Raw genomic sequence first — 111,163 nt, forward strand, 5'->3', positions numbered from 1 at the left:
ATCCGGATGCGGAACTCCGATCTCGCGACCCTGGCCCTCACGGGACTGGGCGTCGGCGTCGTCCTGCACGCCCTGGTGCTGGACCTCGGCGGTCGGCTCTCGCAGACCGATCCGGCCGGCGAGTCGCTCGTCGTGCAGGCGCTCATGTCGGAGCACCGGTCACAGAACCCGATCGAGGCCGCGTCCGCCCTGGCCATCGCCGTGGGGCTGCTGACGGCGCTGGTGCTGCTGGCCCCGCACGCCCGCGGACTGCTCTACCCGCTCGAGGCCGTCGGCCGGATGACCCTGACCCTGTACGTCGCGCACGTCGTCGCCTACGCGGTCGCGATCGAGATCGACCCGTCACTCGTGCGGGGTTCGGGACTCCTGGCCGTCGCGACCATCGTCGTCGCCCTGGCCTTCGCCGGCGCGTGGTTCCGCCGCTTCCGGCGTGGACCGCTCGAGCGCGCCCTGCACGAGATCGTCGTGCGCACGCAGGCGCCGGCCGAATCGCGGGCCGGCTGACGCAGCCGCGGGGATCAGCGGGGCTTGTCCTGGAAGACCGCGGTCGTGCGATCGGCGTAGGCCGACGAGTCGGCGCGCTCCATGGGCCCGTCCCACTCCTGCGGCAGCGGCACCTCGACGGCGGGGTTCAACCGGGTGACGACCTCGTCCAGGACGCGCTCGGTGTCCCCGACCCACAGGTGCTTGGCTCCCTCGACCGCGACGACCTCGGCCTGGGGCACGACCGCGAAGCGCTCCCGCGCCTCGACCGGTCGCAGGTAGTCGTCGAACTCGGGCACCAGGGCGATCAGCGGCCTGCCGTCCTCGGCCCAGGCCGCGAGGTGCTCGGGGCCGCTGAACCGCAGCGGCGGCGACAGCAGGATCGCTCCCACCACGTCGGGCTCCAGGCCGTACATGAGCGTCAGATCGGTCCCGAACGACCAGCCGACGACCCACACGTTCGGCAGCTCGGCGAACTCGGCGTACTCGATGGCGGCGGCGACGTCGAAGCGCTCTCCCACCGCGTGGTCGAACGTCCCCTCGCTGCGGCCGCGCACGCTCTCGGTGCCCCGGGTGTTGATCCGCAGCACCGCGATGTCGGCCAGTGCCGGCAGGCGGTAGGCGGCCTTGCGGAACACGTGACTGTCCATCATGCCACCGTGCGTGGGCAGGGGGTGCAGGCAGATCATCGTGGCGACCGGAGGCTTCTCGGCCGGCAGGGCCAGCTCCCCCACGAGCGTCAACCCGTCGGCGGTCGTGAGCTCGATGTCCTCACGCCGGGCGGGCAGGACCGATGAACCGGTGATCTTCTTCACGAGGCCATCTTGCCCGAGGGCCTCCGGGTCACGAATGGCGCTTCCAGCAACCTTGGTGCCAGTGCCGGCGCTCGTTGAGTCCGTCGGTCTCCAGCAGGCTCGGCACCTCGGGCCACACGACGTAGTGGGGCGTGGCCGGGGGGATCATCTGGTGGCAGCCCGGGCACCGATAGGGCTTGCTCGAGGTGGTGCCGGTGATGAAGCGCTGCCAGAAGTCGCCGGCCCGGCGGTGGACGAGCTCCTCGCGCTGCGCGGGTGGCTCGCGTCGAGCGGCTCTGGCAGCAGCAGCCTTACGACGCGACATGGCCCCGATCGTACCGATCGGGGCCATGTGCGCGGTGTGCGCGGGCGACTCAGTAGGTGTGGAAGCCCGCCTTGGTCTTGCGACCGAGCCTGCCGTCGGCGACGACCTGCTCGAGCGACGCGGCCGGCTTCCAGCCCTCGTGGCCGAACGCGCCGTGCAGCGTCTGCTGGATCGCCAGCGACACGTCGTTGCCGACCACGTCGAGCAGCTCGAACGGCCCCATCGGGAGCTTGGTCTCCTTCATCGCCGTGTCGATCTGCTCCATCGACGCAGCGCCCGACTCCTGCAGCGTGATCGCGTCGTTGAGGTACGGGAAGAGCAGCGCGTTGACGATGAAGCCCGCACGGTCGCCGCACGAGACCGGGTGCTTGCCGGTCGCGAGGCACAGGGCGCGGACGGTCTCGTCGACGTCGGGATCGGTGGCGTCGGTCGTGACGACCTCGACCAGCTTCATCACCGGCGCGGGGTTGAAGAAGTGCATGCCGATGACATCGGCCGGACGGCTCGTGACGTCGGCGCAGGCGCGGATCGACAGCGACGAGGTCGTCGTGGCCAGGATCGCGCCGGGCTTGCAGATGCGGTCCAGGTCGCGGAACAGCTCGAGCTTGATGTCCAGGTCCTCGGCGATCGCCTCGACGACGAGGTCGACGTCGGCCAGCGCCTCACGCTCGGTGGCACCGGTCAGGCGGGCGAGGACGGCGTCCTTGCCGGCCTCGTCGAGCTTGCCCTTCGCGACGGCGCGATCGAGGTTCTTCGTGACGTAGGCGACGACACCGTCGAGCTTCTCCTGCGAGCGGCCGACGTAGACGACGTCGTAGCCGGCCTGGGCGAAGACCTGGGCGATGCCCGAGGCCATCGTGCCGGTGCCGACGACACCGACCGAGGCGACCGGGCGCTTGACCTGCGGGACGGCGGTGCCGTCCGCGCCCTCGCCGGTGAACGCGGTGCCCTGGTCCGCGACCTCGACCAAGGCCGGAGCGGGCTGGTGCAGCGGATCGCCGGTGCGGCCGAACTGCTCGGACAGGCCCTCGACGACCGTCTTGGCGCCGAGAGCATCGATCAGGGCCAAGGGACCGATCGGGTAGCCGCAGCCGAAACGCATGCCGGCGTCGATGTCGGCAGCGGTCGCGTAACCGTCGCCGAACATGGTCGCTGCGTGGTTGAGGTACGGGAAGAGCAGGGTGCGAGCGATCCGGCCACCCTCGTCATCGGCGTTGATGCGATCGACGATCTCTGCCATCAGAATCTCCTTGGAGGCTTGGCTCCCCGGTGCTGCTTCCCGGCGAGCGTTCGTGACAGGGTAGCGTGACACGACCGATGTTCTGATGGGAGTCCCATGTCCTCACGTCTCGTTGCGACTGTCGCCGCGACAGCCCTCCTCGCGGCCCTGGCCGGATGCGCCAAGGACGAGCCCGCCACGCCTGCCGCGCCGACCACCCAGACGCCCAGCGCGACCGTTCCCTCGAACGATCCGCGGATGGATCTCGTGGGGTCGTGGCGTGCCGACGAGGCCAACTGGACGGTGCACTTCGCCGAGGACGGCACGTTCACCGAGGACTTCGAGGGCAACGTCGACTTCCGCCGCGGGAAGTACCGCGTCGAGGACGATCTGGTCTTCCTCGAGGGCGACGACGGCGAGACGACCGAGGGCGAGATCTCGGGCGACACCATCAACTTCAAGCTCGGGATGCTCGAGCGCCTGTGAGGATCGTCGTCGCCCGCTGCCAGGTCGACTACGCCGGCCGGCTGACGGCCCACCTGCCGCTGGCCCTGCGCGTCATCATGGTCAAGTCCGACGGTTCGGTGCTGATCCACGCCGACGGCGGCTCGTACAAGCCGCTCAACTGGATGAGCCCGCCGTGCACGCTGCGTGAGGGCATCGCCGAGGACGGCGTGCCCGAGTGGACCGTCACGGCCAAGAAGACCGACGACACGCTGCGGATCCGTCTCGAGGAGGTCCTGCACGACTCCGAGCACGAGCTCGGGATCGATCCGGGCCTGCAGAAGGACGGCGTCGAGAAGCACCTGCAGGAGCTCCTGGCCGAGCACACCGATGCCCTCGAGGACGGCATGGCGCTCGTCCGGCGCGAGTACATGACCGCGATCGGACCGGTGGACCTGCTGTGCCGCGACGCGGCCGGCGGCTCGGTGGCGGTCGAGATCAAGCGCCGTGGCGACATCGACGGCGTCGAGCAGCTGACCCGCTACCTCGAGCTGATGAACCGCGACCCCAAGCTGCGGCCGGTCCGCGGCATCTTCGCCGCGCAGGAGATCAAGCCCCAGGCCCGCACGCTGGCCAAGGACCGCGGCATCGACTGCGTCATCGTCGACTACGACGAGTTGCGCGGCCTCGACGACCCGAGCCTGCGCCTGTTCTGACCCCGCGGTCGCTCAGCGGCTGCAGATCCGCAGGTCGGCCCAGACCGCGCGATGGTCGGTGCCGTCGATGTCCTCGGTGCCCGAGCCCTTCACGCTCAGGCCACGCACCAGCACATGGTCGATGTCGGCGAAGGGCGGGTAGGCACGATCCAGTGGCCAGGTCGACGTGGGCCACCAGCCGGCCGTGTCGTACATCCCGCGCTTGGCGTCGCGGAACGGCGCATGGGCGGACGAGGCGTTGAAGTCCCCCGCCATGACGAGCGGGCGGCCCCGGTTGGCCCGCTGCCACTGCCCCAGCTCCATCAGGCCCGTGCGCCAGTCCTGCAGCCAGTCATCGACCGGCGGCTTCGGATGGACGCCCCGCACGAGCACCGGGGTGCCGCCGACGTCGACCGACATCGCCGGCTGCTGGAAGATCTCGGCCTCGCCGGCGGGCACGTCGACCCGGGTCGCGGGGTACCGCGAGAGGATCACGGTCCCCTCGGTGTCGCGGCTCTCGGGGGTCTGGCCGCTGCGGTGGGTGAACCGCCGGCCCGCTTCGGTCGCCGCCAGCTTCGCGATCATCGGCTCCGTGGCCTCCGGCATCACCAGGACGTCGATGTCGTGCCGCTGGACGGCCGCGGCGAGCTGGGCGACGTCGGCATCGCCGTAGTACGCGTTGAGGGCCATCACGGCCAGGCGGCCGTCACCGGCATCGCAGTCCGGGCGGTTGCTGACGTTGACGATGGTCACGAGGGCGACCGCGATCGCCACGAGGTTCGTGCCGCAGGCGAACCATGCCCGCGTCACGAGGCTCGCGACGATCCCCACGACCGCAGCCGCGATCCAGACCTTGCCGAGCGCCTGGACGGCGGGGAGCCAGGACGGCTCGACCCGATCCACCCACGGCGTCGCCGCGAGGACCAGCAGGGCCACCGCGACGACGGCCAGGAGCAGCCGGACGACCCTCACGCGTCAGGCGCCCGCGATCGGCGGCGCGGTGGGGTCGGAGGCCTCACCGGTCTCCTCGCGCGCGATCCAGTCCTCGATGCGCTCGTAGTCGTGCTTGGAACGGGTGACCACGGCCAGCAGGTCGCTCATCTTGGCGACCTCCTCGACCTGCTCCTTGATGAACCACTGCATGAACTGGTCGGAGGCGAAGTCGTTGTCGTCCCGGGCGATCCGCGTGAGCTCGTTGATCTGGCTCGTGACGCGCTTCTCCTGGTCCAGGGCGACCTGGACCGGCTCGACGACGTCCGCGAAGTCCATCCGCGGGGCGGCGAGCGCGGGAATGACGATCGGCTGGTCCTGATCGAGCAGGTACTGAATCATCATCATCGCGTGATCGCGCTCCTCGACGGCCTGGGCGTAGAACAGCGCAGCCATCTGCGGCATCGTCAGCGCGTCGTAGTAGGTCGCGATGCCCACGTACTGCTGGTGCGCACTGAACTCGTGCCCGATCTGGTCCTGCAGGGCCCTGACGAACTGCTCGGAAGCCATGTTCACTCCTTCGGCTAGGACAGCCTAACCTCGCGCTGTACCGTGGTTGTCGTGCCGAAGCCGCCGAAGAAGAAGTGCTGCGTCAGCAAGCCTCGCTGCAAGCGCTGCCCCATCCGCATGATGGCCGACGGCACCCTCCCGGACGGCTACACCGTCAAGAAGCGCAAGCTGGTCAAGGTCGGGGACAAGAAGAAGAACAAGAAGTCCTCCAAGTCCAAGACCAAGACCAAGCCGTTGGCGGCCTGACCTCTTCGACTACTTCGATCACGGTCGAGCCTAGGGGCCCGAGGGCCCCCGTGCCACGAAGGACAGGCGTGCCTTCCCGCCGTGTCTCGACTCAGACGGGCAGGTCGTTGGCCTTGCGGATCTCGTCGACGACGCGGCTCATGATGTCGGTCATGCCGAAGTCCTTGGGCGTGAAGACCGCGGCGATGCCGGCGGCCTCCAGCTTGCGGCCGTCGGAGTCCGGGATGATCCCGCCGACGATGACCGGCACGTTCGTCAGACCGGCGTCGGCCAGACCTTTTTGGACATCGGGCACCAGCTCCATGTGCGACCCGGACAGGATCGACAGGCCCACGACGTGGACGTCCTCGGCGACGGCGGCCGCGACGATCTGCTCGGGCGTCAGACGGATGCCCTGGTAGATCACCTCGAACCCGGCGTCACGGGCACGCACGGCGACCTGCTCGGCGCCGTTGGAGTGCCCGTCCAGACCCGGCTTGCCGACCAGGAAGCGCAGGCGACCGCCCAGCTCCTCGCCGGTCTGGCGCACCTTCTCGCGGACGGCGGTCAACTCGGTTCCGGCCTCGGCCACGCCACTGACTCCTGACACGCCCGTGGGCGCTCGGTACTCGCCGAAGACCTCGCGCAGGGCCCCGGCCCACTCCCCCACCGTCGCGCCGGCGCGCACGGCGTCCAGCGTCGCGGCCATGAGGTTCTGATCGGTCTTGGCCTGCTGCTGCAGCGCCTCCAGCGCCGCGTCGACGGCCTGCTGGTCGCGCTGGTCGCGCCACTGCTGCACGTCGGCGATGGCGTTGGCCTCGGCCTGCGGATCGGCGACCATGATCGCCGCGTCGAGATCGGCCGTCAGCGGGGACGGCTCGGTCTCGGTGTAGCAGTTCAGGCCGACGACCTTCATCTCGCCGGACTCGATGCGAGCGCGCCGCTCGGCGTGCGAGGTGACGAGCTCCTGCTTCATGTAGCCCGACACGACGGCCGCGACCGCGCCGCCCATGGCCTGGACGCGGTCGATCTCGGCCTTCGCGCCCTCGACGAGCTCGTCGACCTTGGCCTCGATCACGTGCGAGCCGTCGAAGATGTCGCCGTACTCGAGCAGGTCGGACTCGAAGGCCAACACCTGCTGCAGCCGCAGCGACCACTGCTGGTCCCACGGACGCGGCAGACCCAGCGCCTCGTTCCACGCGGGCAGCTGGACCGCACGGGCGCGAGCGTCCTTGCTCAGCGTGACGCCGAGCATCTCCAGGACGATGCGCTGCACGTTGTTCTCGGGCTGCGCCTCGGTCAGTCCCAGCGAGTTCACCTGCACGCCGTAGCGGAACCGGCGCATCTTCGGGTCGGTGACGCCGTAGCGGTCGCGGGTGATCTCCTCCCACAGCCGGCCGAAGGCGCGCATCTTGCACATCTCCTCGACGAACCGCACGCCGGCGTTGACGAAGAACGAGATGCGCCCGACGACCTGCTCGAACTGGTCGTCCGGCACCTGGCCGGAGTCCTTCACGGCGTCCAGCACCGCGATGGCGGTGCTCATCGCGAACGCGAGCTCCTGCACGGGCGTCGCGCCGGCCTCCTGCAGGTGGTAGCTGCAGATGTTGAGCGGATTCCACTTCGGGATCGTCGACACCGTGTAGGCGATCATGTCGGTGGTCAGCCGCAGCGACGCCTCGGGCGGGAACACGTAGGTGCCCCGCGAGAGGTACTCCTTGATGATGTCGTTCTGCGTCGTGCCGGCCAGCGCGGCGGGCTCGACGCCCTGCTCCTCGGCGGCGACCTGGTACATGGCCAGCAGCCACATCGCGGTCGCGTTGATCGTCATCGAGGTGTTCATCTCCGACAGCGGGATGTCCTCGAACAGACGCCGCATCGCGCCCAGGTGCGGGATCGGCACACCGACCTTGCCCACCTCGCCGCGCGAGAGCACGTGGTCGGGGTCGTACCCCGTCTGGGTCGGCAGGTCGAACGCGACCGACAGACCGGTCTGACCCTTCGCGAGATTGCGCCGGTAGAGCGCGTTGGACTCGGCGGCGGAGCTGTGGCCGGCGTAGGTTCGCATCACCCACGGGCGATCAGGCTGCACTGACATGGGCCTAGGGTACCGCCCGGTAGCACCGCCCGAACGTGGGCCACCTCACGTCGGACGGGCCGTGCGGGATCAGGCGCCGGTGCGGTCCCCGCCGGGCACCCAGAGCACGTCGCCGTGCTCACGATTGGCGTAGCGGCCCAGGATGAACAGCAGGTCGCTGAGGCGGTTGAGGTACTTCGCCACGAGCACGTTCACGGTCGCGCCGTGCTGCTCGATGGCGGCCCAGGCGGCGCGCTCGGCGCGGCGGACCACGGTGCGCGCGACATGCAGCTGCGAGGCGGCCATCGTGCCGCCGGGAAGGATGAAGGAGTCGAGCTTGGGGACATCGGCGTTGAACCGGTCGCACCACTGCTCGAGCCGCTCGACGTAGTCGGGCTCGACGCGCAGCGGCTCGTACTTCGGTTCGGCCACGACGGGGTTGCCCACGTCCGACCCGAGGTCGAACAGGTCGTTCTGGACGTGGGTCAACACCGCCGTGACATCCGCATCGAGCTCGCCCGTGGCCAGGGCCACGCCGATCTGGCTGTTCGCCTCGTCGACGTCCGCGTAGACCACCAGACGGAGGTCGTTCTTGGACGTGCGCGAGAAATCGACGAGATTCGTCGTTCCGTCGTCGCCGGTGCGGGTGTAGATCTTCGTCAGGTGAACCATGGGCTCACCCTAGGGGCGAGGTGCCCCGTCGGTCACATCCAGTCGATACCGAGGGTGCGAACCTTGAACGAGGACGTGTCGTCGGCAGCCTGCGCGGGCGAGGCGGCGACGCCGGCAGCGACGGTCAGGGCGAGCAGCGTGGCAGCAATGATCTTCTTCATGTGTCCAAGTGTGGACGCTCGCGGGGGCAGCGGCAACCGAAATGCACAGATCCGGACACCCGAGTCACAGGACGTTGTTGACGCCGCGTCCCGGCGGCGAGGACTCGAGCCACGACAGCAGCCCGGTCAGGGAATTGGGGCTCAGCGCGAACTGCGCGATGCCCTCGGCGTTCTCGGTGCAGACGACGATGTGACCGTCGTGCAACGCGTACTCCTCGGCCCCCTCCGGATCCCGGCGGCCCTCGATCAGGACCTGGCCGCGGACGAAGCGGTAGCGGGGCTTGGGCGAGAAGGAGAACGTGCGGTACCAGTCGATGCGGTCGTCGCCATAGACCGCGACGCCGAGCATCCAGCCTGCGGCTGAATGCTCGGCGCCTCGATTGACGCTCAACTCGAACGTGACACCCTTACGGGCGATCCACCGCCGCCTCGCGACGATCGCGCCCACCAGGAGCACGCCCAACACGACGATGATCGCGAGGGAGTCGACCAGCCACATCCACAGCGGCATGACTCACTTCCTCGCGATCACCATCAGGACGCCTTGCCGACCAGGCGCAGCTTCGCCTCGGCGCGGCGGACCCCGAGTCCGTCCTCCGACGAACGAGCCTCGTCGAGCTCGGCGGTGACCGCCGACTCGTCGACCTCGTCGGCCAGGAAGATGTCCTCGGACAGGATCGACACCCGGTCGGCAGCGACGGACACGAAGCCCTCGCTGACGGCCGCGCGGACGACCTCACCGTCGACGGGATGAATCTCGACGACACCGGGCACCAACAGCGACAGCAGCGGCGCGTGGCCGGAGAGCACGCCGATGTCACCCTCGGCGGTACGGGCGATGACCTCACGGGCCTCGCCCGACCACACGATGCGGTCGGCGGCGACGAGCTCGATCTGCAGTGTCATGTCAGCGGGCCTCAGAGGTTCTTCTGGATGTCGGCCCACTTCTTGTCGACGTCGTCCAGACCGCCGCACATGAAGAACGCCTGCTCGGCCACGTGGTCGTAGTCGCCGTCACAGATCTTGGTGAAGGCGTCGATCGTCTCGTCGAGCGGGACGGTCGAACCCTCGATGCCGGTGAACTGCTTGGCCACGTAGGTGTTCTGCGAGAGGAACCGCTGGATACGACGCGCGCGCGACACGATCGTCTTGTCCTCTTCGCTGAGCTCGTCGACACCGAGGATCGCGATGATGTCCTGGAGCTCCTGGTTGCGCTGCAGGATGCCCTTGACCCGGTTCGCCGTCGCGTAGTGATCCGCCGCGATGTAGCGGGGATCGAGGATGCGCGATGTCGAGGTCAGCGGGTCCACGGCCGGGTAGATGCCCAGCGACGCGATCTCGCGGCTCAGCTCGGTCGTGGCGTCCAGGTGCGCGAACGTCGTGGCCGGGGCCGGGTCGGTGTAGTCGTCGGCGGGAACGTAGATCGCCTGCATCGACGTGATCGAGTGACCACGCGTCGAGGTGATGCGCTCCTGCAGCACGCCCATCTCGTCGGCCAGGGTGGGCTGGTAGCCCACGGCCGAGGGAACGCGACCCAGCAGGGTCGAGACCTCGGAACCGGCCTGCGTGAAGCGGAAGATGTTGTCGATGAACAGCAGCACGTCCTGGCCCTGCACGTCGCGGAAGTACTCCGCCATCGTCAGTGCGGACAGCGCCACGCGCAGACGCGCTCCCGGCGGCTCGTCCATCTGGCCGAAGACCAGCGCGACCTTGTCCAGGACGCCGGACTCCTCCATCTCGACGATGAGGTCGTTGCCCTCGCGGGTGCGCTCGCCGACACCGGCGAACACCGACACGCCGTCGTGGTCCTTGGCGACGCGGGCGATCATCTCCTGGATCAGCACGGTCTTGCCGACGCCGGCGCCACCGAACAGGCCGATCTTGCCGCCGAGCACGTACGGCGTCAGCAGGTCGATGACCTTGATGCCGGTCTGGAACATCTCGGTCTTGGACTCGAGCTGGTCGAAGGCCGGAGCCTTGCGGTGGATGCCCCAGCGCTCCTTGACCTCCCAGGTCTCACCCTCGGCCAGGTTCATGACCTGACCGGTGGTGTTGAAGACCTTGCCCAGGGTCTGGTCGCCGACGGGGACCGAGATCGGCTCCCCCGTGTTGGTGACCGGGGTGCCGCGGACGACACCGTCGGTGGGACGCAGGCTGATGGCGCGGACCATGCCGTCACCGATGTGCTGCGCGACCTCGAGGGTCAGCGTCTCCTTGGTGCCGGCGACCTCCGTGTCGACCAGCAGTGCGTTGTAGATCTCGGGCATCTGGTCGGCCGGGAACTCGATGTCGAGCACCGGGCCGATGACGCGGGCGACCCGGCCGGTGACAGCGGCCTTGTCGGTGGTGGTCTCTTCGACGGTTGCAGTCATGGTGTCTTCCTCAATCGGACGCGGAGGCCTCGGCGAGCGCGTTCGCGCCACCCACGATCTCGCTGATTTCTTGGGTGATGCCGGCCTGGCGAGCCTGGTTCGCCAGTCGGGTGTACTTCTCGATCAGGTCCTGCGCGTTGTCGGTCGCGGACTTCATGGCCTTCTGACGTGCGGCCAGCTCGGAGGCGGCCGCCTGCAGCAGGCAGGAGTAGATGCGGCTGTAGAGGTACTTGGGCAGAACCGCCTCGAGGACCTCGGCAGCGCTCGGCTCGAACTCGTACAGAGGCAGGGCCTCGGCCTCGTCCGGCGTCTCCTCGCCCTCGACGATCTCGAGCGGGAACAGGCGGATGACCGTCGGCTCCTGCACCAGCATCGACTTGAAGCGCGTGTAGACGACGTAGAGCTCGTCGACGGCGGCGACCGGGTCGACCGCCTCCTCAGCACTCTCGTGCTGGGCGCCACGGGAGATCAGCTCGTCGCCGATGGCGCGCGCGTCGTCGTACGTCGGCTTGTCCGAGAAGCCCGTCCAGGACGTCTCGAACTCGCGCTGGCGGAAGTTGAAGTACTGCTCCGCCTTGCGACCGGCCAGGAAGTACGAGACCTGCTTGCCCTCGCCGCGCAGACGCTCGGCCAGCTGCTCGGTCTCCTTGAGCACGCTCGACGCGTACGCACCGGCCAGACCGCGATCGCTGGCGATCACGAGGATCGCGGCGCGTTCGGCGTTCGGGTTCTCGGTGGTCAGCACGTGCTCGATGTTGGAGAACGTGGCCAGGGCCGACACCGCACGCGTGAGTTCACGCGCGTACGGTGCGGCCGCTGCCGCGTGCTGCTGAGCCTTGATGATCCGCGACGCGGCGATCAACTCCATCGCACGCGTGATCTTCTTGGTCGACTGCGTCGACCTGATCTTCGCGCGGTACTCGCGGAGTGAGACAGCCATCGTCAGCCTCGCTTCTGCCGGACGATCTGCTCCTGCTCGACCTCTTCGTCGGCCAGCGCGTCGAACTCCTCGTGCCCGGGCTTGATCGACGCACCCTCGCTCGTCTGGAACTGGTCCAGGAACGAGTCGTAGGCACCGTCGAGAGCCTCGGCGCTGGAGTCCTCGAACTTGCCGCTCTCGCGGATCGCGTCCAGGACACCGGAGTGCGAGCGCTTGACGTAGTCCAGGAACTCCGCCTCGAAGCGGTGGACGTCCGAGACCGGCACCGCGTCCAGCTTGCCCGTCGTGGCGGCCCAGATCGAGACGACCTGCTGCTCCATCGGGAACGGGTTGTACTGGGCCTGCTTGAACAGCTCCATGAGGCGCTGACCACGGGCGAGCTGAGCCTTCGACGCCGCGTCGAGGTCGGACGCGAACATCGCGAACGCCTCCATGGCGCGGTACTGGGCGAGCTCGACCTTGAGCGAGCCGGTGACGGCCTTCATCGCCTTGGTCATCGCCGAGCCACCGACGCGCGACACCGAGATGCCGACGTCGACCGCGGGACGCTGGTTGGCGTTGAACAGGTCCGACTGCAAGAAGATCTGGCCGTCGGTGATCGAGATGACGTTCGTCGGGATGTACGCCGAGACGTCGTTGGCCTTCGTCTCGATGATCGGCAGGCCGGTCATCGAGCCGGCACCCAGCTCGTCGCTGAGCTTGGCGCAACGCTCGAGCAGCCGCGAGTGCAGGTAGAAGACGTCGCCCGGGTAGGCCTCGCGGCCCGGCGGACGGCGCAGCAGCAGCGACACGGCGCGGTAGGCCTCGGCCTGCTTCGACAGGTCGTCGAAGATGATCAGAACGTGCTTGCCCGAGTACATCCAGTGCTGGCCGATGGCCGAGCCGGTGTACGGGGCGAGGTACTTGAAGCCGGCCGAGTCCGAGGCGGGAGCCGCGACGATGGTCGTGTACTCCAGCGCGCCGGCCTCCTCGAGGGCGCCACGGACCGACGCGATGGTCGAGCCCTTCTGGCCGATGCCCACGTAGATGCAGCGGACCTGCTTCGTCGGATCGCCCGACTCCCAGAATTCCTTCTGGTTGATGATCGTGTCGATCGCGATGGCGGTCTTGCCGGTCTGACGGTCACCGATGATCAGCTGACGCTGGCCACGGCCGACCGGGGTCAGCGAGTCGATCGCCTTGAGGCCGGTCATCAGCGGCTCGTGCACGCTCTTGCGCTGCATGACGTTCGGCGCCTGGAGCTCGAGCGCACGACGACCCTCGAGGCCGGTGATCTCGCCGAGGCCGTCGATCGGGTTGCCCAGCGGGTCGACCACGCGGCCGAGGTAGCCCTCGCCGACGGGGACCGAGAGGACCTCGCCCGTGCGCTTGACCTTCTGGCCCTCTTCGATGCCCTCGAAGTCACCGAGGATGACGACGCCGATCTGGCGGACGTCGAGGTTCAACGCGAGACCCAGGGTGCCGTCGTCGAACTCGAGCAGTTCGTTGGCCATCGCCGAGGGAAGTCCCTCGACCTGCGCGATGCCGTCGGCCGCCGACGCGACGACGCCGACTTCTTCGGCCTCGCCCTGCGTCGGGGTGTAGTCCGACACGAACTTCTGCAACGCGTCGCGGATCTCCTCCGGACGAATCGAGAGTTCAGTCATGCTGTGTGCCTGCCTTCTTGTGCGAACGGTGCGTTCTGGTCAGCCTGCGATGCGCCGGCGGGCGGCCTCGAGGCGGGTGGACATGGTGGCGTCGACGACCTCGTCGCCCACGGAGACGGCGATGCCGCCGATGACGGACGGATCGACCACGGTGTTGAGTTGGATCGATCGGCCGTACCGCCGCGACAGTGCCGCGGTGAGCCGGTCGCGCTCGGCGTCATCGAGCTCGTACGCGACACGCGCCACGGCGACGAGACGATCCTCGCGCGCCGCGACCTGCCGGCTGAAGATGTCGAGGACCCGCTCGAAGGAGCCGGTCCGTGCCACCGCCGCCTGCGTCAGCAGGGCCAGCGTAGCGCTGGAGACCTTGCCACCGAAGACGTCGCGCAACAGCGTGGTCTTGGCCCCGACCGGAACGGACCGGTCCGAGATGACCTGACGCAGCTCGGCCGAGCCGTGGATGACCTGGCCGGCCTCGAAGAGCTCGTTCTCGAGCACGTCGCCCTGACCGGCCGCATCCGCGGACCGCGTGTACGCCGCGACCCCGGCGATCTCGAGACCGTCGGTCAGGTCACGTCCTGCGGCCCAGCGACCGGCGACGGCCGCCTCGAGCACCGAGACGGTGTCCGCGCCGACCTTGCCGCCGAAGATCCCGGCGACGAGCGAACGCTTGCCCTCGGTCTCGATCGACGGATCACTCAGGAGGCGACGTGCCGCGATGGCACCATCGAGGGCCGCGACGACGCCGAACAGCTCGGCGCCGACCTGCGCCGCCGACGAACCCGGCACCGCGGAGACCGCGGACAGGGTCGCGTCGAGCGACTTGGCAGACGATCCACGCATCAGTTCGCCGACCCCTCGAGCTCGTCCATGAAGCGCTGAACGGAGCGACGCTGCGCATCGGTGTCGGCGAGGGTCTCACCGACGATCCGAGCCGCGAGCTCGGTGGCCATGCCGCCGACCTCGGACTTGAGCTGCGCGATCGCCTGCTGGCGTTCGGCGGCGATCTGCGCCTGAGCAGCCGACAGAATCCGCTGGGACTCTGCCTGGGCCTGCTCGCGCATCTCGACGACGATCTGGGCACCCTGCTCGCGCGCCTCCTCGCGGATGGCGGCGGCTTCGTGCCGCGCCTCGGCCAGCTGCGCCGTGTACTTCTCCAGCGCTGCCTGCGCCTCGTTCTGGGCCGCCTGCGCCTCCTCGATGCCACCCTCGATCTCGGCGGTACGCGCGGCGTACGCCTTCTCGAAGTTGGGCACCACGTACTTCGTCATGAGCGCGACGAGCGCCACGAAGAAGATCAGTCCCCAGATGATCTCGGGGAGGTGCGGGATCAGCGGGTTGGGCTCTTCGCCCTCCGCCGCTGCCGCCAGGAGGATGGCCTTCATCAGATGGCGAACGCGAGCGCGATGCCGATGATCGCGAGAGCCTCAGCCAGAGCAAAGCCCAGAATGGCGATGGTCTGGAGACGACCCTGGACCTCGGGCTGACGGGCGACGCCGTTGATGTACGCGGCGAAGATCAGACCGACGGCAATACCGGGGCCCACGGTGGCGAGACCGTAGCCGAGCATGTTGAGGGAGCCTTCCACGGCTTGTCCTTTCATTGTGACGCGCATCGGCGTCGGTGGTGGTAACTCGTGAGGCTATGAAGTTGTCAGTTCGCGGACTCAGTGCTCGTCCGCGATCGCCCCGCCCACGTAGATCGCGGTCAACAGGGTGAAGACGTAGGCCTGCAGGAACATGATCAACACTTCCAGCACGCTGATGAGCAGGAACATCACGCCCGAGCCGAGGCCGGACAGGATGTGCAGACCGCCCTTGTCGAACATCAGGTAGTGCGAGCCCATCGAGAACAGGATCAGGAGCAGGTGGCCGGCGAACATCGTGGCGAACAGACGCAGGGCCAGCGTGAGCGGGCGGACCAGGATGTTGGAGACGAACTCCAGCGGGATCAACAGCGCGAGCACCGGGCCCTTGATGCCCGACGGCACCGTCTGGAGCTTGAGGTAGCCGAAGAAGCCGTGCTTGCGGATGCCGGCGCCGTTGTAGAGGAGCCAGGCGCACAGCGCGAGCGCGACCGGGAAGCCGATGCGCGCCGCCGACGGGAACTGCAGCACCGGGACCAGGCCGTAGTAGTTGTTCGCCAGAATGAAGGTGAAGAAGGAGAACAGGATCGGCATGTACGGCTTGAACTGATCCGACCCGATGTTGTCCCGGGCGAGGCCACGGACGAAGCCGTAGACGTACTCGCCGGCGAACTGCAGCCGGCCGGGGACGACTGCGGCGGGGCGAGCGGAGGCGGCGAAGAAGCCGGCGATCAGCACGACCGAGAGGGCCAGCAGCAGCATGGGCTTCGTGACGCCCAGGCCAGCGACCTCGAAGACGGCAGGAAGCTCGAAACTCGACGGTCCGGGGATGTACGGGCCATCACCCGAAGCGCGGAACTGGGACCCGGCGTTGAGGAGCGCGGTGTTGGTCACAGACCACCCTTTACATTCTGGCGCGGCCGGCAGCGCAGGCGCTGTACCGCTTCGGTCGACGTCGTTGGTGCGCAGTGTGTGCGCGGGCTGCGAGGCACGAGACTCACGCAGCGAGTACGAGATTATCAGGCGTCGTGTCGACCCCGGTCATCGAGGTCGTAGATGACGTGCCGAGCCCGCAGATCGGCGACCACGAGCCACGTCACGGCGAACAGTGAACCGCCGATGAGCGTCGCCGTGAACCACCGGTCGTCGAGATGGCGGCCGGGGCCCTGCGGGTCCAGCAGCACCAGCACCACGACACCCAGAGCGAGCACCTTCGTGCCGTAGAACAGCAGCGCGGCCGCCAGGGAGGCCCCGGGCAGGTACTGCGCGATCGGGCCCAGGACGACCTTGGTCGAGCCGAAGAAGACCACGACGATGACGGCGGCCAGAGCGGCGGCGAGGGCCGCGGCCCGACCACCGAGCAGTCCGGCGACACCCGCCCAGGCGGCGACCGTCAGCCCCACCGCCACGAGCCCGCTCCTGCGCTTCACGTCCACAGTCGCGACTCCAGCTTCGGGAGGAGGAAGATCGCCGCCGCGACGAGGGCGGTCAGCACGGCGATGGCGACGAAGAGCTGCCAGCCGCTGAACAGGCCGACCGCCACGACGCCGAAGGCCACGAGGGCCGCCGCCGCGTACATCAGCAGCACGGCACGACGGTGCGAGTGGCCGATCTCGAGCAGGCGGTGGTGGATGTGCATCTTGTCGGGACTGAACGGCGACCGCCCCGCACGGGTGCGGCGCAGCACGGCCAGGCCCATGTCCAGGAACGGGACGGTCAGGATCGCGAAGGGCAGGACGAGCGGCAGTATCGCCGCCGGGAGCAGACTCGAGTCGGCTCCGCCGATCCCCTCCGACAGGCTCGTGGCCGGGAACTGGCCCGTGAGACTGATCGAGGAGCAGGCCAGGACGAAGCCCAGCAGCATCGAGCCGGAGTCACCGATGAACATCCGGGCCGGGAAGAAGTTGTGCGGCAGGATCCCCAGGCAGGCGCCGGCCAGGCTGATGGTCAGGATCGCTGCCGCGACCGCGCGGGTCTCGCCGTTCTCGACCGCCAGGACGAAGGCGTAGAGGAAGAAGGCGATCGAGCCGATGGCCGCCATGCCGGCGGCCAGGCCGTCGAGACCGTCGACGAAGTTCATCGCGTTGGCCGTCGCCACGATCAGGAAGACCGTCAGGATCATCGCCTGGGCCTGGTCGAGTCCCAGGTACGTGTTCGGCAGTGGCAGGTAGACGAAATTCAGACCCATCGCCACGGTGATGACGCCCGCCAGCACCTGTCCGGCGAACTTGCTGAGCGCATCGAGCTCGAAGAGGTCGTCGATCACGCCGACCAGGCAGATCACGAAGCCGCCCACCAGCACCGCGCGCAGGTCGGTGAACAGCGATTCGTCGCCGCCGGACAGGAACGGCAGGTGCGTCGCGGTCAGGTAGGCCGCGAACAGACCACCGAGCATCGCCGGTCCGCCGAAGTACGGCGTCGGGATGGCATGCACGTCACGGTCACGAACCTTCGCGACGGCCCCGAAGTGCTGGGCGGTCTGACGCGCGATCGACGACAGCAGGTACGCCACGCCGATCGCCACACCGAAGACGACGAGGTACTCACGCACCGGCTCCACCGCCGGCGGGCTCGATCGTGTTGTTGTACGCGTGCAGCGTGGCCAGGTCGATCGCGCCCTGGCGCAGCACCCGCGGCACCGGACCGGTCACGTCGAGGATCGTGGAGGGCGTGGCACCGGTGGTGGGCCCGCCGTCGAGGTAGACCCGGACGCTCTCGCCGAGCATCGTCTCCGCCTCGTCGACCGACGTCGCCGCCGGCTGACCGCTGAGGTTGGCGCTGCTGACGGCGCTCGGCCCCGCCTGGCGCAGCACGGCGCGCGTGCGGTCGTCGTCGGGGACGCGCACGGCGACCGTCCCGTGGGTCTCCCCCAGGTCCCAGGTGAGCGACGGCTGCGCACGGAAGACCACCGTGAGCGGACCGGGCCACAGGTCGTCGAGCATCGTCTGCAGCCAGAGCGGCGGCCGCTCGGCGACGAGCGCGTCGAGCGTGGCCGGCTCGGCGATCAGGACCGGAGGCGGCATGTCCCGGCCCCGGCCCTTCGCCCGGAGCAGACCGGCGACGGCGGTCGCGTCGAACGCGTCGGCGGCGATCCCGTAGACGGTGTCGGTCGGCAGGACCACGAGCGCACCGTCGCGCAGGGCCGCCACCGCGGCCTCGACGCCGGCGTCGAGCTCGGTCGCGCAGTCGAACCTCATACTTCCAAGGTTAGGGGTCGGCGGCGGCACCCACGCGTGCGGCCACCGATGAATCGATCGGTAGGATCGTGCAGATGCCCCACTCGCCCGCGGCTGCGGTCGACCGCCCGGCGGTCGCCGCGTCATGACTCCCTCCCCGACCCTCGCGGCCGTCCTCGCCCTGTGCTCGGCGCTCGGCTTCGCGTTCTCGACGTCGTTCCAGCACCTGGCCGCGGGCCGCGTGCAACTGACGGTCACCCATCCCCTGTTGGTGCTGCTGCAGCTGCTGCGCAGTCCCCGGTGGCTGGCGGGGAGCACGATCGGGCTGGCTGCCTGGCTCCTGCACGCGGTCGCCCTGAATCTCGGCACGCTGTCGCTGGTCCAGCCGATCATCCTGCTCGGCGTCGTCCTCGCGGTCGTGGTCCGGTCCTCGCTGGAGCGCCGCCTGCCCCAGCTCACCGAGCTCGCGGGGGTCGTCGTCACGATCGTCTCCCTGATGGCCGTCGTCTCGGTCGCCGACACGAGCCACCAGGGACGGGACGCTCCGACGGTGGCGATGCTGGCCGTGGCCGCGACGGGCGTCGTGATCGCCCTCGCCGTCACGCGACTGTCGAACCAGCTGCCGCGCCGCGGGATGGCCGCGTTCGTCCTTGGCATGACCGCCGGGATGCTGTTCGGCATCACCGCCTGCCTGATGAAGGTGGTCGGCACCGCCATGAGCGACCACGGGTTCCCCGGCTTCCTGGGCACCTGGTCGCCCTGGGTGCTGCTGGCCTGCGCCCTGCTGGCGATGTCGCTGAACCAGCGCGCCTACCAGCTCTCGCGGCTCTCACACTCGATGCCGGTCCTGAACGTCACATCGGTGCTGCTGTCGATCCTGCTGGGCTCCCTGCTGTTCGACGAGTCGTTGCCGACCACGCCCGGCGCGCTCGCGATCCAGGCCATCGGCCTGGTGGGCATCGCCTGGGGCCTCTACCGCATCGCCGACGCGGGCAGCCGCGCCACCGTCGTCACCACCGACTGACGACCGGGCGCCCGCTCAGGGGCGACGAGCGGTGACGAACCGCGGACGGTCGGCGAGGTCGCGGTGGTCGCGGACCTCGGCCCAGCGCGCGGTGAAGACCGCCGGTGCGCTCTCGCCCTGGGCGTCGGCGTGCTCGGCCCCGACGACGCCGCCGGGTCGCAGCAGTCGCCAGGCGACCTGCTCGACGACGCGCATCGCGTCGAGCCCGTCGTCGCCCGACCACAGCGCGAGCTGGGGGTCGTGGTCGCGGGCCTCCGGAGCCACGGACTCCCACGCGTCGAGTGGGATGTACGGCGGATTCACGACGACGACGTCGACCGTCCCGTCGAGCTCGGGGAAGGCGTCGGCCATGTCCCCGCGGCGCAGGTCGACTCCCGTGCCGTCGAGGTTGCGCAGGGCCCAGGCGTACGCGGACTCGTCGAGCTCGACCGCGTGGACGCGCGACTCCGGGACCTCGTGGACCATCGACAACGAGATCGCCCCGGATCCGGCGCACAGCTCGACGACGACCGGCGCGCGCCCCTCCCCCGCCACGAGACGCGCCGCGTCGATGGCCCAGCCGGCGAGCAGCTCGGTCTCGGGCCGCGGCACGAAGACGCCGGGTCCGACCTCGACGTCGACGTAGCGGAACGCGGCCGTCCCGGTGATGTGCTGCAGCGGCACCCGCCGGGCCCGGGCGTCGATCATCTCCAGGTAGGTCCGACGCTGGACGTCGTCCACGCGCGCCGTGAGGGTGAGCAACGCACGCGGCGTGCCCGTGACGTGGCTGAGCAGCACCTCGGCGTCGTGTCGGGGCGAGGCGACACCTCCCTGCTCGAGCCGCGCCGACGCCTCCTCCAGCAGCCGCCGGGTGCTCATCGGCGGTCCTCCAGGGCAGCGAGGCGCTCGGCCAGGTCCGCCTCGACGAGCGAGCCGATCACGTCGTCGAGCGCACCGTCGATCACCTGGTCGAGGTTGTAGGCCTTGAACCCCGTGCGGTGGTCCGAGATCCGGTTCTCGGGGAAGTTGTACGTGCGGACGCGCTCGGAGCGATCGACCGTGCGGACCTGCGAGCGGCGGGCGTCCGACGCCTCGGCGTCGGCCTCGGCCTGCGCCGCGTCGAGCATCCGCGACCGCAGGATGCGCATCGCCTGCTCCTTGTTCTGCAACTGGGACTTCTCGTTCTGGCAGCTGACGACGATGCCGGTCGGCAGGTGCGTGATCCGCACCGCGGAGTCGGTCGTGTTGACGCTCTGGCCGCCGGGACCGGAGGACCGGAACACGTCGATCCGCAGGTCGTTGTCGTTGATCTGGACGTCGACGTCCTCGGCCTCCGGCAGCACCAGGACCCCGGCGGCGGACGTGTGGATCCGCCCTTGGGACTCGGTCACGGGGACGCGCTGGACGCGGTGCACGCCGCCCTCGAACTTGAGCAGGGCGTACGGCGCCTGACCGGGTTCGGGCGTGCCCTTGGCCTTGACCGCCGCGGTGACCGACTTGTAGCCGCCCAGAGCCGTCTCGGTGGCGTCGAGCACCTCGACCTTCCAGCCGTGCTGCTCGGCGAACCGCGAGTACATGCGCAGCAGATCGGCGGCGAACAGGGCAGACTCGTCGCCGCCCTCGCCGCCCTTGATCTCGAGGATGACGTCCTTGCCGTCGGCGGGGTCGCGCGGCACGAGCATGCGCTCGAGACGCTCGGCCAGCACCGGCACGCGACGCTCGAGGTCGGCGGCCTCGTCGTCCATGTGCAGCTCCTGGGCGGCCACGAGGTCCTCGCGGGCGTGCTGCCAGTCGCGATAGGTGCGGATGATCGCCGTCAGCTCGGCGTACCGCCGGCCCAGGTCGCGGGCGCGCCGCGGATCGGCGTGCACGGCCGGGTCGGCCAACTGCCCCTCCAACTCGGCGTGCTCGTCGATCATCGATTCGACGGCTTCGAACATGACCTCAACTCCTGCGCTCGGATGCCCGGACACGACAACGGCGCCGGCCGCTCAGCAAGGGAGCGACCGGCGCCGACGACGACTTACTTCTTGCCGTAGCGCTTCTCGAAGCGGGCGACGCGGCCGCCGGTGTCGAGGATCTTCTGCTTGCCCGTGTAGAACGGGTGGCAGGCCGAGCAGACATCGGCGCGGAGGGAACCCTCGGTGGCCGTGCTGCGGGTCGTGAACGAGTTGCCGCAGGTGCAGGTCACCTGGGTCTCGACGTACGCGGGGTGGATGTCCTTCTTCATGATGTCCTCTCGTGAGGTCGCCGGGTCGGCCGCGGGCGCGCACCGTGAACCGGAACCAAGGATCGATTGTGCCAGTCTGTAGTTGCATAACCCAAATCGGGCCCCATCTGTTCCCGACTCCCCTCCAGACCCTTGAGCGCCTACTATGACGCCATGGCCGACACGCGCGGGAGAATCAAGACCATCGTCATCAGTCTGGTGATGCTCGTCGTGATGGGCGCTGCCGCGGTCTACCTCTCGACCGAGTACGGCACCAACCGGGCGATCACCGTGCTCGTGGCGGTCGCGCTCATCGCGGCGCTGGTCTGGCTGATCCTGACCGTCATCGGCATCCTCGTGGCGACGAGCGCCCGCCGGACCCGGACGGGGGCCGAGGACGACTCGACGCTGCGCAACGAGCAGCGTCCCGTGCCGCGACGCGCGCCCATCATCTCGAGTGAGGACCCGGCCAAGCGCGTCGGTCGCCGCCGGAAGGACCCCGACGCCTGACACCCGTCGGCGTCAGCTCGGCAACAGGGCCTCGATGTCTGCCGCGATGTCCTGGGGGCTGGTCGTCGAGCCGTAGCGCTTGACCACGTTGCCCTGCGGGTCGACGAGGAACTTGGTGAAGTTCCACTTGATGGCGCCGCCGAGGATGCCCTTCTTCTCGCCCTTGAGCCAACGGAACAGCGGGTGCGCGCCGTCGCCGTTGACGTCGACCTTGGCGAACATCGGGAACTGGACGCCGAACTGCGACTCGCAGAACGTGGCGATCTCCTCCTCGGCGCCGGGTTCCTGGTGCCCGAACTGGTCACACGGGAAGCCCAGGACCACGAAGCCACGGTCGGCGTACGTGTCGTAGAGCTCCTGCAACGGCCCGTACTGGGGCGTGAAGCCGCACTGCGAGGCCGTGTTGACGACCAGGGCGACCTTGCCCCGGTAGTCAGCCAGCTGCCGGTCGATGCCGTCGATGGTCGTGGCGCTGAAGTCCCAGGCGGTCGTCATGTCGCGAGAATAGCCCGCGCACCCACCCCACGAACGCGACCGGCCCGGTCCCCTCGCGGGGGCCGGGCCGGTCGATGGAGTCGCTGAGAGCTCAGTCGTCGCCGTTGCTGGCGCCGCCGGGCATCGTCTTGTTGATCTCCATGAGGAACTCGACGTTGTTCTGCGTCTTCTTGAGCTTGCCCAAGATCAGCTCGAGGCCCTGCTGGCCGTCCAGGCCCGAGAGCAGGCGACGCAGCTTCCACACGATCGCCAGCTCGTCGCGGGCCATCAGCAGCTCCTCGCGGCGCGTGCTGGAGGCGTCGACGTCGATGGCCGGGAAGATGCGCTTGTCCGCGAACTCGCGGCGCAGACGCAGCTCCCAGTTACCGGTGCCCTTGAACTCCTCGAAGATGACCTCGTCCATGCGCGAACCGGTCTCGATCAGCGCCGTGGCCAAGATGGTCAGCGAGCCGCCGTCCTCGATGTTGCGCGCCGCACCGAAGAACTTCTTCGGCGGGTACAGCGCCGAGGAGTCGACACCGCCGGACATGATCCGGCCGGACGCCGGAGCGGCGATGTTGTAGGCACGACCCAGACGCGTGATGCCGTCCAGGAGCACGACGACGTCGTGACCCAGCTCGACCAGGCGCTTCGCCCGCTCGATCGCCAGCTCGGCCACGGTCGTGTGGTCGGACGCCGGGCGGTCGAAGGTCGAGGCGATGACCTCGCCCTTGACGGTGCGCTGGAAGTCGGTGACCTCTTCGGGACGCTCGTCCACCAGGACGATCATCAGGTGGCACTCGGGGTTGTTCTCGGTGATCGCGTTGGCGATCTGCTGCATGACCATCGTCTTGCCGGCCTTCGGCGGCGAGACGATCAGGCCGCGCTGGCCCTTGCCGATGGGCGAGACGAGATCGATGACCCGACCGGTCAGGCCGCCGGCCTGGCCCTCGAGGCGCAGACGCTCCGACGGGTACAGCGGCGTCAGCTTCGAGAAGTCGACGCGGCGCTTCGCCTCATCGGCGTCCGACCCGTTGACCGTCTCGACCTTGACCATCGGGTTGAACTTCTCCTTGCGCTCGCCCTCACGGGGCTGACGCACCTGACCGGTGATCGCGTCGCCGCGACGCAGGCCCAGCTTGCGCACGAGCGACATCGACACGTAGACGTCGTTCTCGCTGGGCAGGTAGCCGGTGGTGCGCACGAACGCGTAGTTGTCGTGGATGTCGAGGATGCCGGCCGCGGGGACGAGCACGTCGTCCTCGGTGAAGGTCGGCTCGACCTCGAGGCCCCGGGTGCCCGTGGCACCGCGGTTGCGACCGCGGCGGTTGCGACGGCGACCGCCGTCGTCGCCCTGGCCACCCTGGGTGCGGTCCCGGTCCTGGGTGCGCTCGCGGTCCTGGGTGCGCTCGCGGTCCTGGGTGCGCTCGCGGTCCTGCGTGCGCTCGCGGTCCTGGGTGCGCTCGCGGTCCTGGTTACGGTCCCGGTCCTGGTTGCGGTTCTGGTTGCCCTGGTTCCGGTTCTGCTGGCGACCCTCGCGGTCGCCGGAGTCGCGGTCGCGGCGATCGTTCTCGCGGCGGTCGCTCTGGCTCTTGTCGCCGTCACGACGGTCGTCGCCGTCGCGACGGTCGCTCTGGGTCTTGGTGTCGTTCTGACCCTTGTCGTTCTGGGTCTTGTCGTTCTGGGTCTTGTCGCCACGCTCGGGCTGGCTCTCGGCGCGGTCCGACTTCTCGGGGGTCGCCGGCTGCTCGGAGCGATCGCTCTCGCGCGGCTCGCTCTTCTCGGCCTGAGGCTGGTCGACCTGCTCGGTCTTCGCAGGCTTCTGGGCGCGCGTCGCGCGGCGGCGGGCCGGCTTGGTCTCGGCGGCGGGGACGTCGACGAGTGCGTCCTGGGTGGCGCGGGGCGCCTCGGCGGGCTTGGACTCGCCACGCGCGGTCTTGATGGCATCGATCAGCTGGCCCTTGCGCATCTTGGCAGCGCCTTCGATGCCGAGGCCGGCGGCGATCTCCTGGAGCTCGGCGATCACCTTTCCGCCGAGCGCACCCCCGGACTTGCGGGGGGCCTTCGCGGGCGCCTTGTCGGCGCCATCCGCGGGAGTGGGATCGACCGTGGTTGATTCCGTCACACGTTGTCCTTTATCGGGAGGCCACGTCTCCTGGTTCCGGCGCCTGTCGGTGGGACCGACGTCGCGTTCAGGATCGCCCGTATCCGACGGGCTCGAAAGTGGCAGGGTGCCGGGGAGAGAAACTCGACTCCGACGTCTCCACACTAGCACGGCTCAAGGCACGAGGGCAGCACCCTGAGACGACACGCGAAGTTCGCGTTCGGCCCATCCTGGCGGGTTCCATTCCTGCACCCCGTGGGCGAACGCCAGCACCGTCGGACCCGCTCCGGAGACCACGGCCGGGACACCCTCGACCCGCAGTCGCCGCAGCAGTTTGTAGGACTCCGGCATGGCGTCGGCGCGATAGGTCTGGTGGAGGCGGTCCTCCGTCGCGGAGATCAACCGCTCGGGGGCGCCCGTCAGCGCCGCGACCAGCAGCGCAGCACGCCCCGCGTTGAACGAGGCGTCCGCGTGCGGCACCTCGGCCGGCAGCAGGCCGCGCGCCACCGAGGTGGCCACCGCCTCCGGTGGGACGAACACGGTGACATCGACGTCGACGTCGAGCCGCAGCGTCTCGGCCGCAGCACCGTCGACCCACGAGATCGTGAACCCGCCGAACAGGGCCGGGGCCACGTTGTCGGGGTGACCCTCGAGATCGGTCGCGAGGCCGAACAGGGTGCGGTCGTCCAGCCGGTCCGCTCCCCCGACCACCAGGGCGCGGGCCAGCACGACGCCCGCGACGATCGCGGCCGCCGACGAGCCCAGGCCGCGCCCGTGCGGGATCGTGTTGCGGCAGGTCAGGTGCACGCCGGCCGGGTGCTCGCCGAGCAGGTCGAACGCGGCGTCCATCGCCCGGTAGAGCAGGTGGGTCTCGTCGCGCGGCACCTCGTCGGCGCCCTCGCCCCGGATGTCGAACGTCAGGCCGGACTCGGTGACCTCGGCCGTGACCTCGTCGTACCAGCTCAGCGCCAGTCCCAGGGAGTCGAAGCCCGGCCCGAGGTTCGCACTCGTGGCCGGCACCCGGACGGTGACCGGCCGATCGACGAAGGTCATGCGAGCCCGGCCGCTTCGGCGGCCGCGTGCACGTCGGCGTCCACCACCGTGTCGACGACCGAGTCGATCTGCGCGAGCGGCGTGTCGATGTCCTTGAGGCCGTGCCCGGTCACCGTGATCGTGATCGTCAGGCCCGTCGGCACCTCGCCGGCAGCCACGGCGGCGAGCAGCCCGGCGACACCTGCCGCAGAAGCGGGCTCGACGAAGATGCCCTCGTGGCGGCCGAGCTCGCGCTGGGCGTGCAGGATCTGCTCGTCGGTGACGGCGTCGATGCGGCCACCGGACTCGTCGCGGGCGTTCTCGGCGAGCGTCCAGGACGCAGGGTTGCCGATCCGGATCGCCGTGGCGATGGTCTCGGGGTCGGGGACGACCTCGCCACGCACGAGCGGCGCGGCCCCGGCGGCCTGGAAGCCCCACATCTGCGGACGCGAGGAGGCGTCGCCGGACTCGTGGTACTCGACGAAGCCCTTCCAGTACGCGCTGATGTTGCCCGCGTTGCCCACCGGCAGCACGTGCAGGTCGGGAGCGCGGCCCAGGACGTCGACGATCTCGAAGGCGGCGGTCTTCTGACCCTCGAGCCGCATCGGGTTGACCGAGTTGACCAGCGCGACCGGGTACTCCTTGGCGAGGCCGCGCGACATGTTCAGGCAGTCGTCGAAGTTGCCGCGCACCTGGATGATGTCGCCGCCGTGCATGACCGCCTGCGCCATCTTGCCGGCGGCGATCTTGCCCTGGGGCACGAGCACGATGGGGGTCAGCCCTGCGCGGGCGGCGTAGGCCGTCATCGACGCGGAGGTGTTGCCCGTCGAGGCGCAGACGACCGCCTTGGCACCCTCGGCCACGGCTGCCGAGATCGCGGTGGTCATCCCGCGGTCCTTGAACGAGCCGGTCGGGTTGTCGCCCTCGACCTTGACGAACACGTCACCGCGGACGAGGCCGGACAGCCACGCCGAGTGGATCAGCGGGGTGCCGCCCTCCCCCAGCGACACGATGGTCGCTCCCGGGTCGAGCGGGATGCGGTCCCGGTACTCCTGGATGACTCCACGCCACGGGCTGGCCATCACGACACTCCTTCGACTCGCATGACCGACGAAACCCCGCGCACCATCTCCAGTTCGCGGATCTTCCCCACCGTCGCCGCGAGCGCGGCGTCGTCGGCTTCGTGGGTGACGACGACGAGCTGGGCGTCGTCGCCGCGGCCCTCCTGGCGGACCGTCCTGATCGACACGTCGTGGTCCGCGAAGGCGTGGGCGACCGCGGAGAGGACACCCGGACGGTCGTCGACGTCGATCGACACGTGGTACCTCGTGCGGGCACGACCGATGTCGAGGACCTCGACCTGCGCATGCGCGGTCTCGCCCGGCCCGAAGACTCCCTCGACGCGGTGACGCGCCACCGTGACGACGTCGCCGAGGACGGCGCTGGCCGTGGGGGCGCCCCCGGCACCGGGGCCGTAGAACATGAGCTGGCCGGCGGCCTCGCTCTCGACGAACACGGCGTTGTAGGCGCCGCGCACGCTGGCGAGCGGGTGGGTCTTCGGGATCATCGCCGGGTGGACGCGCGCCGAGACGGCCGTGCCCTCGGCATCGATCTCGCAGATGGCCAGCAGCTTGACGACGCAGCCCATCTCGTCGGCGGACCGGACGTCGGCCGCGGTGACCTCGGTGATGCCCTCGCGGTGGACGTCGGCGATCGTCACGCGGGTGTGGAAGGCCAGGCCCGCCAGGATCGCCGCCTTGGCAGCAGCGTCGAAGCCCTCGACGTCGGCCGTCGGGTCGGCCTCGGCGAACCCGAGGCGCTGCGCCTCGTCGAGTGCCTCGTCAAAGCTGGCGCCCGTCGAGGTCATGGCGTCGAGGATGAAGTTGGTGGTGCCGTTGACGATGCCCAGGACCCGCTCGACCCGGTCGCCGGCGAGGGACTCGCGCAACGGGCGGACGATCGGAATGGCGCCGGCGACGGCGGCCTCGTAGTAGAGGTCGCGCTCGGCCTTGACGGCGGCCTCGTAGAGGGTGTCCCCGTCCTCGGCCAGCAGCGCCTTGTTGGCCGTCACGACGGACGCCCCGCTCTCGAGGGCGGCGAGGATCAGCTCGCGGGCCGGCTCGATGCCGCCGATGACCTCGATCACGACGTCGAGGTCGCCCCGGGTCACCAGCCCCAGGGCGTCGGTCGTGAAGAGTTCGGCAGGCAGGTCCAGGTCGCGGGTGCGGTCGATGCGCCGGACGGCGATGCCGACCAACTCGATCGGAGCGCCGACACGTCGACCCAGTTCCTCGGCGTCACGCACCAGGAACCGGGCGACCTCGGTGCCGACGACACCGCAGCCGAGCATCGCGATGCGGATCGGGCGGGCTCCGTCGGGAGCCTCCAGCGGGGGCATGGTCACCGGGTCAGCCTATCTGCGGTGCGGCGTCGCTCGCGGTCGCGTCCAGTACACGGCGGCTCCAGCGGTGGCAGAATCGACATCGGAGCAGGGGGTGGTCCCATGGTGGGTGTTCTCGAGTTCCTCGGCGACCAGCCCCTGATCCTGCTCGGACTGCTGATCGCCCTGGGCTCGGCGGCCGGACGTCTCGGCATCGGCGGCGTCTCGCTGGGACCGGTCGCCGTGCTCTTCGTCGCCATCGCCCTCACGGCCCTGGGCACCACCTACGACGTCACGCTGGAGGTGCCCGAGCTGCTGGGCAGCATGGGCCTGGCCCTGTTCGCGTTCGCCACCGGCATCCTGGCCGGGCCCAGCTTCTTCACGACCTTGAGATCGGCCTGGCAGGTGGTCCTGGCCGTCGCGGGAATCCTCATCCTGGCGGCCGGCGCCGGAGCGGTCGTGGGCCGCTCGCTGGGGCTGAACTCCGAGGCGATCGCGGGCGCATTCGCCGGCGCCGTCAACAACACCCCGGCCCTGGCCGCTGCGGGCGGCACCCCGCAGGCGACGGTCGGATACGCGACGGCCTACCTCTACGGCGTGGTCGCGATGCTGTTCGTCACCGGGCTGGCGGTGAGCCGCGGTGAGCGCGACCGCGACACTCCCGCCGAGATCACGGACCTGACGGTGCGGGTCGAGGGCGACAGCAGCGTCTCGGTCGCCGACCTGCGTCACCGCTACGGCGACCGGCTGACGTTCTCCCGGGTCGCTCCCAACGCCCACACTCCTCCCGAGCCGGTGCTCGAGGACACCCGCGTCGGCCCGGGCGATCTCGTGACGGTGGTCGGACCACGCGAGGAGGTCGAGGCATGCTGCCGGGAGCTCGGGCACGCCTCCTCGCACGACCTGACCCGCGACCGGTCCTCCCTGGACTTCCGCCGGATCACGATCTCCGACCCTCGCCTGGCCGGACGCCGGGTCGGTGACCTGGACCGCGACCTCGGGCGCCGCTTCGACGCGGGGATCACCCGGGTCCGGCGCGGGGACGTCGACTTCGTGGCCACGCCGGACCTCATGCTGCAGCTGGGCGACCGGGTGCGCGTCGTCGCCCCGCCGGAGACCATCGGCGAGGTCAGCCGGGTGCTCGGCGATTCGTCGCGCGGACTGACCGACGTCAACCCGGTGGCCCTCGGGGTCGGCTTCGCCCTCGGGCTGGGACTGGGCCAGGTCGCCGTGCCGGTGCCCGGGTTCGGCTCGGTGATGGTGGGCGCTGCCGCCGGCACGCTCCTCGTGGGACTCGTGATGGGCCGCCTCGGACGCGTGGGGCGGGTCGCCACCACGTTGCCCCACACCGCCGCCTCGGTCATGGTCGAGCTCGGCCTGCTGGTGTTCCTGGCGTACGCCGGCACCCGCGCCGGATCGCAGATCATCACCGCGTTCACGGACGGCGAGGTCCTGAACCTGCTCGTGACCGGCGCCGTCGTGACGACCACGGTCGGCATCGGCGTCTACACGGTCATGCGGTGGGGCTTCAAGGTCGGACGCATCCGACTCGCGGGCATCGTCGCGGGCAGCCACACCCAGCCGGCGCTGCTGGCGTTCGCCAACGCGCGCACGGGCCACGACCCGCGGGTCGCTCTCGGGTACGCGCTGGTCTATCCGGCGGCCATGGTCGTCAAGATCATCCTCGCCCAGCTGTTGGTCGTGCTGTAGCCGCCGTCACCGGACGAAGTTCGCCCCGAGGTTGATCGCGGTGACGAGGATGACCGTGCCGAACAGGTACGAGAGCAATCCGTGGCGCAGGGTGAGCGACCGCAGTCGGCTGCTCTGCAGGTTGGTGTCGGCGATCTGGTAGGTCATCCCCACGGTGAAGGCCATGTAGGCGAAGTCGCCGTAGCGCGGCGGGTCCTCGGTGTTGAAGTCGACCCCGCCCGCCGGCCCGCTGTAGTAGGCGCCGGCGTAGCGCAGCGTGTAGAGCGTGTGGATCATGATCCACGAGCACGCCACACTGCCCACCGCCAGCAGCGCACGGACCCGCTCGGCCGTGTGGGTGTCGGCCTGGGCCACGAGCATGTAGCCGACGGCGCCGAAGCTGGCGACCGTCGCCAGCACCATCGCGGCCTCCGTGAAGTGTCGCGACGGGTCGGCCTCCAGCGCGTGCGCCCGCGTGCCGGTCGCGTCCAGGCGCCGGGTCGTCAGGTAGATGTGCAGGACGTACGCGGCACAGGCCGTTCCCCAGCCAATGACGGGGGCGACCGGTCCGGCCGAGAGCACCGCCGCCAGGATCCCGGCCGGGACCCCGGTGACGACCATCAACAGCAGATGGCTGGCTCCCCGGTTCACTCTCGCAGCGTAGGCCGGTTCCGGCGGCCCCGCCGCGCGCTCACTCGACGTCGAGCGCGAGCAGGTCGTCCTCGGTCTCGCGACGCAGGATCAACCGCGCCTCGCCGTCTCGGACCGCCACCACGGCCGCGCGCGGCACGTGGTTGTAGTTGTTGGCCAGCGAGCGGCAGTAGGCGCCCGTCCCCGGGACGGCGAGCAGGTCGCCGGCGGCCACGTCCGACGGCAGGAACTCGGACTTGACGACGATGTCGCCGGACTCGCAGTGCTTGCCCACGACGCGCGCCAGGACCGGCCGGGCGTGCGACTCGCGGGAGGCGAGCGTGCACGAATAGTCGGCGCCGTAGAGCGCGGGCCGGATGTTGTCGCTCATCCCGCCGTCGACCGAGACGTAGAGGCGCGAGCCGCCGTTGTCGAGACCGACCGCCTTGGTCGTGCCGACCTCGTACAGCGTGAACGTGGACGGTCCGGCGATGGCGCGGCCGGGCTCGATCGACAGCTGCGGCACGTCCATCCCGAGCGCGGCGCACTCGTCGGTGACGATCTTGACGATCTCGCTGCCCAGGTCCTCGGGGGCCCGGGGATCGTCCTGGGTCGTGTAGGCGATGCCGAAGCCACCGCCGAGGTCGAGCTCGGGCGCCGTGACGCCCAGCTCGCGGGCGATCTGCGCATGCAGACGCAGGACCCGGCGGGCGGCCACCTCGAAGCCGTCGGTGACGAAGATCTGCGAGCCAATGTGCGAGTGCAGACCGAGGAAGTCCAGTCCGTCGGTGGCCAGCACGCGCCGCACGGCCTCGAGCGCTGCGCCGTCGGAGATCGAGAAGCCGAACTTCTGGTCCTCGTGCGAGGTCGAGATGTACTCGTGGGTGTGGGCCTCCACGCCGGCGGTGACGCGCACCATGACCGGCGCCCGGACACCCAGCTCGGCGGTGAGGGCGCCGAGGCGCTCGATCTCCTCGAAGGAGTCGATGACGATGCGGCCGACACCGACCTCGAGGCACCGGCGCAGCTCGGCCACCGACTTGTTGTTGCCGTGGTGGCCGATGCGCTCGGTCGGGAACCCCGCCCGCAGCGCGACGGCCAGCTCGCCGCCGGTGCACACGTCGAGGTTGAGACCCTCCTCGGCGATCCAGCGGGCCGTGGCGACGCACAGGAACGCCTTGCCGGCGTAGTAGACGTCGGCGGTCGGGAACGCGTCGCGGAAGGCGCGGGCCCGGGACCGGAAGTCGTCCTCGTCGACGACGTAGAGCGGCGTGCCGAACTCCTGGGCCAGCTCGGGGGCCGACTGGCCGGCGACCGTCAGGACCCCGTCGACCTTGCTGACGTTGGCCGCCCACAGGTGCGGCACGAGCTGGTTGGCGTCGTCGGGCTCGCGGAGCCACTCCGGGCCCCGGCTGCCGGCCTGACCGTGCAGGGCACCCGCCTCGTGGGAACGCATGGTCACATCCGATCCGGCGCGGAGACGCCGAGCAGGTCGAGCCCGTTGGCCAGGACCTGACGCGTCGCGGCGACCAGCACGAGGCGCGCACGGTGCGTGTCGGTCGGCTCCTCGTCACCCTGCGGGAGGACGCGGCACTCGTCGTAGAACTTGTGGAAGGTCGACGCGGTCTCCTCGAGGTACCGCGCGATGCGGTGCGGCTCGCGCAGCTCGGCGGCGCGGGCGACGACGCGGGGGAACTCGGCGAGGGCGCGCAACAGCGCACCCGCCCGCTCCTCCACCAGCTGCGACGGGTCGAACGTCTCGAGGTCGGCGGCCAGCCCGAGGTCGGCGCCGTTGCGCACGATCGACGAGAGCCGGGCGTGGGCGTACTGGACGTAGTAGACCGGGTTGTCGTTGCTCTTGCGGGTCATCTCGGCGACATCGAGGGTCAGCGGCGAGTCGGCCGGGTACCGGATGAGCGTGTACCGCAGCGGGTCGACGCCGATGAGGTCGATCAGCTCGCGCAGCGACACGATCGTGCCGGCCCGCTTGCTGAGCTTGAGCTCCTGACCGTTCTGCAGGATCTTGACCAGCTGGCCGATGAGCACCTGGATCTGCTCACCGGGGGTGTCGCCGACGCAGGCCGCCATGGCGTTGAGGCGCCCGACGTAGCCGTGGTGGTCGGCGCCCAGCAGGTAGATGCAGGTGTCGAAGCCGCGGTCGCGCTTGTCGACGTAGTAGGCCGTGTCGGACGCGAAGTAGGTCAGCTCGCCGTTGCCGCGCAGCAGGACGCGGTCCTTGTCGTCACCGAAGTCGGTGGTGCGCATCCACGTCGCGCCGTCGGCCTCGAACAGCCGGCCCTGTTCGCGCAGGCGCGCGAGGCTGCGGTCGACCGCGTCGGACTCGTGCAGCGACCGCTCGGAGAACCACACGTCGAAGTGCGTGTTGAGCTCCGCCAGCTCGGACTGGTGCTCGTGCAGCTGCAGGGCGTACCCGGCCTCGCGGAAGGCGACCGCCTGCTCGTCGCGCGGCAAGGAGGTGATGCCCGGGTCGGCCTCGACGATCCGCGCGGCCAGGTCGGCGACGTACGCGCCGTGGTACCCGTCCTCGGGCGGCTCCTCGCCGTGCGCCCGCGCCATCAGCGAGGCGCCGAACTTGTCCATCTGGTTGCCGCGGTCGTTGATGTAGAACTCGCGGGTGACGTCGTCACCGGCCGCGGCCATGACGCGCGCGATCGCGTCGCCGACGGCGGCCCAGCGGGTGTGGCCCAGGTGCAACGGGCCGGTCGGGTTGGCGCTGATGAACTCGAGGTCGACCTTGCGGCCGGTCGGCGCGCCGTGGCCGTACGTGGCACCGGCCTCGAGGACGTGACGGGCGATCTCGCCCTGCGCGCCCGCGGCGACCCGGATGTTCAGGAAGCCGGGACCGGCGACCTCGGCGGCCGAGATGCCGTCGGCACCGGCCAGCTCCGTGGCGAGCAGCTCGGCGAACTCGCGCGGGTTCATGCCGGCCTTCTTGCCCAGCTGCATCGCGATGTTCGTGGCGTAGTCGCCGTGCTCCTTGACCTTCGGTCGCTCGACGCGCACCTGGCTGGGAACCGGGTCGGAAAGGGTCACGCGGCCGGCGTCCACGAGGGACGTCAGGGCCGCGACGATGGCGTCGGAAAGCTGCTCGGGGGTCACCGGCCCAGCCTATCGGCGTGCGCTAGCGGCGAGATTCGAGGACCCGGCGCACGGTCGCGACGAGCGTGTCCGGGTCGAACGGCTTGGTCACGTACTCGTCCACGCCGGCGGCCGCCGCACGGTTGAGATCGATCTGCTGGCTCTGGGTCGAGACCATCACGAGTCCCACCCGGGCGAAGCGTGGGTTCGCCCGCACGCGGGTGATGGCGGTGACGCCGTCCATGCGCGGCATCATCATGTCCATCGTGATGACGTCGGGCAGTGTCTCGAGGCCGGCCAGGACGTCGAGGCAGTCCTGACCGTCCTCGGCCTCGATCACGTCGAATCCGGCCAGCTCGAGGTTCGTGCGAATCAGGAAACGGATCGACGCCGTGTCGTCGACGACCAGCACGGTGGGGGGCACGGCCCCCACGGTACCGGTGCGCTACCGTAGGTTCCCGCGGCACCGCCGTGAACGGCCCCCGTAGCTCAGGGGATAGAGCACCGCCCTCCGGAGGCGGGAGCGCAGGTTCGAATCCTGCCGGGGGCACCGTTCATGTAGCGCGACCGATCACGGCTCCTCGGGGCGCAGGCCCCTCGCGAGGATCGACACCAGCCGCGTCCTCAGGTCCGGTGCCGCACGCCGCACCGACTCGGGCACCGGCCGCGTGATCATCCCCACGGTGGTGACGAGCTCCATCGCCGTCAGGTCCGTGCGCACCAGACCTTCGCCCTGCGCGGTCTCAAGCAGCTGGTCCACGCCGGCCAGCGCCTCGTCCTGGGCCGCACGGACCTCGGGCGACAGGGCTTCGCCGGCGTGCTCGGCCAGCGCCGCCGTCAGTGCGCCGAGCTCGAGTCCGACGAGCCGCTCCACGAACTCGTCCCAGGCTCCGCCGGGCTCCTCCCCCAGCCGGTCCGCGGCATCGCGCGTCGCGGCGCGCACGTCGGACAGGATCGACAGCGCGACCTCGTCCAGCAGGGCGGCTCGGGAGTCGAAGTTCCGGTACAGCGTGCCGATCCCGACCCCAGCGGCCTCGGCGACCGCGTCGAGGGCCACGTCGCTGCCCCGCGCGGCGACCAGCGATCGCGCCGCATGGACGATCGTCTCGCGGCGCCTGGCGGCATCTGCCCTCATCGGCTGCTCCTGCGTGCTGGGTCGATTTGACTTCCCATCCTAACCGGAGGAATATCTTCCGAATAAGCGGAGGAACTTCATCCGCTTGGAAGACGAGGTCCCCCGCATGTCATCCCCCACCGCCACCGAGCCGCGCGCCACCGAGAGCAGCGTCCGCCGGAGCATCCCGCCGCTGGCCCAGCTCGCCGGCCTGACCGCCGCCCTGGGCGCGATCCTGATCGCCCTGCTGGCGCTGTTCATCCTGCCCTCCCTCAAGAGCGGGGCCCATGACCTCCCGCTCGGCATCGCGGGCGACCCTGCCGCGGTCACCCAGGCGAAGGCGGCACTGGAGTCCGCAGCGCCCGGCGCCTACGCCGTCGAGCTCTTCTCCTCGGCCGACGACCTCGACGACGCGATCGCGGACCGGACGGTCCACGGCGGCCTCGTGGCCGGCCCGCAGGGACTCGAGGTCCACGTCGCGAGCGCGGGCTCGACCGCCATCTCCGGCTCGCTGACCGCGACCGCCCAGGGCGTCGGCCGGGCCATGGCCCTGCCCGTCAGCATCTCCGACGTCGTTCCCCTGCCCGAGGACGACCCGACCGGCATCGGCATCGGCGGTCTCGCCTTCCCGCTGGTCTTCGGCGGCATCGTCCCGGTGGTCGCGTTCCGCAGCATCTTCAAGAACAGCGACCGCTGGAAGCTCGCCGGACTCACGTCGTTCGCGGTGATCGGCGGCGTCATCGTGGCCGCCGTCCTGCGCTTCTGGTTCGGCAGCATCACCGACTCCTTCTGGCCCGTGGCCGGCTCCATGGCCCTGGGCATCGCCGCCCTCGCCATCCCGCTCGCGGGACTCCAGCAGGCGCTGGGCGCCAAGGGCTTCACGATCGGCGCCGCCTCGATGATGTTCCTCGGAAACCCCCTCGCGGGCATCGCGACCACGGGCGCCTGGCTCCCCTCGGGACTGGGCGACCTGGGCCAGCTGCTGCCGCCCGGCGCGGCCGGAGCACTGGTCCGCTCGACCGCCTACTTCGACGGAGCCGGCAGCCTCGGCGCGACGCTCACCCTCACGGGGTGGATCGTCGCCGGCGGCGTCCTGCACGCCGTGGGGACGCGACGCGCTGCACGTCGCGAGACCATCACCGCCTGAGCGAACGGGGCCGCCTCACGGCCCGCGCTCGGGCTTCACGAGCGGGAACAGGATCGTGTCACGGATGCTCAGTCCCGTCAGGTTCATGACGAGACGGTCGATCCCCAGGCCCATGCCGCCCGCCGGCGGCATGCCGTACTCCAGGGCCGCCAGGAAGTCCTCGTCCACCTGCATCGCCTCGGCGTCCCCGGCCGCGGCGAGCAGGGACTGGGCGACCAGCCGCTCGCGTTGGTCCACCGGGTCGGTCAGCTCCGAGTAGGCGGTCCCCTGCTCGGCCCCGAAGATCACCAGGTCCCACTTCTCGGCGAGCCGCGGGTCCTTCCGGTGGGCGCGGGTGAGCGGAGCGTTGTCCTTGGGGAAGTCGGTGTAGAACACCGGCGCCGTCGTCCGCTCCTCGCACATCGGCTCGTAGATGCCCTCGAGCGCGGCTCCCCAACTGGGACTCTCACCCAGCTCGGCGCCGACCTTCTCGGCGTGGCGCAGGAGATCGGCGAGCGGCGTGTCCGCCGTGATCTCCTCGCCGAGCGCCTCCGAGACCGCCTCGCACATCGTCTTGACGGGCCAGTCCCCCGACAGGTCGTACTCGACGACCGTGCCGTCGCGCTCGCGACGACGGGCGACCGGGGCGCCGTGGACGGCCGTGGCCGCCTCCTGGACCAAGGCCTGCGTCAGCAGCCGCATGCTCTCGTAGTCGCCGTAGGTCGCGTAGACCTCGAGCGACGTGAACTCCGGGTTGTGCTTGTGGTCCGCGCCCTCGTTGCGGAACTGACGACCCACCTCGAAGACCTGCTCCATCCCGCCGACGAGCAGTCGCTTGAGGTGCAGCTCGGTCGCGATCCGCAGGTAGAGGTCGAGGTCGTAGGCGTTGATGTGCGTCTCGAACGGGCGGGCGTTCGCCCCGCCGTGGACGGTCTGCAGGATCGGCGTCTCGACCTCGGTGAACCCGCGCGCGTGCAAGGAGTCGCGGATGCTGCGCACCACCGTCGCCCGCTGGTAGGCCACCGTGCGGGCGTCCGGCCGGACGATCAGGTCGACGTACCGACGCCGGACCCGGGCCTCCGGATCGGTCAGGCCGAGGTGCTTGTCGGGCAGTGGGCGCAGCGACTTGCTGGTCATCATGACCGAGGTCGCCCGGACGCTGAGCTCGCCCTTGCGCGTCGTGACGACCTCTCCGGTCACGCCGACCTGGTCGCCCAGGTCCACCTCGTGCTCCCAGAAGCGGACGCCGTCCTCCCCGAGGTGCTGCACGTCGACCATCACCTGCAGGTCGCCGCTGCCGTCGCGCAGGGTCGCGAACGCCAGGCCGCCCATGTCGCGTTTCAGGACCACCCGGCCCACCACGGACACAACCGTTCCGGTCTCGGTGTCCGGTGCCGGCTCCCCCGCCTCGGCGCGGACGTCGGCGAGCGTGTGGGTCCGTGGAGCCGTGACCGGGTAGGGATCGATCCCCGCCGCGCGCAACCGGTCGAGCTTGAGCCGCCGCACGCGCATCTGCTCGGGCAGCCGGTCGATGGCCAGCGCCTCGGCGACGGGGTCGGGGGCGGGCGGCACCAGGGCCAGGACCTGCGCCGCGTAGTCGTCCTGCCCCGTGGACAGGCCCTCCTCGTACCGACCCCGCCGGCGCAGGAGGCTGATCGACGGCACCGTCAAGAACCCCTCCGCGCTGCCCGCGGCCATTCCGACGCGCGGCAGGTCGGAGGTGTACTCGTACCCCATGTACCGCGATTGCCAGCGGGGCAGGTACTTCGCGTTCGAGCGGTAGAGCGACTCGAGCTGCCACGTCCTGCTGGCGAGCAGCAGCCCTTGGCGCCACACCCGGGCCACCGGGCCGGCGCCGACCTCCGCCCCTCGCTCGAACGCCTCGCGGAACATGGCGAAGTTCAGCGAGACCGGGCCGACCCCCAGGCGCGGAGCCTGGGCCGCGAGCGAGGCGACCAGGAACTCCACGAGACCGTTGGCAGCCGCCGGGTCGCGTCGCATCAGGTCGAGGGACAGTCCGGTCCTGCCCCAGGGGACGAAGCTCAGGAACCCGCGCAGCCGACCGGTCTCGTCGCAGGCGCGGACCAGGACGCAGTCGCCGTCGAGCGGATCGCCCAGCCGGCCCAGCGCCATGGAGAACCCCCGTTCGTCGCCCCCGTCTCCCCTCCAGTGCTCGGCCGCGTCGGCCAGCGCGGCGAAGTCCTCCTGATCGAGCGCCGAGTGACGGAGGACCTCGGCGGTGTACCCCCGGCGCTGCAGCCGGTGGACCGATCGACGGACGTCCTTCATCCCGGGCGCGTTGAGCGAGAACTCGGCCATGTCGACGACGGCCTCGTCGCCGATGTCCAGCATGGTCAGTCCCGCGTCGGCGTAGGCCTCGGCGCCTCGCCGGCCCGCGCCCATGACCGCGAGCGAGAGCCCTTCGCCACGCGACCACGTCCGCCACGCGTCGATCGCCTCGGTCCAGCGCTCGGGATCCCCCACCGGGTTGCCGCTGGCCAGGGACACCGAGCCGACCGCGCGGAAGGACACCCCGGCCCGCGCCGTGGCCGGATCGCCGGTGTCCCACACGACCGCCTTGTCGCGCCGCGTCGCGAAGTAGCCGAGCGAGTCCTCCTGGCCGTGGTCGCGCAGCATGCCCCGCACCACGGCCTCGTCGCGGGCCGAGAGCCGCCGGCCCTCCCCGGGCGGGCGGAAGAGCATGTGCGCCGCCCCCAGCACCGTGAGCGCGCCGAGCAGGCCGATGACCAGCCGCACCCAGGCCGGCGCCCTCACCCCGGTCGCCAGGTCGATCCCCGTCCGGCCGAGGTCGGCGAACATCGACGCCTGGACGAAGGCCGCGGCCTCGGCGAGCTCGTCGGCGGTGCCGTACACCCGCACCAGGCCCGAGCAGACGAGCATCATCACCAGCCCTCCGCCGAAGAAGACCAGCACCGCGCGGACCACGTTGGCGGGCACCCACCGCGCGACGAACTGGTCGCGGACGCGCCAGGCCAGCGTCACCAGGACGGCACTCACCAGCAGCCCGAGGAGGTTCAGGACGCGATGCTCCCCGTTCGCCACGGCCCAGAGCCGCCCGATCGACGGCACGACGAACCACCACAGCACGACGACCACGAGGGCCGCGCGGAGCCGCCGCCGCAGCGCCACGGCGATGACGAAGAGCAGTGCCGTGTAGACCAGGCCCGGGACGACGGGGGCCACGAGGAGCGAGACGACGTCATTGCTGCGGGCGAAGTGGCGGTACCACGGCGGAACCACCGTGATGACGAGCACGAAGCTCGCGAAGGCGAATCCCGCCGCGGCGAAGACGTCGGGCCATCGGTCCTGCGAGGGCGTCCGGCGCTCGACGAGCTCGTCAGGCGCCTCCTCGTCGTGTTCACTCATCGCCGGGTCCCCTCCCGATCGACGCCGCGGAGCGTGCCGCCACGACCCCCAGGATCACTAACCAGATACTGACACCGAGAATGTGGACGCGCTGGACGTACGCCGTCAGCGCCTGCTCGTCGGTGAGCAGGCCGAAGTACCCGAAGACCGCCGTCGCGAGCACGCCGGCGATCCAGAAGAGCCACCACGCGACGCGGGCCAACCAGGCCGGACCGGTCGTGCGTGTCTGCCACCAGACTGCGGCCACGCCGATGAAGAGCGCGGTCTCGGACAGCGTGCTGGCCGCATCGTGGAGGTCCGCCTCCAGCCGATCCAGGTCCGTCAGACACCCCTCGCCCAGCCCGCACGGCATCGGGATGGCGGCGGCCAGTGCGGCACCGGCGGCGAACACGGCGCACGAGACCACGAGCACCTGGTTCGGCCGCCCCGGCGGGAAGGCCCGGCGCACCGCGGGCAGGAGCAGCAGGACGAGCACGCCGCACAGCACGCTCGTCACCCGCAGCAGCGTCGAGAAGGGCTCACCGGGGGTCTCGAGATAGCTCACGACGATGTCCATGCCGGTGAATCCGCGCAGGACCCAGTCGATCAGGAAGTTGGAGTACAGCAGTGCCGCCGCCGTCCCGAGGGCGAGACATGCGACGGGCCGCATGCGCATGCCGCCAGTTAACAGCAGGACACGGCCGGCTGCCACGGCTCAGCGCGACCGCGAGCCGTCGCCGCGGAGGTGCGATCGACCCATGGGCGCGCCACTCGGCGTCCCGTCCACCACAATGGTTCCGATGCCCGACACGAACGACAGCACCCTGGACCTTCCCGAACTGCCGACCCCGTGGCGTGCCCGCGTCCCCGGTTATGCCGACATCGACGCGCTCGTGGAGCTCAGACGACTCGATGAGCTGCAAGGCACGGGCGAGGCCCACGTCGACCCGGCGGGGATCGAGTCGGAGGTCGCCGGCCAGGCGTCGTGGACCCGGCGCCAGCTCGTCGCCGTGGGTCCGGACGACGTCCCCCGGGCCTGGATCACGGTGCACGACCGTGCCGCCGGCCGCGCGCTGATCTGGGGCTACTTCGACCGTGACGTCCCGGAGATCGACGCGATCGCCGCCGTGTTCTACGCCTGGGCCGAGTCCGCCGCCGTGGGCATGGCCCGGTTCCGCGGCGTCGACGCGACCCGGCTGGACGAGAGTCCGTTCGCCGACGACGCGCGGCAGGCCGGCTGGCTCACGCAGGCCGGCTACGCCAAGCGGCGGACCTGGCTGCACATGACCCGCCCGGTCACCGCGGACGAGGCCTCACTGACCCCTCGCGCGGGCGTCACGGTCCGCCCGGTCGAGCGCCACGAGAACGGCATGCCGGTCGCGTCCGACCTGCAGATCGTGCACCAGATGCTCGAGACCTCGTTCCAGGACCACTTCAACTCCTACCGCGAGAGCTTCTCGGAGTTCGTCCAGCGGCTGCGCGAGGACCCGGGCCACAGCTGGGACCACTGGTGGCTGGCCTACGTCGAGACCGACGAGGGCGCGCACGTCCCGGCCGGCACCGTCGTGTGCTCGTCCAAGGCGGCACCCGAGGGCGGCACCCAGGGCACGTACGTCGAGTACATCGGGGTCAACCGGGCCGCGCGCGGGCGCGGCGTGGCGAAGTCGCTGCTGGCCACGGTGATCGCCGACGCCGCGCACCACGGCCGGGACCGTGTCGACCTCGAGGTCGACGCCGACTCGCCGACCAAGGCCGACGAGCTCTACCGGTCGCTGGGGTGGGAGACCGAGTACGTGACGGAGTCCTGGTTCAAGGACCTCGACCTCACGACCTGACGCCGGCCGGGTCGGTGCGCTCGCGAAGCCACGTCGTCGTGCCCGGAGCCATGCCCCGTGACTTCGGGGTGGAGTCGACCGGACTGACGATGAGGGCCGCCTCGTCCGGCAGCGACCACTTCAAGGCGTGATAGACGACCGAGAGCGTCTCGGAGCTCTCGAACAGGAAGAGCCCCGGCGCGATCGCCCGGGCCTCCTGCCACGGGCCGTCCAGAGCCTCGGGCTCCTCGGCGGTCCAGGCGAGGTAGACGGTCACACCGCGCCTCGGTCGCCGGGCCGCAGCGCGTCGGCCAGGGAGGTCAGCTCCGCCTCCACCACGCGGTAGTACGCCCAGCGGCCGCGCTGCTCGCGGGTGACGAGGCCCGCTTCGACCAGGAGCTTCATGTGGTGCGACACCGTCGGCTGGCTCAGGCCGATGGGCTCGGTGAGATCGCAGATGCACGCCTCGGCGCCCTCGGCGGCCGCGATCATCGACAGCAGACGCACCCGCGTGGGATCCCCGAGGGCCTTGAACTTCGCGGCCAGGGCCGAGGCGGCCTCGTCGTCGAGGGCACCGCCGGTCAGCGGTGAGCAGCAGGTGTCGACGATCGGCAGCGGGGAGGCCATGGCCCCAGCCTGCCACACACATTGACATCGATCGATGCATGCGTCAGAGTCGATCCATCGACGAACGTCAATATGGAGGAACGATGAGCACCGACGAGGAACTGGTCGAGCAGGTCCGGCAACGCTACGCGGCAGCGGCGGTCAGCGCCGGCTCCGGCGCGACCAACGCGTCGATCCTGGACCTCGCCGACGCCGGGGCGGGCGACTGTTGCTCCGGCGACAGCAGCGCCCCGACCGTCGGCGACGCCCGCTTCGGTGCCGATCTGTACGACCCGCAGGCCGCCGGCGACGTGCCGGCCGAGGCGCTCGCCGCGAGCCTGGGCTGCGGCAATCCCACCGCCGTGGCCGCCCTGCACCCCGGCGAGCGGGTCCTCGACCTCGGCTCCGGCGGCGGGATCGACGTCCTGCTCTCGGCCCGGCGCGTCGGCGAGACCGGCTTCGCCTACGGCGTCGACATGACCGACGAGATGCTCGACCTGGCGCGGGCGAACGCCGAGAAGGCCGGGGCGCGCAACGTCGAGTTCCTGCGCGGCACGATCGAGGACGTCCCGCTGCCGGACGGCTCGGTCGACGTCGTCATCTCCAACTGCGTGATCAACCTGTCGGTCGACAAGCCGAAGGTCATGGCCGAGATGTTCCGCGTGCTGACCCCCGGCGGACGCGTCGGCGTGTCCGACGTCGTCGCCGAGGACCACCTCAGCGTTGCCGAGCGCGCCGAGCGTGGCTCGCACGTCGGCTGCATCGCCGGTGCCCTCTCGCGCTCGGAGTACCTGGCGGCCCTGACGGCGGCCGGCTTCGTGGACGCCGAGGTCGAGTTCACCCACGAGGCCGTCCCGGGCATGCACGGGGCGATCGTCCGCGCGACCAAGCCCGCCTGACGCCGAGCGCGTCAGCGCAGCGGCGACCGCACGAGGTCCAGGGCCGCCTGGACGATCTCCTCCTCGCCGAGCAGCACCGTCTCGGCTGCGGGCCCGAGCGGGATGAAGCTGTCGGCGCTGGCGACCCGCGCGATCCGCCCGGGCTGCCGGGCGTCGACGAGCGCGCTGACGACACCCTCCCCCACCCCCGCGGAACGCCGGGTCTCGTCCACCACGAGCACGCGGTCGAACCCGCGACACACGTCCACGAGGGCCTCGACCGGCAAGGGGGCCAACCACCGCAGGTCGACGACCGTGACGGCGACGCCCCGGGCGCGCAGCTGCTCGGCCGCGCGCAGGCTCAGCCAGGTGCCGTTGCCGAAGGTCACGAGGACGGCGTCGCGGCCGTCGCCGTAGACGCCGACCTGCCCCGGCGGGATCACGGCGTCCGTCTCGGGTGCGGCGGTCCACAGGCCGTCGCCGTCCTCGTGCAGGTCGCGCGAGTGGTACCGCGCGATCGGCTCGAGGAACACGCACACCGTCCCCTGGCGCGCCAGCTCGTGACAGGCCCGCAGCAGGCCCGGCGCGTCCGAGGGGTGGCTGGGGACGGCCAGCACGAGCCCGGGGACGTCGCGCAGCACGGCGACCGAGTTGTCGTTGTGGAAGTGGCCGCCGAAGCCGCGCTGGTAGGCCAGTCCGGCGATGCGGACGACCATCCCGTTGCGGTACTGCCCGGCCGAGAAGAACGCCAGCGACGCCGCCTCGCCGCGCAACTGGTCCTCGGCGTTGTGCAGGTACGCCAGGTACTGGATCTCGGGGATCGGCAGGAAGCCGGCCAGCGCGGTGCCGAGCGCGGTGCCCAGGATCGTCTGCTCGTCCAGCAGGGTGTCGAACACGCGCTGGCCGCCGTAGCGCTTGCGCAGCCCGCGCGTCACGCCGTACACGCCACCCTTGACCGCCACGTCCTCGCCGAAGACGAGCGTGTCGGAGTGCTCCTCCAGCAGCTCGGCCAGCGTCGCGTTGATGGCTTGCGCCAGGGTGCGCCGGGGGCCCTCGGTCTCGCGCCCCGGCACCGGCGCCACGGCCGGCGTCGCCAGGGGCACCATCACCGCCGACCCGGACTCCAGGTGCGCCTCCCCGAGCACCTCCTCGGCCTGCTCCATCACCTGGTCACGCATCGCCTCGTACGTCGCGAGTGCCTCGGCACCGGTCAACGCCCCCGCGTCGACCAGCGCCTGCGCGGTCGCGACGAGCGGGTCCTGGGCGTAGTCGGCCTCGATCTGGCGACGGGTGCGGTAGGAGATCTCGGCGTCGGAGCCCGCGTGCCCCGAGAACCGCACGGTGCTCAGGTGCAGGACGCCCGGCCGGCGGCTCGACCGCACGGCGTCCAGGGCCTGGCGCGTGTGCTCCAGCAGGCCGATCGGATCGTCTCCGTCGGCCGTCCGGTACTCGATCCCCGGCAGCCGGTCCAGCATCGCTCCGGGCCAGCCGCGCGGGGATGCCGTGCTGATGCCGATGCGATTGTCCTCGCACACGAACAGCACCGGACACTGCAACCCTCGGTGGGCGAGGTAGGCCGCGGCGTTGAGGGCACCCACCGCGGTGGAGTGGTTCGCCGAGGCGTCGCCGAAGCTGCACAGCACGATCGCGTCCTCGGGCCAGGCGGTGTGCCGCCCCAGGGCGGGCGCGAAGCCCAGCCCCAGCCCGAGCCCGACCGAGCGCGGCAGGTGCGAGGCGATCGTCGACGTCTGCGGGATGATGCTGAGTCCGGGATGACCGAACACCTTGTGCCGGCCACCGGACATGGGATCGCTGCGGGCGCTGACCAGGCTCAGCAAGATCGCGCGGATCCCGTCCTCGCGCCCCGCCCTGGCCGACCGCGCCGCGTACAGACCGCCCGAGCGGTAGTGCAGCAGCGCGGGATCGGTGACCTCCGACAGCAGCCCCAGGGCCGCGTTGCTCTCGTGGCCGGCCGAGCCGATCGTGTAGAACCCCGCACCCCGGGCCTGCAACCAGCGGGCCGCGAAGTCGAGGTGACGGCTCTGCACCTGCGCGGCGAACAGGTCCTGCAGCGTCTGCGGGTCCCTCGCCCGCTCCGCCCCGGGCCGCGGCTCGAGCGCGGGGAGTGTCCGGACGACGTACTCGTCGATCGTCTCCATCAGGTGTCCAGCGCCTCGGCGACCGCACGAGCGATGGGCAGGTGCGCGACCGGTCCGTGCCCGGGCAGGACCAGGTCGGCGTCGAGACGGGCCAGCTCCGGCAGCGTGGCACGCAGTCGCGCGGTGTCGTGATGGAAGAACCCGTCGATGGCCTGCGGTCCCTCGACCGAGCTGAGCGAGTGACCCGTGACCAGGGCATCGCCGGTCACGACCACGCGCTGGGCCGGGAAGTGGAACGCCGTGTGGCCCGAGGTGTGACCCGGCAGGGAGATCGGGACCGGCGAGCGGGCGACGTGGAGCGGCTCCCCCGGGCGCACCGCCTCGGGGCGGTCGATCCGCGGATGCTGTGAGCCGCCCAGCCGCGCGATGGTGAGCGCCCAGCGCAGGACCCGCGGGCGCCAGGCCCGCACCAGCACGTCGCGCGTCGTGGCGCTCTCGATGCGCTCGCCGCGCAACATGGGCAGCTCGTCGGCGCCGGCCAGGACCCGCACGCCTCGCGCGGCGAGGGCGGGCATCGAGCCGGTGTGGTCGACGTGGTTGTGGGTCAGGACGAGCGCCTCGACCCGGTCCATGGTCGAGCCAGCCCGCCGGACGGACTCCTCCACGAGAGCCGCCTGGCCCGGGTAGCCGCAGTCGATCAACGCCGCGCGGTCCCCCTCGACGAGCACCACCCAGTTGACGACCTCGGTGCGGGCGAACCAGATCCCGTCGGCGACCTCAGTGACCTCCACGGCTCGAACCTAGGAGCGGACCGCGGCGCTGTCCACGGACGCGCCGTGCGGACGTCGCGATTCGTGGTTAGCGTCGTGAGGGAACCACCATCAACGCAGGAGGTCTCATGCCCACTCGTACCGCACGCACCGCCTGGGACGGCGGATTCGAGGACGGCTCCGGACAGGTCGAGCTGACCTCGTCGGGGCTCGGAACGTTCGAGATGTCGTTCCCCAAGCGCTCCTCCGAGGACGGAGGCGGCGCGACGAACCCCGAGGAGCTCATCGCCGCGGCCCACTCGTCCTGCTTCACCATGCAGCTGACCGCCCTGCTGGGCCGGGCCGGCGCGACCGTCCGCTCCGTCGAGACGTCGGCCGACGTGTCGCTCGCGCCCGACCCCGACGGCGGGTTCCGGATCAATCGCATCGCCCTGACCGTGCGCGCCGAGGCCGAGGGGATCGACGCCGAGAAGTTCGCGCAGGTCGCCCAGGAAGCCAAGGAGACCTGCCCCGTCAGCAAGGCCCTCGACGGCGTCGACGAGATGACGTTGGACGCCACTCTCGAGGCCGTCTGAGACCGTCGGGCGGACGTCCCGAGCCGCTCATCGACGGGTTGCACCACCTGACTGCGTGCGACTATGCGCGCGCGTTACCCTGTGATGAGTCCACCACCCGTGCGCCAGCACGCGAGCAACTTTCCCCGGAAGAGGCGATTCAGGCCGTGGCCGAGTCCTCCCCCGCGTCGACGACCGACGCTCCGCACCCCGACTTCGGAGCCAATGAATGGCTCGTCGAAGAGATGTACGACCAGTTCACCGCAGACCCGTCCTCGGTCGGCGATGAGTGGGCCGAGTTCTTCCGCAAGGGAGGATACGGCTCCGACGGCGAGTCGAACGGCGCCCGCTCGTCGAACGGCTCCTCGTCCGCCCAGAAGGGCACGAACGAGTCGTCCGAGACGAAGACCGGCGAGCCGGCACGCGAGCCCTCGGCCAAGCAGGCCGAGAAGCCGGCCACCCCGGCGGCCTCGCCGGCCGAGCACGCCGCCGACGACAAGAACCCACCGGCACCTGCCGAGGCTCCCTCCACGCCGAAGCCGGCCGCCAAGTCGCAGCCGAAGAAGACGGCGGCCAAGGAGCAGGCTCCCACCCAGCCCTCGGGCCCCGGCGAGGTCGAGAAGGTCGTGCTCAAGGGCGCGGCCGCCCGCACGGCGACCAACATGGACGCCAGCCTCACGGTGCCCACGGCCACCAGCGTCCGCTCAGTGCCGGTGAAGCTGCTGTTCGACCAGCGCGTCGTCATCAACAACCACCTCGCCCGCGCCCGCGGCGGCAAGGTCTCGTTCACGCACCTGATCGGCTTCGCGGTCGTCCAGGCGCTCAAGGCGATGCCCGAGATGAACACCGGCTTCGAGTACAACGAGAAGGGCAAGCCGGTCCAGCTCAACCCCGAGCAGGTCAACTTCGGCCTGGCCGTCGACGTGCAGAAGGCCGACGGCTCGCGCTCGCTCATGGTGCCCAACATCAAGGGCGCCGACCAGATGGACTTCGCCCAGTTCTGGCGCGGCTACGAGACGATCGTGCGCAAGGCGCGCGACAACAAGCTCGAGGTCAGCGACTTCCAGGGCACGACCGTCAGCCTGACCAACCCCGGTGGCATCGGCACCAACCACTCGGTGCCGCGCCTCATGGCCGGTCAGGGCCTCATCGTGGGCGTCGGCTCGATGGAGTACCCCGCCGAGTTCCAGGGCACCTCCGAGGACACCATCGCGCAGATGGCCGTCTCGAAGATGATGACGCTCACCTCGACGTACGACCACCGAGTCATCCAGGGTGCCACGTCGGGCGAGTTCCTGCGTCGCGTCCACCAGCTGCTGCTGGGCGCCGAGGGCTTCTACGACGACATCTTCCGTTCGCTGCGGATCCCCTACGAGCCCATCCGCTGGGCCAAGGACATCTCGGTCCGCCACGACGACGACGTCGACCGCCAGGCGCGCGTCCTCGAGCTGATCCACGCGTACCGGGTCCGCGGCCACCTCATGGCCGACACCAACCCGCTCGAGTACCGCCAGCGCACGCACCCCGACCTCGACATCGCGTCGCACGGCCTCACGCTGTGGGACCTCGACCGCGAGTTCCCGGTCGGCTCGTTCGGCAAGGCCTCGGGCAAGCGCTTCATGAAGCTGCGCGAGATCCTGGGCATCCTGCGTGACTCGTACGTGCGCACGATGGCCGTGGAGTACATGCACATCCAGGAGCCCGAGGAGCGCGCCTGGTTCCAGGAGCGCCTCGAGCGCCCGCACGTCAAGGAGCCCCGCGAGGAGCAGCTGCGCATCCTGCAGAAGCTCAACCAGGCCGAGGCCTTCGAGACGTTCCTGCAGACGAAGTTCGTCGGCCAGAAGCGCTTCAGCCTCGAGGGTGGCGAGACCGTCATCCCGCTGCTCGACGAGATCTGCGAGGGCGCGGCCGCCGACGGCCTCGAAGAGGTCTGCATCGGCATGGCCCACCGTGGCCGCCTCAACGTGCTGGTCAACATCGCCGGCAAGGACCCCGCGCAGGTGTTCCGCGAGTTCGAGGGCAACATCGACCCGCGCACCGTCCAGGGCTCCGGCGACGTCAAGTACCACCTGGGCGTCGACGGCGAGTACACCTCGGTCCACGGCGACAAGGTCAAGGTCTCGGTCGCGGCGAACCCGTCGCACCTCGAGGTCGTCGACCCGGTCCTGGAGGGCATCGCCCGTGCGAAGCAGGACGTGCTGAACCGTGGCGAGGAGTTCCCGGTCCTGCCGGTGCTCGTCCACGGTGACGCGGCGTTCGCCGGCCAGGGTGTCGTCGCCGAGACGCTGAACCTGTCCCAGCTGCGCGGCTACCGCACCGGCGGCACGGTCCACGTCATCGTCAACAACCAGGTCGGCTTCACCACCAGCCCGTCCTCGTCGCGCTCGTCGACGTACAGCACCGACGTCGCCCGGATGATCCAGGCGCCGATCTTCCACGTCAACGGCGACGACCCCGAGGCGTGCATCCGCGCGGCCCAGCTGGCCTACGAGTACCGCCGCACGTTCCACAAGGACGTCGTGATCGACCTCGTCTGCTACCGCCGCCGCGGTCACAACGAGGGCGACGACCCCAGCTTCACGCAGCCGCTGATGTACGACACGATCGAGAAGAAGAAGTCGGTGCGCAAGCTGTACACCGAGGCTCTCGTCGGTCGTGGCGACATCACGCTCGAGGAGGCCGAGGAGGCGCTCAAGGAGTACCAGAAGCTCCTCGAGCAGAACCTGGCCAAGGTCAAGCAGGCCCAGGACGACTCGGGTTACACGCGGACGCCGGACTACCCGGAGAAGCCGTACGACGACGACCTCGTCACCGCGGTCACGCCGGACACGCTCAAGGCGATCGCCGACGCGTACACGAACGTGCCCGACGGCTTCACGGTGCACCCGAAGGTGCTGCCGCAGCTGCAGCGTCGCGCCGCGTCGATCACGGCCGGCCCCATCGACTGGGGCACGGGCGAGATCATCGCGATGGGCTCGTTGCTGCTCGACGGCCGTCCCGTCCGCCTCGTCGGTCAGGACTCCCGCCGCGGCACGTTCACGACGCGCTTCGCGACGATCATCGATCGCCAGAACGGCGACGAGTGGACCCCGCTGCAGCACGTGGGCGAGGACCAGGCGTCGTTCTACGTCTACGACTCGCTGCTGAGCGAGTACGCTGCGCTCGGCTTCGAGTACGGCTACTCCGTGGCCCGTCCCGAGGCGCTGACGATGTGGGAGGCCCAGTTCGGCGACTTCGTCAACGGCGCCCAGTCGGTCATCGACGAGTACATCAGCTCGGGCGAGACCAAGTGGGGCCAGAAGTCCGGCGTCGTGCTGCTGCTGCCGCACGGCTACGAGGGCCAGGGGCCGGATCACTCGTCAGGCCGCATCGAGCGCTTCCTGACGCTCGCCGCCAACGACGAGATGACGATCGCGCAGCCCTCGACCTCCGCGTCGTACTTCCACCTGCTGCGTCGTCAGAACCTGCAGGCCCAGCACCGTCCGCTCATCGTCTTCACCCCGAAGTCGATGCTGCGCAACAAGCTGGCCGCCAGCCAGCCCGAGGACTTCACCCAGGGCACGTTCCGCCCGGTGATCGGTGACGACCAGGTCGATCCCCAGAAGGTCGAGCGCGTCATCTTGTGCTCGGGCAAGATCACCTGGGACCTGATGACCGAGCGCAAGCAGCGCGAGGGTGACAGCCCCCGCACGGCGATCGCTCGACTCGAGCAGCTCTACCCGCGTCCGCTGGAGGAGCTCAAGGCCGAGATCGCCAAGTACCCGAACGCGAAGCAGATCATCTGGGTCCAGGACGAGCCCGAGAACCAGGGCCCGTGGCCGCACGTCGCGCTGTACCTGCGCGACGAGCTGGGTCTGCCGATGTCGCGGGTCACCCGTCCGGAGTCCGGCGCGCCGTCGGTGGGCTCGCACTCGGTGCACGTCGCCGAGTTCAAGGACCTGATGAACCGCGCGTTCGCCTGAGCCGTGTACTTCACCGATCGAGGCATCGAGGAGCTGGCGGCCCGCCGGGGTGAGGAGGAGGTCTCCTTCTCCTGGCTGGCCGAGCAGTTCTCGATCTTCGTCGACCTGAACCCCGAGTTCGAGGTTCCCGTCGAGCGGCTGGCCACCTGGCTGGCCCGCCTCGACGACGAGGACTAGGTCGACACCAGACACGCTCGAAGGCCGCGCCCCGCGAGGGGCGCGGCCTTCGTCGTCCCTGCGGGCGGGACGTCGGTCATGGCCGCTACGGTGCTGCCGTGGACTTCGACCAACCGCCCGTCGTGCGGGTCACCGGCACCGAGCCGGACGACTGGTCCGCCTCGATTCCCGCCGTGCGCCAGTTGGTGCGTGACGGCCTCGACCTCGGCCCCGGGGTCACGTTCCTGGTCGGCGAGAACGGGTCCGGCAAGTCCACGCTCGTCGAGGCGGTCGCCGTCGCCTACGGATTGTCGCCCGAGGGCGGCTCGGCCTTCGGGCGCCACCAGACCCGCGAGACCGAGTCGTCCCTGTGGCAGCACCTGACGATCCAACGCGGGGTCGGCAGCGGCAGGTGGGGGTTCTTCCTGCGCGCCGAGACGATGCACGGCTGGTACTCCTACCTCGCGGACCATCCCGGCGGCAGTCCCCACGAGCCCGACTTCCACGCGATGAGCCACGGCGAGTCCTTCGTGGCGCTGCTGCAGCACCGCTTCGACACGGCAGGGTTCTACTGCCTGGACGAGCCGGAGGCCGCCCTGTCGTTCTCCAACACGCTCGCCCTCATGGCGACCCTCGACCAGATCACCCGCGACCGGGCCCAGGTCCTGTGCGCGACGCACTCCCCCGTCCTGGCCTCACTGCCCGGCGCGCGCATCCTCGAGGTCGGGGCGTGGGGCCGGCGCGAGACCGCCTGGGCGGATCTCGAGGTCGTGCACCACTGGCGCACGTTCCTCGACCGCCCCGACCGGTTCCTGCGACACCTGCTCGACTGAGCTCAGCGGGTGAGGACGATCTTGCCGAAGACGTCGCCGTCGAGGACGCGCTGCAGGCCGTCGGCGGCCTGCTCCATGGGGATCTCGGCGTCGATGAGGGGCTTGGTGCCCGTGACGGCCATGAACTCGGCGAGGCGGCGCAGTTCGTCGCGCGTGCCCATCGTCGAGCCGTGGACGCGCATCTGCTGGAAGAAGATCCGGGTCAACTCGGCGTGCGACGGCGCATCACCGGACGTGGCGCCGGCGATGACCAGCGTGCCGCCGGGGCGCATCGACTTGATGGAGTGCGACCAGGTGGCCGCGCCGACCGTCTCGATGACGGCGTCGACCTTGACCGGCAGGCGCTCACCGGAGTCGAAGACCTCGTGCGCACCGATCTCGAGGGCCCGCTGACGCTTCTGCTCGTCGCGACTGGTGGCGAACACGCGGAAGCCCGCGGCGCGGGCCAGGGTGATCGCGGCGGTGGCGACGCCGCCGCCCGCGCCCTGGACGAGCACCGCGTCGCCGGGGTTCAGGTCGGCCTGCGTGAACAGCATCCGGTAGGCCGTGAGCCACGCCGTGGGCAGGCAGGCGGCCTCGGCGAACGAGAGCCGCTCGGGCTTGGCGACGATGTTGCGCTTCGGGACGGCGACCTTGTCGGCGAAGGTGCCCTGGAAACGCTCCGACAGCAGCGAGCGGCGCGGGTCGAGCGTCTCGTCGCCGACCCAGTCGGGCGAGCTGATGACGGCGTGGACGAGGACCTCGTTGCCGTCCTCGTCGTAGCCCGCCGCGTCGCAGCCCAGGATCATCGGCAGCGACTCCTCACGCAGCCCGACGCCGCGCAGGCTCCAGACGTCGTGGTGGTTGATGGAGGCGGCCTTCACCGTCACCGTGGTCCAGCCGTCCGGCACCTCGGGTTCGGGCCGTTCGCCGACGACGAGTCCGTCCATCGGGTTCTTGGGGTCCATCGAGGCGGCGTAGACAGCGAACACTGGCGATCTCCTGGGTCGTGACGTCGTGACGAGCAACTACGCCTGCGACCCTAACCGGGTCGCCCGCTGCGCGCCCGGGAGGGGCGACGAGCGTCAGTAAGGGCGACGGGCGAGGCCGTCGCGGCGCGCGGTGTCCGTCACCGCGCGAGCGACCGCCTGCGAGACGCGAGGATCGAACGGCGACGGGATGATGTGCGTCTCGCTCAGCTCCTCGTCGTCGACCAGGTCTGCGATCGCGCGGGCCGCGGCCAGCTTCATCGACTCCGAGATCATCGTCGCCCGGACGTCGAGCGCGCCGCGGAAGATGCCCGGGAAGACCAGCACGTTGTTGAGCTGGTTCGGGAAGTCCGAGCGGCCGGTGGCCACGATGCGGGCATGGCGGTTCGCGACGTCGGGGTGGACCTCGGGGTTCGGGTTCGCCAGCGCGAAGATGATCGCGTCCGGAGCCATGGCCGCGACGGCCTCCTCCGGGATCGTCCCGCCGGAGACACCGATGAAGACGTCGGCGCCGTTCAGCGCATCGGAGACCGAGCCGGGACGCGCCCAGCCGGCCGTCTCCTCGGCCAGCCACTGCTTGACCTCGTTGAGGTCCTCACGCTCGGGGGTGATGACGCCCGTGCGGTCGACGACGCTGATCTTGCGGACGCCGGCCGAGCGGAGGATCTTGGTGATCGCGACGCCCGCGGCGCCGGCGCCGGAGATGACGACCTTGACCTCGTCGGGCTCGCGCTCGGTCAGGCGCAGGGCGTTGTAGAGGCCGGCCAGGACGACGACGGCGGTGCCGTGCTGGTCGTCGTGGAAGACGGGGATCTCGAGCCGCTCGATCAGTCGGCGCTCGATCTCGAAGCAGCGCGGGCTGGAGATGTCCTCCAGGTTGACGCCGCCGAACGTCGGCGCGAGACGCACGATCGTCTCGACGATCTCATCGGTGTCCGTGGTGTCGAGGGCGATCGGGATCGCGTCGACGCCACCGAACTGCTTGAACAAGATGGCCTTGCCCTCCATGACGGGCATGGCGGCCGCGGGGCCGATGTCGCCCAGGCCGAGCACGGCGGTGCCGTCGGTGATCACGGCGACGGTGTTGCCGACCCACGTGTACTGGTGGGCGACCTCCTTGTCGGCGGCGATCGCCTCACACACGCGGGCGACGCCCGGCGTGTACGCCAGCGACAGGTCCTCGGCATTGGCCACGGGAACCGTCGAGGCGACTTCCATCTTGCCGCCGCGGTGCAGGGCGAAAACAGGATCGTCGTGGTCGGTCAGCGTCATGAGCAGGTCGGATTCGATCGGATCGAGTTGGGTGGACATGGTTCCTCGCGCGGCGTGGACTACGGGTGCCGACGGCGCCGATCCGGCTGCCGTGGTGCGGTCTGAGGCCGCGGGTGAGGACGGGTGTGCCCCAGCGTCCAGTCTCGCACACGGGTCACTGCGACGGGTCGTCGCCCAGCGCCTTGCGGGCCGACCCGGTGGCGAGGCATCCGAGCACCACCACGGCCGAGGCGGCGATGGCGAGCGCGACCGCCCGGTTGTCCCCCGTGTTGGGGTCCGGGTTGCGCAACGACCACGCCAGCCCCAGACCGATCAACTGGGCCACGACCACCGGCCCCCGCGAGACCGGTGCGCCCCGCAGCAGCCCCACGGCGGCCGCCGCCAACCCCACGCCCACCAGCAGCAACATCACGCCGATGCCGATCCCCACGCCGACCCGTCCTTCGACCAGACCACCGAGGTCCAGGACCGCCAGAACGATGAAGACGCAGGCCTGGAGGCCGACGACGGTTGCGGCGATGACCAGTGGGTACGGGGAAGAAAGGCGCACGCACTCAGGCTACCGGGGTGAGATTTCAAGCATTTCGAACGATCGCCACATGTGAGATTTGCGACAGAATCGCCTGTGGCCAAGTGTTGTTATGTGAATGAAACCTTGGGAGACTGAAGTGAGTGGTGCGCCGCAGTGCGCACGTTCCCCCACTTTCTCGGCCCCTAAGGAGTCATCGGTATGGATTGGCGTCATCGTTCGGCCTGCCTGGACGAAGATCCCGAGCTGTTCTTCCCGATCGGCAACACGGGCCCGGCGATCCTCCAAGTGGAGGAAGCGAAGATGGTGTGCCGTCGTTGTGACGTGCGCGAACAGTGCCTGCAGTGGGCGCTCGAGTCCGGTCAGGACCACGGAGTCTGGGGCGGACTCAGCGAGGACGAGCGCCGCGCGCTCAAGCGTCGCAACGCCCGCGCCCGCATCCGCACGGCCTGATTCACGACAGCCCGATCGCGATCGTCACCGTCGTTCCGCCCGTCGGCGACGACTCGTACTCCAGCTCGCCCTTCAGCTCCCCCCGCACCAACGTCGACACGATCGACAGGCCCAGGCTCAGTGTCGGATCGAAGTCCTCGGGCAGGCCTCTGCCGTCGTCACTGACCCGCATCCGGATCCGACCCCGGATCCGGTTCACGGCCAAGGTCACCCGGCCACCCTCGGGCCCGAAGGCATGCTCGGCGGCGTTCTGCACGAGCTCGGTCAGCGCCATCGCCAACGGCGTCGCGATCTCGGCCGACACCAGGCCGAAGGAACCGACGCGCTCGGCCTTGACCACCCCTCCCCCGACGTCCAGCACGGTCCGCAGCAGGGTGTCCGCGATCGCGTCGAACTCGACCGACTCGTCGAACGACTGGCTCAACGTCTCGTGGACGAGAGCGATGGAGCCGACGCGGCGCTCGGCCTCCTGCAGCGCCTCGCGTGCCGCGGGGATGTCCATCCGCCGGCTCTGCAGCCGCAACAGGGCCGCCACCGTCTGCAGGTTGTTCTTCACGCGGTGGTGGATCTCGCGGATCGTCGCGTCCTTGCTGACCAGCTCGCGCTCGCGCAGCCGCAGCTCGGTCACGTCACGCAGCAGGATCAGTGAGCCGGTCGCCTTCCCCCCGCTGCGCAGCGGCATGATCCGCAGCAGCATCGAGGCGCCCGCGCTCTCGATCTCGGCCTCGGTCTCGCCGGAGCCGAACAGGGCCGCGAAGGGGCGGTCGGCGTCCGCGCCGATCAGCGCGGTGCTCAGCTCGATCAGGTCGGCGCCCTGCAGGTCGCCGACGTGGCCCAGTCGCCGGTAGGCCGACAACGCATTGGGGCTGGCGAAGGCGACCCGGCCGTCCACGTCCGTCCGCACGAAGCCGTCGCCGACGCGCAGGGAGTCGGCCAGTTCGGACGGCACCCCCGGCAGCGGGAACTCGCCGCGCTGGATCATCTCGAACAGCTCGTCGCTGGTGCGGCGGTACGCCGACTCCAGGGCGCCCGCCGGCCGCTGGTCGGTGGCAGGGCGACGCTTCTGGATCACGCCGATGCGCCGGCCGGCCCACATGACCGGCACGGCGGACTGGCGGATCGCGGTCCCGTCGGCTGCCGTCTCGTCCTTCAGCTCGGTGGCGTCCCGTGGCAGGAACGTGCCGACGACGTCCTCCAACAGGGTCGTCGGGCCCGTCGTGGGGCGGATCTGCGCCGCGGCCCACATGCCCTTGGCCTCGGCGTCGTCGACCCAGAGCACGAGGTCGCTGAACGACAGGTCGGCGACGATCTGCCAATCGGTCACGAGCAGCTGCAGTCGGTCGATCTGCGCGCTCGTCAGCGCGGTCTGCGCGTCGGCGATGTCTTCGAAGGAGGGCACGTCCCGAGCCTAGGGCGCGCCCGTTCCCGGACTCAGGCTCCCCCGGAAGCGACTCGCGGGTAACCTGCGTCACATGACCGACGATCACACTCCAGAAGCGGCCTTCCCGGAGCCGACCGGCCCTCACGGTGGCCACCACGCGCTCGACGTGGCGCGGGCTCACGGCGCCGAGGCGATGTTCACCCTCTCGGGCGCCCACATCTTCCCGATGTACGACGCCGCGGTGAAGTCCGAGCAGCCGATGCCGATCATCGACGTCCGCCACGAGCCCTCCGCCGTCTTCGCGGCCGAGGCCATCGGCAAGCTGACCCGCACCCCCGGCCTCGCCGTCCTGACGGCCGGTCCCGGTGTCACCAACGGCGTCAGCCCGGTGGCCCAGGCGTTCTTCTCCGGGTCCCCGCTCGTCGTGGTCGGCGGCCGCGCGGCCGCATCGACCTGGGGCACCGGCACCCTGCAGGAACTGGACCATCCGCCGATCTTCGAGACGATCACGAAGTACGCGACGACCGCCTCGACGCTGGCCGACATCGCGCCCGTCGTCGACCAGGCGTTCACGCTGGCCGGCTCGTCGCACCGCGGCCCCACGTTCGTGGACATCCCCATGGACGAGTTCTTCAACTCCGGGCCCGTGCAGCACACCTCCGCCGGGCCCGGCACCACCCGACTGGAGCCGGACCCCGAGGCCATCTCGAAGGTCGTGGGTCTGCTCGCCGGCGCCCAGCGCCCCGTCGTGATCCTGGGTACCGACGTGTGGTCCGACCACGCCGAGGAGGCCGCCCTGCGCTTCGTCGAGGAGACCGGCATCCCCGCCATCGCGAACGGCATGGGTCGCGGCATCGTGCCCGGCGGGCACGGCAACCTCGTGACGCGGGCCCGCTCCCGGGCGCTCGGCACGGCGGACCTCGTGGTGGTCGTCGGAACCCCCTTGGACTTCCGCCTGGGCTTCGGCCGCTTCGGCGGCAAGGACGGCGCCGCGCCGGCCGTGACGGTTCACGTGGCCGACTCCCCCGACCAGGTCTCGGCGCATGCGGCCTTGGGCGCCTCGGTCGCCGGAGACCTCAGCCTGGTGTTCGACGGCCTGCTGACCGGCCTGCAGGCGGGCGTCTCCAAGCCCGACTGGTCGCCGTGGCTGGCTGAGCTGCAGGACATCGTGGCCGCCGCGATCGAGCGCGACTCCGCCCTGCTGACGGCCGAGGCCGACCCGATCCACCCGGCGCGCATCTACGGCGAGCTGCTGCCGCGGCTGGCCGACGACGCGGTCGTCATCGGCGACGGTGGGGACTTCGTCTCCTTCGCGGGCAAGTTCGTCGAGCCCCAGCGGCCCGGCGGCTGGCTCGACCCCGGCCCGTACGGCTGCCTCGGTGCCGGACTCGGCGCCGCGATGGCCGCACGCATCGCCCGCCCGTCCAGCCAGGTCGTGCTGTTGATGGGCGACGGCGCCGCCGGCATGTCGATCATCGACATCGACACCCTGGTCCGCCACAACCTGCCCGTCGTGATCGTCGTGGGCAACAACTCGGCGTGGGGCCTGGAGAAGCCCCCGATGCAGATGCTCTACGGCTACGACGTGGCAGCGGACCTGGCGCCCAACACGCGGTACGACCAGGTGGCCCAGGCCTTGGGCGCGGGCGGCGAGTTCGTGACCGACCCGAAGGAGATCGGACCGGCCCTGGACCGTGCCTTCGCCTCGGGCGTGCCCTACCTCGTCAACGTCGCGACGGACGTCAACGCGCTGTACCCGCGCACCACGATGGGCGTCTGAGCGTCGCCGGTCTCGCGCCCACCGACGACGGTCACGCCGATAGGGTCGTCCGATGAGCGAAGCCCAGATCACCCACACCGTCGGACCGGAGCACACCGCGCGCGCCGTGGGCAGTGGCGACCTGGAGGTGCTCGGCACCCCCGTCGCCCTGGCCTGGCTCGAGGAGGCCACCTGTGCCGCGCTCGACCTCGAGGAGACCCAGACCAGCGTCGGCACCCGCGTCGAGCTGCAACACCTGGTGGCCAGCGCAGTCGGCGCCACGATCACGACGACCGCCTCGGTCTCGCACCGCGACGGGCGCATGGTCATCTTCGAGGTGGCTGCCCGAGACCAGAACGGCGTCCTGGTCGCCAGTGGTCAGGTGCGCCGCGTCGTGGTCGATCGCGAGCGGTTCCTGTCCCGGGTGCCAGGCGTCGACTGAGTATGGGAGACTTGATGGTCAGCTTTATTAGGAGGAGACCATGGGCAAGACCGGTCGCAAGCGTCGGGCACGCCGCAAGAAGGGCGCAAACCACGGCAAGCGCCCCAACGCGTGAATCGTGCCGAGAAGAACGAAACCCCATCCGCTCGGATGGGGTTTCGTCGTTCCTGGGTGCGTCAGGGCAAGGTCTCGGTGCGAATCTCGACCTGCACCGAGCGGATCCGGTAGAGCACCTTGTCGCGCAGCGGCGGCGGTGCGGTCTCGGTGCATGAACGCCCCACCAGAGACTTCACGATCTCCTCGAGGTGGTACTCGGTGAGGCAGTTGGAGCAGTCGTCCAGATGGGTCTGGATCTCGTCGCAGCTGGCGCCGTCGAGCTCGTGGTCGAGGAAGTTGTAGAGATTCCTCAGAGCCTTCTCGCAGTCGGGTCCGTCGCAGCTCATGAGGCGTCACCTCCCGTCGGAACCTTCATACCTCGCTCGCGGGCGTAATCCGTGAGCAGCTCACGCAACTGACGGCGTCCGCGGTGCAGTCGCGACATCACGGTGCCGATCGGCGTGTCCATGATCTCGGCGATCTCCTTGTAGGGGAACCCCTCGACGTCGGCGAGGTACACCGCGAAGCGGAAGTCCTCGGGCAGCTTCTGCAGGGCGTCCTTGACGTCGGAGTCGGGCAACCGCTCGAGAGCCTCCATCTCGGCCGACTTCATGCCGGTCGAGCTGTGCGCCGCGGCCGCCGCGATCTGCCAGTCCTCGATCTCGTCGGTGACCTGCTGCGGCTGGCGCTGCTTCTTGCGGTAGTGGTTGATGTACGTGTTCGTCAGGATCCGGTACAGCCACGCCTTCAGGTTCGTGCCGGGCTTGAACTGGTGGAAGGCGCTGAACGCCTTCGCGTACGCCTCCTGCACCAGGTCCTCGGCGTCCTGGGGGTTGCGGGTCATCCGCAACGCGGCGGAGTAGAGCTGGTCGAGGAAGGGAAGGGCGTCGGCCTCGAATCGGGCCTGGCGCGCCTCCGCGGTCTCGGTCGAGGGGTCCACGACGGTGTCGTCAGTCATCGTCTCCCAGCCTACTGTGGCCGGTCGTACGGGGCATGCGAGCATTCGATCCTCCTGTGAGGTCAAACCGTCGTGGCGCCCCGGCTATTCCCCGAGCGGCAGCGGCTCGACGAGCTCGGGACCGTTGTTGCGCACGTTGTTGACCGCGGTCGAGACCGGCCAGGCGCGCAGTTCGCCCGGCGTGGCGGGCACCAGGTGCTCGAGCGCGTCGGGCCACGGCTCGGCCGCCAGCCAGCGGCTCGCGATCTCGCCGTCGACGATCAGGGGCGCACGATCGTGGATGCGGCCGTCCTCGCCCTCGGCCGACGTCGTGAGGATCGTGTAGGTCAGCAGCCACTGGCCTTGCGGGTCCTTCCAGAACTCGTAGAGCCCGGCCAGGCCCAGTCCGCCCTCCGCGCTCATGAAGAAGGGCTGCTTCGGCGGCCGCTTGCCGTCCGCGCCGGCCTCGGGCTGGTACCACTCGTAGAACCCGTCCGCGGGCACGATGGCCCGACGCTTCGCGAAGGCCTTGCGGAACGACGGCTTGTCCGCGACGGTCTCGCTGCGCGCGTTGATCAGCTTGTTGCCGATGGAGGGGTCCTTCGCCCAGGACGGCACCAGGCCCCACTTGGCGGTCACCAGCTCACGCCGGAAGCCCTCGTCCTTCGTCCGGCCCACGACCAACGGCGCCAGCTTGGTCGGGGCGAGGTTGAAGTCCGGTCCGGTGTCGGTGAACAGGTCGCCGACCTCGGCCTCGAAGTCGTCGACCAGGTTCGCCGGGGTCCGCGAGGTCGCGTAACGGCCGCACATGCGGCCATCGTAGGCACCCGCGGTGCCCACCGGACCGATCCGGCGGGTTCCGCCACACCCGAGATGGTGGCGGATCCCGCCGGCTCACCCGGTGAGTGCGTCGACCACCCAGGTCACGTCCTGTGCGTCAGCAGGCAGCATCTCGAGCCACACCCGTGGAGGCGGCGACTCGAACGTGCGGCGCAGCAGGATCGTGACGAGGTTCATCGTCGGCTGGTCCAACCGGTCTCGGTCGGCCACGACGCAGAACCTTCGGGGGGTCAGGTGGGCGATCACCTCGTCGCCGGGGAAGACGGTGCGCAGGGCGACGCTCACGTCGACCGCGTGCAACGTCGACTCCAGCGCGTGACCGGACTGCCGGTGCAGTTCGACCACGAGGAGACCGTGTCGATCCGAGACCGTCGTGCCGTCCCGGATCGCGCCGCGGTACAGCGCGTCCAGGCTGTGACGCAGGTGCGCCACGGTCGACAGTTGGGTCAGCGGATCCTCACAGGACGTCTCGAGTTGCAGCCCTCGAGACGTCTCGGCCCACGCCACGGCGACCCCGCGGACCATCGCGAACGATGGCTCGAGGCCGTCGAAGGCCCTCTCCACGCGGTCCAGGACCTCGTGAAGTGGAACCCCCAGGGACGCTGCACTCGCTCCCACCTCGTGTGCAACGTCCACCGCGTCCACCCGGCCGGCACGGACTGCCGAGTCGAGTTCGAGATAGTTCACGTCGTCGTACGGGTTCATCCGTGCCTCCTCTCGCAAGCCGGGCGGAATCGCCGTGTCACATGGAGGAGACGCGAGCCACGTTGCCCCATGACGCGATTTTTCGCAGCATAATTCGGACATTCGCCTCACTTCTGCGGGCCCCTGCCCGCTCGACCCCGCTGCGCCGACGTCGCGTAACTGGCAGTTCAGACCGTCGCCCCGGGGCGAATGATCACCCGAAGTGGTCCCGATGAGCCACGACAAGGCAGGGACAGCAGCGGCGAGAGCCCCCTAGACTGACACCGAGGTTCACCGTGGCCGCACACGGTGACCGCATGACCGGGCGAGAGGGGGCAGGCCGTGTCAGTTGACGCACGCACTGCTCCCATGGGCGATGAGCGCAGCGACGCCGACCTGTTGAGCGCCGTCCGCGCCGGCGATCAGGCGGCGTACGGCGAGCTCTACGGCCGCCACCAGGTGGCTGCCATGCGACTCGCGCGTCAGCTGATGCGCGGACCCGACGCGGACGACCTCGTCGCCGAGGCGTTCACGAAGGTCCTCGTCACGATCCAGAAGGGCGGCGGCCCCGAGGAGTCCTTCCGCGCCTACCTGCTGACCGCCGTGCGGCGTCTGCACGTCGATCGCATCCGTGCCGTCACCCGCGAGCGTCCGACCGACGACCAGTTCGAACTCGACGGCCGCGTCGACTTCGTCGACACCGCCGAGCTGGGTTTCGAGCGCACGACGACGGCCGAGGCCTTCGCCTCCCTGCCCGAGCGCTGGCAGATGGTGCTGTGGCACCTCGACGTCGAGGGCCAGAAGCCCGCGGACATCGCGCCGATGCTCGGCATGAGCGCGAACAGCGTCTCGGCCCTGGCGTACCGCGCCCGCGAGGGCTTGCGTCAGGCGTACCTGCAGAAGCACCTGGTCCCCGCGACCACGCCGGAGTGCCAGTTCGCGATCGGCAACCTCGGCGCCTTCGTCCGTGGCGGACTGTCGCGCCGCGACTCCGGCAAGGTCCAGCGTCACATCGACGAGTGCCGGGGCTGCATGGGCCTGTACCTGGAGCTGCAGGACTTCAACCACGGCCTCGCCGGGATCCTGGCCCCCGCGATCCTCGGCACGGCCGCGTCGGGATACCTGCAGGCAACGGGCGGATCGGGTGTGCTGGCCGGCGCCGCGGGCGCCCTGCGCCAGGGCGGTGGATCCGCCGGTGGCGGTGCCGGTGCCGCCGGCGGCTCGACGTCGGGCGTCATGGGCGTCCTGGGCACCATCGGTCCTGCGGGGATCGCCGCCGGCGCCGCGGCCAGTGTCGTCCTGATCGCCGGAGCGGCAGCGCTGATCTCGGTCGACTCGCCCCCGGCCCTCGAGACCACCACCCAGGCCTCGCGGCCCGGGTTGTCCACGCTTCCTGGCGAGGGTCCGTTCGACCCCGCTCCCCCGGTCGTCGGACCCGTCCTGGACCCCGACGTGTGGCAGGACGCCCCCGACGGCTCCGACGAGTCGCAGGACTCACCACCGGACGACACGCCACCGGACCAGACCATGCCGCAGGAGCCGTTCCCGGACGTGGAGTTCCCGCTGCCGACGGACGAGCCCACCGCCGGGCACGACGATCCCGCGCCACAGCCCACCGACCCCGCGTCGCAGCCGACCAACGAGCCGACGCCGGAACCGACCACGATCCCGACGCCGGACCCGACCACCGAGCCGACCAACGAGCCGAGCACGGAACCGACTGAGGAACCCACGACGGAACCGACTGAGGAACCCACGACGGAACCGACTGAGGAACCCACCAGCCCGGCGACCTCGGACCCCACCGACGAGCCCACCAGCCCGCCGACGACGGACCCGACCACCGAGCCCACCAGCCCGCCGACCTCGGAGCCCACACCGGACCCGACCACCGAGCCGACCACGGAGCCGACCACCGAGCCGACGACGGACCCGACGACGGAGCCCACCACGTCGCCGACCTCGGACCCGACGCCTGAGCCGACGACCATCCCCACGCCCGAGCCGACCACGGAACCGACGACTCAGCCCACCAGCGAGCCGACGACGGAACCCACCACGGAACCGACCACCGAGCCGACGACTCAGCCCACCAGCGAGCCGACGACGGAACCGACCACGGAACCGACGACAGCGCCCACGACGGAACCGACCACGCAACCCACCACGGAACCGACCACCGAGCCGACCACGCAGCCCACCACGGAACCGACCACCGAGCCGACGACGGAGCCGACCACGGAACCGACGACAGCGCCCACGACGGAACCGACCACCGAGCCGACGACAGCGCCCACGACGGAACCGACCACGCAACCCACCACCGAGCCGACCACGGAACCGACCACCGAGCCGACGACGCAACCCACCACCGAGCCGACCACGGAACCGACCACCGAGCCGACGACTGAGCCGACGACGGACCCGACCACCGAGCCGACGCCGAGCCCTGTCGACTCCTCGGTCTCGGGCCTGGCGCGGGTGGGCTTCTTCTCGGTGAACCTCGACTTCCGCGTCGGACGCGGTGCCGTGGCGGGACAGCGGGTCGTCGTCCGAGTCGACTTCACCGGCGGACTTCCCGACGTCGAGCTCGTCACCGGGTGGACGAAGGGCTGGGACTGCGAGCGCGCGTCCGCCTTCAGCGCGCAGATCACCTGCACCCACCAGGTCTCCGCCGACCGCTCGGTCCCCAGCCTGCGACTCGGCACCCTGACGCCGTTCCCCACGGGCACGTTCACGGTCACGAGCGCCGGGGACAGCATGTGGGGCGCCTTCGGGAGTTGAGCGTCGCCTCGGCACCGACGCCGTCCTGCGGCATGATGAACCCATGACTCTCCTGCGTGTGGTGGCCCGTCCGATGTTGGCGACGATGTTCATCTCCGGCGGGGTGATGGCGTTGCGCAAGCCCGACGCGCTGGCCGCGAAGACGCAGCCGGTCGCCGACGTCCTGCGCAAGGTGGCGCCCCAGGCCCACCTGTCGGCCAAGAACCTCGTCCGTCTGAACGCGCTCGTCCACATCACGGCCGGCGGGACGCTGGCCACCGGCCGGCTGCCGCGGACGTCCGCCCTCGTCCTGGCGGCCACCATGCCCGCCACGACCGTCACGGGTCACCCCTTCTGGAACGAGACCGACCCCGTGGCCAAGCGGAACCAGTTCACGCACTTCATGAAGAACGTCTCGCTGACGGGTGGCCTGCTGCTGTCGACGCTCGACCCCGAGCCGCACAAGCCGTGGCTGGGCTCGCGTGCCGCTCGTCGCGCCGTCGCGGCCAAGGACACCGTCGTCGACCAGATCAGCGACTTGCGAGGATGACCGACTGGCGTGCCCCGCGGGTGGCAGGCGCGGTCCACTCCGACGTCCTGCTCCCCGGCTCGAAGTCCCAGACCAACCGGGCACTCGTCCTGGCCGCGATCTCCGACGGCCCCAGCGTCGTCAGACTCCCCCTGGTCGCCCGCGACACCGAGCTCATGGCCTCGGCCCTGGTGTCCCTCGGCGCGCGGATCGACCGCGGCGAGGACCGGTGGACGGTCGAGCCGATCACTCCCGTCGAGTCGGCGACGGTCGACTGCGGTCTCGCCGGCACCGTCATGCGCTTCGTCCCGCCGGTCGCCGCGCTCGGCACGGGACCCGTGCGCTTCGACGGTGACCCCCGGGCCCGCGAGCGGCCCATGGGCACCACGATCTCCAGCCTGCGCGACCTGGGCGTGCAGATCGACGACGACGGCCGCTCGACCCTGCCCTTCACCGTGCACGGCGCCGGCGAGGTCCGCGGCGGGCCGCTGACCGTCGACGCCTCGGCCTCGAGCCAGTTCGTGTCCGCCCTGCTGCTGGTCGCCCCGCGCTTCCGCGAAGGCCTGGACCTGCGGCACGAGGGTGGGTCGCTGCCCTCGTTGCCCCACGTCGCCATGACAGTCACCGAGCTGCGCCGCCGCGGGATCGTCGTCGACGAGTCCCCCGGTCGGTGGCAGGTCCATCCGGGCCCCGTCAAGGCGCTGGACGTCACCATCGAGCCCGATCTGTCCAACGCCGGCCCCTTCGTCGCCGCCGCCCTGGCGACCGCGGGCCGCGTCCGGGTGCGCCACTGGCCCGAGCAGACCGACCAGGCCGGTGACGCCTGGCGCGACCTCGCCGCGGCCTTCGGCGGCACGGCCGCACGCGACGGGGACGACCTGGTCTTCACCGGACCGGACCGGCTGCGCGGTGTCCAGCTCGACCTGCACGACGTCGGCGAGCTCACTCCGGTGGTGGCCGCGCTGGCCGCCCTGGCGGACACCCCCAGCACCCTGACCGGCATCGCCCACCTGCGCGGCCACGAGACCGACCGGCTCGCGGCCCTGGCCACCGAGATCAACCGGCTCGGCGGCCGGGTCGAGGAGCGGGAGGACGGACTCGTGATCTCGCCCGCTCCGTTGCACGGCGGCTCCTTCGCCACCTACGAGGACCACCGCATGGCGCACGCCGGGGCGGTCATCGGACTGCGCGTCGACGACGTCACGGTCGAGAACATCGGCACCACGGCCAAGACCTACCCGGGCTTCGCCGACGACTGGATGCGAGCGGTGTCGTGAGGGACGAGCACGACCAGTACGAGCGGCCCCGTCGCCGCACCCGGCCCCGCACGAAGGACCGGCCGGACTACTCCGACGCCGTCGTGGCCATCGTCACCACCGTCGACCGCGGTCGCTACACGCTGCTGCTCGAGGACGGCACCGTCGTCACCGCGATGAAGTCGCGTCCCCTGGGGCGCCAGGGCGTCGTCGTGGGCGACGAGGTCCGCATCGTCGGCGACGTGTCCGGCGCACCGGGCAGCCTCGCGCGCATCGTGGAGGTGCTCGAGCGGCGGACCGTGCTGCGGCGCAGCGCCGACGACGACGATCCGATCGAGCGCGTCGTCGTGGCCAACGCCGACCAGCTGGTGATCGTCACCGCGCTGGCCGACCCGCCCCCGCGTCCGGGTCTGATCGATCGCTGCCTGGTGGCGGCGTACGACGCGGGCATGGACCCCGCCGTGTGCCTGACCAAGGCAGACCTGGCACCGGCCGAGGACGTCGTGGCGCAGCTCGCGCCGCTGGACGTGCGCATCGTGACCACCCGCCTCGACGGCGACCTCGACGACCTGCGCGACCTGCTGCGCGACCGCACCAGCGTGTTGATCGGCCACAGTGGCGTGGGCAAGTCCACGCTCGTCAACGCCCTCGTCCCGGACGCACACCGCACGACCAGCCACGTCAACGTGGTCACCGGCCGCGGCCGGCACACCTCGACCTCGGCGATGATCCTGCAGCTGCCCTTCGGGGGCCGGATCGTCGACACCCCCGGGTTCCGCTCCTTCGGGCTCGCGCACGTCGACATCGAGCGGATCCTGCGCGCCTTCGCGGACCTGAACACCGCCGCACGGGACTGCCCGCGTGGTTGCACGCACCTGGCCGAGGAGCCCGAGTGCGCCCTGGACACGGCCGCTGCGAACGGCGAGATCGACCCGGCGCGCCTCCAGTCGTTCCGCCGGATCATGGCCAGTCGCTCGCTCGCCGACGAGTACTGACCGGGACGCGGGCGCCAGACCGTAGGCTGACCCCATGGCCAACCCGTACCTCGACGACCTGCGACTGGCCCACGTCCTGGCCGACTCCGCGGACAACCTCAGCATGGACCGCTTCGGCGCCCTCGACCTCGAGGTCTCGACGAAGCCGGACATGACGTACGTGACGGAGTCCGACCGTGCCGTCGAAGACGCGATCCGGCGCACGCTGAAGACCTCGCGCGGGCGCGACATCGTGCTGGGCGAGGAGTCCGGCGAGATCGAGGGGACGTCCGAGAACGCCGAACGGCGCTGGATCGTCGATCCGATCGACGGCACCTCCAACTTCGTCCGTGGCGTCCCGGTGTGGGCCACCCTGATCGCCCTCGAGGAGGCCGGCGAGATCGTCGTCGGCTGCGTCTCGGCGCCGGCCCTCGGCCGCCGCTGGTGGGCGATGAAGGGCGACGGCGCGCACACCGGCAAGTCCTTCCGCCAGACCCGCCCCATCCACGTGTCGGCCGTGCGCGAGCTGACCGCCGCGTCGATGTCGTACTCCTCGGCGCCCAGCTGGGACCAGATCAACCGCCAGGGCGAGTTCGACGCGCTGCTGCGCCAGTGCTGGCGCACCCGGGCCTACGGCGACTTCTGGTCGTACATGCTCGTGGCCGAGGGCGCGGTCGACATCGCCGCCGAGCCCGAGCTCAACCTGTGGGACATGGCTGCGCTCGACATCATCGTGCGCGAGGCCGGCGGCCAGTTCACGAGCCTGGCCGGCGAGCCCGGACCGTGGGGTGCCAACGCCATCGCGACCAACGGCCGGCTGCACGACGCGGTCATGGCGTACCTGGGTCACTTCCCCGACCACGACTCGGTGTGGGCGGACGAGTCGGGCGACTCCGCCGACGAGCCCGTCGCCGACAACGTCACGCGCCTGCGCTTCAACCGCGACGACTGACGACTGAGTCCCACCCGCGAGACGGGCCCTGCGCTTCGGCTGTGATCAGAGTTACACTGCCGAGCAACCTAGGAGGCCACATGCGCGTACGCGACGTCCTCACTGCCAAGGGCAGTGCCACCGTCCTGACCATCTCGCCCGATGCCACGGTGGACGAGTTGCTGGACATGCTCGCCGAGCACAACATCGGCGCCCTGGTGGTCAGCACCGACGGCCGCTCGATGGGCGGGATCGTCTCCGAGCGCGACGTCGTTCGCAAGCTGCGAGGGCTCGAGAACCCGCGCTCGGCCACGGTCTCGCAGATCATGACCACCGACGTCCGCGTGTGCGGGCCCGAGGACTCCTTCGGCTCGTTGATGAGCACGATGACCGACCACCGGGTGCGGCACGTGCCGGTGCTCGAGAACGACGAGGTCGTCGGGCTCCTCAGCATCGGGGACGCCGTGAAGTTCCGGATGGACCAGCTGGAGTTCGAGCGCGACCAGCTCTCGAACTACGTGCAGGGCTGAGTCCGGCCCCCGCCCCACCGAGGTCGTCGGCGCGTCGACCTATCGTTGACGTGTCGACGACGACCGTCGTCGTCCCGAACCGAGAGGGGACGATCATGCATCGCACCGAGCACCGGCCTGCCGGGCGCCCCGGTCACCCCCACCGCTCGCGGCGCGGCGGCCCGCGCGACTTCGAGTGGGAGCTCGGTCCCGGCCGCACGGGCCGCGGCGGACGGCGTGGCCGCAAGGGCGGCGACGTGCGCGCGGCCGCCCTGCTGCTCCTGGCCGAGGCTCCCGCCCACGGCTACAGCCTGATCCAGCAGATCGCCGCGCGCAGCGACGGCGCCTGGTCCCCCACCCCCGGGTCGATCTATCCCGTCCTGCAGCAGCTGGAGGACGAGGGTCTGATCGAGTTCGAGCGGGTCGAGGGCCGCAAGACCGCCAGCCTGACCGACACCGGAGCGGCGTACGTCGAGGAGAACCGCGATGCGCTCGGCGAGCCCTGGGACGCCGAGCAGCTCGGTCGCGGCATCCCCGCGGAGTCCGCGGCGCTCAACACCGCCCTCAGGTCGCTCATGTCCGCGGCACGCCACGTCATGACCGACGGCTCCCCCGCGCATCAGGCCCAGGCGGCCGCGATCGTGGCCGACGCGCGTCGCCGGCTCTACGGCCTGCTCGCCGACGATGAGTCCTGACCGGCCGGTCGTCCGACTCCCCGAGTCCGAGCTGACCTGGCGCTTCAGCCGCTCGTCCGGCCCGGGCGGCCAGCACGTCAACACCACCGAGACCCGCGCCGAGGTCCTCTGGTCCCCCACCGACAGCAGCGTCCTCACGCCCGAGCAGAAGGCGCGCGTCGTCGCGCGGCTGCGCGGGCGGCTCGTCGACGGTCACCTGTCCGTCGTCGCGTCGGCGCACCGGTCGCAGCTGCGCAACCGCGAGGACGCCGTGCGGCGTCTGGAGGGGCTGGTCGCGGAGGCCCTGCGTCCCGTGAAGAGCCGCCGGCCCACGCGCCCCACCCGCGGGTCCGTCGAACGGCGACTCGACGCCAAGAAACGGCGCAGCCAGATCAAGCGCGGCCGCCGCGAGTGGTGACCCATCCCTCGGGTCCGGCGGCGGTAACGTGCCGTCATGGATCACGCCGGCACGCTCCTCTCGCTGGCCGCCGTGGCCGCCCACTTCGCGATCAACATCGCGGCCATCGGCATCATCCCTGAGGGGCGTCGCCCGCAGACGGCCATGGCGTGGCTCATCCTGATCGCCTTCGCGCCGTTCGTCGGCGCACTCGCCTTCCTGCTCTTCGGCAGTGCCCGCATCGGTCATCACCGCCGCCGCGAGCTGACCACCGCCAACCGCGTGATCGCCCGCGAGACCGAGGCACTCACGGCTCCCGCCCCGGCCGACGCACCGGACTACGTCGAGCCCATCGTGCAGCTGAACCACCGGCTGGCCTCGATGCCGTTGACGGCCGGGAACCACGTCACGCTGCTGCCGGACTACCAGGAGTCGATCGACGAGATGATCGCGGCCATCGATGAGGCCCGCGAGCGCGTCCACGTCGAGTTCTACATCATGGCGCTCGACGAGATGACGACGCCGTTCTTCGACGCGCTCGACCGGGCGACGGCGCGTGGGGTGGTCGTCCGGCTGCTCTTCGATCACCTCGGCACACGCCGCATCAACGGGTACCGCGAGCTCAAGCGACGCCTGGCCGCCTCCGACATCGACTGGCACCTGATGATGCCGCTGTTGCCACTGCGGGGCCGCTTCCGCCGGCCCGACCTGCGCAACCACCGCAAGCTGCTGGTCGTGGACGACGTCGTCGGGTTCACCGGGTCGCTGAACCTGACCCACCCCTCGTACGGCAAGCCGAAGAACCGCCGGATCGGCCGCGAGTGGGTCGAGCTGTGGTGCCGGCTCGAGGGCCCCGTGGTGGCCACGATCGATGCGCTGTTCAGCGCCGACTGGGCCCTCGAGACCGGGGAGGTGCTCGACATCGCGACCCACGAGGTCGAGCAGACGCCGCACTCGCCCCGGGACGTGGTGGGCGTGGCCGTCCAGCTGATCCCCAGCGGGCCCGGGTTCGAGGAGGAGAACAACCTGCGCCTGTTCACCTCGTTGCTCTACAACGCCCGCCACCGCATCTCGCTGACCAGTCCGTACTTCGTGCCGGACGAGACGCTGCTGTATGCCGTCACCACGGCCGCGCAGCGCGGCGTCGACATCGAGCTGTTCGTCAGCGAGCAGGCCGACCAGTTCATGGTGGGGCACGCGCAGGCGTCGTACTACCGCGAGCTGCTCGAGGCCGGCGTCCGGATCTGGCTCTACCCGGCCCCGCTGGTGCTGCACGCGAAGCACCTCAGCATCGACGACGACGTCGCCGTCCTGGGCACGAGCAACATGGACATGCGCTCGTTCGCACTGAACTACGAGATGACCCTGATGCTGCCGGACGCGTCGGTCGTCGAGCGGATCAGGCAGGTCGAGGACGCCTACCGCGCGAAGTCACGCGAGCTGACGATCGAGGAGTGGACGCGACGCCCCGCGCACCTGCGGTTCGTCGACAACGCGATGCGCCTCACGGCGACGTTGCAGTGACCCTCAGGCCGGGCGACCGAAGACCTGCGCGGTCCACGTGTGCCCCCGGGCGTCCTTCGCCACGCCGATCCCCAGCCGCGTGTACTTGCGGCTGAGCATGTTGTGACGGTGCCCCGGCGAGTCCAGCCACGCCCGGATGTTCGACCGAGGCGTCCGGTAGCCGTGCGCCACGTTCTCGCCGACGGCGCGCGCGTTGCACTGTCGCAACACCACCGAGAGGTCCTGGTGGAACATCCGCTGCTGCTTCGCCATCCGGCGGGCCTGGCGCTGGGCGTAGCGGTCGAGACACGCGTGGAAGCGCAGCTTCCTCAGGTGGTGCGCCTGGCGCGAGCGGTTCGTCTGGTCGTGCAGCCGCTGGTCGAACGTGGTCGCCGAGACCGCCGCCGAGGCCGGAGCAGACGGAACCGCGGCCAGTGCCGTGGCCATGACTAGGGCGACGAGGATCCGGCGCATGACTACCTCCCGAGTGTCAGGAGGTCATCGTAGTCACATGTGATGCGTTTCACACCACCTGTTTGAACTACGTCAGGTGCCGGAGTAGCCGTTCAGCAGTGCGTAGAAGACGAGCGCGGCCACCGCCGCGGCGGTCAGACCCGCTCCGGCACCGACGACCACCCGGTGTCCGAGCCGGTGTCCCTCACCGGCGATCGCCGGGACGAACACCCACAGCAACGCCCCCACGACGACCATGAGGAGCACGAAGACCGGCAGGATCGCGCCCTCGTTCGTCTCGTCGAACACGGCGGCGGTCGCGGGGAACAGCCCCAGTGCGAGCAGGAGCAGGACGCCGGCGATGGCGATCCGGCGGTAGCCCCGGCGCTCCGAAGGTGAGTACGAGTCGTCCATGGCCCCGAACCTACTGGCCCCGGACGCGGTCGCGCACCTGCGAGAGGCGCCCGGGTGAGGCACGATCGAACAGAGCGAAGGAGGCCATCATGACCATCGACCCGGAGCAGCCCCAGACCCCCGCCGAGCCGGACCTGATCCCCACGGCCGAGCCCGCCGACGCCGCCGAGCAGCAGCGCGACGCCTGGGACGACGAGGACGACGACGACGTCGTCCCGGACGCAGAACGGTCGGTGCCGTTGGACGAGGACGAGTCGACCGAGTGACGACCGGTCAGACCATGCCGCTGGAGCCGAGCAGCCGGCCGATCAGGTAGGTCAGGGCCAGCGCCAGGGCGCCACCCACGACGAGCCGCACGGCGGCTCGGCGCCGGTCCCCGCCCCCGATGCGGGCCGAGATCGTCCCGGTCAGCGCGAGCGCCACCAGCACCGTCGCGAAGGTGACCGCGAGCCTCGCGTCCAGTCCCGTGGCCAGCATCGCCACGAGCGGCAGCAGACCGCCGGCCGTGAACGCCACGGCCGAGGAGAACGCCGCGCTCCACGGGCTGATCAGGTCGTCGGCGTCGATGCCCAGCTCGACCTCGAGGTGCGCGGCGAGGGCGTCGTGCTCGGTCATCTCGCGGGCCGCCTGACGGGCCGTCGCCTCGGCGATACCTCGCTCCTGCAACATCTGGGTGAGCTCCTCGAGCTCGCCCTCGGGGTCCTCACGCAGCTCCCGGCTCTCCAGCCCGATCATGTGCCGCTCGCTGTCGCGCTGACTGCTGACCGAGACGTACTCCCCCAGCGCCATCGAGACCGCGCCGCCGACCAGGGCCGCCGTCCCTGCGGTCGCGATCGCCCCGGTGTCGCTCGTGGCGCCGGCCACGCCCACGACGAGGGAGGCCACGGACACGATGCCGTCGTTCGCCCCCAGGACCCCGGCCCGCAGCCGGTTCAGCTTCTGCGACGTGCAGGAGACGTGCGGCTCGTCGACGCTCATGCGGTCAGCGTAGGGCGCACCGAGGGCCGCACCCCGGTTCAGACGCGGACGACCAGCACCGCCACCAGCCAGGCGCCCGCGGTCAGCAGGGCACCGGTCAGCTCGACGAGGATCGCGATGCCGGTGGCGCGCAGCGCGTGGCCCGTGGCTCGGCGCGCCGCCGGCTCGTCGCCGAGGCGCTGCAGTTCCGACAGGTACGTGCCGCCGGCGAATCCGACGAAGAGGCCGACGACCGGGATGACGAAGAAGCCGACGACGCCCAGGACCGCACCCACGACGAGGCTGCGGTTCGGGACCCCTCGCCGTTGCAGGTACCGCCCGGCGAGCAGGTACTTCAGCCCCATCGCCGCGAGCGTCAGCACGAGCGCCAGGGCCGCCACCGTCCAGCCGGTGGCCCCACCCGTGACGATCCCCCACACGATGACGGCCCCACCGACGACGAAGCCACCGGGGACGACCTGCACGATCGCGCCGACCAGGCCCAGGACGATGACCAGCGCGATGACCAGGTCGAAGACGACGCCGCTCACGAGAAGGCGCTGATCCCGGTCTCGGACCGACCGATGATCAGCTTCTGGATCTGGCTCGTGCCCTCGTAGAGGGTCATGACCCGCGCGTCGCGCATGTACTTCGCCACCGGGTACTCGTCGACGTACCCGTAGCCGCCGAAGACCTGGATCGCGAGGTTCGCCGCCTTGACGGCCTGCTCGGAGGCGTAGAGCTTCGCCTTGGACGCCTCGACGCTGAAGCGCTCGCCCCGGTCGATCAGGTCGGCGGCACGCCACGTCAGCAGTCGCGCGGCGTCGGCGTCGACCGACATCTCGGCGATCATGTCCTGGACCAGCTGGTACGACGCGATCGGCCGGCCGAACTGCTCGCGGGCGGTGCTGTACTCGACCGACGCCTCGAGGCAGCCCTGGATGATGCCCACGCAGCTGGCGGCGATGCCCACGCGGCCCTTGTCGAGCGAGGTCATGGCGATCCGGAAGCCCTGGCCCTCCTCGCCCAGCAGGGCGTCGGACGGCACGCGCATGCCACTGAAGGACAGCGCCCCGGTCGCCTGTCCGCGCAGACCGAGCTTGCCCTTCACCTCGGTCGCCTCGAACCCGGGTGTGTCCGTCGGGACCAGGAAGGCGGACACGCCCTTGGGTCCGGGACCGCCCGTGCGGGCGAAGACCAGCGCCACGTCGGCCCACGTGCCGTTCGTGATGAAGATCTTGGAGCCGTCGATCACCCACTCGTCGCCGTCACGCACGGCCCGCGTGCGCAGGTTGCCCGCGTCCGAGCCGTTGTCGGGCTCGGTCAGGCCGAAGCAGCCGAGCAACCGGCCCGAGGCGATGCCCGGCAGCCACCGCTGCTTCTGCTCCTCGCTGCCGAACTGCAGGACCGACTTGCCGAACAGGCCCGTCGAGACCGAGACGATGCCTCGGATCGCCGAGTCGGCCCGGCCCAGCTCCTCCATCGCGAGCACGTACGTGACGTAGTCGCCGCCGATGCCGCCGTACTCCTCGGGGATCGTCAGGCCCATGAAGCCGATGTCGCCGAGCTTGGGGATGATCGCGGTGTCGACGGACTCGACCCGGTCCCATTCGGCGCGGTGGGGCACGACCTCGCGGTCGAGGAATTCCCGGGCGAGCGCGCGGAAACCGCGCTGGTCCTCGGTGAGCGTCAGATCCATGGCCCTGATCCTGCCACCGCCCTACGATGCGGCGTATGGCACTTCCCCCTTCTCGGATCCGCGATCCCCGTGACGCCCCCGTCCTGCGCTGGGGCATCCTCGGTGCCGGACACATCGCGGCAGCCATGACCCAGGCGCTGCTCGAGGGCACCGGCCAGCAGGTCGTCGCCATCGGGTCGCGCGACCGTGACCGGGCCCGCCGGTTCGCCCAGAGCTTCGGCGTCGCCGGGTTCCACGGCTCCTACGAGGATCTGGTCGCCGATCCGCAGGTCGACGCGGTGTACGTCGCCACGCCGCACTCGGAGCACCGCGACCACGCGCTGCTGGCCATCGCGGCCGGCAAGCACGTGCTGGTCGAGAAGGCCTTCACCCGCAACGCTCGCGAGGCCGCCGAGGTGCTGACCGCCGCCGAGGCGGCCGGGGTCACCTGCGTCGAGGCGATGTGGTCGCGCTTCCTGCCCGGCTACGACGTGGTGCGCCGGGCCGTCGAGGAGGGCGTGCTGGGCGACGTGCGCGTGGTCCAGGCCGATCACGGCCAACTGCTGTACCCGGACGGACCCGCGCGGCTCGCGGCCCCCGAGCTCGCCGGCGGCGCGCTGCTCGATCTCGGGGTCTATCCGGTGCACCTCGCCGCCATGCTGCTGCCCCGGATCGAGGCCGTCCGCGCCGTGGGCACCCTGACCCCGCTCGGTGTCGACGAGCACGAGTCCATCGCGCTGCACGGTGCCGACGGTGCGGTCGCGGCACTCACCGCCTGCATGTCCGCCACCACCGCGACCGTCGCGACCATCGCGGGCACGCGGGCCCGGCTCGACCTGGCCGGACCGTTCTACCAACCGACCGCGATCCGCCTGACCGACCCGGCCGGCGAGGTCCTCGAGGTCTGGGAGCCCGAGGTGCACGAGGCCCACCTGGGGCTGCGCTACGAGGCGGTCGAGCTCGCGCGGTGCGTGGCCGACGGACGACGCGAGTCGCCACTGCTGCCCTGGGACGAGACCCGCCGCGTCATGGCACTCATGGACGAGGTCCGCGCCCAGCTGGGCGTCCTGCTGCCCGGAGAGTGAGTCGCCGCCCTCGGCTCCCGGGGGTGCAGGTCACGGCCAGAGCAACGCCTTGACGGCGCGCCGCTCGTCCATCGCCCGGTACCCCGCGGGGGCGTCCTCGAGCGGGACCTGCAGGTCGAAGACCCGACCCGGATCGATCTCCCGGTTCCAGATCAGGTCGATCAGCTCGGGCAGGAAGCGGCGCACCGGAGCCGGGCCGCCGTGGAGGTGGACTCCGGCCATGAAGAGCGGACCGCCGGGGATCGAGACGTCATGGGAGACGCCCACGAAGCCGACGTGCCCGCCGGGCCGCGTCGACCCGATGGCCTGCATCATCGCCTCCTGGGTGCCCACCGCCTCGATCGTGGAGTGCGCGCCCAAGCCGCCCGTCAGGTCCTTGATCCGTGCCACCGCCGCGTCACCGCGCTCGGTCACGATGTCGGTGGCACCGAACTCCCGCGCGAGTGCCTGCCGGTCCTCGTGGCGGCTGCAGGCGATGACCCGCTCGGCTCCGAGCCGGCGGGCCGCCAGGATCCCCATCAACCCGACGGCGCCGTCGCCCACGACCGCGACCACCGTGCCGGGACCAGCCTCGGCGGCCACGGCCGCGAACCAGCCGGTCCCCAGCACGTCGGACGCCGTCAGCAACGACGGCAGCAGGTCCTCCTCGGGAACCGCCGGCGTGGCCACGAGGGTGCCGTCCGCGAGCGGGATCCGCGCGCGCTCGGCCTGGGTCCCGATCGCCCCCATCGGGACCCGGTGCACGCAGTAGGCCTCGTAGCCCGACCGGCAGATCTCGCAGGTGCCGTCCGAGGCCCAGAACGAGCCGACCACGAAGTCACCGACCCGGATCGTGCTCACGTCCGGACCGACCTCCTCCACGACACCGACGTACTCGTGTCCCATGACCTGGTCGTGGACGGGCTCGGCCCCGCGGTACGGCCACAGGTCGCTGCCGCACACACAGGTCGCGGTCACCGCGATGATCGCGTCGGTCGCCTCCTCGATCCGCGGATCGGCCCGTTCCTCCACCCGGACGTCACCCGGCTGATGCATCACCACTGCCCGCATGTCGCTTCTCCTCGGGGGTTCGGGACGATCCGGCCGCATCGACCGCCTCCCTCCATGGAAACCCCGGACGAGGCGCGCCGCGAACGCTGACCGGTGTCCCGCCGCGCGGGCCCGACCCGCGGGGCGAGCTGACCGATCACCGGTGAACGCCGGACTACGGTGGATCCGATGCGCCTCGACCGATCGTCCCGCCCGGGTGGCTCCGCGCTGGCCGCCGTGGCGGCCCTGGCGGGCGTCGTCGCGATCGCCCGCCCCCTCAGTGCGGTCGACGCCCTGCTGATCGTGACCGTGGTCGTGCTGGCCGTGGCCGGAGTCCACGAGCTGGTCACGGCGCGGACCGCGCGCGACCGGCTGATCGGCGTCCTGCTGGTGACGGCCGCGATCGTGCTGGCCGTGCGCCCCGTGTGGGGAGTCCGCGCCCTCGTGGTCGCGCTGGGGGTCGTCCTCATCGGCGAAGGGCTGCTGGCCGTCCATCGACGCCGGTCGTGGTGGGACGTCGCCGGGGGTGTCGGACTCGTCCTGCTGGGGCTGCTGGCCCTGGCCTGGCCGGACATCTCGGTCTTCATCGTGGGGGTGCTGCTGGGCGTGCGCCTCCTGCTGGTGGGGTTCCCGGGCCTCGCGCCCGACCTCCCCCGTCCGGTCACGGCGACGGTCGTCCTGACCACCGCGGTCGCGCTGTGCGGCTACACCGTCGTCGTCACGTCCACGGTGCCGGAGCCCGGCCGCTTCTACACGGCGCCGGCCGAGGCACCGCGCTCCCCCGGACTGCTGCTGCGCGCCGAGCCGTTCACCACCGACGTGCCCAGCGGCGCCCGCGCCTGGCGCATCCTCTACAGCACGACCCGCGCGGGCGACGAGCCCACGATCGCCAGTGCGGTCGTCGCGGTGCCGCGCGACCAGCTGATGGGGCGCGCCCCGGTCATCGCGTGGGCGCACGGCACGACGGGACTCGAGTCGCGCTGCGCCCCGAGCCTGCGCGCGCGCCACACCGTGGGCGCCGGCGGGATCGCCGCCGTGCACGCCGCGCTCGACCGGGGCTGGGCGGTCGTCGCCCCCGACTATCCCGGGCTGGGCACCGGCGGGGTCCAGCCCTACCTGATCGGCTCGGGCGAGGCGCGCTCGGTGCTGGACGCCGTGCGCGCGGCCCGGCGCATCCCCCAACTGGACTTGGGTCGCCGCACCGTCGTCTGGGGCCACTCCCAAGGTGGCCATGCGGCGTTGTGGACCGCCATGTCGCAGCCGGACTACGCACCGGACGTCAGCCTCTCCGGCGTCGTGGCCGTCTCGCCGGTCAGCAATCCGACGACCTTCCTGCGCGACCTGCAGCGCCGGCCCGTGGGCACGATCTTCGTCGCCTACGCACTGGCGGCATACGACGCCACCTACGACGACGTCGACACGGGTGACCACGTCCGGGCCAGCGCCCGACTGCCGATCGACCGGATCGCGAGCCGCTGCCTGCGGTCCAAGGCCGCGCAGGTCTCACTGACCCAGGCCCGCGTGATGGCCGACCGCTTCGTCGCGGGTTCCCTGTACGAGGGAGCGCTGGCCCGGCGGTTGAGCGAGAACGACGCGACCGGTGCCATCACGGCCCCCCTGCTGATCGCCCAGGGGGAGAGCGACCGCGTCGTCACGCTGCGCCTGCAGGACGACTACGTGCGTGGCCGGTGCGCCGCCGGACAGTCGCTGGACTACCGGACCTACGCCGGGCGGGGTCACGGCGACCTGTTGAGGGCGACCAGCCCGTTCGTCGACGAGCTGCTCGACTGGACCGCCGACCGGTTCGCCTCCAAGCCCACCACGACCACCTGCTGAACGACCCGGGTCGGCCGCCTCCGCTCAGGGCTGCGGCGCGGGCACGTTCAGCTCGTCGGCCACCGCGGTCTCGATCTCGTGCACGCGGGCGGCGACCTGCTCGCCCAGACCCGAGAGCGCCACGACCGCGCGCCGCTTGTCGGCGGGGTCGATGCGCCGGATCACGAGGGCGTGCTCCACGAGGTGGTCGACGTGCCGGGTCAGGCTGGCCGCCGGCAGGACCGCCAGCTCGGCGAGGTCGGTCATCCGCAGTCCGGGCTGCTCGCGCAGGGCGGCGAGCACCTGCCACTGCTCGAAGGTGACGGCCTGCTCGGAGAGCACCGGGTGCACGGCGCGACGCAGCGCCGCCTCGGCGTGCTTGAGCCGCAGGGTCGCGCCCGTGGGGTGGTGCAGCATCGTGGATCTCCCTCCTGCGGCTCACGATACTGCCGTCTGAAAGCATCCGGAACGACCCTCGTGTCACGTCCGGTTACATCGTCGTGAAGTCATGTGACGGCCGCGTGACGATTGCCGTCGGCCCCTCGTGACCGCCGCCTCGGGAGCGCAGACTGGGCAGGTGGTCGCCCCCGCCATCGCTGTGCCCGAGCCGCGCTTGCGTGTCGCTTTCGTGGTGCCGTTGCAGGGTCCGACCGGCATCTACGGCCCGTCGTGCCTGGCCTGCGGCCAACTCGCGACGGAGCAACTGAACGCGCACGACGGGATCGCTGGGCGCGAGGTCGAGCTGGTGATCGTCGACGCCGGACGGCAGCCCGAGGTGGTGGCCGCCGAGGTGGACGCACTGGTCACCTCGGGTGCGGTCGATGCGGTCGCGGGGTGGCACATCTCAGCCGTGCGCCAGGCGATCACGCGCCGCATCGGCGGCCGGGTCGTCTACGCCTACGCCGCGATGCACGAGGGCCGTGACGACACCCCCGGCGTCTTCATGCTGGGCGAGCGGCCGATCAACCAACTGCTGCCGGCGGCCCACTGGATGCGCGAGGAGCTGGGGGTGCGGCGGTGGGCCGTCGTCGGCAACGATTACGTCTTCCCCCGGGTCACCGGCACGACGGCGCGGCTGGCGCTGCGGGACACGGCGTCGCAGGTGGTCAGCGAGACCTACGTCCCGTTGGGCACCCGGGACTTCGACGGCGTGCTCGAGTCCCTCCGGGGCGCGGAGGCCGACGGTGTCGTCATGCTGCTGATGGGCCAGGACGCCGTGCACTTCAATCGCCAGTTCGCGCGGCGCGGACTCGACGACCGGTTGGCCCGGCTGAGTCCGGCGGTCGAGGAGAACACGCTGCTCGGCGGTGGCGTGGACGCCCACCGCGACCTCTATGCCGCCGCCGCGTACTTCGACGGACTCGACACCGTCGAGAGTCACGCGCTGGCCGCGGACTACCACCGCCGGTTCGGGCCGTGGGCGCCGGCGCTCAACGCCGTCGGTGAGTCCTGCTACGAGGCGATCTGGTTCCTGGGCCGCCTCGGCCGACGGTGCGGTGGCGTGGGCATGGACGCGATCGCAGCGTTCGGGTCGGGCACCTTCTACGACGGCCCTCGCGGCCTCATGCGACTGGACGGGAACCTGCTCGACCAGGACGTCTACCTCGCGAGGGCCGACGGCCTGCAGTTCCGGGTCGAGGAGCAGATCGCCCGCACGAGCTGACGCGCCTGGGCCCATGCCTCGTGCGGCACGGCCAGATGGGCCGCGTCGGCGAGGTGCCGCACCATCGTGCCGCGTCCCTCGAGGTCGAGCCGGGTGCCCTCGGTCGTCGCGGGCAGCCGCTCGCCCACCACCGTGACCGTCCCCATGACGCGCGCACCGAGCAACAACGGGCTCGAGTCCGGACCGACCTGCAGCGACTCGACGAGCACCGGGACGTCACCGGCGCCGAGCAGGACCAGGTCCTGCTCGACCACCCCGGGACGCTCGCCGTGGCGTCCGAGCACGAGCACCTCCCGCAGGGCCAGCCGCGCCTCCCAGCCCAGCCGCACCCTGGTCCGGCGGGCGACCCGGGCCCCCTCGGCGACGACGAAGGGCTCCCCGGCCCACACCAGGCCGGCCGCGGCCTCCACCACGACGTCGACATCCCAGCGCGCGCACCCGCCGTCCATCGCGTAGGCCACGGTTCCGGCGGGCTCGACCAGCTCGAGGTGGGCGCCCGGGCCCACGACCACCTCGATCCGGACGGCGTCGCCGGCCAGCAGCAGCGCACCCTCCGGCACGAGGGAGACGCGGGCACCGTCCTCGTCGGAGCTCAGCAGCATCGGCCGCACGAGCGGTCGGTCCGCCGATCCCGAGCACGCCAGCAGCACCTCGCACCGGCCCCCGGACGCGGGCCGGCGCACCTCGATTCGGGTCAGGCTCGTCGTCTCACACGTGGACGTGGTCATCATCGGCGCCGTCGTGGGTGTGCGCCGTGCCGTCGGCATGGACGTGGGCCGCCATCGGTCCCGGGTCCTCCGGGACGAGCATCCCCGCCCGGTGCGAGCCGAGCTGCTCGAGCAGCCAGGACGTCAGCGCGCCGACCGACTCCTCGTCACTGCGCGACAGGGCGATCACGGGGCGTCCCTCCCGGACGGCGCCGGCGTCCGCGACCATTTGCTTCGCGTCGACGCCGACGTACGGGGCCAGATCGGTCTTGTTGACGACGAGCAGGTCGGCGCGCGTGATTCCGGGACCGCCCTTGCGCGCGACGTCGCCACCGCCGGCCACGTCGATCAGGAAGATCTGCGTGTCCACGAGCGCCGGCGAGAACGTGGCGGTCAGGTTGTCGCCACCGGACTCGACCAGCACGAGATCGAGGGGGGCGAAGTCCTCCTCGAGCTCCTCGACGGCCAGCAGGTTCGCCGTGATGTCGTCGCGGATCGCGGTGTGCGGGCAGGCACCCGTCTCGACGGCGCGGATCCGCTCGGGATCGAGCACGCCGGCCGAGCGCAGGAAGCGCGCGTCCTCGTCGGTGTAGATGTCGTTCGTGATGACGCCGATCCGCAGCAGGTCGGCCAGCCGCGAGCAGACCAGGGCGATCAGTGAGCTCTTGCCCGTGCCGACGGGTCCGCAGACCCCCACGCGCAGGGATCGGGACGACGGGCTCATGGGTGCTTCAGGCACTGAACAACCTCCTGGTGGTGGCGGCGTGGGCCTGGGCCCATGCCTCGATCCGTGGTGCCCCGGCGGCCGGGATGCCGGCCGGGGTGGTCAGCGGGGCGACGTCGGCGGCGAGCCGGTCGACCCGGGGCAGGGCGGCCAGGACCCAGGCGGCGACCTCGGCCGGGTCGAGCGGCAGCAGCTTGAGCGCGGCGGCCGCGACCGTCTGGACGTCGTCGTAGCCCACGAGTCGGGCCAGCGCCCGGGCGTCGAGGCCGGCCGCATCGGCGGCGGCCCCCAGCACCACGGCGCGCGAGGTCCCGCGCGGCAGCGAGGCGAGGCTGGCGTGTGCGGGCCACAGCCGCGAGACCAACCGCGTCAGGGCGCGACCCATGGACCGCGACGTCGCGCGCATCGCCGCGCTCGGCGTCCGCGCGGCCCAGGCCACCTCGACCGCGTCCAGCGGCAGTCCCGCCCGCACGTGGTGCAGGGCCACGACGGCCGTGGCCGCCTCGACCCGGGTGACGGTGTTGAGCCGCAGCGCCATGAAGGCGGGCACCTGCGCGGGCGTCAGCCCGGACTCGACGGCGGGCTCGAGCTGGGCCGACTGCGTGTGCCCGGCGGTGGGCAGGCGCGCGTCGGCCAGCAGCATGAGCATCAGATCGGGTGAGGTCATGGCGCTCAGAACAGCGAGTAGAGCTGGGTCAGGGGCAGGGACTCGGCGGGCGCGGGCTGGACCAGCTCTCCGTCGACGTGGATCGCGAAGGTCTCGGGGTCGACGCGGATGTCGGGCAGCGCGTCGTTGTGGATCATGTCGGCCTTCCCGACGTCGCGCGTCGGCTTGAGACCGACCAGGCGGCGGCGCAGGCCCAGCTCGTCGGCCAGGCCGGCATCGATCGCCGCGGGCGAGACGAACGTGACCGCGTGGTCCGCTCCCCCGCTGGCCGGATCGACGAGCGTCGGTCGCATCAGCTGGGGCTGCGGCGTCGGGATGGAGGCGTTCGGATCGCCCAGCGACCCCCACACCAGTGCGCCGGACTTCAGCACGACCTCGGGACGGAAGCCGAAGAACCGCGGGTCCCACAGCACGAGGTCGGCCAGTTTGCCCGGCTCGACCGATCCGATCTCGTCGTCCAGACCGTGCGCGATGGCCGGGTTGATCGTGTACTTCGCGACGTAGCGCTTGGCCCGGAGGTTGTCCGCGGGTCCGCCCCACGAGCCGAAGCGGTCCTTCATCACGTGGGCGACCTGCCAGGTGCGCGTGACGACCTCGCCGATCCGGCCCATCGCCTGGGCGTCCGACGACGTGATCGACAGGGCGCCGAGGTCGTGCAGCAGGTCCTCGGCGGCGATCGTGGTCGCCCGGATGCGCGACTCGGCGAACGCCAGGTCCTCGGGCACCCGCGGGTTGAGGTGGTGGCAGACCATCAGCATGTCGAGGTGCTCCGCGACCGTGTTGACCGTGTGCGGCAGGGTCGGGTTGGTCGAGCCCGGGATGACGTGCGGCAAGGAGGCGATCGTCAGGATGTCGGGCGCGTGACCACCGCCCGCCCCCTCGGCGTGGAAGGCGTGGATCGAGCGCCCGGCGATCGCGCCGACGGTCGACTCCAGGTAGCCGGCCTCGTTCAGCGAGTCCGAGTGCAGGGCCACCTGCAGCCCGTGCTCGTCGGCGGCCCGCAGCGCGGCGTCGATGGCCGCGGGCGTGGCCCCCCAGTCCTCGTGGACCTTGTAGCTGCCGGCGCCGGCCAGCGCCTGCTCGGCCAGGGCCTCCGCCGACACCGTGTTGCCCTTGCCCATCAGCAGCACGTTCAACGGCAGGGAGTCGAGCGCCCGGTGGATCGTGCGCAGGTGCCACGCGCCCGGCGTCACGGTCGTGGCCTTCGAGCCCTCGGACGGGCCGGTGCCACCGCCGCCGACCGTCGTGATGCCGGTCGAGAGGGCCTCGAGCAGCTGGGACCGCGAGAGGAAGTGCACGTGGATGTCGATCGCCCCGGCCGTCAGGATCCGACCCTCGCCCGAGATGACGTCCGTCGACGGACCGATCACCAGATCGGGGTGCACCCCGTCGGCGATGTCGGGGTTGCCCGCCCGGCCCAGTGCCACGATCCGCCCGTCGCGGATGCCCACGTCGGCGCGGACGATGCCCGCGTGGTCGAGCACGATCGCGTTCGTGATCACCGTGTCGAGCGCGCCCTGGGCCCTCGTCACGGTCGACTGGGCCATGGACTCGCGGATCGACTTGCCGCCGCCGAAGACGGCCTCCTCGCCACCGAAGGTCAGGTCCTGCTCGATCTCGATCCACAGATCCGTGTCGCCGAGTCGCACCTGGTCGCCGGCCGTCGGGCCGAACAGGGTGGCGTACTCGGTGCGTGAGAGCCTCATCGGTCCTGCACCGCCGCTCGGACCTGGATGCCGGGGACGTGGCGACGCCCACCCAGGGTCACGAGATCGACCTCGCGCGAGGCACCCGGCTCGAAGCGCCGCGACGTGCCGGCCGGGATGTCGAGCCGGAATCCGCGTGCGGCCTCGCGGTCGAACTCCAACGCGGCGTTCGCGTCGGGCAGATGGATGTGCGAGCCGATCTGGATCGGCCGGTCGCCGGTGTTGAGGACGACCAGGGTGAGCCGCTGCTCGGGCGAGCGGTCGGCGTTGATCTCGAGCGTGCCCTCGGCGACGCGGACGGCCCCCGGGCCGCGTGACACTGAACCCACTGTCGTCTCCTCAGGCGATCGGCTGGTGGATGGTGACGAGCTTGCGCCCGTCGGGGAAGGTCGCCTCGACCTGGACGTCGGACAGCATGTCGACGACCTCGGGCATGACCTGGTCGCGGCTGAGGACGGCTCGGCCGGCGACCATGAGCTCGGGCACGCCCACTCCTTCGCGGGCTCGCTCGATCACCCAGGTCGTCAGCAGCGCGACCGTCTCGGGATGGTTCAGCCGCACGCCGCGCGCGAGCCGGTCGCGTGCCACCATCCCGGCGACGGACAACAGGAGCTTCTCGGTGTCGCCGGGGGTCAGGTGCACGTCAGACCGCCATCGCCGCACGGACGGAGTCGATGGCGTGCGCGCCGCCGTCCCCGCTGGAGGTGATCCGGCCCGACTCGATCACGTGATAGGTGTCGGTCGCGCGCAGCGCGAAGCCGACGTGCTGCTCGACCAGCAGGACCGTGAGGTCCCCACGGTCGGCGAGCCGCGCGATGACCTGCTCGATCTCGTTGACGACGTTGGGCTGGATGCCCTCGGTCGGCTCGTCGAGGATCAGCAGACGCGGCTCGGTGACGAGGGTCCGCGCGATCGCCAGCTGCTGGCGCTGACCGCCCGAGAGCAGCCCTGCCCGCCGGTCGAGCAGACCGGTCAACGCCGGGAACGTGTCCAGCACCTCCTTGACGAGCTCCGGCCCCCGCGCGCGGCCGTCGGCGACCAGCCGCAGGTTCTCGCGGGTGGTCATTTGCGGGAAGCACTGCTGGCCCTGCGGCACGTAGCCCAGCCCTCGCTTGACCCGCTGGCTCGGCCGCAGTCGCGTGACGTCCTCGTCGTCGAGCAGCACGCGACCGCTGCGGGGCACGAGCAGGCCCACGGCCGCGCGCAGCAGCGTGGTCTTGCCGGCGCCGTTGTGCCCCATCAGGCTGGCGGCGCCACCTGACGGCACGGTGAGGCTGATGTCGTGGACGACCGTGGTGCGGCCGTACCCGACACTGACGTCCCGGAACTCGAGCTTCACGATGCCTCCTCCTCGTCCTCGACGGCCAGGCCCACGACCGCCAGCTCCTCCTGCGTGGCCACGGCCGCCGCATGCCCCAGGTAGACCTCCTGGACCCTCGGGTCGGCCTGGACCTCGGTGACCGTGCCCTCGGCCAGGACCTTCCCCGCGTGCATCACGGTGACGTGGTCGGCGTAGTTGCGGACGAAGTCCATGTCGTGCTCGATGACGACGATCGTGCGGTCGGCGCCGACCCGGCGCAGCAGGTCGCCGGTCGCGTCGCGCTCCTCGGCGCTCATGCCCGCGACGGGCTCGTCGAGCAGCATGACGCTGGCGTCCTGGACGAGCAGCATGCCGATCTCGAGCCACTGCTTCTGCCCGTGCGCGAGGTAGCCCGCGGGGGTGTCGGCCAGGTGGGTCAGGCCGATCGTGTCCAGGGCCGAGGCGACGTAGTCGGGCACGCCACGGCGCGGCAGGGCCAGGCGCCAGGCCTTGCGGTGGACGCCGCCGGCGATGTCGAGGTTCTGCAGGACCGAGAGCTCCTCGAACACCGTCGCGGTCTGGAAGGTGCGTCCCACTCCGTGCCGCACGATCTTGTGCGACTTCATCGTCAGCAGGTCGGCGCCTCGGAAGGTGGCGGTGCCCGTCCCGTCGACCAGTCCGGTGACCGCGTCGACGAGGGTCGTCTTGCCGGCGCCGTTGGGACCGATGAGGAAGTTGAGCACCCCCTGCGTCATGGTCAGGTCGACGCCGTCGACGGCCTTGAAGCCGTCGAAGTCCACCGTGACCCCGGACAGGACGAGCTGATCGACGGCGCTCATGCCGCCACCTCCACCTGGGTCGGTCGCGCCGGGGACCGGCGTCGGCGGAGTCCGCCGATCTTCTGCGTGAGGGAGGCCAGTCCGCCGGGCAGCAGCAAGATGATGAACACGAACAGCGCACCTTGGAAGTAGGACCAGGCACCGGGGAACGTCTCCGAGAGCCGGCTCTGGGCGAATCCGACGGCCACCGCGCCGACGGCCGGTCCGAACAGCGCCGCCCGGCCGCCGAGCGCCGCCCCCGCGATGAGGCCGATCGAGGCGACCGCGTCGACGTTCGAGGGCGAGACGATGCCCACGACGGGCACGAACATCGCGCCACCGAGACCGGCCAGGAAGGCGGCGACGACGAAGGCGACGAGCTTGACGTTGGCCGGGTCGGTGCCCAGGAACCGCACCCGCTCCTCGGCGTCGCGCGAGGCGATCAGCAGCTCGCCGAAGCGGCTCGTGTAGAGCAGCGCCATGAGCACCAGCGACAGCACCAGGATCGTCGAGCAGATCTGGAACAGCATGAGCCGGTTCTCGGGCAGGAACAGGTTGTAGCCGAAGAAGGTCGTGAAGTTGTTGAGGCCGTTGAACCCGCCGGTGACCTTGATCTGGCCGATCAGCAAGATCGCGAAGGCGGCCGCGAGCGCCTGGGACAGGATCGCGAAGTACGCCCCCTTGACCCGACGCTTGAGCACCGCGTACCCGATGATCGCGGCGACCAGCGGCGGAACGACCGCGACGACGAACAGCGTGAACGGACCGCTGCGGAACGGCTCCCACCACGCGGGCATCTGACCGCCCGCGTAGAGGCCCATGAAGTCCGGCACGCCGTCGGGACCGGCCTGCTCGAGCTTGAGGTGGAACGCCATCGCGTAGGCGCCGAGACCGAAGAAGACGCCTTGGCCCAGGACGAGCATCCCGCCGCGGCCCCAGGCCAACCCGATGCCGACCGCCACGATCGCCCAGCACAGGTACTTGGCCAGCAGGTCGAGCCGGAACGGGCTCAGGACCGCCGGGGCGACGGCGAACAGCAGGACGGCGATCAGGGCGATGCCGGCGGCGTTGCGCCACGCGGGGGTGCTGAGTCGATTCACACCGGGTCGGTTCACACCAGGCTCCTTGTCCGGACCGCGAAGAGGCCCTGCGGTCGCACCTGCAGGAACAGGAAGATGAGGACGAAGATCAGCGCCTTGGCGACGCTGCCGTTGGTGGCCTGGACCAGGAACGACTGCACGATGCCCAGGCCGAAGGCGGCGATGACCGTGCCGCGGATCTGGCCGATGCCGCCCGCGACCACGACCAGGAAGACGTCGATGATGTACGAGGTGCCGAGGTTCGGGCCAGTCGAGCCGACCAGCGTCAGGACGACGCCGGCGATGCCCGCGAGCCCTGATCCGATGAAGAAGGTGGTGCGGTCGGCGCGCCGGGTCGAGACGCCCAGGGTCTCGGCCAGGTCGCGGTTCTGCACCGTGGCCCGGATCGAGCGGCCGAGCGAGGAGTACGTGAGCGCGGCGGTCAACACCCCCACCGCGACGAGTGCCAGCACCGTGATGAACAGGCGGGACACGGGCCACTGATAGCCCAGGATGTCGATCTGACCGGACAGCCATGCGGGCGAGCGGACCTGCTTGGCCGGCGCACCGAAGATGTCGCGGGCCAGCTGCTGCAGGATCAGTCCGACGCCGAAGGTGACCAGCAAGGTGTCGAGCGGCCGGTGGTACATCCAGCGGATGACCGTCGCCTCCAGCAGCAGGCCCATCAGTCCCCCGACGACGAAGCCGACGGGCAGGGCCACGAGCAGCGACAGGTCGTCGGGCACGATCACCTGCACCAGGAATGCGGTGTAGGCACCGGCCATGATGAACTCGCCGTGCGCCATGTTGATGACGCCCATCTGGCCGAAGGTGAGGGTCAGTCCCAGCGCCGCGAGCAGCAGCACCGAGCCGATCGAGATCCCCGTGAACAACGGGGTGAGGAAGACGTCCATCACTCTCCTGGAGGTCGCGCCGAAGGGTGGGCCGGTGGCCGCCGCGCCGGGGACGCGGCGGCCACCGCGGGGATCAGGACGACTTCTCGTACCAGTCGTAGCCCTCGAGGAACGGATCCGGATCGATCGGTCCGTCGGACTCCCACACCGTGTCGATCAGGCCGTTCGGCTGGACCTCGCCGATGCGTCCGGTCTTCGTGATGTGGTGGTTGTCGCCGTCGACCGTCACGGTTCCCTCAGGGGCCTCGAAGGTGACGCCGTCGGCGGCCCCCTGGATGTCGGCCACCTCGAACGACTCGGCCTTCTCGACCATCGCCTTGTAGAGGTACAGCGAGGTGTAGGCGGCCTCCATGGGGTCGGAGGTCGGCTTGTCCTTGCCGTACTTGCCCTTGTACGCCGCGACGAACGTCTTGTTGGCCGGGGTGTCGAGCGTCTGGTAGTAGTTCCAGGCCGTCAGCTGGCCCTCGAGCAGGTCGGCGCCCATCGCGGCGACCTCCTCCTCGGCGATCGAGACCGAGATGACCGGCGTCTTGGACAGGCCCTTGTCGAAGTAGGCCTTGAAGAACGCGACGTTCGAGTCGCCGTTGATCGTGTTGAACACGGCGTCGGGCTTGGCCTTGGTGATCTTGTCGATCGCCGGGCCCCACTCGGCCTCGCCGAGCGGCTGGTACTCCTCGCCGAGCACCTCGACGTCGTTGGCGGCGGCCCACTGCTTGATCTCGTCGTTCGCCGTACGCGGGAAGACGTAGTCCGACCCGACCAGGAAGAGCGTCTTGATCTTCTTCTGGTCCTTCAGGTACTCCAGGCCCGGCAGGATCTGCTGGTTCGTCGTGGCGCCGGTGTAGAAGATGTTGTCGGACGCCTCGAGGCCCTCGTACTGGACGGGGTAGAACAGCAGGTTGTCCAGGCTCTCGAAGACCGGCAGCATCGCCTTGCGCGACGACGACGTCCACCCGCCGAAGACCGCGGCGACGCAGTCGTCCTGGATGAGCTTCTTGGCCTTCTCGGCGAAGATGTCGGGCTCGGAGGCGCCGTCCTCCTGGACGATCTCGATCTGCTTGCCCAAGATGCCGCCGTCGGCGTTGATCTCCTCGGCCGCGAGCTTCAACGAGTTCGAGACGGTCACCTCGCTGATGGCCATCGTGCCCGAGAGGGAGTTGAGGAAGCCGAGCTTCACCGAGTCCCCCGAGGTGTCGACGCAGCCGGCCGAGGAGGCGGACTCTCCGTCCTCTGACTTGGTGCCGCATCCGGTCAGGACAAGCGCTGCGGCCATGACCGCCGCGGTGCTCGTGATGAGCTTGCGTGTTTTCACCACTGGACTCCCTTTCGCCTCTGTCGACCCGGCCACGCACCCTGCGCCGCCGAGTGGGCTCGACGCTAGGCAGGGCAGATTGCCAATTACTTCCACGTGGTATTAACTGCGTGTAAACCGTCCCGTGACCCTCGTCACACCCACGACGAGGACGAACACGAGCACGCACCCGGCGATGCCCGCCCAGCCGCCGGGATAGTCCGCCATGGGCGATCCGGCCGTCACACTGGTGCCCGCGGTGTGGGCGAAGCCGTGCGCCCGGGCGACGCGCTCCAGTCCGTCGGGGTGCCCCGACGCGTACGCGCTGACCACTCCGGCCAGCAGCAGGCTCAGCGCGAGCGCCGCGACCAGGAACCGCCGCGAGCTCATGCGGACACCGTCCGGGCGCGCAGGTACCGGCGGGCGCCGAAGACGAGATCAGGACGCGCCCACATCACGGCGGTGACCGCCGCCAGCGTGATCGCGGCCTCGCCGACGCCGATCAGGGCGTGCCAGCCGACCATCGCGCCGGCCACGGCGCCGAGGTCGACCGCGGCCGTGCCGCCGGCGGCGAACAGGCCGGTGAAGACCAGCGCGGTCGCCGGGACCGAGACGAGGGCCGCCAGCGCGGCCGACAGGGGAACGGCCGCGGGACGCGGCGGCGCGAGGCGTGTGGCCGCCCGGAAGACCGCCCAGCCGACGAGCACGCCGACGACCGCCATGAGCGTGACGTTCGCGCCGAGCGCCGTGACTCCCCCATCGGCGAAGAACACCGCCTGGACCACGAGCACCGCGGTGAGGCACAGCACCGCGGTCGCCGGACCGACGAGCACGGCGGCCAACACCCCGCCCATCAGGTGTCCACTGGTCCCGTCCCCGACCGCGAAGTTGAGCATCTGGGCGGCGAAGACGAACGTCGCCACGAGGCCGGCCATCGGCACGCGATCATCGTCCGGCAGCTCGCGCCGTGCGTGCCAGGTCGCCACGACCACGGCGGTCAGGGCGACGGCAGCCGAGGCGATGCTGGTCTGCGGATCGAGGAAGTGGTCGGGTACGTGCATGTCGCCTCCGGGTCACTCGCCCCCCGAGCGAGGACGATGCCGGCGACGCTAGGCACGCGGGTTTTCGACGAGGGTCACTCCGCGTTACAGCAAGGTTTCATCTGGAAGGATCCCGCGGCGGCGGGCGAGATCTGTAGCGCTACGCACGTTCTGAGGGCGAAAAAGGTACGGAACGCTACACATCTCGGTCGGCGCGGACGACCAGGGCGCCGGTCTGGACGTTCCAGAGAGCGGCGTAGGCGCCGCCCGCGCTCACCAGCTCGTCGTGCGTGCCGGACTCGACGATGCGCCCGGCGTCCAGCACCCAGATGCGGTGGGCGTGGCGCACGGTCGAGAGCCGGTGCGCCACCACGATCGCGGTCCGGTCGCGCGTGGCGGTCTGCAACGAGACCTGGATCGCCGCCTCGGTCTCGTTGTCCACCGCGCTGGTGGCCTCGTCGAGGATCAGCACAGCAGGGTCCCGCAGCAGGGCCCGGGCGAGCGCCAACCGCTGCCGCTGCCCGCCGGACAGCGTCACGCCACGCTCGCCGACCCACGTGTCGTACCCCAGCGGCAGGGCCTCGACGAAACCATCCGCGGCCGCCTGCTGAGCGGCTCGGCGGATCTCGTCGCGACTCGCCCCGGGGCGACCGTAGGCGATGTTCTCGGCGATCGTGCCGGCGAACAGGAAGACGTCCTGCGAGACGTAGCCGATCGACCCGCGCAGCGACTCCCACTCCAGCTCGCGCAGGTCGCGCCCGTCCAGGCGCACCTCGCCGGCGCGGGGATCGTCGAAGCGCAGCATGAGACGCAGCAGCGACGACTTGCCCGCGCCGGTCGGACCGACGATCGCGTGGGTCTGGCCGGCCGGGACCACGAGGTCGATCCCGTGCAACACGTCCGGGCCGTCGGCATAGCCGGCACGCACGCCCGACAGTTCGAGCCGGCCCGTCACCGGCGTCGGCAGCGCCACGGTGCCGGCGGGCACGTCGATCGGCTCGTCGAGCAGGGCCAGGATCCGCGCGGTCGAGGCGCGGCCGCGCTGGTAGAGGTCGAGCATCTCGGCGATCTCGGTCAGCGGCCACAGCAGGCGCTGGGTCATGAACACGAGGACCGAGTACAGCCCGACCTCGAGCTCGCCGTTCAGCGTCGCCCATCCGCCGAACAGCAGGGTGCAGGTGAACCCGACGAGGATCGCCAGGCGCACGAGCGGCACGAACGCGGCCGACGACGCGATCGCGGCGACGTTGGCCTCGCGGTACGCGGCGGACGCCGCCTCGACGCGATCGCGCTCGCGGTCCTCGGCGGTGAACGCCTTGATCGTCGTGATCCCGCCCAGATTCGCGCCGATCAGGGCGGACAGCTCGGAGACGCGCTCGCGCACGGCCGCATAGAGCGGCTCGAGCCGGCGCTGGAACCACAGCGAGCCGAAGACGATCAGCGGGATGGGCAGGAACGCCAGCAGGAGCAGCTCCCAGGACGCCACCGCGAAGACGGCACCGACGAGCACGATGTTCAGTGCGGTCTGCAGCAGGGCCGGCGCCCCGATGTCGAGGAACCGCTCGAGCTGGTTCACGTCGTCGTTGACGGTGGCCAGCGTCGCACCCTGGGGGCGCGCCTCGTGCCAGTGGACGTCGAGACGCTGGGCGTGGTCGTACGCCTCGACCCGCAGGTCGTGCTCGACGGACTGGGCCAGGCCGCGCCACGTGACGGCCGCGAAGTACTGCGACGCCGACTCGACCACCCAGACCCCGGCGTTGATCGCAGCCAGCCAGCCCAGTTGCGCGAACCGCGACTCGACGCCGAGCACCTCGGCGACGAAGGACCCCTCGCCCCGGACCACGACGTCGACGGCAGCGCCGATGAGCAGCTCGGGGACGACGTCGGCGATCTTGTTGACGACCGAGAGCACCACGGCCAACACCAGTCGGGGCCGATAGCGGCCGTACCGGCGCCACAGCTCCTCCAGCGGCGCGCGCTCCACCCGCGCCGCCTCCCGTCCCGCCGTCATCCCTCGGGCTCCTCGAACCGGGGCAGCCGCCAGTGCCAGCGGATCGCGGCCACCCGGATGAGCAGCACCAGGGCGACGGCGGTCGCCGCGGCGAAACCGCTGGGCACCTCGGTCTCGCGCAGCACGGTGTAGGCCACACCCCCGGCGATCGAGGCCAGGGCGTAGATCTCGCCGACGAGCACCAAGGGCTTGCGCCGCACCAGGACGTCACGGATCACGCCGCCACCGGCACCCGTGATGACACCGAACATCACGGCGATCCACGGCCGGACGTCATGGGCGAGGGCGATCGACGTGCCCGTGACGGTGAACGCCGCCAGTCCGATGGCGTCGGCGTAGAGGACGGTGCGCCGCGTGTCGAGCTTCGACTGGGGGTGCACGGTGGCGACCACCAGGACGACCACCGACGTCACGCACGCGACGATCAGCAGGTCGGGCTCGCGCACCCACCAGATCGGATGGATCCCCAGCAGGAGATCACGCAGGGTGCCACCGCCCACCGCGACCACGACCGCGAGCACGCCGACTCCGAGCCAGTCCATCCCGGCTCGCACCGCCGCGTACCCGCCCGAGACCGCGAAGGCCACGGTCCCGATCACCTCGGCGACGCGGAAGAGGTCATCGTTCACGGGTTCCACGGTAGGGGGCGACTTGCGCAGTAGCGTGCGCAGCATGGTCCGCATCCAGCGACGCGCCGATCACGAGGCCCGCGTCCTCGCCGCCCGGTGGCCGGCGCTGGCCGCCTTCAGCCTGCTGGTCCTGACCACGCAGGCCCTGTGGCTGACCTTCGCTGCCATCACCCCGCAGAGCGCTGAGCACCTCGGGGTGTCCGAGGGGGCCGTAGGCGACCTCGCGGTCGTCAACGCCGCGGCCTTCGTGCTGCTCGCGATCCCGGCCGGGCGCTGGATGGACCGCTCGTACGAGCGGGCGCTCGCGGCGGGAGCGCTGTTCACCGCGGCGGGCGCCATCGTCCGCGCCCTCGATCCCTCGTCCTACCCGACGATCCTCGCCGGCCAGGTGGTGATGTCGATCGGCCAGCCGCTGGTGCTCAACGCACTGACGAAGATCGCCGCGCGGCACTTCCCGCCGCGTGAGCAGACGCTGGCCATCTCGGTCGCCGCCGGTTCCCAGTACGCCGGGATCCTCGTCGCGGTGCTGACGTCGTCGTGGCTCGTGGACGTCGGCGGATTCCGTGGCCTGCTCGTCGCCCACGCCGCCCTGGCCACGGTGGCAGCGGCCGCCGTGCTGGCGAGCCTGCGACTGGCTTCGCACCCGACCGACGCGCTGGGCCCGCTCCGGCTCGGCCGGCTGCGCTCCGACCCCCTGATGTGGAAGCTGGCGGCGCTGCTGTTCCTCGGCTTCGGCATCTACAACGGGGTGGCGACGTGGCTCGACGCGATCCTCGTCGACCTCGGGCATCCGGGGCTCGCGGGTCCGGCCATCGCCACGATGACACTGGCCGGCGTGGCCGGAGCGGCGATCCTTCCCAGCCTCGCGGCCGCGCGGGACGCCCGGCGGGCCGTGGCCGTCCTGGCCACGGCAGCCCTGGCCGCGGTCATGCTCACGCTGGCGGCCACGCAGCCCGTGTGGCTCGTGTACGGCGCGCTCGCCCTGTTGGGATTCCTGTTGATGGGCACCCTGCCCGTGGTGCTCGACTGGTCCGAGCGGCACGCCGGGCCGACGCTCGCCGGCACGGTGACGGGACTGTTGCTGCTCGCGGGAAACCTCGGTGCCGTGTTCGTGGTCCTGACCGTGCAGGTCGCGATCGGCGACCCCGTCGCCGCTCTCGTGGTGATGGCGCTGTGGGCCGTCCCGGGACTGGCCGTGGCATGGTCCCTGCCGCGCACGGCCGGGCCGCACCTCACGACCGAGTGAACCAGGGGGCGGACAGTGCCGTGCCCCCGCGATCGGGGGGTGTGGCGGGGGCACGGACTCACTGACAGACACGGCTCGGCTGGGGGACCGAGCGTTTCCCTCCCGGCTGGCTCGAGTGGTGTGAGCTCGAGGCGCCAGGACAAAACTACACGCGCAGTACAGCAGTGCGTCGCGTTTCCGCGGATTTCGTCAGAAGTCGGTGTCACCTGCGATTCCAGCGCGAATCGCGGGTCTTCTCACAGGGGGCGCAGGACCGCCGTGTGGATCGTCACGACCGGGTCCACGAGGCCGGCCAGGCGGAGCCGCCGGCGCGGGGGTGTGCGGCGGATCTGGCGGGCGAAGAGCTCCTCCGTCGCGCCGATCGCGCCGACGACCTCCCACTGCGTGGGGATCCGCACGGAGGCACCGGCGGCCGCGGCGAGCCCGGCGACCCGGGCCAGGCTGCGGGCATGGCGGTCGACGACCCGGTCGCGCTGCTGCCCCAGCCGCTCGCCGGCCCCGTGGACCTCGACCAGATAGCTGCGGGCGAACGTCGGGCGGGCCTCGAGACTGTGGGCCAGTGCCTGGACACCCAGGGCGATGCGGTCCTGCCACGCGGAGTCCGGCGTCGTCGCGGCTCGCTCCCGGATGACCTGCACGAGCTGCTCGCTGATCGCCTCGTGTGCCGCGGCGAACGACTCCTCCTTGCCGGCGAACCACTGGTAGAACGTCGTGCGCGAGATCCGCGCCCGCGCCGTGATGCCGGCGACGGTCGTACGGGCGTAGCCGACCTCGGCGACCTCGTCGGTGACGGCCTGCATGATGCGGGCCCGGTGGGCGGCGCCCACCTCGGCCTCCGACAGGGCCGCCCGGCCCCGCGGCAGGCCGGCCCGGTCGGGCAGCAGGCTCAACGTCGCGGCGGGCACCGGGACAGGGTAGCGGCGGCCGACCTCCGCCGTCCCCGCTTTCCCACCAGCCTCATACGAGCAACGATTCGTTGTCCTCGAGCAGCGATGGCGCAAGGTTCCACCGCTGAAGCCGCAAGGAATGTTCGTTGTTGCCACCGGGTTCGCTGCGTAGCGTGGGCGCCATGAGCCTCGTCCCCTTCCTCGACGTCGCCGGCACCGCCCGATGGATCCGCCGCGACGGCGCCGAGACGATCATCGCCGCCCTGACGGATGCCGTCGAGAGCGACTTCCGGCGCTGGCCGGTCTTCGACAAGACGCCGCGCGTGGCCTCGCACTCCCGCGACGGCGTGATCGAGCTGATGCCCACGAGCGACGGCGAGTCCTACGGGTTCAAGTACGTCAACGGCCACCCCTCGAACCCCGCCCGCGGGATGCAGACCGTCACGGCCTTCGGCGTCCTGGCGCAGGTCGCCTCGGGCTACCCCACCTTCGTCGCCGAGATGACGCTGCTGACGGCCCTGCGCACGGCGGCGACCTCGGCGATGGCGGCGCGGCACCTCGCGCGCCCCGACGCCGCCGTCATGGCGATGATCGGCACCGGGTCCCAGGCGGAGTTCCAGGCGCTCGGCTTCCGCGCGGCCCTGGGTGTCCGGAGCCTGCGGATCTGGGACGTCGACGCGGCGGCCATGGCCAAGTTCGTGCGCAACGTCGAGCCGCTCGGCTTCACGGTGCACGTGGCCTCGAGCGCCGCGGACGCCGTCCGGGGCGCCGACGTGATCACGACCTGCACGGCCGACAAGCAGCGCGCCGCCGTGCTGACCGACGACATGGTGGCCCCCGGGGTCCACATCAACGCGATCGGCGGGGACTGCCCCGGCAAGACCGAGCTCGACCCGGCGATCCTGCACCGGGCCGACGTGTTCGTCGAGTACGAGCCGCAGACCCGCGTCGAGGGTGAGATCCAGGCCGTCGCGCCCGACTTCCCCGTGACCGAGCTCTGGCAGGTGGTCGGCGGCGAGGCAGCGGGGCGCCGCGACGCCTCGCGCGTCACGGTGTTCGACTCGGTCGGGTTCGCCGTCGAGGACTTCGCCGCCCTGACGTTCGCCCACCGGGCGGTCGCCGGCACCGACCTGGTCTCGTGGCTGGACCTGATCGCCGATCCGGCCGACCCCAAGGACCTGTTCGGTCTCGTCGCCGAGGCGGGCATCGCCCTCTCCCCCGCGAGCTGATCCCCGCCCGGGGGTTGACCCCGGGCACCGGCGGGGCTAACGTGCAACCAAATGGTTGTAGATACAGACACCGAGCTGACCGACGACGAGATCGACCGGATCTTCCACGCTCTCGCCGACGCCACCCGACGCGACATCGTCCGACGCACGCTGGTCGGCGAGGCCTCCGTCTCGCGGCTGGCCGAGTCGTACGACATGTCGTTCGCCGCCGTGCAGAAGCACGTCGCGGTCCTGGAAGGAGCTGGTCTCGTGACCAAGCATCCGCAGGGCCGAGAACGTCTGGTTCGCGGCAATCCCGACACGATCGCCCGGGCCCAGCGCCTGCTCGACGACCTTGAGCTCCTCTGGCGCTCGCGCGTCGAGCGACTCGACGCCCTCCTGGCCGAAGACCCCTCCTGAAAGGCACTCCGATGCCCATCACCTCCGTGTCCAAGGACACCGACGACCTCACCTTGACCGTCGTCGCCGAGTTCCCCGTGCCGGTGCGCCGGCTCTGGGACGCCTACGCCGACCCCCGCCTGCTCGAGCGGTTCTGGGGACCGGTCGAGTACCCCGCCTCCTTCAGCCGCCACGACATGTTCCCCGGCGGCGAGTCGCACTACGTCATGACCGGTCCCGAGGGCGACACGAGCCCCGGCTACTGGAGGTTCCTGTCCGTCGACGAGGGCAAGGGCTTCGAGGTCGAGGACGGCTTCTGCACCGAGCCGGGCGTACCCGACACCTCCATGCCCGCCATGCGGATGACGTTCGCCTTCGAGGAGGTCGGCGACGGCTCCCGCGTCACCACGACGACGTGGTTCGCCTCGCTCGAGGACCTCGAGAAGCTCATCGGCCTGGGCATGGACGAGGGCCTGAAGTCCGCGATGGGCCAGATGGACGCGGTCCTGGCCGACCTCGCCTCCTACGCCGCCGGCTCCGGCACCACCGTCGAGCTGCTCGACGACACGCACGCGCGGGTCTCACGGGTCGTCCGCGGCACCGTGGACCAGGTGTGGCACGCCCACCACGATCCCGAGCTCATGCGTCGCTGGATGCTGGGCCCGGACGGCTGGGTCATGTCCACCTGTGACGTCGCGACGGAGGTGGGCGACACCTACCGCTACGAGTGGGAGCAGGAGGACGGGTCCAACGGGTTCGGCTTCACCGGCGAGCTGCTCGAGGAGCAGCCGCCCCTGCGGTCCGTGACGACCGAGCGGATGATCGGCATGGACAACGAGGGCGTCCGCAACGAGCTGACCCTCAGGCCGGTCGAGGGCGGCACGCTCGTGTCGACCGTGATGACCTTCCCGAGCCGGGAGCTGCGCGACCAGATCCTCGGCACCGGCATGGCCGAGGGCATGGAGATCAGCTACGCCCGGCTCGAGCAGGACGTGCTCGTCCCCGCCTGAGCGACGCCCCTCACCGCAGCCGCAGCGGCACCGCTGCGGCTGCGACGAGGCCGGAGCCGAGGATCAGCAGGCTCGCCCCCAGCGCGGGCGACGACCCGACGAACCCGGCGAACACCACCGCTCCGAGGGCCATCGCGAAGGCGTCCGCGAGCGCGTCGTTGAGCTGCAGGTACGACGAGACCCGCCCCGCCTCGCCGCCCTCGGCGGTGGCGAGCGCGACCACCGAGAGCGTCGAGAACGCCATCCCGATACCGAATCCCGCACACGTCCACGCCACGACGGGGACGAAGAGCGGGACGCCCGAGATCCCGACGGTCGCCGTGCTCGCCACGGCCACCGCGACGACGGCGGTCCCGATCCGGATCCGGAGCAGCTCGTCCCTCAGCGCAGGCACGCGAGCGGCGGCCTGCGCGCCGAGGCACCAGGCGACCGCCGCGGCCGTCAGCACCAGGCCGGCGCGCGAGAGCGAGAGTCCCCGCTCGGTCGTCAACAGCAGCGGCAGGTAGACCTCGGCGCCGGCGAACGACGCGCCCAGCAGCCCTCGGGCCACGAGCACGGCCGGCAGCCCGGGGCGGGCCCGCCACGTGCCGGGAGGCAGCAGTCGTCCCGCGGCCAGCAGGGCGACGGCCACGCCGGCCCCCACCGCCACGAGCCACGCGTCGAACTGACGTTGGCCGCCGAGAGCCAGGGACGCGACGCCGGCGGCCGCCAGGACGGCCCACCCCAACCGGCGCCGGTCGACTCCCGCCGAGGACTCCCCCGGCTCCGCCGTCGCCGATCGCACGAGCCACCACGCGCCGAGTGCCACGACCGGGACCGCCAGGAAGACCCACCGCCACCCCAGGAGATCCGCGACGATCCCCGCGAGCAGGGGTCCCACCAGCGCGGGCAGGACCCAGGCGGCGGTGAGAATCGCGAACACGCGAGGGCGGAGCGCCACGGGGTACGACTCGGCGATCACGACGTAGAGCGCCACCCCCATGACACCCCCGCCCAGGCCGTGGACGAGCCGCCCGACCAGGAAGACCTCCATCGACGGCGCGAGCCCGGCGATCACGACACCGGCGCAGAACACGACCACGCCGACGACCAGGGCCCGCGCCGAGCCGTGCCGATCGATCCAGTCGCCGGCGATCGACAGGGCCACGACCGAGGCGGCCACGGGAGCGGCGAACGCCAGCGCGTACAGCGAGAGGCCACCGAGGTCGCGGACCACCTCGGGCATCACCGTCGCGACGGCGAGGGCCTCGAAGGCGAACAGGAAGGCGAGCGAGAACACGCCGACGGTCGTCCGCCGATAGGGCCGGGCCCAGGGAGATCCGGACGGCGCCGTTCGCAGGGCGCTGCTCACCGGAGCCGCAGGTTGATGACCGCGGCGGCGATGAAGCGGTCCTTCTCCTCGGGCCGGACGCGACCGTCGATCAGGCGGGAACGGGTGGACGGCAGGGGGCGGACGCGGCGGGAGCGCGGCGGCTTGGGCTGGAGCATGCACTCAGCCAACAACCTCAACTAAGGTTGAGGTCAATGCCTGATCTCCTCACCCCGTCGCAGGTCGCCGCCCGCGCCGGCGTCACCGTCTCGGCGCTGCACTTCTACGAGCGCGAAGGTCTCATCACGTCCACCCGCAGCGCGGGCAACCAGCGCCGGTACACCCGCGACGTCCTGCGCCGGATCGCCTTCGTCCGCACGTCGCAGCGGGTCGGGATCTCGCTCGCCGAGATCCGCGAGGCGCTCTCGACGCTGCCGGTCGACCGGGCGCCGTCCAAGGCCGACTGGTCGCGGCTGTCCCGGCGCTGGCGGACGTCGCTCGACGAGCGGATCGCCCGCCTCCAGCGCCTGCGCGACGACCTCGACGGCTGCATCGGCTGCGGTTGCCTGTCGCTCAAGAAGTGCCGGCTGCGCAATCCCGACGACGCCCTGGCCACCGAGGGTCCCGGCCCTCGCCTGCTCGACCCCTCCTGAGCCCACCGCCCAGACAGCCCTGCGCTCAGACGTTGCGGCGGTACTGTCCCCCGACCTCGAAGAACGCCTCGGTCACCTGCTGCAGCGTGCACACCCGAGCCGCGTCCATCAGGACGGCGAACACGTTCTCCTGGCTCATGGCCGCCTGCTTGAGCCGGGCCAGGGCGGCCTCGGCCTCGCCGCGGTGGGCCTGGCGGAACTCGTGCACGCGACGGAGCTGGGACTGCTTCTCCTCGTCCGTGCCCCGCGCCAGCTCGAGCTTCACCGCCACCTCGTCACCCGCGGGATTGCGGAACGTGTTCACGCCGACGATGGGCAGGGAGCCGTCGTGCTTGCGATGTTCGTACAGCATCGACTCGTCCTGGATCCGGCCACGCTGGTAGCCCGTCTCCATCGCGCCGAGGACTCCTCCACGCTCGCTGATCGCCTCGAACTCGCGCAGCACGGCCTCCTCGACCAGCTCGGTCAGCTCGTCGATGACGAACGAGCCCTGCAGCGGGTTCTCGTTCATCGCCAGGCCCCACTCCCGGTTGATGATCAGCTGGATCGCCAACGCCCGGCGCACGGACTCCTGCGAGGGGGTCGTGACCGCCTCGTCGAACGCGTTGGTGTGGAGGCTGTTGGCGTTGTCGTAGATCGCGATGATCGCCTGCAGCGTCGTGCGGATGTCGTTGAAGTCCATCTCCTGCGCGTGCAGGGAGCGTCCCGACGTCTGCACGTGGTACTTCAGCTTCTGGCTGCGCTCGCCCGCGCCGTACCGCTCCTTCATGGCGATCGCCCAGATCCGCCGCGCGACCCGGCCGAGGACCGAGTACTCCGGGTCCATGCCGTTGCTGAAGAAGAACGACAGGTTGGGCGCGAAGTCGTCGATGTCCATGCCGCGGGCGAGGTACGACTCGACGTACGTGAACCCGTTCGCCAGCGTGAACGCCAACTGACTGATGGGGTTCGCCCCGGCCTCGGCGATGTGATAGCCCGAGATCGACACGGAGTAGAAGTTGCGGACCCCCTGGTCGATGAACCACTGCTGGACGTCGCCCATCATCCGCAGGCTGAACTCGGTCGAGAACAGGCACGTGTTCTGCCCCTGGTCCTCCTTGAGGATGTCGGCCTGGACCGTGCCACGGACGTTCTGCAGCGCGAAGGTCCGCAGCTGGGCGTACTCGGCCTCGTCCGGCTCGCGGCCCTCGCGCTCGCGGAACGCGTCGACCTGCTGGTCGATGACGGTGTTGAGGAAGAACGCCAGCACGGTCGGTGCCGGCCCGTTGATCGTCATCGAGACGCTCGTCGTGGGCGAGACGAGGTCGAACCCGTCGTACAGCGCCCGCATGTCCTCCACCGTCGCGACCGAGACGCCCGACGTGCCGACCTTGCCGTAGATGTCCGGCCGCGGATCGGGGTCACGCCCGTAGAGCGTGACCGAGTCGAACGCCGTCGACAGCCGGGTGGCCGGCTGTCCCTCGCTGAGCAGCCGGAAGCGGCGGTTCGTGCGGAAGGGGTCGCCCTCGCCGGCGAACATCCGCGCCGGGTCCTCGTTGTCCCGCTTGAACGTGAAGACGCCCGCGGTGAACGGGAAGAACCCCGGCAGGTTCTCGCGCCGCCAGAACCGGACGAGATCGCCGTGGGAGCGATAGCGGGGCAGGCTGACGCGGCGGACCTGGTTGCCCGAGAGCGTCTCGCGCACCAGATCGAAGCGCAGTTCGCGGTCGCGCACCGTCACGACCTGGGCGTCGCCGGAGTACGACTCCACGACCGACGGCCAGGCCTCGAGCGCCTCGCGGACCGCAGCCGGCAGCTCCTCGCGGGCCCGGCGGGCCGCCTCCGCGAGGCCCGGGACGTCCGGCAGCTCGGTGGCCGCCGCCGCGAGGTGCTGGGCCCGGTCGGCCAGGTCGGCCCACCGCTCGGTCTCGTCGTGGTGGTCGCGGATCGTCTCGGCGATCTCGGCGAGATACCGCACCCGCTGCGCAGGAACGACGTGGTTCTCGTCGCCGGTGTGGCGCACGTCCACCGCGGGCAGGACGCCGGGTTCGAGCCCCAGCACGGTGCGCACCTCCTGGTAGAGCGCGGTGACACCCTCGTCGTCGAAGTGCGCCGCCGAGGTGCCGAAGACCGGCATGTCCTGCGGCTGCTTCCCGAAGGCCTCGCGGTTGCGGACCAACTGCCGGCCAACGTCGCGCAGGGCGTCCTTGGCACCGTGACGCTCGAACTTGTTGATGGCGACGACGTCGGCGAAGTCGAGCATGTCGATCTTCTCCAGCTGGGTCGCGGCCCCGAACTCGGGCGTCATGACGTACAGGGACGCGTCGACGTACGGCAGGATGCCCGCATCGCCCTGGCCGATCCCGGGCGTCTCGACGATCACGACGTCGTTCCCGGCGGCCTTGAACACCGCGATCACGTCCGCGAGATGCTCGGGCACCTCGTGACTGCCCCGGGTCGCGAGCGACCGGAACGAGACCGGACCCCCGATCGCGTTCATGCGGATCCGGTCACCGAGCAGGGCGCCGCCACCCTTGCGGCGCGTCGGGTCGATCGCGACCACCGCGACGCGCAGCTTGTCGCCGTGGTCGATCCGCAGCCGTCGCACCAGCTCGTCGGTGAGGGAGCTCTTGCCCGAGCCGCCGGTGCCCGTGATGCCCAGGACCCGCGCCGACGAGGCCTCCGCACCCCGGCGGACCCCCTCGTCCAGCTCGGGGCCGAGTCGCCCGCTCTCGGCCGCCGTCACGGCGCGCGCCACGGCCGAGGGGTCGCCCGCCAACACCGCCTCGGCACTCGGCAGGCCGTGGTCGAGCAGGTCCACGTCGCACGACTCGATGAGCGTGTTGACCATCCCCACCAGCCCGAGCCGCTGTCCGTCCTGCGGACTGAAGATCGTGACACCCGCGCTGCGCAGTCGCTCGATCTCGCCGGGGACGATGACGCCGCCCCCGCCACCGAAGACCCGCACGTGCCCGGCGCCTCGCTCGGCCAGCAGCTGGACCAGGTACTCGAAGTACTCGACGTGCCCGCCCTGGTAGGAGCTGACGGCGACGCCCTGGACGTCCTCCTCGACGGCCGCGTCGACGATCTCGGCGACCGAGCGGTTGTGCCCCAGGTGGATCACCTCAGCGCCCTGGCTCTGCAGGATCCGCCGCATGATGTTGATGCTGGCGTCGTGCCCGTCGAACAGGCTGGAAGCCGTGACGAAGCGGACCGGATGGACGGGTACGTGCATGGCGACCTCAGCATTACTAGGATGTCCTAGTAATATAGCCGGAGTGAGCCACGTCACCAAGGCATGACGAGATGGCGTTCCGTGCTCATCGGTGGAACGGTCGGCGCCCCTGTCCGAGGGGGGAGGCAGGGGCGCCGACCCGACGGGGCCCGAATCGGGGGTTTCGGGCCGCACCGTCCCCGCAAAAGTACACCGTCGGTACACATGGGCCGCGTGAGGCGCGAGCAAGCGCGCAGGCCGGGATCAATCGGCGCGGACGACGCCCAGGAGCAGTTCGGTGAACGGCTCGACGGCGCTGGACAGATCGAGGCCCTCCTCGCGCCCGCGCTGGCGGCGGACCGCTCGCGACACGAGCTCGTCGAACGCTCCGACCAGACCGCGCAGGACGTCACGCGACGGCACGCGCAGCGAGCCGTCGCGCGCCGAGACCTTCGCCAGCTCGTGCATGATCTCGACGTGCCGGTCGAGCATCTGCTCGCGCTGGGTGGCCAGCCGCTCGCCCGCGGTCTTGATCTCGACGAAGAAGCAGATGGCGAAGGTCGGCTCGGCCTCGAGGACCTCGACGTAGCCGCGCACGAGTCGACGGATCCGGTCGTGGAAGTGCAGGTCGCGCAGGCGCAGGGTCGGCTTCCAGATCCGGGTCAGCGACAGGTCGGTGGCGTTCCAGTGGGCCGCGGCGAACGCGTCCTCCTTGTCCGTGAACGTCTCGTAGAAGGAGGTGCGGGAGACGTGGGCGCGGCGGGTGATCCGGGCGACGGTCGTACCGGCGTAACCGCAATCGGCCACCTCGTCGAGAGTGGCCTGCATGATCCGCCCGCGGCGCGACTCCTCGACCACCGACTTCGGCAGCGCCGATCTCCCGCGCGGGAGCGCCATCCGCTCGGGCAGCAGGCTCAGCAGGCCGTCGTCACGCGACGGCGCGTCCCCCCGTTCGGAGCCGGCCACGATCAGGCCCGCACCCGGACGCGGCTACAGCCCTGCGCCGTCTTCTCGACCGCCAGCTGGGCGGGGATGCGTTCCTTCATCGTCTCGACGTGGCTGATCAGACCGATCGTCCGGCCGTTCTGGCGCAAGGAGTCGAGGGTCTCCATCGCCACGTCCAGGGTCTCGGCGTCCAGGGAGCCGAACCCCTCGTCGATGAACAGCGTGTCGAGGGTGATGCCCCCGGCTCGGTTCGTCACGACCTCGGCCAGGCCCAGCGCCAACGCCAGGGACGCGAGGAACTTCTCGCCGCCGGAGAGGGACTCGGGCGTGCGGGAGACGCTGGTGTACTGGTCGCGGACGCGCACCTCGAGGCCGCCGTTCGACCCCCGCGTGGCGATCGCGTCGCTGCGCTCGAGGGCGTAACGACCCGACGACATGGCGTGGAGGCGGACGTTGGCCGCGGCCACGATCTGTTCCAGCTCGACGCCCAGGACGTAGCTCTCGAGCCGCATCCGGCGTGTGTTCGGTGACTCGCCGTGCAGCGATCGGGCCAAGCGGTCGACGACCTGGAAGTCGGCGCGTGCCTGAGCGTTCCGACCCCAGGCACCGCGGATCGCCGCGGCCAGGTCGTGCGACGTCCTGGCGCAGCTCTCGGCCGCGCCGCAGCGCTTGGAGGCCGCCTCGCAGGCCGCCTTGGCCTCGGCATGGGCCGCCCGGGGACCGTCGACGTCGACGGGCTCCGCGGGCAGGTCCTGCAGTTCGGGGGCCGCGAGCGTCTCCTCGGCCCCGGCCAGCGCGCGGTCGTGGGCCTGGATCCGCCGGGTGAGCTCGGTGATCGTGCGCTCGTCGGTCCGTGCCGCCAGGAAGGACGGTGCGTCGTCGAACTCGTGGTGCCGCAGCGAGCTCTCGAAGGCCTCGCGGCACTCGGCGAGCCGCTGGCGGGCGGCGGCGTCGGCGGCGCGCGCGTCGATGAGCGCGGTCGCGGCCTCGACGTGACGGGTCAGCACGGCGATCCGCTCGACGACCGACCCGGCGTCGGCGCGGGCCTCCTCGACCCGGCTGGCGAGCCGGTCGATCCGCTGTCCCACGTGCTCGGAACGCTGCTCGAGCTTGGCGCGGCGCACGCCGAGCGTCGTGATCTCGGTGTCGATGCGCTGCCTGGCGGTGCGCGACGCCTCGCGCTCCTGCTCGGCCCGCTCCACCTCGGACACCGTCGCACGAGCGTCGGTGACGAGCACCGTCAGCTCGTCGGCCCCGCGGACCTGCGCCCAACCCTCGAGGGTGGTGCGCAGTGCCACGACCCGTTCGGCGGCCTCCCGGGCCCGGCGTTCCGCCTCGTCCAGCACCTCTTGGGCGCTCTCGAGCATCGCCTCGGTGACCGGCTCGCCCGGAGCCCGGGCCGGCTCTGGGTGGTCGGCCGAGCCGCACACGGCACAGGCCTGGCCGTCGACGAGCTCGGCCGCCAACGTCCCGGCGTACTCGGCCAGCCGGCGCTCGCGGAGCCGGTCGAGATCGGTGGACGCGGCGGTGCGGGCCCGGCCCCGACGCAACTGCTCGACCTCGGCCTCGGCGAGAGCCGCACGGGTCCGGTCGCGCTGGGCGGCCAGGTCGAGCTCCTCCAGGAGCCGGTCGAGCACGCTCTGGGCCTGGTCGACCGTGATCTCGACCGGTGCGGTCAGGACCGCGTCGTGCGCGAGAGCCTCCTCGGCCAGCTCGTCGGCGCGACGGGCAACGACCTCGAGCTGGTGCCCGAGCGTCTCGGCCTCGTCACGCAGGCGCTCGAGCTCCTGCTCGTCGGCCAATCGGTCGCGCAGGACCGCGAGCTGCGACGTCGCCTCGTCACGGTGGGTGACCAGATCGGCCGGCACCGGACCGGGCACCGCCTCGGCGAAGCGGGCCGCCGCCTGGTCGAGCGCGACCGCGGCCGCATCGGCCCGCTGGGTCGAGGAGAGCACGCCGGCGTGCACGAGGTCGACGGACTGGGCAGCCAGGGCGAGGTCGCGTCGGCGCCGGTCCGCCTCGATCACCGGGCGCTCGGCCATCAACCGGGCGAGCTGCTGATCGGCCTCGGCCCGGCGCCGCTGCTTGTCGGCGAGGCCGGTCGCCTCGTGCAGGAGCTCGTGAGCGGCCTGCACCTCCTTGTCGGCCTGCTTCAGGTCGGCGCGAGCGATCTCGAGGTCGGCGTCGTGGGCGTCGAGGACCTCGCCGAGCCAGTCCTCGTCCGGCTCCTGCGGCACCTCGCGCCCGGCATGCTCGGCCAGCGCCGCGACCGTGGCCGCGATCCCCGACTCGACCAGCGACAGCTGCTGGCGCAAGGCACCGGCGCGCTGCTGCAGGTGCGTGTCGTAGTCACGGAACCGATCGCTGCGGAAGAGGGTCCGCAACAACTGCTGGCGCTCGTCGCTGGAGGCGACCAGGAACCGCTGGAACTGGCCCTGCGCCAACAGGACGACCTGCAGGAACTGATCGCAGCTGAGCGGCACGATGTGGTGCAGCTCCTCGCCCACGGTGCGCAGCTGGGACGCGATGCCGACCCACTGGTCGCCCTCACGACGTGCCAGCTCGGCCGTGGCCTTCTCGGTCGTGAAGCCGGTGCCGCGCGCCTTGGGCCGCAGGTACTCGGGCGTGCGGATGATCCGGTAGGTCTGGTCGCCGGCGCTGAACACGAGCTCGACCCGGCTGGGCTCGTCGGGGGCGCAGTGGGTGCTGCGCACCTGCTTCCCGCCGGCGGTGGCATAGCGCGGTGCGGCGTCGTACAGGGCGTAGACGATCGCGTCCAGGATGCTGGACTTGCCGGCACCGGTGCGGCCGGTGATCAGGAAGATGCCGTGGTCGGCGAACCGGTCGAGATCGACCGTCTGGGTCTGGCGGAACGGACCGAAGCCCGTCATCGACACCTGGTGGATCCTCATCGCGACACCTCCCGCCCGGCAAGCTGTCCGACCAACTCGTCGAGCAGCCGCGCCTCGGCCTCGTCGGGTCCCTCGCCGTTGCGGGCGAACGCCAGGAACTCGGCCATGACCTGCTGGTCGGTGAGCGAGCCCAGCCGCTCGGGATCGGTCGGGGCCTGCGCGTCGTCGACCCGGCTGGGCCGGAAGTCCAGGACGGCACAGTGCGGGAAGCGACGCTGCAGCCGGCGCATCGGATCGTCGGGACGCGACACATCGGTGAGGATCGCGCGGACCCAGTGCTCGGCATGGACCTCGAGAGCGGGATCGGCGAGCAGCTCGTCCAGCGTGCCGGTGAGGGTGACCAGCCGCCGCGGGACGGGCAGGTCGAGCCAGTCCACCGCGCCGAGACCCTCGGCGTCGAGCGTCACGAGCCAGGCGCCACGCGGCTTGTCCTGCTCGGAGAACGACAGGTGCAGGGGCGCGCCGCTGTAGCGCACGTGCGGCGCCAGGGTGCTGCGGCCGTGGATGTGACCGAGGGCCGCGTAGGTGACGCCGTCGAACACGGGAACCGGGACGCGATCCACGCCACCGGTGGTGATGCCCCGCTCGGACTCGCAGGAGTCGCCGTCGGCGCCGGACACGAACGTGTGCGCCAGCACGACCGAACGGCCGCCGCGGGCCGCCAGGTCGGCGCGGATGTTGTCCAGTGCGAACCCGACGGCGTCCTTCTGGTGGCGGAGCTGCTGGTCGGGCCACCGGTGCCGGATGAGCGCCGGCTCGAGGTACGCGATGCCGTAGAAGTGCACGGGGCCGTGCTCGTCGTGGATCGTGACGGGCGTGGCGTGCTCCTCGGGCGAGGTGATGACGTGGATCCCGGCCTCGCGGGCGAACGCGGCCTTGGCGCCCAGCCGGGCGGGCGAGTCGTGGTTGCCGCTGGTGACGATCACCCGCGCGCCGGTGCGCTGCAGTGCCAGCAGGATCCGGTCGAGCTCCTCGACCGCGGCCGCCGACGGAGTCGAGGAGTCGAAGACGTCACCGGCCACCACGACGACGTCGACCGCGTGCTCGCGGACGAGGCCGACGAGCGCGTCGAGCACCGAGGCGAGGGCCTCGGCGGTCGAGTGCTGGTGGAACGTGCGACCGATGTGCCAGTCGGACGTGTGGAGGATCTTCACGTTTCGACGGTAATCAGCCACGCCGACAATTCGGCGCAACGTGGCCGCGCGGGTCGCGACCGGCCCGCAGCGCGGTGCGGAATACGTCACACCGCGGCTGGCTAGGGTCGTGTCATGGCTATCGTCCTGCTCGTCCGACACGGTCGGTCCACCGCGAACACCTCGGGCACGCTGGCCGGCCGGCTGCCGGGCGTCCACCTCGACGACACGGGCCGCGAGCAGGTCGCCCGCACGGGCCTGCGGCTGGCCGATGCGCCCGTCGTCGAGGTCGTCACCAGTCCCCTCGAGCGCTGCCGTGAGACGGCGGCCGCGATCACCGCCCACCACGACCTCGAGCCCGTGGTCGACGAGGCACTGACCGAGTGCGGCTACGGCCAGTGGCAGGGTCGCGCCCTCAAGGAGCTCGCGGACGAGGAGCTGTGGAAGACCGTCCAGCAGCACCCCTCGGCGGCCGTCTTCCCCGGGGGCGAGGGCCTGGCGGCGATGCAGGCGCGCGGCGTCGCGGCGATCCGCGGTCACGACGCGCGCATCGAGGCGGCCCACGGTCCCCAGGCGGTGTGGGTGGCGGTGTCGCACGGCGACGTCATCAAGGCCGTGCTGGCGGACGCGCTGGGGATGCACCTGGATCTGTTCCAGCGTCTGCACGTGGACCCCGCCTCGGTCTCGATCGTGCGGTACGGCACCCGCCGGCCGGACGTCGTGGCGGTCAACACCGCGGCCGGCGACCTGGCCTGGCTGCAGGGTCCGGCTCCCGCCGCCGACGCCGCGGTGGGCGGCGGCGCAGGACCGGCCTGAGCCGATCCTTCCTCACACGCGGACCGTCCACCCCGATCGCGCCGGGCGTGGTCTGCAGCGTTGCGGATCCGCTCCTAGCATGGACCCATGGCGCAACGGGTTCATGAATTCGACTGGCCCGACCGGCTCGTGATCGGCACGGTGGGCCGCCCTGGCGAACGGTCCTTCTACCTGCAGGCGCGGACCGGCGAGCAGCTCGTCAGCGCCCTCATGGAGAAGGAGCAGTCGGCTGCGCTCGCGGAGAAGCTCGACGAGGTCCTGGACGAGTTGATGGTCCAGGACGGCAACCCCTTCAGCGTGCCGGCCGAGGCTCCGCCGGCACTCGACGACCGGGCTCCGCTGGACCAGCCGGTCGTCGAGCAGTTCCGGGTGGGCATCCTCTCGCTGGGCTTCGACCCGTCGACCGCCCAGGTGGTGATCGAGGCCTTCCCGCTGGTCGAGGACTCCCCGGAGTCCCTGCTGGAGCCGGAGTCCGACGAGCCCGCCGAGGTCTTGCACGTCCGGATCCCCGTCGGTGCCGCGCGCTCGTTCTGCAAGCGCACCCGGGAGGTCGTCGACGCCGGTCGCCCGACCTGTCCGCTGTGCTTCGGTCCGATGGATCCGGAGGGTCACGTCTGCGACCTGCCCGACGGCCTGTCGTGACGCTCGAGGGCGACCTCGAGCTCGAGGGCCGGGTCCTCCCCGCGTCCAATGCCACCTTCGTCGGCCGGATCGACGGCGTCCGCGTCGTCTACAAGCCGGTCGCGGGCGAGCGACCACTCTGGGACTTCCCCGGTGTCGTCCTGGCCCACCGCGAGATCGCCGCGCACCTCGTGTCGGAGGCGACGGGATGGGACGTCGTCCCGCCGACGTGGTGGGGCGAGGGACCGCACGGGCCGGGGATGCTGCAGGTGTGGCAGGAGTCCGACCCCGAGACCGAGGCCGTGACGCTCGTGCCCGCGCAGGAGCGGCCCGCGGGCTGGTGCCACGTGCTCGACGGGCTGGACGCCGAGGACCGCGTGGTCTCGCTCGTGCACGAGGACTCCCCCGGGCTGCGCCAGATGGCCGTGTTCGACGTGCTCACCAACAACGCCGACCGCAAGGGCGGTCACGTCCTGGCGATGCCCGACGGCCACCGCTTCGGCGTCGACCACGGGCTGACGTTCCACGTCGAGCCCAAGCTGCGCACCGTCCTGTGGGGGTGGATCGGCCAGGAGCTGACCGAGGAGGAGGCAGCCGGCGTGCAGCGGGTCCGGGCCGCGCTCGACGGGTCGCTCGGTCAGTCCCTGACGAAGCTGCTGGGTGAGCCCGAGCTCGACGCGCTGGTCCAGCGGTGCGACCGGCTCACCGCCGAGGCCGCCTTCCCGGCTCCGTTCGGGGACATGCCTGCCGTGCCCTGGCCACCGTTCTGAGACGGAGGCCGGACACGGCGACGGCCGCCCGGGGAGCCCGGGCGGCCGTTCGGTGTGGAGCTGGTTCAGATGGTGGCCAGCTCGGCTTCCTTGGTGCTGGCGTGGCGCAGGCCCAGCAGGGCGAGCACGGCCAGGAGGGCGGCTCCGACGAAGGAGGCGATCGCGGCCAGGCCGGCGATGGTGCCCATGGTGCCGAAGGCGTAGGCGTTCAGCAGCATGCCGCGCAGGGTGTTGCCCATGAAGAGCGACTGGCGCAGCGCGGCGACCTGCTGGCCGGCCTCGGAGGCCTTCTCCTCGTCACTGAGGGCCATGAACTCGCCGCTGACCTCTTCGTAGGTGCGGTTGCCGCTGGAGGCGTTCATGTGGGCGAGGATGTAGTTGTCGGCGAAGGCCCTGGCCTCGTCACCACTGTCCAGCTTGCTGCCGGCGAAGGGCTCGAGGGCCTCGCGGTCCTTGTCGGACAGGCTCTTGAGCGCCTCACCCTCGGGCATCACGATCTTCTGCGAGACCAGCTGCGACTCGACCTGGTCTCCGATGAAGGAGCTGGCCCACGTGGCCAATCCACCGGCGACGACCAGCAGTGCGGCCAAGGCCAGTCCGGTCCACGAGATGAGCTTGTCGAATGCCGAGCGGCGCATGATTCTTCCTCCTGAGCGATGACTTCGCGGCGTTGCGTCGTCATCACTGAACTTAGTGATCGCGCTGCGGCACCGGATGAGGCGAAGGGACCCAGTTGGCCGGGCCCTTGGTCCCGGCGCACCCGTGACACGACGACGCCCGGCCCCCTCGCGGGGACCGGGCGTCGTCGGGCGATACGGCGGGAATCGCAGTCAGGACAGCGTCTCGAACGCCGGCAGGTTGCGCTTCATGACCTTGCCCGTGGGGTTGCGGGGCAACTCGTCGAGGAACATGACCGCACGCGGCACGGCGAACCGGGCGACGTGCGCCTTGGCGTACTCGACGACCTCGTCCTTGGTCAGGGTCTCGCCCTCACGCGGGACGACGTACGCGGCGAGGCTCTGGCCCCACTGCGGGTCGGCGATGCCGGTCACGACGACGTCCTGGACCTTCGGGTGCTCGATGAGGGCGTCCTCCAGCTCGCGCGGGAAGACGTTCTCGCCACCGGAGATGACCATGTCGTCGTCACGGCCGGCCACGAACAGGCGGCCGTTCTCGTCGAAGTAGCCCAGGTCGCCCGAGTGCATGAGGCCGTCGCGGAAGTCCTTGGTCCGGCCGTCGGTGTAGCCGGCGAACATCATGGAGTTGCCCACGTAGATCACGCCGGTCTCGCCCGGGGGCAGCTCGTGGCCGTTCTCGTCGAGGACCTTGACGACCGTGTGCCACGGCACCGTCCCGGCCGTGCCGGGCGCGGCCCGCAGGTCGGCCGGCGTGGCGATCGTGACCCAGCCGGTCTCGGTCGCGCCGTAGAAGTTGTAGACCGAGTCGGTGAACGTGTCCATGAAGTGCGTGGCCAGCTCGCCGGCCAGGGCCGAGCCGCTGGACGCCGTGATCTTCAGGCTGGAGACGTCGTTGTTCTTGATGACCTCGGGGTCGGCGTCGACCAGGCGCTGCATCATCAGCGGCACCACGACGAGGACCTTGGCCTTGTACTCGGCGACGTCGCGGATGACCTGCTCGGGCACGAAGCGCCGGCGCAGGACGTAGGTCGGCACCGTGGAGAGTCCGAAGCCGAAGTTCAGCAGACCCCAGGAGTGGAACAGCGGCGCCGCCACGACGACGGTGGAGTTGCCCTCGTAGGGGATGGAGCCGAAGAACGTGAGCAGCGGCTCGAGGTTCTCGGGCTCCTTGCGCTTGGCGCCCTTGGGCAGGCCGGTGGTGCCGGAGGTGAAGATGACGATGCCGCCGGGCTTCTCGGGCTTGTCGTGGTCGGCGGCGGACTTGCCGGCGGCGAGGCCGGTGAGGGTCGGCAGGCCGTGCGTGTCGTCGTCCTCCCAGGCCACGACGAGCAGGTCGCGGTCGAGGTCGGAGGCGACCGCCAGGAACTCCTGGTCGAGGATGACCATCTTGGCGTTCTCGCGCTTGACCAGCTCGGTGAGCTGACCGCCGCTGGCCATCGTGTTGAGCAGCAGCATGCGGCCGCCCATCTGGCTGATCGCGACCATGGCGATGACCATGTGGCGATGGTTGCGGCACAGGACCGCGATGGGGTCACCGGGCACGAAGCCCTTGTCCTTGAGCGCCTGCGTCACGCGGTTGATCGCGTTGCTGGTCTGGCGCCACGTCAGCTGACCCTTGTCGTCGATGATCGCGAGCTGGTCGGGACGGCGCGCGGCCGCGGCGGCGACGGCGGACGGGAATCCCGGACCCCACGATGCGAGCTTGCGTCCGGCCTTCACCAGCCGTACGGGGTTCTGGGCCTTCAGCAGCCCGATCCTCCGCAGCACCTTCAACTTGTATCCGAGGTCGCCCATCATCTCTCCAGATCCTGTGTGTCCCACGAG

The 111,163-nt window shown here is 70.9% G+C and carries 117 protein-coding genes and 1 tRNA gene (1 of these 118 only partly in view); 40 read left to right on the forward strand and 78 right to left on the reverse strand.

The window, feature by feature from the left end:
• Nucleotides 1-504: the 3' portion of a DUF418 domain-containing protein gene (locus tag H9L21_RS10355; RefSeq protein ID WP_154596962.1), read on the forward strand. The gene continues 543 nt to the left of window position 1, outside the view; 504 of the gene's 1,047 nt are visible here — the last part of the coding sequence; its start codon lies beyond the left edge, outside the window; its stop codon occupies nt 502-504.
• A gap of 14 nt (nt 505-518) precedes the next feature.
• Here the strand turns inward: H9L21_RS10355 and H9L21_RS10360 are convergent, their stop codons facing one another.
• From H9L21_RS10360 to H9L21_RS10370, 3 genes are read right to left on the reverse strand one after another with little or no spacing between them, the layout of a single operon-like run.
• Entirely contained in the window at nt 519-1,298 is a 780-nt protein-coding gene (locus H9L21_RS10360) for an alpha/beta hydrolase (protein ID WP_187411434.1), read from the reverse strand.
• Between the two features lie 28 nt (nt 1,299-1,326).
• Nucleotides 1,327-1,602, reverse strand: coding sequence for an Rv1322 family protein (locus H9L21_RS10365; RefSeq protein WP_154596961.1), 276 nt, complete (start codon nt 1,600-1,602; stop codon nt 1,327-1,329).
• Between the two features lie 49 nt (nt 1,603-1,651).
• Nucleotides 1,652-2,842, reverse strand: coding sequence for a 3-hydroxyacyl-CoA dehydrogenase family protein (locus H9L21_RS10370; RefSeq protein ID WP_154596960.1), 1,191 nt, complete (start codon nt 2,840-2,842; stop codon nt 1,652-1,654).
• Nucleotides 2,843-2,938: 96 nt separating this feature from the next.
• Here H9L21_RS10370 and H9L21_RS10375 point away from each other — a divergent pair, with 96 nt between their 5' ends.
• Both H9L21_RS10375 and nucS read left to right on the forward strand, forming a co-directional pair.
• A complete protein-coding gene (locus tag H9L21_RS10375) occupies nt 2,939-3,307 on the forward strand; it encodes a hypothetical protein (protein WP_187411435.1) in 369 nt (122 codons plus the stop codon).
• Nucleotides 3,304-3,981: an endonuclease NucS gene (nucS, locus tag H9L21_RS10380; protein ID WP_187411436.1), complete on the forward strand. Its 678-nt coding sequence runs from the start codon at nt 3,304-3,306 to the stop codon at nt 3,979-3,981. The genes H9L21_RS10375 and nucS overlap by 4 nt, the downstream gene beginning before the upstream one ends.
• A 12-nt stretch (nt 3,982-3,993) precedes the next feature.
• On the opposite strand, the gene H9L21_RS10385 is transcribed toward nucS, so the two are convergent.
• A complete protein-coding gene (locus H9L21_RS10385; protein ID WP_154596959.1) occupies nt 3,994-4,932 on the reverse strand; it encodes an endonuclease/exonuclease/phosphatase family protein in 939 nt (312 codons plus the stop codon).
• Between the two features lie 3 nt (nt 4,933-4,935).
• On the reverse strand, nt 4,936-5,460 hold the full coding sequence (locus H9L21_RS10390; protein WP_154596958.1) for a ferritin: 525 nt from the start codon (nt 5,458-5,460) through the stop codon (nt 4,936-4,938).
• Nucleotides 5,461-5,511: 51 nt separating this feature from the next.
• On the opposite strand from H9L21_RS10390, the gene H9L21_RS10395 reads away from it, so the two are divergent.
• On the forward strand, nt 5,512-5,706 hold the full coding sequence (locus H9L21_RS10395) for a hypothetical protein (protein ID WP_187411437.1): 195 nt from the start codon (nt 5,512-5,514) through the stop codon (nt 5,704-5,706).
• A gap of 91 nt (nt 5,707-5,797) precedes the next feature.
• On the opposite strand, the gene H9L21_RS10400 is transcribed toward H9L21_RS10395, so the two are convergent.
• From H9L21_RS10400 to H9L21_RS10465, 15 genes are all read right to left on the reverse strand, one after another.
• Complete coding sequence (locus H9L21_RS10400) at nt 5,798-7,783, reverse strand: protein meaA (protein WP_154596957.1); 1,986 nt, start codon at nt 7,781-7,783, stop codon at nt 5,798-5,800.
• Between the two features lie 69 nt (nt 7,784-7,852).
• Nucleotides 7,853-8,434, reverse strand: a complete 582-nt coding sequence (locus tag H9L21_RS10405) for a cob(I)yrinic acid a,c-diamide adenosyltransferase (RefSeq protein WP_154596956.1) — start codon at nt 8,432-8,434, stop codon at nt 7,853-7,855.
• 32 nt (nt 8,435-8,466) lie between these two features.
• A complete protein-coding gene (locus H9L21_RS15490; RefSeq protein ID WP_255467034.1) occupies nt 8,467-8,595 on the reverse strand; it encodes a hypothetical protein in 129 nt (42 codons plus the stop codon).
• Between the two features lie 64 nt (nt 8,596-8,659).
• Nucleotides 8,660-9,106 carry a DUF2550 domain-containing protein gene (locus H9L21_RS10410; protein ID WP_154596955.1) on the reverse strand — a complete coding sequence of 149 codons (447 nt, stop codon included), beginning with the start codon at nt 9,104-9,106 and terminating at the stop codon, nt 8,660-8,662.
• A 23-nt stretch (nt 9,107-9,129) separates the two neighbouring features.
• On the reverse strand, nt 9,130-9,501 hold the full coding sequence (locus H9L21_RS10415) for a F0F1 ATP synthase subunit epsilon (protein ID WP_154596954.1): 372 nt from the start codon (nt 9,499-9,501) through the stop codon (nt 9,130-9,132).
• Nucleotides 9,502-9,512: 11 nt separating this feature from the next.
• Entirely contained in the window at nt 9,513-10,967 is a 1,455-nt protein-coding gene (atpD, locus tag H9L21_RS10420) for a F0F1 ATP synthase subunit beta (protein ID WP_154596953.1), read from the reverse strand.
• A gap of 10 nt (nt 10,968-10,977) precedes the next feature.
• On the reverse strand, nt 10,978-11,907 hold the full coding sequence (locus tag H9L21_RS10425) for a F0F1 ATP synthase subunit gamma (protein WP_154596952.1): 930 nt from the start codon (nt 11,905-11,907) through the stop codon (nt 10,978-10,980).
• A gap of 2 nt (nt 11,908-11,909) precedes the next feature.
• Nucleotides 11,910-13,553, reverse strand: a complete 1,644-nt coding sequence (gene atpA, locus H9L21_RS10430) for a F0F1 ATP synthase subunit alpha (protein ID WP_154596951.1) — start codon at nt 13,551-13,553, stop codon at nt 11,910-11,912.
• A 39-nt stretch (nt 13,554-13,592) separates the two neighbouring features.
• Nucleotides 13,593-14,396: a F0F1 ATP synthase subunit delta gene (locus H9L21_RS10435; protein WP_154596950.1), complete on the reverse strand. Its 804-nt coding sequence runs from the start codon at nt 14,394-14,396 to the stop codon at nt 13,593-13,595.
• Nucleotides 14,396-14,938, reverse strand: coding sequence for a F0F1 ATP synthase subunit B (locus H9L21_RS10440; RefSeq protein ID WP_154596949.1), 543 nt, complete (start codon nt 14,936-14,938; stop codon nt 14,396-14,398). The genes H9L21_RS10435 and H9L21_RS10440 overlap by 1 nt, the downstream gene beginning before the upstream one ends.
• The gene (locus H9L21_RS10445) at nt 14,938-15,156 is read right to left on the reverse strand and encodes an ATP synthase subunit C-like protein (protein WP_154597178.1); all 219 of its coding nucleotides are present in this window, start codon (nt 15,154-15,156) and stop codon (nt 14,938-14,940) included. The genes H9L21_RS10440 and H9L21_RS10445 overlap by 1 nt, the downstream gene beginning before the upstream one ends.
• 63 nt (nt 15,157-15,219) lie before the next feature.
• Nucleotides 15,220-16,032 (reverse strand): F0F1 ATP synthase subunit A, encoded by an 813-nt coding sequence (gene atpB, locus H9L21_RS10450; protein WP_187411438.1) that lies wholly within the window; start codon nt 16,030-16,032, stop codon nt 15,220-15,222.
• A gap of 125 nt (nt 16,033-16,157) precedes the next feature.
• Nucleotides 16,158-16,568: a hypothetical protein gene (locus H9L21_RS10455; protein WP_154596947.1), complete on the reverse strand. Its 411-nt coding sequence runs from the start codon at nt 16,566-16,568 to the stop codon at nt 16,158-16,160.
• Nucleotides 16,565-17,689, reverse strand: a complete 1,125-nt coding sequence (locus H9L21_RS10460) for an MraY family glycosyltransferase (protein ID WP_187411439.1) — start codon at nt 17,687-17,689, stop codon at nt 16,565-16,567. Before H9L21_RS10460 ends, H9L21_RS10455 begins: the two co-directional genes overlap by 4 nt.
• On the reverse strand, nt 17,682-18,335 hold the full coding sequence (locus H9L21_RS10465; RefSeq protein WP_154596946.1) for an L-threonylcarbamoyladenylate synthase: 654 nt from the start codon (nt 18,333-18,335) through the stop codon (nt 17,682-17,684). Before H9L21_RS10465 ends, H9L21_RS10460 begins: the two co-directional genes overlap by 8 nt.
• 124 nt (nt 18,336-18,459) lie before the next feature.
• On the opposite strand from H9L21_RS10465, the gene H9L21_RS10470 reads away from it, so the two are divergent.
• Nucleotides 18,460-19,338, forward strand: a complete 879-nt coding sequence (locus H9L21_RS10470; protein ID WP_154596945.1) for a DMT family transporter — start codon at nt 18,460-18,462, stop codon at nt 19,336-19,338.
• A 15-nt stretch (nt 19,339-19,353) separates the two neighbouring features.
• Here the strand turns inward: H9L21_RS10470 and prmC are convergent, their stop codons facing one another.
• The 3 genes from prmC to rpmE all read right to left on the reverse strand — a co-directional run bounded on the left by prmC (nt 19,354) and on the right by rpmE (nt 21,547).
• Nucleotides 19,354-20,196 (reverse strand): peptide chain release factor N(5)-glutamine methyltransferase, encoded by an 843-nt coding sequence (prmC, locus tag H9L21_RS10475; protein ID WP_154596944.1) that lies wholly within the window; start codon nt 20,194-20,196, stop codon nt 19,354-19,356.
• On the reverse strand, nt 20,193-21,257 hold the full coding sequence (gene prfA, locus H9L21_RS10480; RefSeq protein WP_154596943.1) for a peptide chain release factor 1: 1,065 nt from the start codon (nt 21,255-21,257) through the stop codon (nt 20,193-20,195). The genes prmC and prfA overlap by 4 nt, the downstream gene beginning before the upstream one ends.
• An 83-nt stretch (nt 21,258-21,340) precedes the next feature.
• A complete protein-coding gene (gene rpmE, locus H9L21_RS10485; RefSeq protein ID WP_078700513.1) occupies nt 21,341-21,547 on the reverse strand; it encodes a 50S ribosomal protein L31 in 207 nt (68 codons plus the stop codon).
• A 153-nt stretch (nt 21,548-21,700) separates the two neighbouring features.
• Here rpmE and H9L21_RS10490 point away from each other — a divergent pair, with 153 nt between their 5' ends.
• Complete coding sequence (locus tag H9L21_RS10490) at nt 21,701-22,036, forward strand: CvpA family protein (protein ID WP_154596942.1); 336 nt, start codon at nt 21,701-21,703, stop codon at nt 22,034-22,036.
• 12 nt (nt 22,037-22,048) lie between these two features.
• On the opposite strand, the gene H9L21_RS10495 is transcribed toward H9L21_RS10490, so the two are convergent.
• The 5 genes from H9L21_RS10495 to H9L21_RS10515 all read right to left on the reverse strand — a co-directional run bounded on the left by H9L21_RS10495 (nt 22,049) and on the right by H9L21_RS10515 (nt 28,044).
• Entirely contained in the window at nt 22,049-22,531 is a 483-nt protein-coding gene (locus H9L21_RS10495) for a glutathione peroxidase (protein WP_154596941.1), read from the reverse strand.
• 91 nt (nt 22,532-22,622) lie between these two features.
• Nucleotides 22,623-24,635, reverse strand: a complete 2,013-nt coding sequence (gene rho, locus H9L21_RS10500; protein WP_187411440.1) for a transcription termination factor Rho — start codon at nt 24,633-24,635, stop codon at nt 22,623-22,625.
• A 153-nt stretch (nt 24,636-24,788) separates the two neighbouring features.
• A complete protein-coding gene (gene thrB / locus H9L21_RS10505; RefSeq protein WP_154596940.1) occupies nt 24,789-25,667 on the reverse strand; it encodes a homoserine kinase in 879 nt (292 codons plus the stop codon).
• Nucleotides 25,664-26,728, reverse strand: coding sequence for a threonine synthase (gene thrC / locus H9L21_RS10510; protein WP_154596939.1), 1,065 nt, complete (start codon nt 26,726-26,728; stop codon nt 25,664-25,666). Before thrC ends, thrB begins: the two co-directional genes overlap by 4 nt.
• A complete protein-coding gene (locus tag H9L21_RS10515) occupies nt 26,728-28,044 on the reverse strand; it encodes a homoserine dehydrogenase (RefSeq protein WP_154597175.1) in 1,317 nt (438 codons plus the stop codon). Before H9L21_RS10515 ends, thrC begins: the two co-directional genes overlap by 1 nt.
• A 105-nt stretch (nt 28,045-28,149) precedes the next feature.
• On the opposite strand from H9L21_RS10515, the gene H9L21_RS10520 reads away from it, so the two are divergent.
• Nucleotides 28,150-29,736, forward strand: coding sequence for an aspartate:alanine exchanger family transporter (locus tag H9L21_RS10520; protein ID WP_154596938.1), 1,587 nt, complete (start codon nt 28,150-28,152; stop codon nt 29,734-29,736).
• 6 nt (nt 29,737-29,742) lie between these two features.
• Here H9L21_RS10520 and H9L21_RS10525 read toward each other — a convergent pair whose 3' ends face one another.
• From H9L21_RS10525 to H9L21_RS10540, 4 genes are read right to left on the reverse strand one after another with little or no spacing between them, the layout of a single operon-like run.
• Entirely contained in the window at nt 29,743-30,366 is a 624-nt protein-coding gene (locus H9L21_RS10525) for a DUF1345 domain-containing protein (RefSeq protein ID WP_222865765.1), read from the reverse strand.
• A gap of 40 nt (nt 30,367-30,406) precedes the next feature.
• Entirely contained in the window at nt 30,407-31,801 is a 1,395-nt protein-coding gene (gene lysA, locus H9L21_RS10530; protein ID WP_154596937.1) for a diaminopimelate decarboxylase, read from the reverse strand.
• Nucleotides 31,802-31,803: 2 nt separating this feature from the next.
• Nucleotides 31,804-33,465, reverse strand: a complete 1,662-nt coding sequence (gene argS / locus H9L21_RS10535; protein WP_187411441.1) for an arginine--tRNA ligase — start codon at nt 33,463-33,465, stop codon at nt 31,804-31,806.
• A gap of 22 nt (nt 33,466-33,487) precedes the next feature.
• The gene (locus H9L21_RS10540) at nt 33,488-33,868 is read right to left on the reverse strand and encodes a response regulator (RefSeq protein WP_255467035.1); all 381 of its coding nucleotides are present in this window, start codon (nt 33,866-33,868) and stop codon (nt 33,488-33,490) included.
• A gap of 54 nt (nt 33,869-33,922) precedes the next feature.
• On the opposite strand from H9L21_RS10540, the gene H9L21_RS10545 reads away from it, so the two are divergent.
• A tRNA-Arg gene (locus H9L21_RS10545) sits at nt 33,923-33,994 on the forward strand.
• A gap of 21 nt (nt 33,995-34,015) precedes the next feature.
• Here H9L21_RS10545 and H9L21_RS10550 read toward each other — a convergent pair.
• A complete protein-coding gene (locus tag H9L21_RS10550; RefSeq protein ID WP_154596936.1) occupies nt 34,016-34,579 on the reverse strand; it encodes a TetR/AcrR family transcriptional regulator in 564 nt (187 codons plus the stop codon).
• A 106-nt stretch (nt 34,580-34,685) separates the two neighbouring features.
• Between H9L21_RS10550 and H9L21_RS10555 the strand changes: the two genes are divergently transcribed.
• Nucleotides 34,686-35,705 carry an ABC transporter permease gene (locus tag H9L21_RS10555; protein WP_154596935.1) on the forward strand — a complete coding sequence of 340 codons (1,020 nt, stop codon included), beginning with the start codon at nt 34,686-34,688 and terminating at the stop codon, nt 35,703-35,705.
• Between the two features lie 15 nt (nt 35,706-35,720).
• Here H9L21_RS10555 and lysX read toward each other — a convergent pair whose 3' ends face one another.
• Nucleotides 35,721-39,071 (reverse strand): bifunctional lysylphosphatidylglycerol synthetase/lysine--tRNA ligase LysX, encoded by a 3,351-nt coding sequence (lysX, locus tag H9L21_RS10560; RefSeq protein ID WP_154596934.1) that lies wholly within the window; start codon nt 39,069-39,071, stop codon nt 35,721-35,723.
• Nucleotides 39,064-39,762, reverse strand: a complete 699-nt coding sequence (locus H9L21_RS10565) for a DUF998 domain-containing protein (protein WP_154596933.1) — start codon at nt 39,760-39,762, stop codon at nt 39,064-39,066. The genes lysX and H9L21_RS10565 overlap by 8 nt, the downstream gene beginning before the upstream one ends.
• Nucleotides 39,763-39,850: 88 nt before the next feature.
• Between H9L21_RS10565 and H9L21_RS10570 the strand changes: the two genes are divergently transcribed.
• Nucleotides 39,851-40,885, forward strand: a complete 1,035-nt coding sequence (locus tag H9L21_RS10570) for a GNAT family N-acetyltransferase (RefSeq protein WP_230081561.1) — start codon at nt 39,851-39,853, stop codon at nt 40,883-40,885.
• On the opposite strand, the gene H9L21_RS10575 is transcribed toward H9L21_RS10570, so the two are convergent.
• Together H9L21_RS10575 and H9L21_RS10580 are read right to left on the reverse strand one after the other, a co-directional pair.
• Nucleotides 40,875-41,141 carry a hypothetical protein gene (locus tag H9L21_RS10575; RefSeq protein WP_154596932.1) on the reverse strand — a complete coding sequence of 89 codons (267 nt, stop codon included), beginning with the start codon at nt 41,139-41,141 and terminating at the stop codon, nt 40,875-40,877. The genes H9L21_RS10570 and H9L21_RS10575 overlap by 11 nt on opposite strands.
• The gene (locus tag H9L21_RS10580; protein WP_154596931.1) at nt 41,138-41,491 is read right to left on the reverse strand and encodes an ArsR/SmtB family transcription factor; all 354 of its coding nucleotides are present in this window, start codon (nt 41,489-41,491) and stop codon (nt 41,138-41,140) included. The genes H9L21_RS10575 and H9L21_RS10580 overlap by 4 nt, the downstream gene beginning before the upstream one ends.
• An 83-nt stretch (nt 41,492-41,574) precedes the next feature.
• On the opposite strand from H9L21_RS10580, the gene arsM reads away from it, so the two are divergent.
• Nucleotides 41,575-42,369, forward strand: a complete 795-nt coding sequence (arsM, locus tag H9L21_RS10585; RefSeq protein ID WP_154596930.1) for an arsenite methyltransferase — start codon at nt 41,575-41,577, stop codon at nt 42,367-42,369.
• 11 nt (nt 42,370-42,380) lie between these two features.
• Here arsM and H9L21_RS10590 read toward each other — a convergent pair whose 3' ends face one another.
• Both H9L21_RS10590 and H9L21_RS10595 read right to left on the reverse strand, forming a co-directional pair.
• Nucleotides 42,381-44,507 (reverse strand): thiamine pyrophosphate-dependent enzyme, encoded by a 2,127-nt coding sequence (locus H9L21_RS10590; RefSeq protein ID WP_154596929.1) that lies wholly within the window; start codon nt 44,505-44,507, stop codon nt 42,381-42,383.
• The gene (locus tag H9L21_RS10595; RefSeq protein ID WP_154596928.1) at nt 44,507-45,238 is read right to left on the reverse strand and encodes an MBL fold metallo-hydrolase; all 732 of its coding nucleotides are present in this window, start codon (nt 45,236-45,238) and stop codon (nt 44,507-44,509) included. The genes H9L21_RS10590 and H9L21_RS10595 overlap by 1 nt, the downstream gene beginning before the upstream one ends.
• Before the next feature lie 107 nt (nt 45,239-45,345).
• On the opposite strand from H9L21_RS10595, the gene H9L21_RS10600 reads away from it, so the two are divergent.
• The 4 genes from H9L21_RS10600 (at nt 45,346) to H9L21_RS10615 (ending at nt 50,722) form a co-directional block, all read left to right on the forward strand.
• Nucleotides 45,346-45,792, forward strand: a complete 447-nt coding sequence (locus H9L21_RS10600) for an OsmC family peroxiredoxin (protein WP_154596927.1) — start codon at nt 45,346-45,348, stop codon at nt 45,790-45,792.
• Between the two features lie 146 nt (nt 45,793-45,938).
• Nucleotides 45,939-49,733: a multifunctional oxoglutarate decarboxylase/oxoglutarate dehydrogenase thiamine pyrophosphate-binding subunit/dihydrolipoyllysine-residue succinyltransferase subunit gene (locus tag H9L21_RS10605; RefSeq protein ID WP_187411443.1), complete on the forward strand. Its 3,795-nt coding sequence runs from the start codon at nt 45,939-45,941 to the stop codon at nt 49,731-49,733.
• A gap of 3 nt (nt 49,734-49,736) precedes the next feature.
• On the forward strand, nt 49,737-49,910 hold the full coding sequence (locus H9L21_RS10610; protein WP_154596926.1) for a DUF6104 family protein: 174 nt from the start codon (nt 49,737-49,739) through the stop codon (nt 49,908-49,910).
• A gap of 98 nt (nt 49,911-50,008) precedes the next feature.
• Nucleotides 50,009-50,722: an AAA family ATPase gene (locus tag H9L21_RS10615; RefSeq protein WP_187411444.1), complete on the forward strand. Its 714-nt coding sequence runs from the start codon at nt 50,009-50,011 to the stop codon at nt 50,720-50,722.
• A gap of 2 nt (nt 50,723-50,724) precedes the next feature.
• Here H9L21_RS10615 and H9L21_RS10620 read toward each other — a convergent pair whose 3' ends face one another.
• The 3 genes from H9L21_RS10620 to H9L21_RS10630 all read right to left on the reverse strand — a co-directional run bounded on the left by H9L21_RS10620 (nt 50,725) and on the right by H9L21_RS10630 (nt 53,512).
• On the reverse strand, nt 50,725-51,693 hold the full coding sequence (locus H9L21_RS10620; RefSeq protein WP_187411445.1) for a zinc-binding dehydrogenase: 969 nt from the start codon (nt 51,691-51,693) through the stop codon (nt 50,725-50,727).
• A 93-nt stretch (nt 51,694-51,786) separates the two neighbouring features.
• Nucleotides 51,787-53,001 carry an NAD(P)-dependent malic enzyme gene (locus tag H9L21_RS10625; protein ID WP_154596924.1) on the reverse strand — a complete coding sequence of 405 codons (1,215 nt, stop codon included), beginning with the start codon at nt 52,999-53,001 and terminating at the stop codon, nt 51,787-51,789.
• 115 nt (nt 53,002-53,116) lie between these two features.
• A complete protein-coding gene (locus H9L21_RS10630) occupies nt 53,117-53,512 on the reverse strand; it encodes a hypothetical protein (protein ID WP_154596923.1) in 396 nt (131 codons plus the stop codon).
• 180 nt (nt 53,513-53,692) lie between these two features.
• Here H9L21_RS10630 and H9L21_RS10635 point away from each other — a divergent pair, with 180 nt between their 5' ends.
• Nucleotides 53,693-53,944, forward strand: a complete 252-nt coding sequence (locus H9L21_RS10635; protein ID WP_154596922.1) for a WhiB family transcriptional regulator — start codon at nt 53,693-53,695, stop codon at nt 53,942-53,944.
• A 1-nt stretch (nt 53,945) separates the two neighbouring features.
• Here the strand turns inward: H9L21_RS10635 and H9L21_RS10640 are convergent, their stop codons facing one another.
• Complete coding sequence (locus H9L21_RS10640; RefSeq protein WP_187411446.1) at nt 53,946-55,343, reverse strand: sensor histidine kinase; 1,398 nt, start codon at nt 55,341-55,343, stop codon at nt 53,946-53,948.
• Between the two features lie 73 nt (nt 55,344-55,416).
• Between H9L21_RS10640 and H9L21_RS10645 the strand changes: the two genes are divergently transcribed.
• From H9L21_RS10645 to H9L21_RS15640, 3 genes are read left to right on the forward strand one after another with little or no spacing between them, the layout of a single operon-like run.
• Nucleotides 55,417-57,105, forward strand: coding sequence for an acetolactate synthase (locus H9L21_RS10645; RefSeq protein ID WP_154596921.1), 1,689 nt, complete (start codon nt 55,417-55,419; stop codon nt 57,103-57,105).
• A 52-nt stretch (nt 57,106-57,157) separates the two neighbouring features.
• The gene (locus tag H9L21_RS10650) at nt 57,158-57,526 is read left to right on the forward strand and encodes a thioesterase family protein (RefSeq protein WP_154596920.1); all 369 of its coding nucleotides are present in this window, start codon (nt 57,158-57,160) and stop codon (nt 57,524-57,526) included.
• A gap of 40 nt (nt 57,527-57,566) precedes the next feature.
• The gene (locus H9L21_RS15640; RefSeq protein WP_369797015.1) at nt 57,567-57,641 is read left to right on the forward strand and encodes a 50S ribosomal protein bL37; all 75 of its coding nucleotides are present in this window, start codon (nt 57,567-57,569) and stop codon (nt 57,639-57,641) included.
• Nucleotides 57,642-57,702: 61 nt separating this feature from the next.
• On the opposite strand, the gene rsrA is transcribed toward H9L21_RS15640, so the two are convergent.
• The 4 genes from rsrA to H9L21_RS10670 all read right to left on the reverse strand — a co-directional run bounded on the left by rsrA (nt 57,703) and on the right by H9L21_RS10670 (nt 59,963).
• Nucleotides 57,703-57,969: a mycothiol system anti-sigma-R factor gene (gene rsrA / locus H9L21_RS10655; protein ID WP_154596919.1), complete on the reverse strand. Its 267-nt coding sequence runs from the start codon at nt 57,967-57,969 to the stop codon at nt 57,703-57,705.
• Entirely contained in the window at nt 57,966-58,580 is a 615-nt protein-coding gene (locus H9L21_RS10660) for a sigma-70 family RNA polymerase sigma factor (RefSeq protein ID WP_187411447.1), read from the reverse strand. The genes rsrA and H9L21_RS10660 overlap by 4 nt, the downstream gene beginning before the upstream one ends.
• 84 nt (nt 58,581-58,664) lie before the next feature.
• A complete protein-coding gene (locus tag H9L21_RS10665; RefSeq protein ID WP_154596917.1) occupies nt 58,665-59,369 on the reverse strand; it encodes an SOS response-associated peptidase in 705 nt (234 codons plus the stop codon).
• A gap of 84 nt (nt 59,370-59,453) precedes the next feature.
• A complete protein-coding gene (locus H9L21_RS10670) occupies nt 59,454-59,963 on the reverse strand; it encodes a hypothetical protein (RefSeq protein ID WP_154596916.1) in 510 nt (169 codons plus the stop codon).
• 489 nt (nt 59,964-60,452) lie between these two features.
• Between H9L21_RS10670 and H9L21_RS10675 the strand changes: the two genes are divergently transcribed.
• The 9 genes from H9L21_RS10675 to cls all read left to right on the forward strand — a co-directional run bounded on the left by H9L21_RS10675 (nt 60,453) and on the right by cls (nt 69,640).
• Nucleotides 60,453-62,867, forward strand: coding sequence for a sigma-70 family RNA polymerase sigma factor (locus H9L21_RS10675; protein WP_154596915.1), 2,415 nt, complete (start codon nt 60,453-60,455; stop codon nt 62,865-62,867).
• Between the two features lie 43 nt (nt 62,868-62,910).
• Complete coding sequence (locus H9L21_RS10680; protein ID WP_154596914.1) at nt 62,911-63,396, forward strand: DoxX family protein; 486 nt, start codon at nt 62,911-62,913, stop codon at nt 63,394-63,396.
• Complete coding sequence (gene aroA, locus H9L21_RS10685; protein WP_154596913.1) at nt 63,393-64,652, forward strand: 3-phosphoshikimate 1-carboxyvinyltransferase; 1,260 nt, start codon at nt 63,393-63,395, stop codon at nt 64,650-64,652. The genes H9L21_RS10680 and aroA overlap by 4 nt, the downstream gene beginning before the upstream one ends.
• On the forward strand, nt 64,649-65,626 hold the full coding sequence (gene rsgA / locus H9L21_RS10690; protein ID WP_187411448.1) for a ribosome small subunit-dependent GTPase A: 978 nt from the start codon (nt 64,649-64,651) through the stop codon (nt 65,624-65,626). The genes aroA and rsgA overlap by 4 nt, the downstream gene beginning before the upstream one ends.
• Before the next feature lie 34 nt (nt 65,627-65,660).
• Entirely contained in the window at nt 65,661-66,557 is an 897-nt protein-coding gene (gene hisN / locus H9L21_RS10695) for a histidinol-phosphatase (protein WP_154596911.1), read from the forward strand.
• 80 nt (nt 66,558-66,637) lie between these two features.
• Complete coding sequence (locus tag H9L21_RS10700; RefSeq protein ID WP_154596910.1) at nt 66,638-67,066, forward strand: CBS domain-containing protein; 429 nt, start codon at nt 66,638-66,640, stop codon at nt 67,064-67,066.
• 50 nt (nt 67,067-67,116) lie between these two features.
• On the forward strand, nt 67,117-67,740 hold the full coding sequence (locus tag H9L21_RS10705; RefSeq protein ID WP_154596909.1) for a PadR family transcriptional regulator: 624 nt from the start codon (nt 67,117-67,119) through the stop codon (nt 67,738-67,740).
• Entirely contained in the window at nt 67,730-68,137 is a 408-nt protein-coding gene (gene arfB, locus H9L21_RS10710) for an alternative ribosome rescue aminoacyl-tRNA hydrolase ArfB (RefSeq protein ID WP_154596908.1), read from the forward strand. Before H9L21_RS10705 ends, arfB begins: the two co-directional genes overlap by 11 nt.
• 36 nt (nt 68,138-68,173) lie before the next feature.
• Complete coding sequence (gene cls / locus H9L21_RS10715; protein ID WP_154596907.1) at nt 68,174-69,640, forward strand: cardiolipin synthase; 1,467 nt, start codon at nt 68,174-68,176, stop codon at nt 69,638-69,640.
• 3 nt (nt 69,641-69,643) lie between these two features.
• Here cls and H9L21_RS10720 read toward each other — a convergent pair whose 3' ends face one another.
• Together H9L21_RS10720 and H9L21_RS10725 are read right to left on the reverse strand one after the other, a co-directional pair.
• On the reverse strand, nt 69,644-70,093 hold the full coding sequence (locus tag H9L21_RS10720) for a CAP domain-containing protein (protein WP_154596906.1): 450 nt from the start codon (nt 70,091-70,093) through the stop codon (nt 69,644-69,646).
• A gap of 72 nt (nt 70,094-70,165) precedes the next feature.
• Nucleotides 70,166-70,486, reverse strand: a complete 321-nt coding sequence (locus H9L21_RS10725) for a hypothetical protein (protein ID WP_154596905.1) — start codon at nt 70,484-70,486, stop codon at nt 70,166-70,168.
• A gap of 89 nt (nt 70,487-70,575) precedes the next feature.
• Here H9L21_RS10725 and H9L21_RS10730 point away from each other — a divergent pair, with 89 nt between their 5' ends.
• On the forward strand, nt 70,576-70,752 hold the full coding sequence (locus H9L21_RS10730) for a hypothetical protein (RefSeq protein ID WP_154596904.1): 177 nt from the start codon (nt 70,576-70,578) through the stop codon (nt 70,750-70,752).
• A 7-nt stretch (nt 70,753-70,759) separates the two neighbouring features.
• On the opposite strand, the gene H9L21_RS10735 is transcribed toward H9L21_RS10730, so the two are convergent.
• From H9L21_RS10735 to H9L21_RS10745, 3 genes are read right to left on the reverse strand one after another with little or no spacing between them, the layout of a single operon-like run.
• Nucleotides 70,760-71,464, reverse strand: a complete 705-nt coding sequence (locus H9L21_RS10735) for a VIT1/CCC1 transporter family protein (RefSeq protein WP_154596903.1) — start codon at nt 71,462-71,464, stop codon at nt 70,760-70,762.
• A 38-nt stretch (nt 71,465-71,502) separates the two neighbouring features.
• Nucleotides 71,503-71,994, reverse strand: coding sequence for a DUF456 domain-containing protein (locus H9L21_RS10740; RefSeq protein ID WP_187411449.1), 492 nt, complete (start codon nt 71,992-71,994; stop codon nt 71,503-71,505).
• Nucleotides 71,991-73,142: an acyl-CoA dehydrogenase family protein gene (locus tag H9L21_RS10745; protein WP_154596902.1), complete on the reverse strand. Its 1,152-nt coding sequence runs from the start codon at nt 73,140-73,142 to the stop codon at nt 71,991-71,993. The genes H9L21_RS10740 and H9L21_RS10745 overlap by 4 nt, the downstream gene beginning before the upstream one ends.
• 35 nt (nt 73,143-73,177) lie before the next feature.
• Here H9L21_RS10745 and H9L21_RS10750 point away from each other — a divergent pair, with 35 nt between their 5' ends.
• A complete protein-coding gene (locus H9L21_RS10750; protein ID WP_154596901.1) occupies nt 73,178-74,206 on the forward strand; it encodes a Gfo/Idh/MocA family protein in 1,029 nt (342 codons plus the stop codon).
• 30 nt (nt 74,207-74,236) lie between these two features.
• On the opposite strand, the gene H9L21_RS10755 is transcribed toward H9L21_RS10750, so the two are convergent.
• Nucleotides 74,237-75,256 (reverse strand): zinc-binding dehydrogenase, encoded by a 1,020-nt coding sequence (locus H9L21_RS10755; protein ID WP_154596900.1) that lies wholly within the window; start codon nt 75,254-75,256, stop codon nt 74,237-74,239.
• 168 nt (nt 75,257-75,424) lie between these two features.
• Here H9L21_RS10755 and H9L21_RS10760 point away from each other — a divergent pair, with 168 nt between their 5' ends.
• A complete protein-coding gene (locus H9L21_RS10760; RefSeq protein WP_154596899.1) occupies nt 75,425-77,071 on the forward strand; it encodes an alpha/beta fold hydrolase in 1,647 nt (548 codons plus the stop codon).
• A gap of 24 nt (nt 77,072-77,095) precedes the next feature.
• Here the strand turns inward: H9L21_RS10760 and H9L21_RS10765 are convergent, their stop codons facing one another.
• On the reverse strand, nt 77,096-77,467 hold the full coding sequence (locus tag H9L21_RS10765; protein WP_154596898.1) for a MarR family winged helix-turn-helix transcriptional regulator: 372 nt from the start codon (nt 77,465-77,467) through the stop codon (nt 77,096-77,098).
• A gap of 160 nt (nt 77,468-77,627) precedes the next feature.
• Here H9L21_RS10765 and H9L21_RS10770 point away from each other — a divergent pair, with 160 nt between their 5' ends.
• A complete protein-coding gene (locus tag H9L21_RS10770) occupies nt 77,628-78,713 on the forward strand; it encodes a substrate-binding domain-containing protein (RefSeq protein ID WP_255467036.1) in 1,086 nt (361 codons plus the stop codon).
• Here H9L21_RS10770 and H9L21_RS10775 read toward each other — a convergent pair.
• From H9L21_RS10775 to H9L21_RS10845, 15 genes are all read right to left on the reverse strand, one after another.
• Nucleotides 78,650-79,444: an urease accessory protein UreD gene (locus H9L21_RS10775; protein WP_187411450.1), complete on the reverse strand. Its 795-nt coding sequence runs from the start codon at nt 79,442-79,444 to the stop codon at nt 78,650-78,652. The two genes, H9L21_RS10770 and H9L21_RS10775, sit on opposite strands and share 64 nt — an antisense overlap.
• A complete protein-coding gene (ureG, locus tag H9L21_RS10780; RefSeq protein ID WP_154596896.1) occupies nt 79,422-80,144 on the reverse strand; it encodes an urease accessory protein UreG in 723 nt (240 codons plus the stop codon). The genes H9L21_RS10775 and ureG overlap by 23 nt, the downstream gene beginning before the upstream one ends.
• A gap of 7 nt (nt 80,145-80,151) precedes the next feature.
• Complete coding sequence (locus H9L21_RS10785; RefSeq protein WP_154596895.1) at nt 80,152-80,811, reverse strand: urease accessory UreF family protein; 660 nt, start codon at nt 80,809-80,811, stop codon at nt 80,152-80,154.
• Nucleotides 80,812-80,816: 5 nt separating this feature from the next.
• Nucleotides 80,817-82,517, reverse strand: a complete 1,701-nt coding sequence (locus H9L21_RS10790; RefSeq protein ID WP_154596894.1) for an urease subunit alpha — start codon at nt 82,515-82,517, stop codon at nt 80,817-80,819.
• Nucleotides 82,514-82,837, reverse strand: coding sequence for an urease subunit beta (ureB, locus tag H9L21_RS10795; protein ID WP_222865766.1), 324 nt, complete (start codon nt 82,835-82,837; stop codon nt 82,514-82,516). The genes H9L21_RS10790 and ureB overlap by 4 nt, the downstream gene beginning before the upstream one ends.
• Nucleotides 82,838-82,856: 19 nt before the next feature.
• Nucleotides 82,857-83,159: an urease subunit gamma gene (locus H9L21_RS10800; RefSeq protein WP_187411452.1), complete on the reverse strand. Its 303-nt coding sequence runs from the start codon at nt 83,157-83,159 to the stop codon at nt 82,857-82,859.
• Nucleotide 83,160: 1 nt separating this feature from the next.
• Entirely contained in the window at nt 83,161-83,856 is a 696-nt protein-coding gene (gene urtE, locus H9L21_RS10805) for an urea ABC transporter ATP-binding subunit UrtE (protein WP_187411453.1), read from the reverse strand.
• A complete protein-coding gene (gene urtD, locus H9L21_RS10810; RefSeq protein WP_154596893.1) occupies nt 83,853-84,656 on the reverse strand; it encodes an urea ABC transporter ATP-binding protein UrtD in 804 nt (267 codons plus the stop codon). Before urtD ends, urtE begins: the two co-directional genes overlap by 4 nt.
• Nucleotides 84,653-85,750, reverse strand: a complete 1,098-nt coding sequence (urtC, locus tag H9L21_RS10815) for an urea ABC transporter permease subunit UrtC (RefSeq protein WP_187411454.1) — start codon at nt 85,748-85,750, stop codon at nt 84,653-84,655. Before urtC ends, urtD begins: the two co-directional genes overlap by 4 nt.
• A complete protein-coding gene (urtB, locus tag H9L21_RS10820) occupies nt 85,747-86,628 on the reverse strand; it encodes an urea ABC transporter permease subunit UrtB (protein WP_187411455.1) in 882 nt (293 codons plus the stop codon). Before urtB ends, urtC begins: the two co-directional genes overlap by 4 nt.
• A gap of 73 nt (nt 86,629-86,701) precedes the next feature.
• Nucleotides 86,702-87,940 carry an urea ABC transporter substrate-binding protein gene (gene urtA, locus H9L21_RS10825; RefSeq protein WP_222865767.1) on the reverse strand — a complete coding sequence of 413 codons (1,239 nt, stop codon included), beginning with the start codon at nt 87,938-87,940 and terminating at the stop codon, nt 86,702-86,704.
• Nucleotides 87,941-88,042: 102 nt separating this feature from the next.
• Nucleotides 88,043-88,309 carry a PDGLE domain-containing protein gene (locus H9L21_RS10830; RefSeq protein WP_154596891.1) on the reverse strand — a complete coding sequence of 89 codons (267 nt, stop codon included), beginning with the start codon at nt 88,307-88,309 and terminating at the stop codon, nt 88,043-88,045.
• Nucleotides 88,306-88,980, reverse strand: a complete 675-nt coding sequence (locus tag H9L21_RS10835) for an energy-coupling factor ABC transporter permease (RefSeq protein ID WP_154596890.1) — start codon at nt 88,978-88,980, stop codon at nt 88,306-88,308. The genes H9L21_RS10830 and H9L21_RS10835 overlap by 4 nt, the downstream gene beginning before the upstream one ends.
• Before the next feature lie 175 nt (nt 88,981-89,155).
• Nucleotides 89,156-90,970, reverse strand: a complete 1,815-nt coding sequence (locus H9L21_RS10840; RefSeq protein WP_154596889.1) for an ABC transporter ATP-binding protein — start codon at nt 90,968-90,970, stop codon at nt 89,156-89,158.
• Nucleotides 90,967-91,599 (reverse strand): trimeric intracellular cation channel family protein, encoded by a 633-nt coding sequence (locus H9L21_RS10845; RefSeq protein ID WP_187411456.1) that lies wholly within the window; start codon nt 91,597-91,599, stop codon nt 90,967-90,969. The genes H9L21_RS10840 and H9L21_RS10845 overlap by 4 nt, the downstream gene beginning before the upstream one ends.
• Nucleotides 91,600-91,642: 43 nt before the next feature.
• Between H9L21_RS10845 and H9L21_RS10850 the strand changes: the two genes are divergently transcribed.
• Nucleotides 91,643-92,845 (forward strand): MFS transporter, encoded by a 1,203-nt coding sequence (locus tag H9L21_RS10850; RefSeq protein WP_154596887.1) that lies wholly within the window; start codon nt 91,643-91,645, stop codon nt 92,843-92,845.
• Between the two features lie 236 nt (nt 92,846-93,081).
• On the opposite strand, the gene H9L21_RS10855 is transcribed toward H9L21_RS10850, so the two are convergent.
• On the reverse strand, nt 93,082-93,750 hold the full coding sequence (locus H9L21_RS10855) for a TetR/AcrR family transcriptional regulator (protein WP_154596886.1): 669 nt from the start codon (nt 93,748-93,750) through the stop codon (nt 93,082-93,084).
• Between the two features lie 164 nt (nt 93,751-93,914).
• On the opposite strand from H9L21_RS10855, the gene ocd reads away from it, so the two are divergent.
• From ocd to H9L21_RS10870, 3 genes are read left to right on the forward strand one after another with little or no spacing between them, the layout of a single operon-like run.
• Nucleotides 93,915-94,961, forward strand: coding sequence for an ornithine cyclodeaminase (gene ocd, locus H9L21_RS10860; protein WP_154596885.1), 1,047 nt, complete (start codon nt 93,915-93,917; stop codon nt 94,959-94,961).
• 51 nt (nt 94,962-95,012) lie between these two features.
• A complete protein-coding gene (locus H9L21_RS10865; RefSeq protein WP_154596884.1) occupies nt 95,013-95,360 on the forward strand; it encodes an ArsR/SmtB family transcription factor in 348 nt (115 codons plus the stop codon).
• An 11-nt stretch (nt 95,361-95,371) separates the two neighbouring features.
• Entirely contained in the window at nt 95,372-96,349 is a 978-nt protein-coding gene (locus H9L21_RS10870) for an SRPBCC family protein (protein ID WP_154596883.1), read from the forward strand.
• A gap of 10 nt (nt 96,350-96,359) precedes the next feature.
• Here the strand turns inward: H9L21_RS10870 and H9L21_RS10875 are convergent, their stop codons facing one another.
• Both H9L21_RS10875 and H9L21_RS10880 read right to left on the reverse strand, forming a co-directional pair.
• The gene (locus H9L21_RS10875; RefSeq protein ID WP_187411457.1) at nt 96,360-97,628 is read right to left on the reverse strand and encodes an MFS transporter; all 1,269 of its coding nucleotides are present in this window, start codon (nt 97,626-97,628) and stop codon (nt 96,360-96,362) included.
• A gap of 68 nt (nt 97,629-97,696) precedes the next feature.
• On the reverse strand, nt 97,697-97,837 hold the full coding sequence (locus tag H9L21_RS10880) for a hypothetical protein (protein WP_154596881.1): 141 nt from the start codon (nt 97,835-97,837) through the stop codon (nt 97,697-97,699).
• A gap of 36 nt (nt 97,838-97,873) precedes the next feature.
• On the opposite strand from H9L21_RS10880, the gene soxR reads away from it, so the two are divergent.
• A complete protein-coding gene (gene soxR / locus H9L21_RS10885; RefSeq protein WP_154596879.1) occupies nt 97,874-98,311 on the forward strand; it encodes a redox-sensitive transcriptional activator SoxR in 438 nt (145 codons plus the stop codon).
• 25 nt (nt 98,312-98,336) lie between these two features.
• Here the strand turns inward: soxR and icmF are convergent, their stop codons facing one another.
• From icmF to H9L21_RS10905, 4 genes are all read right to left on the reverse strand, one after another.
• A complete protein-coding gene (gene icmF / locus H9L21_RS10890; protein ID WP_154596878.1) occupies nt 98,337-101,525 on the reverse strand; it encodes a fused isobutyryl-CoA mutase/GTPase IcmF in 3,189 nt (1,062 codons plus the stop codon).
• Between the two features lie 243 nt (nt 101,526-101,768).
• Nucleotides 101,769-102,470 carry a TetR/AcrR family transcriptional regulator gene (locus tag H9L21_RS10895; RefSeq protein ID WP_154596877.1) on the reverse strand — a complete coding sequence of 234 codons (702 nt, stop codon included), beginning with the start codon at nt 102,468-102,470 and terminating at the stop codon, nt 101,769-101,771.
• 2 nt (nt 102,471-102,472) lie between these two features.
• Nucleotides 102,473-105,361 (reverse strand): AAA family ATPase, encoded by a 2,889-nt coding sequence (locus tag H9L21_RS10900; protein ID WP_154596876.1) that lies wholly within the window; start codon nt 105,359-105,361, stop codon nt 102,473-102,475.
• Nucleotides 105,358-106,515, reverse strand: a complete 1,158-nt coding sequence (locus H9L21_RS10905) for an exonuclease SbcCD subunit D (RefSeq protein ID WP_187411458.1) — start codon at nt 106,513-106,515, stop codon at nt 105,358-105,360. The genes H9L21_RS10900 and H9L21_RS10905 overlap by 4 nt, the downstream gene beginning before the upstream one ends.
• 114 nt (nt 106,516-106,629) lie before the next feature.
• Here H9L21_RS10905 and H9L21_RS10910 point away from each other — a divergent pair, with 114 nt between their 5' ends.
• The 3 genes from H9L21_RS10910 (at nt 106,630) to H9L21_RS10920 (ending at nt 108,701) form a co-directional block, all read left to right on the forward strand.
• A complete protein-coding gene (locus H9L21_RS10910; RefSeq protein ID WP_154596875.1) occupies nt 106,630-107,310 on the forward strand; it encodes a histidine phosphatase family protein in 681 nt (226 codons plus the stop codon).
• Between the two features lie 87 nt (nt 107,311-107,397).
• The gene (locus tag H9L21_RS10915; RefSeq protein ID WP_154596874.1) at nt 107,398-107,952 is read left to right on the forward strand and encodes a DUF3090 domain-containing protein; all 555 of its coding nucleotides are present in this window, start codon (nt 107,398-107,400) and stop codon (nt 107,950-107,952) included.
• Nucleotides 107,949-108,701, forward strand: coding sequence for an SCO1664 family protein (locus H9L21_RS10920; RefSeq protein ID WP_187411459.1), 753 nt, complete (start codon nt 107,949-107,951; stop codon nt 108,699-108,701). Before H9L21_RS10915 ends, H9L21_RS10920 begins: the two co-directional genes overlap by 4 nt.
• A gap of 65 nt (nt 108,702-108,766) precedes the next feature.
• Here H9L21_RS10920 and H9L21_RS10925 read toward each other — a convergent pair whose 3' ends face one another.
• Together H9L21_RS10925 and H9L21_RS10930 are read right to left on the reverse strand one after the other, a co-directional pair.
• Nucleotides 108,767-109,339, reverse strand: coding sequence for a hypothetical protein (locus tag H9L21_RS10925; protein ID WP_154596873.1), 573 nt, complete (start codon nt 109,337-109,339; stop codon nt 108,767-108,769).
• A 192-nt stretch (nt 109,340-109,531) separates the two neighbouring features.
• Nucleotides 109,532-111,136, reverse strand: a complete 1,605-nt coding sequence (locus H9L21_RS10930) for an AMP-binding protein (RefSeq protein WP_187411460.1) — start codon at nt 111,134-111,136, stop codon at nt 109,532-109,534.
• Between the last annotated feature and the right edge of the window lie 27 nt (nt 111,137-111,163).

The organism is Aeromicrobium senzhongii (assembly GCF_014334735.1).
GTDB lineage: Bacteria > Actinomycetota > Actinomycetes > Propionibacteriales > Nocardioidaceae > Aeromicrobium > Aeromicrobium senzhongii.

Coding starts and splice junctions, on each gene's coding strand:
- H9L21_RS10880 (WP_154596881.1), bottom strand. CDS start 97,837: ATGCTCCAGCCCAAGCCGCCGCGCTCCCGCCGCGTCCGCCCCCTGCCG.
- H9L21_RS10600 (WP_154596927.1), top strand. CDS start 45,346: ATGCCCACTCGTACCGCACGCACCGCCTGGGACGGCGGATTCGAGGAC.
- H9L21_RS10415 (WP_154596954.1), bottom strand. CDS start 9,501: ATGACACTGCAGATCGAGCTCGTCGCCGCCGACCGCATCGTGTGGTCG.
- H9L21_RS10515 (WP_154597175.1), bottom strand. CDS start 28,044: ATGCCCCCGCTGGAGGCTCCCGACGGAGCCCGCCCGATCCGCATCGCG.
- H9L21_RS10490 (WP_154596942.1), top strand. CDS start 21,701: ATGGCCGACACGCGCGGGAGAATCAAGACCATCGTCATCAGTCTGGTG.
- H9L21_RS10725 (WP_154596905.1), bottom strand. CDS start 70,486: ATGGACGACTCGTACTCACCTTCGGAGCGCCGGGGCTACCGCCGGATC.
- atpD (WP_154596953.1), bottom strand. CDS start 10,967: ATGACTGCAACCGTCGAAGAGACCACCACCGACAAGGCCGCTGTCACC.
- aroA (WP_154596913.1), top strand. CDS start 63,393: ATGACCGACTGGCGTGCCCCGCGGGTGGCAGGCGCGGTCCACTCCGAC.
- H9L21_RS10495 (WP_154596941.1), bottom strand. CDS start 22,531: ATGACGACCGCCTGGGACTTCAGCGCCACGACCATCGACGGCATCGAC.
- atpA (WP_154596951.1), bottom strand. CDS start 13,553: ATGACTGAACTCTCGATTCGTCCGGAGGAGATCCGCGACGCGTTGCAG.
- H9L21_RS10865 (WP_154596884.1), top strand. CDS start 95,013: ATGGTTGTAGATACAGACACCGAGCTGACCGACGACGAGATCGACCGG.
- H9L21_RS10720 (WP_154596906.1), bottom strand. CDS start 70,093: ATGCGCCGGATCCTCGTCGCCCTAGTCATGGCCACGGCACTGGCCGCG.
- H9L21_RS10680 (WP_154596914.1), top strand. CDS start 62,911: ATGACTCTCCTGCGTGTGGTGGCCCGTCCGATGTTGGCGACGATGTTC.
- H9L21_RS10635 (WP_154596922.1), top strand. CDS start 53,693: ATGGATTGGCGTCATCGTTCGGCCTGCCTGGACGAAGATCCCGAGCTG.
- H9L21_RS10470 (WP_154596945.1), top strand. CDS start 18,460: ATGACTCCCTCCCCGACCCTCGCGGCCGTCCTCGCCCTGTGCTCGGCG.
- hisN (WP_154596911.1), top strand. CDS start 65,661: ATGGCCAACCCGTACCTCGACGACCTGCGACTGGCCCACGTCCTGGCC.
- H9L21_RS10665 (WP_154596917.1), bottom strand. CDS start 59,369: ATGTGCGGCCGTTACGCGACCTCGCGGACCCCGGCGAACCTGGTCGAC.
- H9L21_RS10465 (WP_154596946.1), bottom strand. CDS start 18,335: ATGAGGTTCGACTGCGCGACCGAGCTCGACGCCGGCGTCGAGGCCGCG.
- H9L21_RS15490 (WP_255467034.1), bottom strand. CDS start 8,595: ATGAAGAAGATCATTGCTGCCACGCTGCTCGCCCTGACCGTCGCTGCC.
- H9L21_RS10915 (WP_154596874.1), top strand. CDS start 107,398: ATGGCGCAACGGGTTCATGAATTCGACTGGCCCGACCGGCTCGTGATC.
- H9L21_RS10550 (WP_154596936.1), bottom strand. CDS start 34,579: ATGAGGGCAGATGCCGCCAGGCGCCGCGAGACGATCGTCCATGCGGCG.
- H9L21_RS10790 (WP_154596894.1), bottom strand. CDS start 82,517: ATGAGGCTCTCACGCACCGAGTACGCCACCCTGTTCGGCCCGACGGCC.
- H9L21_RS10445 (WP_154597178.1), bottom strand. CDS start 15,156: ATGAAAGGACAAGCCGTGGAAGGCTCCCTCAACATGCTCGGCTACGGT.
- H9L21_RS10830 (WP_154596891.1), bottom strand. CDS start 88,309: ATGAGCTCGCGGCGGTTCCTGGTCGCGGCGCTCGCGCTGAGCCTGCTG.
- H9L21_RS10405 (WP_154596956.1), bottom strand. CDS start 8,434: ATGGTTCACCTGACGAAGATCTACACCCGCACCGGCGACGACGGAACG.
- rpmE (WP_078700513.1), bottom strand. CDS start 21,547: ATGAAGAAGGACATCCACCCCGCGTACGTCGAGACCCAGGTGACCTGC.
- cls (WP_154596907.1), top strand. CDS start 68,174: ATGGATCACGCCGGCACGCTCCTCTCGCTGGCCGCCGTGGCCGCCCAC.
- prfA (WP_154596943.1), bottom strand. CDS start 21,257: ATGTTCGAAGCCGTCGAATCGATGATCGACGAGCACGCCGAGTTGGAG.
- H9L21_RS10645 (WP_154596921.1), top strand. CDS start 55,417: ATGACCGACGATCACACTCCAGAAGCGGCCTTCCCGGAGCCGACCGGC.
- H9L21_RS10520 (WP_154596938.1), top strand. CDS start 28,150: ATGGTGGGTGTTCTCGAGTTCCTCGGCGACCAGCCCCTGATCCTGCTC.
- H9L21_RS10580 (WP_154596931.1), bottom strand. CDS start 41,491: ATGGCCTCCCCGCTGCCGATCGTCGACACCTGCTGCTCACCGCTGACC.
- H9L21_RS10785 (WP_154596895.1), bottom strand. CDS start 80,811: ATGACCTCACCCGATCTGATGCTCATGCTGCTGGCCGACGCGCGCCTG.
- H9L21_RS10930 (WP_187411460.1), bottom strand. CDS start 111,136: ATGATGGGCGACCTCGGATACAAGTTGAAGGTGCTGCGGAGGATCGGG.
- urtD (WP_154596893.1), bottom strand. CDS start 84,656: ATGAGCGCCGTCGATCAGCTCGTCCTGTCCGGGGTCACGGTGGACTTC.
- H9L21_RS10760 (WP_154596899.1), top strand. CDS start 75,425: ATGCGCCTCGACCGATCGTCCCGCCCGGGTGGCTCCGCGCTGGCCGCC.
- lysX (WP_154596934.1), bottom strand. CDS start 39,071: ATGAGTGAACACGACGAGGAGGCGCCTGACGAGCTCGTCGAGCGCCGG.
- H9L21_RS10365 (WP_154596961.1), bottom strand. CDS start 1,602: ATGTCGCGTCGTAAGGCTGCTGCTGCCAGAGCCGCTCGACGCGAGCCA.
- H9L21_RS10730 (WP_154596904.1), top strand. CDS start 70,576: ATGACCATCGACCCGGAGCAGCCCCAGACCCCCGCCGAGCCGGACCTG.
- H9L21_RS10555 (WP_154596935.1), top strand. CDS start 34,686: ATGTCATCCCCCACCGCCACCGAGCCGCGCGCCACCGAGAGCAGCGTC.
- H9L21_RS10735 (WP_154596903.1), bottom strand. CDS start 71,464: ATGAGCGTCGACGAGCCGCACGTCTCCTGCACGTCGCAGAAGCTGAAC.
- H9L21_RS10850 (WP_154596887.1), top strand. CDS start 91,643: ATGGTCCGCATCCAGCGACGCGCCGATCACGAGGCCCGCGTCCTCGCC.
- H9L21_RS10375 (WP_187411435.1), top strand. CDS start 2,939: ATGTCCTCACGTCTCGTTGCGACTGTCGCCGCGACAGCCCTCCTCGCG.
- H9L21_RS10440 (WP_154596949.1), bottom strand. CDS start 14,938: ATGAAGGCCATCCTCCTGGCGGCAGCGGCGGAGGGCGAAGAGCCCAAC.
- H9L21_RS10775 (WP_187411450.1), bottom strand. CDS start 79,444: ATGATGACCACGTCCACGTGTGAGACGACGAGCCTGACCCGAATCGAG.
- H9L21_RS10625 (WP_154596924.1), bottom strand. CDS start 53,001: ATGTCCACCCAACTCGATCCGATCGAATCCGACCTGCTCATGACGCTG.
- H9L21_RS10675 (WP_154596915.1), top strand. CDS start 60,453: ATGGGCGATGAGCGCAGCGACGCCGACCTGTTGAGCGCCGTCCGCGCC.
- thrB (WP_154596940.1), bottom strand. CDS start 25,667: ATGACCTTCGTCGATCGGCCGGTCACCGTCCGGGTGCCGGCCACGAGT.
- soxR (WP_154596879.1), top strand. CDS start 97,874: ATGCCTGATCTCCTCACCCCGTCGCAGGTCGCCGCCCGCGCCGGCGTC.
- thrC (WP_154596939.1), bottom strand. CDS start 26,728: ATGGCCAGCCCGTGGCGTGGAGTCATCCAGGAGTACCGGGACCGCATC.
- icmF (WP_154596878.1), bottom strand. CDS start 101,525: ATGCACGTACCCGTCCATCCGGTCCGCTTCGTCACGGCTTCCAGCCTG.
- arfB (WP_154596908.1), top strand. CDS start 67,730: ATGAGTCCTGACCGGCCGGTCGTCCGACTCCCCGAGTCCGAGCTGACC.
- H9L21_RS10370 (WP_154596960.1), bottom strand. CDS start 2,842: ATGGCAGAGATCGTCGATCGCATCAACGCCGATGACGAGGGTGGCCGG.
- ureG (WP_154596896.1), bottom strand. CDS start 80,144: ATGAGCCCGTCGTCCCGATCCCTGCGCGTGGGGGTCTGCGGACCCGTC.
- H9L21_RS10400 (WP_154596957.1), bottom strand. CDS start 7,783: ATGTCAGTGCAGCCTGATCGCCCGTGGGTGATGCGAACCTACGCCGGC.
- H9L21_RS10660 (WP_187411447.1), bottom strand. CDS start 58,580: ATGACTGACGACACCGTCGTGGACCCCTCGACCGAGACCGCGGAGGCG.
- H9L21_RS10835 (WP_154596890.1), bottom strand. CDS start 88,980: ATGCACGTACCCGACCACTTCCTCGATCCGCAGACCAGCATCGCCTCG.
- H9L21_RS10570 (WP_230081561.1), top strand. CDS start 39,851: ATGCCCGACACGAACGACAGCACCCTGGACCTTCCCGAACTGCCGACC.
- urtB (WP_187411455.1), bottom strand. CDS start 86,628: ATGGACGTCTTCCTCACCCCGTTGTTCACGGGGATCTCGATCGGCTCG.
- arsM (WP_154596930.1), top strand. CDS start 41,575: ATGAGCACCGACGAGGAACTGGTCGAGCAGGTCCGGCAACGCTACGCG.
- H9L21_RS10390 (WP_154596958.1), bottom strand. CDS start 5,460: ATGGCTTCCGAGCAGTTCGTCAGGGCCCTGCAGGACCAGATCGGGCAC.
- prmC (WP_154596944.1), bottom strand. CDS start 20,196: ATGAGCACCCGGCGGCTGCTGGAGGAGGCGTCGGCGCGGCTCGAGCAG.
- H9L21_RS10900 (WP_154596876.1), bottom strand. CDS start 105,361: ATGAGGATCCACCAGGTGTCGATGACGGGCTTCGGTCCGTTCCGCCAG.
- H9L21_RS10425 (WP_154596952.1), bottom strand. CDS start 11,907: ATGGCTGTCTCACTCCGCGAGTACCGCGCGAAGATCAGGTCGACGCAG.
- rsrA (WP_154596919.1), bottom strand. CDS start 57,969: ATGAGCTGCGACGGACCCGACTGCGAGAAGGCTCTGAGGAATCTCTAC.
- H9L21_RS10700 (WP_154596910.1), top strand. CDS start 66,638: ATGCGCGTACGCGACGTCCTCACTGCCAAGGGCAGTGCCACCGTCCTG.
- H9L21_RS10840 (WP_154596889.1), bottom strand. CDS start 90,970: ATGACGGCGGGACGGGAGGCGGCGCGGGTGGAGCGCGCGCCGCTGGAG.
- H9L21_RS10765 (WP_154596898.1), bottom strand. CDS start 77,467: ATGCTGCACCACCCCACGGGCGCGACCCTGCGGCTCAAGCACGCCGAG.
- H9L21_RS10590 (WP_154596929.1), bottom strand. CDS start 44,507: ATGGAGACGATCGACGAGTACGTCGTCCGGACACTCCCCGCGCTCGAG.
- H9L21_RS10750 (WP_154596901.1), top strand. CDS start 73,178: ATGGCACTTCCCCCTTCTCGGATCCGCGATCCCCGTGACGCCCCCGTC.
- ocd (WP_154596885.1), top strand. CDS start 93,915: ATGAGCCTCGTCCCCTTCCTCGACGTCGCCGGCACCGCCCGATGGATC.
- H9L21_RS10755 (WP_154596900.1), bottom strand. CDS start 75,256: ATGCGGGCAGTGGTGATGCATCAGCCGGGTGACGTCCGGGTGGAGGAA.
- H9L21_RS10910 (WP_154596875.1), top strand. CDS start 106,630: ATGGCTATCGTCCTGCTCGTCCGACACGGTCGGTCCACCGCGAACACC.
- H9L21_RS10410 (WP_154596955.1), bottom strand. CDS start 9,106: ATGCCGCTGTGGATGTGGCTGGTCGACTCCCTCGCGATCATCGTCGTG.
- H9L21_RS10435 (WP_154596950.1), bottom strand. CDS start 14,396: ATGCGTGGATCGTCTGCCAAGTCGCTCGACGCGACCCTGTCCGCGGTC.
- lysA (WP_154596937.1), bottom strand. CDS start 31,801: ATGCGTTCCCACGAGGCGGGTGCCCTGCACGGTCAGGCCGGCAGCCGG.
- H9L21_RS10745 (WP_154596902.1), bottom strand. CDS start 73,142: ATGGATCTGACGCTCACCGAGGACCAGCGCGGTTTCCGCGCGCTCGCC.
- H9L21_RS10925 (WP_154596873.1), bottom strand. CDS start 109,339: ATGCGCCGCTCGGCATTCGACAAGCTCATCTCGTGGACCGGACTGGCC.
- H9L21_RS10870 (WP_154596883.1), top strand. CDS start 95,372: ATGCCCATCACCTCCGTGTCCAAGGACACCGACGACCTCACCTTGACC.
- H9L21_RS10650 (WP_154596920.1), top strand. CDS start 57,158: ATGAGCGAAGCCCAGATCACCCACACCGTCGGACCGGAGCACACCGCG.